102 protein-coding genes (2 of these 102 running past the window's edge) are annotated in these 113,441 nt (G+C 68.5%); 53 read left to right on the forward strand and 49 right to left on the reverse strand.

From position 1 onward, the window contains the following. The 3 genes from rpoN to ptsN form a co-directional block, all read left to right on the forward strand. Positions 1-1,318: the 3' portion of an RNA polymerase factor sigma-54 gene (gene rpoN / locus JL101_RS05080; RefSeq protein WP_203099541.1), read on the forward strand. 266 nt of this gene lie to the left of the window's left edge; 1,318 of the gene's 1,584 nt are visible here — the last part of the coding sequence; its start codon lies beyond the left edge, outside the window; its stop codon occupies positions 1,316-1,318. Between the two features lie 172 nt (positions 1,319-1,490). Next, positions 1,491-2,156, forward strand: coding sequence for a ribosome hibernation-promoting factor, HPF/YfiA family (gene hpf, locus JL101_RS05085; protein WP_203099542.1), 666 nt, complete (start codon positions 1,491-1,493; stop codon positions 2,154-2,156). A gap of 22 nt (positions 2,157-2,178) precedes the next feature. Beyond that, a complete protein-coding gene (ptsN, locus tag JL101_RS05090; protein WP_201073446.1) occupies positions 2,179-2,637 on the forward strand; it encodes a PTS IIA-like nitrogen regulatory protein PtsN in 459 nt (152 codons plus the stop codon). Between the two features lie 92 nt (positions 2,638-2,729). On the opposite strand, the gene JL101_RS05095 is transcribed toward ptsN, so the two are convergent. Then, positions 2,730-3,686 (reverse strand): UDP-glucuronic acid decarboxylase family protein, encoded by a 957-nt coding sequence (locus JL101_RS05095; RefSeq protein WP_203099543.1) that lies wholly within the window; start codon positions 3,684-3,686, stop codon positions 2,730-2,732. Positions 3,687-3,845: 159 nt separating this feature from the next. Here JL101_RS05095 and hisG point away from each other — a divergent pair, with 159 nt between their 5' ends. The 8 genes from hisG (at position 3,846) to JL101_RS05135 (ending at position 9,538) form a co-directional block, all read left to right on the forward strand. Next, positions 3,846-4,523 carry an ATP phosphoribosyltransferase gene (hisG, locus tag JL101_RS05100; protein WP_211111230.1) on the forward strand — a complete coding sequence of 226 codons (678 nt, stop codon included), beginning with the start codon at positions 3,846-3,848 and terminating at the stop codon, positions 4,521-4,523. Continuing rightward, entirely contained in the window at positions 4,513-5,814 is a 1,302-nt protein-coding gene (hisD, locus tag JL101_RS05105; RefSeq protein WP_203099544.1) for a histidinol dehydrogenase, read from the forward strand. The genes hisG and hisD overlap by 11 nt, the downstream gene beginning before the upstream one ends. Further along, positions 5,811-6,290, forward strand: coding sequence for a UPF0262 family protein (locus JL101_RS05110; RefSeq protein WP_203099545.1), 480 nt, complete (start codon positions 5,811-5,813; stop codon positions 6,288-6,290). Before hisD ends, JL101_RS05110 begins: the two co-directional genes overlap by 4 nt. A 20-nt stretch (positions 6,291-6,310) precedes the next feature. Beyond that, on the forward strand, positions 6,311-6,778 hold the full coding sequence (locus JL101_RS05115) for an arsenate-mycothiol transferase ArsC (protein ID WP_201073431.1): 468 nt from the start codon (positions 6,311-6,313) through the stop codon (positions 6,776-6,778). Positions 6,779-6,794: 16 nt separating this feature from the next. Further along, positions 6,795-7,253, forward strand: coding sequence for a CopD family protein (locus tag JL101_RS05120; protein ID WP_203099546.1), 459 nt, complete (start codon positions 6,795-6,797; stop codon positions 7,251-7,253). Positions 7,254-7,332: 79 nt separating this feature from the next. Next, entirely contained in the window at positions 7,333-7,704 is a 372-nt protein-coding gene (locus tag JL101_RS05125; protein WP_203099547.1) for a hypothetical protein, read from the forward strand. Between the two features lie 111 nt (positions 7,705-7,815). Then, a complete protein-coding gene (locus JL101_RS05130) occupies positions 7,816-8,340 on the forward strand; it encodes a Fic/DOC family protein (protein WP_203099548.1) in 525 nt (174 codons plus the stop codon). A 121-nt stretch (positions 8,341-8,461) separates the two neighbouring features. Further along, positions 8,462-9,538 (forward strand): ABC transporter ATP-binding protein, encoded by a 1,077-nt coding sequence (locus JL101_RS05135; protein ID WP_203099549.1) that lies wholly within the window; start codon positions 8,462-8,464, stop codon positions 9,536-9,538. A gap of 7 nt (positions 9,539-9,545) precedes the next feature. On the opposite strand, the gene JL101_RS05140 is transcribed toward JL101_RS05135, so the two are convergent. Next, complete coding sequence (locus JL101_RS05140; RefSeq protein WP_203099550.1) at positions 9,546-10,403, reverse strand: SDR family oxidoreductase; 858 nt, start codon at positions 10,401-10,403, stop codon at positions 9,546-9,548. Positions 10,404-10,677: 274 nt separating this feature from the next. Between JL101_RS05140 and JL101_RS05145 the strand changes: the two genes are divergently transcribed. Next, positions 10,678-10,920, forward strand: coding sequence for a hypothetical protein (locus tag JL101_RS05145; RefSeq protein WP_203099551.1), 243 nt, complete (start codon positions 10,678-10,680; stop codon positions 10,918-10,920). 125 nt (positions 10,921-11,045) lie between these two features. Then, positions 11,046-12,104 (forward strand): ABC transporter ATP-binding protein, encoded by a 1,059-nt coding sequence (locus tag JL101_RS05150; RefSeq protein ID WP_203099552.1) that lies wholly within the window; start codon positions 11,046-11,048, stop codon positions 12,102-12,104. Between the two features lie 10 nt (positions 12,105-12,114). Here the strand turns inward: JL101_RS05150 and JL101_RS05155 are convergent, their stop codons facing one another. The 10 genes from JL101_RS05155 to JL101_RS05200 form a co-directional block, all read right to left on the reverse strand. Further along, positions 12,115-13,797 carry an ABC transporter permease gene (locus JL101_RS05155; protein ID WP_203099553.1) on the reverse strand — a complete coding sequence of 561 codons (1,683 nt, stop codon included), beginning with the start codon at positions 13,795-13,797 and terminating at the stop codon, positions 12,115-12,117. A gap of 38 nt (positions 13,798-13,835) precedes the next feature. After that, positions 13,836-14,828, reverse strand: a complete 993-nt coding sequence (locus JL101_RS05160; RefSeq protein WP_203099554.1) for an ABC transporter substrate-binding protein — start codon at positions 14,826-14,828, stop codon at positions 13,836-13,838. A 129-nt stretch (positions 14,829-14,957) separates the two neighbouring features. Next, positions 14,958-15,281 (reverse strand): hypothetical protein, encoded by a 324-nt coding sequence (locus JL101_RS05165; protein ID WP_203099555.1) that lies wholly within the window; start codon positions 15,279-15,281, stop codon positions 14,958-14,960. Positions 15,282-15,454: 173 nt separating this feature from the next. Further along, the gene (locus tag JL101_RS05170; protein ID WP_201073409.1) at positions 15,455-15,832 is read right to left on the reverse strand and encodes a c-type cytochrome; all 378 of its coding nucleotides are present in this window, start codon (positions 15,830-15,832) and stop codon (positions 15,455-15,457) included. 93 nt (positions 15,833-15,925) lie between these two features. After that, on the reverse strand, positions 15,926-16,720 hold the full coding sequence (locus JL101_RS05175) for an FAD binding domain-containing protein (protein ID WP_203099556.1): 795 nt from the start codon (positions 16,718-16,720) through the stop codon (positions 15,926-15,928). 22 nt (positions 16,721-16,742) lie between these two features. Continuing rightward, entirely contained in the window at positions 16,743-19,151 is a 2,409-nt protein-coding gene (locus tag JL101_RS05180; protein ID WP_203099557.1) for a xanthine dehydrogenase family protein molybdopterin-binding subunit, read from the reverse strand. 16 nt (positions 19,152-19,167) lie between these two features. Then, positions 19,168-19,662 (reverse strand): (2Fe-2S)-binding protein, encoded by a 495-nt coding sequence (locus JL101_RS05185; RefSeq protein ID WP_203099558.1) that lies wholly within the window; start codon positions 19,660-19,662, stop codon positions 19,168-19,170. Positions 19,663-19,742: 80 nt separating this feature from the next. After that, a complete protein-coding gene (locus tag JL101_RS05190; RefSeq protein WP_203099559.1) occupies positions 19,743-20,435 on the reverse strand; it encodes an SRPBCC family protein in 693 nt (230 codons plus the stop codon). Positions 20,436-20,549: 114 nt separating this feature from the next. Beyond that, entirely contained in the window at positions 20,550-21,893 is a 1,344-nt protein-coding gene (locus tag JL101_RS05195; RefSeq protein WP_203099560.1) for a cytochrome P450, read from the reverse strand. A 96-nt stretch (positions 21,894-21,989) separates the two neighbouring features. Next, entirely contained in the window at positions 21,990-22,202 is a 213-nt protein-coding gene (locus tag JL101_RS05200; protein ID WP_203099561.1) for a DUF1127 domain-containing protein, read from the reverse strand. 300 nt (positions 22,203-22,502) lie between these two features. Here JL101_RS05200 and nosP point away from each other — a divergent pair, with 300 nt between their 5' ends. Both nosP and JL101_RS05210 read left to right on the forward strand, forming a co-directional pair. Then, entirely contained in the window at positions 22,503-23,843 is a 1,341-nt protein-coding gene (gene nosP / locus JL101_RS05205) for a nitric oxide-sensing protein NosP (RefSeq protein WP_228435290.1), read from the forward strand. Next, complete coding sequence (locus tag JL101_RS05210) at positions 23,831-26,494, forward strand: NahK/ErcS family hybrid sensor histidine kinase/response regulator (RefSeq protein ID WP_228435291.1); 2,664 nt, start codon at positions 23,831-23,833, stop codon at positions 26,492-26,494. Before nosP ends, JL101_RS05210 begins: the two co-directional genes overlap by 13 nt. 518 nt (positions 26,495-27,012) lie before the next feature. Here JL101_RS05210 and rpmD read toward each other — a convergent pair. The 7 genes from rpmD to JL101_RS05245 form a co-directional block, all read right to left on the reverse strand. Further along, positions 27,013-27,576, reverse strand: a complete 564-nt coding sequence (gene rpmD / locus JL101_RS36760; protein ID WP_323374713.1) for a 50S ribosomal protein L30 — start codon at positions 27,574-27,576, stop codon at positions 27,013-27,015. Positions 27,577-28,007: 431 nt separating this feature from the next. Then, on the reverse strand, positions 28,008-28,481 hold the full coding sequence (locus JL101_RS05220; protein WP_203099562.1) for a hypothetical protein: 474 nt from the start codon (positions 28,479-28,481) through the stop codon (positions 28,008-28,010). Then, positions 28,423-29,070 (reverse strand): PIN domain-containing protein, encoded by a 648-nt coding sequence (locus JL101_RS05225; protein ID WP_203099563.1) that lies wholly within the window; start codon positions 29,068-29,070, stop codon positions 28,423-28,425. The genes JL101_RS05220 and JL101_RS05225 overlap by 59 nt, the downstream gene beginning before the upstream one ends. A 234-nt stretch (positions 29,071-29,304) precedes the next feature. Next, complete coding sequence (locus JL101_RS05230) at positions 29,305-31,398, reverse strand: methyl-accepting chemotaxis protein (RefSeq protein ID WP_228435292.1); 2,094 nt, start codon at positions 31,396-31,398, stop codon at positions 29,305-29,307. 379 nt (positions 31,399-31,777) lie between these two features. Beyond that, positions 31,778-35,275: a methionine synthase gene (metH, locus tag JL101_RS05235; RefSeq protein ID WP_203099564.1), complete on the reverse strand. Its 3,498-nt coding sequence runs from the start codon at positions 35,273-35,275 to the stop codon at positions 31,778-31,780. A gap of 39 nt (positions 35,276-35,314) precedes the next feature. Next, positions 35,315-36,154, reverse strand: a complete 840-nt coding sequence (gene metF, locus JL101_RS05240; RefSeq protein WP_407697430.1) for a methylenetetrahydrofolate reductase [NAD(P)H] — start codon at positions 36,152-36,154, stop codon at positions 35,315-35,317. A 144-nt stretch (positions 36,155-36,298) separates the two neighbouring features. Continuing rightward, a complete protein-coding gene (locus JL101_RS05245) occupies positions 36,299-37,288 on the reverse strand; it encodes an ArsR/SmtB family transcription factor (protein WP_203099566.1) in 990 nt (329 codons plus the stop codon). A 267-nt stretch (positions 37,289-37,555) separates the two neighbouring features. Here JL101_RS05245 and JL101_RS05250 point away from each other — a divergent pair, with 267 nt between their 5' ends. From JL101_RS05250 to JL101_RS05270, 5 genes are all read left to right on the forward strand, one after another. After that, positions 37,556-38,398, forward strand: coding sequence for an MlaA family lipoprotein (locus JL101_RS05250; protein ID WP_203099567.1), 843 nt, complete (start codon positions 37,556-37,558; stop codon positions 38,396-38,398). After that, positions 38,395-39,036: an MlaC/ttg2D family ABC transporter substrate-binding protein gene (locus JL101_RS05255; protein ID WP_203099568.1), complete on the forward strand. Its 642-nt coding sequence runs from the start codon at positions 38,395-38,397 to the stop codon at positions 39,034-39,036. Before JL101_RS05250 ends, JL101_RS05255 begins: the two co-directional genes overlap by 4 nt. 138 nt (positions 39,037-39,174) lie before the next feature. Continuing rightward, positions 39,175-39,747: a ribosome modulation factor gene (locus JL101_RS05260; protein ID WP_203099569.1), complete on the forward strand. Its 573-nt coding sequence runs from the start codon at positions 39,175-39,177 to the stop codon at positions 39,745-39,747. 141 nt (positions 39,748-39,888) lie between these two features. Then, complete coding sequence (locus JL101_RS05265; RefSeq protein WP_203099570.1) at positions 39,889-40,839, forward strand: protein phosphatase CheZ; 951 nt, start codon at positions 39,889-39,891, stop codon at positions 40,837-40,839. 3 nt (positions 40,840-40,842) lie between these two features. After that, positions 40,843-42,087, forward strand: coding sequence for a pentapeptide repeat-containing protein (locus tag JL101_RS05270; protein ID WP_211111231.1), 1,245 nt, complete (start codon positions 40,843-40,845; stop codon positions 42,085-42,087). 4 nt (positions 42,088-42,091) lie between these two features. Here the strand turns inward: JL101_RS05270 and JL101_RS05275 are convergent, their stop codons facing one another. The 3 genes from JL101_RS05275 to parE all read right to left on the reverse strand — a co-directional run bounded on the left by JL101_RS05275 (position 42,092) and on the right by parE (position 44,853). Beyond that, complete coding sequence (locus JL101_RS05275; protein ID WP_203099571.1) at positions 42,092-42,286, reverse strand: hypothetical protein; 195 nt, start codon at positions 42,284-42,286, stop codon at positions 42,092-42,094. A gap of 33 nt (positions 42,287-42,319) precedes the next feature. Next, positions 42,320-42,754 carry a CBS domain-containing protein gene (locus JL101_RS05280; protein ID WP_203099572.1) on the reverse strand — a complete coding sequence of 145 codons (435 nt, stop codon included), beginning with the start codon at positions 42,752-42,754 and terminating at the stop codon, positions 42,320-42,322. A 113-nt stretch (positions 42,755-42,867) separates the two neighbouring features. Continuing rightward, positions 42,868-44,853 (reverse strand): DNA topoisomerase IV subunit B, encoded by a 1,986-nt coding sequence (parE, locus tag JL101_RS05285; RefSeq protein ID WP_203099573.1) that lies wholly within the window; start codon positions 44,851-44,853, stop codon positions 42,868-42,870. 114 nt (positions 44,854-44,967) lie between these two features. Between parE and JL101_RS05290 the strand changes: the two genes are divergently transcribed. Beyond that, positions 44,968-45,369: an acyl-CoA thioesterase gene (locus tag JL101_RS05290; RefSeq protein ID WP_203099574.1), complete on the forward strand. Its 402-nt coding sequence runs from the start codon at positions 44,968-44,970 to the stop codon at positions 45,367-45,369. Positions 45,370-45,388: 19 nt separating this feature from the next. On the opposite strand, the gene JL101_RS05295 is transcribed toward JL101_RS05290, so the two are convergent. Next, positions 45,389-45,562 (reverse strand): hypothetical protein, encoded by a 174-nt coding sequence (locus JL101_RS05295; protein WP_203099575.1) that lies wholly within the window; start codon positions 45,560-45,562, stop codon positions 45,389-45,391. Positions 45,563-45,755: 193 nt separating this feature from the next. Between JL101_RS05295 and JL101_RS05300 the strand changes: the two genes are divergently transcribed. Continuing rightward, positions 45,756-46,280 (forward strand): DUF6306 domain-containing protein, encoded by a 525-nt coding sequence (locus JL101_RS05300; protein WP_203099576.1) that lies wholly within the window; start codon positions 45,756-45,758, stop codon positions 46,278-46,280. A 21-nt stretch (positions 46,281-46,301) separates the two neighbouring features. Here JL101_RS05300 and JL101_RS05305 read toward each other — a convergent pair whose 3' ends face one another. The 4 genes from JL101_RS05305 to JL101_RS05320 all read right to left on the reverse strand — a co-directional run bounded on the left by JL101_RS05305 (position 46,302) and on the right by JL101_RS05320 (position 50,598). After that, on the reverse strand, positions 46,302-46,769 hold the full coding sequence (locus JL101_RS05305; RefSeq protein WP_203099577.1) for a YbaN family protein: 468 nt from the start codon (positions 46,767-46,769) through the stop codon (positions 46,302-46,304). A 101-nt stretch (positions 46,770-46,870) separates the two neighbouring features. Further along, positions 46,871-48,505 (reverse strand): 3-(methylthio)propionyl-CoA ligase, encoded by a 1,635-nt coding sequence (locus JL101_RS05310; RefSeq protein ID WP_203099578.1) that lies wholly within the window; start codon positions 48,503-48,505, stop codon positions 46,871-46,873. Between the two features lie 67 nt (positions 48,506-48,572). Continuing rightward, complete coding sequence (gene hutH / locus JL101_RS05315) at positions 48,573-50,129, reverse strand: histidine ammonia-lyase (protein WP_203099579.1); 1,557 nt, start codon at positions 50,127-50,129, stop codon at positions 48,573-48,575. Between the two features lie 64 nt (positions 50,130-50,193). Then, entirely contained in the window at positions 50,194-50,598 is a 405-nt protein-coding gene (locus tag JL101_RS05320) for a response regulator (protein ID WP_203099580.1), read from the reverse strand. A gap of 498 nt (positions 50,599-51,096) precedes the next feature. Here JL101_RS05320 and JL101_RS05325 point away from each other — a divergent pair, with 498 nt between their 5' ends. Then, on the forward strand, positions 51,097-52,296 hold the full coding sequence (locus JL101_RS05325) for a D-alanyl-D-alanine carboxypeptidase family protein (protein ID WP_203099581.1): 1,200 nt from the start codon (positions 51,097-51,099) through the stop codon (positions 52,294-52,296). A gap of 150 nt (positions 52,297-52,446) precedes the next feature. Here JL101_RS05325 and JL101_RS05330 read toward each other — a convergent pair whose 3' ends face one another. Genes JL101_RS05330 through JL101_RS05340 form a run of 3 tightly spaced genes read right to left on the reverse strand, consistent with a single transcriptional unit; the run spans position 52,447 to position 53,635 of the window. Then, on the reverse strand, positions 52,447-52,896 hold the full coding sequence (locus tag JL101_RS05330; RefSeq protein WP_203099582.1) for a TerB family tellurite resistance protein: 450 nt from the start codon (positions 52,894-52,896) through the stop codon (positions 52,447-52,449). Then, positions 52,884-53,357, reverse strand: coding sequence for a PIN domain-containing protein (locus JL101_RS05335; protein WP_203099583.1), 474 nt, complete (start codon positions 53,355-53,357; stop codon positions 52,884-52,886). The genes JL101_RS05330 and JL101_RS05335 overlap by 13 nt, the downstream gene beginning before the upstream one ends. Then, positions 53,357-53,635, reverse strand: a complete 279-nt coding sequence (locus JL101_RS05340) for a hypothetical protein (RefSeq protein WP_203099584.1) — start codon at positions 53,633-53,635, stop codon at positions 53,357-53,359. Before JL101_RS05340 ends, JL101_RS05335 begins: the two co-directional genes overlap by 1 nt. 272 nt (positions 53,636-53,907) lie before the next feature. On the opposite strand from JL101_RS05340, the gene copM reads away from it, so the two are divergent. Beyond that, positions 53,908-54,324, forward strand: a complete 417-nt coding sequence (copM, locus tag JL101_RS05345) for a CopM family metallochaperone (protein ID WP_203099585.1) — start codon at positions 53,908-53,910, stop codon at positions 54,322-54,324. A gap of 2 nt (positions 54,325-54,326) precedes the next feature. Here the strand turns inward: copM and JL101_RS05350 are convergent, their stop codons facing one another. Continuing rightward, positions 54,327-55,259, reverse strand: coding sequence for a lysozyme family protein (locus JL101_RS05350; protein ID WP_203099586.1), 933 nt, complete (start codon positions 55,257-55,259; stop codon positions 54,327-54,329). Positions 55,260-55,677: 418 nt separating this feature from the next. Between JL101_RS05350 and JL101_RS05355 the strand changes: the two genes are divergently transcribed. The 3 genes from JL101_RS05355 to JL101_RS05365 all read left to right on the forward strand — a co-directional run bounded on the left by JL101_RS05355 (position 55,678) and on the right by JL101_RS05365 (position 59,533). Continuing rightward, positions 55,678-57,642 carry a methyl-accepting chemotaxis protein gene (locus tag JL101_RS05355; protein WP_203099587.1) on the forward strand — a complete coding sequence of 655 codons (1,965 nt, stop codon included), beginning with the start codon at positions 55,678-55,680 and terminating at the stop codon, positions 57,640-57,642. A gap of 64 nt (positions 57,643-57,706) precedes the next feature. Then, complete coding sequence (locus JL101_RS05360) at positions 57,707-58,339, forward strand: glutathione S-transferase family protein (protein ID WP_203099588.1); 633 nt, start codon at positions 57,707-57,709, stop codon at positions 58,337-58,339. Between the two features lie 21 nt (positions 58,340-58,360). Then, entirely contained in the window at positions 58,361-59,533 is a 1,173-nt protein-coding gene (locus JL101_RS05365) for a 3-phenylpropionate MFS transporter (RefSeq protein WP_203099589.1), read from the forward strand. On the opposite strand, the gene JL101_RS05370 is transcribed toward JL101_RS05365, so the two are convergent. Continuing rightward, positions 59,530-60,111 carry a hypothetical protein gene (locus JL101_RS05370; RefSeq protein ID WP_203099590.1) on the reverse strand — a complete coding sequence of 194 codons (582 nt, stop codon included), beginning with the start codon at positions 60,109-60,111 and terminating at the stop codon, positions 59,530-59,532. The genes JL101_RS05365 and JL101_RS05370 overlap by 4 nt on opposite strands. Positions 60,112-60,481: 370 nt before the next feature. Here JL101_RS05370 and JL101_RS05375 point away from each other — a divergent pair, with 370 nt between their 5' ends. Both JL101_RS05375 and JL101_RS05380 read left to right on the forward strand, forming a co-directional pair. Beyond that, complete coding sequence (locus JL101_RS05375; RefSeq protein ID WP_203099591.1) at positions 60,482-60,805, forward strand: hypothetical protein; 324 nt, start codon at positions 60,482-60,484, stop codon at positions 60,803-60,805. A gap of 315 nt (positions 60,806-61,120) precedes the next feature. Beyond that, positions 61,121-62,191: an acyltransferase family protein gene (locus tag JL101_RS05380; RefSeq protein WP_203099592.1), complete on the forward strand. Its 1,071-nt coding sequence runs from the start codon at positions 61,121-61,123 to the stop codon at positions 62,189-62,191. On the opposite strand, the gene JL101_RS05385 is transcribed toward JL101_RS05380, so the two are convergent. From JL101_RS05385 to JL101_RS05395, 3 genes are all read right to left on the reverse strand, one after another. Beyond that, positions 62,175-64,091 (reverse strand): ATP-binding protein, encoded by a 1,917-nt coding sequence (locus JL101_RS05385; RefSeq protein ID WP_203099593.1) that lies wholly within the window; start codon positions 64,089-64,091, stop codon positions 62,175-62,177. The two genes, JL101_RS05380 and JL101_RS05385, sit on opposite strands and share 17 nt — an antisense overlap. Before the next feature lie 37 nt (positions 64,092-64,128). Then, a complete protein-coding gene (locus JL101_RS05390; RefSeq protein ID WP_203099594.1) occupies positions 64,129-65,364 on the reverse strand; it encodes an AMP-binding protein in 1,236 nt (411 codons plus the stop codon). A 99-nt stretch (positions 65,365-65,463) separates the two neighbouring features. Continuing rightward, positions 65,464-65,604, reverse strand: coding sequence for a hypothetical protein (locus tag JL101_RS05395; protein WP_203099595.1), 141 nt, complete (start codon positions 65,602-65,604; stop codon positions 65,464-65,466). Positions 65,605-65,840: 236 nt separating this feature from the next. Here JL101_RS05395 and JL101_RS05400 point away from each other — a divergent pair, with 236 nt between their 5' ends. Further along, complete coding sequence (locus JL101_RS05400; protein WP_203099596.1) at positions 65,841-67,022, forward strand: porin; 1,182 nt, start codon at positions 65,841-65,843, stop codon at positions 67,020-67,022. 102 nt (positions 67,023-67,124) lie between these two features. Here JL101_RS05400 and JL101_RS05405 read toward each other — a convergent pair whose 3' ends face one another. From JL101_RS05405 to JL101_RS05415, 3 genes are all read right to left on the reverse strand, one after another. After that, positions 67,125-67,295 (reverse strand): hypothetical protein, encoded by a 171-nt coding sequence (locus tag JL101_RS05405; RefSeq protein WP_203099597.1) that lies wholly within the window; start codon positions 67,293-67,295, stop codon positions 67,125-67,127. A gap of 82 nt (positions 67,296-67,377) precedes the next feature. Beyond that, positions 67,378-67,548, reverse strand: a complete 171-nt coding sequence (locus JL101_RS05410) for a hypothetical protein (RefSeq protein WP_201073284.1) — start codon at positions 67,546-67,548, stop codon at positions 67,378-67,380. A gap of 55 nt (positions 67,549-67,603) precedes the next feature. Continuing rightward, a complete protein-coding gene (locus JL101_RS05415; protein WP_203099598.1) occupies positions 67,604-68,614 on the reverse strand; it encodes an aldo/keto reductase in 1,011 nt (336 codons plus the stop codon). Positions 68,615-68,714: 100 nt separating this feature from the next. On the opposite strand from JL101_RS05415, the gene JL101_RS05420 reads away from it, so the two are divergent. Beyond that, complete coding sequence (locus tag JL101_RS05420) at positions 68,715-69,143, forward strand: RbsD/FucU family protein (protein WP_203099599.1); 429 nt, start codon at positions 68,715-68,717, stop codon at positions 69,141-69,143. Here JL101_RS05420 and JL101_RS05425 read toward each other — a convergent pair. Next, positions 69,115-70,395 (reverse strand): flavin monoamine oxidase family protein, encoded by a 1,281-nt coding sequence (locus JL101_RS05425; RefSeq protein WP_203099600.1) that lies wholly within the window; start codon positions 70,393-70,395, stop codon positions 69,115-69,117. The genes JL101_RS05420 and JL101_RS05425 overlap by 29 nt on opposite strands. A 179-nt stretch (positions 70,396-70,574) precedes the next feature. Between JL101_RS05425 and ispH the strand changes: the two genes are divergently transcribed. From ispH to JL101_RS05440, 3 genes are all read left to right on the forward strand, one after another. Next, entirely contained in the window at positions 70,575-71,546 is a 972-nt protein-coding gene (ispH, locus tag JL101_RS05430; RefSeq protein ID WP_203099601.1) for a 4-hydroxy-3-methylbut-2-enyl diphosphate reductase, read from the forward strand. Positions 71,547-71,553: 7 nt separating this feature from the next. Next, positions 71,554-72,669, forward strand: a complete 1,116-nt coding sequence (hpnH, locus tag JL101_RS05435) for an adenosyl-hopene transferase HpnH (RefSeq protein WP_203099602.1) — start codon at positions 71,554-71,556, stop codon at positions 72,667-72,669. A 280-nt stretch (positions 72,670-72,949) separates the two neighbouring features. Next, on the forward strand, positions 72,950-74,239 hold the full coding sequence (locus JL101_RS05440; protein WP_228435294.1) for an IS4 family transposase: 1,290 nt from the start codon (positions 72,950-72,952) through the stop codon (positions 74,237-74,239). Between the two features lie 67 nt (positions 74,240-74,306). On the opposite strand, the gene JL101_RS05445 is transcribed toward JL101_RS05440, so the two are convergent. Continuing rightward, the gene (locus JL101_RS05445) at positions 74,307-74,561 is read right to left on the reverse strand and encodes a hypothetical protein (RefSeq protein ID WP_203102893.1); all 255 of its coding nucleotides are present in this window, start codon (positions 74,559-74,561) and stop codon (positions 74,307-74,309) included. Between the two features lie 178 nt (positions 74,562-74,739). Between JL101_RS05445 and JL101_RS05450 the strand changes: the two genes are divergently transcribed. Beyond that, positions 74,740-75,387 carry a terminase small subunit gene (locus tag JL101_RS05450; protein WP_203102894.1) on the forward strand — a complete coding sequence of 216 codons (648 nt, stop codon included), beginning with the start codon at positions 74,740-74,742 and terminating at the stop codon, positions 75,385-75,387. Between the two features lie 76 nt (positions 75,388-75,463). Here the strand turns inward: JL101_RS05450 and shc are convergent, their stop codons facing one another. After that, positions 75,464-77,362 (reverse strand): squalene--hopene cyclase, encoded by a 1,899-nt coding sequence (gene shc, locus JL101_RS05455; RefSeq protein WP_267133548.1) that lies wholly within the window; start codon positions 77,360-77,362, stop codon positions 75,464-75,466. A 409-nt stretch (positions 77,363-77,771) separates the two neighbouring features. On the opposite strand from shc, the gene JL101_RS05460 reads away from it, so the two are divergent. The 6 genes from JL101_RS05460 (at position 77,772) to JL101_RS05485 (ending at position 86,254) form a co-directional block, all read left to right on the forward strand. Continuing rightward, positions 77,772-80,021 (forward strand): AAA family ATPase, encoded by a 2,250-nt coding sequence (locus tag JL101_RS05460; protein ID WP_228435295.1) that lies wholly within the window; start codon positions 77,772-77,774, stop codon positions 80,019-80,021. Between the two features lie 133 nt (positions 80,022-80,154). Beyond that, the gene (locus JL101_RS05465; protein WP_203102896.1) at positions 80,155-82,107 is read left to right on the forward strand and encodes a histidine kinase dimerization/phosphoacceptor domain -containing protein; all 1,953 of its coding nucleotides are present in this window, start codon (positions 80,155-80,157) and stop codon (positions 82,105-82,107) included. 13 nt (positions 82,108-82,120) lie between these two features. Beyond that, the gene (locus JL101_RS05470) at positions 82,121-82,573 is read left to right on the forward strand and encodes a YqaA family protein (RefSeq protein WP_203102897.1); all 453 of its coding nucleotides are present in this window, start codon (positions 82,121-82,123) and stop codon (positions 82,571-82,573) included. 98 nt (positions 82,574-82,671) lie between these two features. Then, complete coding sequence (locus JL101_RS05475) at positions 82,672-84,123, forward strand: sensor histidine kinase (RefSeq protein WP_203102899.1); 1,452 nt, start codon at positions 82,672-82,674, stop codon at positions 84,121-84,123. 110 nt (positions 84,124-84,233) lie between these two features. Next, complete coding sequence (locus tag JL101_RS05480) at positions 84,234-84,668, forward strand: universal stress protein (protein ID WP_203102901.1); 435 nt, start codon at positions 84,234-84,236, stop codon at positions 84,666-84,668. Beyond that, positions 84,665-86,254 (forward strand): alanine/glycine:cation symporter family protein, encoded by a 1,590-nt coding sequence (locus JL101_RS05485; RefSeq protein ID WP_203102903.1) that lies wholly within the window; start codon positions 84,665-84,667, stop codon positions 86,252-86,254. Before JL101_RS05480 ends, JL101_RS05485 begins: the two co-directional genes overlap by 4 nt. Positions 86,255-86,270: 16 nt before the next feature. On the opposite strand, the gene JL101_RS05490 is transcribed toward JL101_RS05485, so the two are convergent. Beyond that, positions 86,271-87,062, reverse strand: coding sequence for a UDP-2,3-diacylglucosamine diphosphatase (locus tag JL101_RS05490; RefSeq protein WP_203102905.1), 792 nt, complete (start codon positions 87,060-87,062; stop codon positions 86,271-86,273). Between the two features lie 207 nt (positions 87,063-87,269). On the opposite strand from JL101_RS05490, the gene JL101_RS05495 reads away from it, so the two are divergent. Beyond that, positions 87,270-88,388, forward strand: coding sequence for an alpha/beta fold hydrolase (locus JL101_RS05495; RefSeq protein ID WP_203102906.1), 1,119 nt, complete (start codon positions 87,270-87,272; stop codon positions 88,386-88,388). Here JL101_RS05495 and JL101_RS05500 read toward each other — a convergent pair. Then, positions 88,385-88,765, reverse strand: coding sequence for a hypothetical protein (locus tag JL101_RS05500; protein ID WP_203102907.1), 381 nt, complete (start codon positions 88,763-88,765; stop codon positions 88,385-88,387). The genes JL101_RS05495 and JL101_RS05500 overlap by 4 nt on opposite strands. Before the next feature lie 229 nt (positions 88,766-88,994). Between JL101_RS05500 and JL101_RS05505 the strand changes: the two genes are divergently transcribed. Continuing rightward, positions 88,995-90,614 carry an alpha-amylase family glycosyl hydrolase gene (locus tag JL101_RS05505; RefSeq protein ID WP_228435296.1) on the forward strand — a complete coding sequence of 540 codons (1,620 nt, stop codon included), beginning with the start codon at positions 88,995-88,997 and terminating at the stop codon, positions 90,612-90,614. Here the strand turns inward: JL101_RS05505 and JL101_RS05510 are convergent, their stop codons facing one another. Next, positions 90,615-94,133 carry an indolepyruvate ferredoxin oxidoreductase family protein gene (locus tag JL101_RS05510; RefSeq protein WP_203102909.1) on the reverse strand — a complete coding sequence of 1,173 codons (3,519 nt, stop codon included), beginning with the start codon at positions 94,131-94,133 and terminating at the stop codon, positions 90,615-90,617. It abuts the gene before it with no gap. A gap of 156 nt (positions 94,134-94,289) precedes the next feature. Beyond that, the gene (locus tag JL101_RS05515) at positions 94,290-95,729 is read right to left on the reverse strand and encodes an aminotransferase-like domain-containing protein (protein WP_203102910.1); all 1,440 of its coding nucleotides are present in this window, start codon (positions 95,727-95,729) and stop codon (positions 94,290-94,292) included. A gap of 101 nt (positions 95,730-95,830) precedes the next feature. Here JL101_RS05515 and JL101_RS05520 point away from each other — a divergent pair, with 101 nt between their 5' ends. Together JL101_RS05520 and JL101_RS05525 are read left to right on the forward strand one after the other, a co-directional pair. After that, entirely contained in the window at positions 95,831-96,694 is an 864-nt protein-coding gene (locus JL101_RS05520; RefSeq protein ID WP_203102911.1) for a DMT family transporter, read from the forward strand. 46 nt (positions 96,695-96,740) lie between these two features. Continuing rightward, a complete protein-coding gene (locus JL101_RS05525) occupies positions 96,741-97,436 on the forward strand; it encodes a YkgJ family cysteine cluster protein (RefSeq protein WP_203102913.1) in 696 nt (231 codons plus the stop codon). A gap of 18 nt (positions 97,437-97,454) precedes the next feature. Here JL101_RS05525 and JL101_RS05530 read toward each other — a convergent pair whose 3' ends face one another. Together JL101_RS05530 and JL101_RS05535 are read right to left on the reverse strand one after the other, a co-directional pair. After that, the gene (locus JL101_RS05530; protein WP_203102915.1) at positions 97,455-98,624 is read right to left on the reverse strand and encodes a sensor histidine kinase; all 1,170 of its coding nucleotides are present in this window, start codon (positions 98,622-98,624) and stop codon (positions 97,455-97,457) included. A 78-nt stretch (positions 98,625-98,702) separates the two neighbouring features. Beyond that, complete coding sequence (locus tag JL101_RS05535) at positions 98,703-100,553, reverse strand: AMP-dependent synthetase/ligase (RefSeq protein WP_203102918.1); 1,851 nt, start codon at positions 100,551-100,553, stop codon at positions 98,703-98,705. 171 nt (positions 100,554-100,724) lie between these two features. On the opposite strand from JL101_RS05535, the gene JL101_RS05540 reads away from it, so the two are divergent. Next, positions 100,725-102,545 carry a M3 family oligoendopeptidase gene (locus JL101_RS05540; protein WP_203102920.1) on the forward strand — a complete coding sequence of 607 codons (1,821 nt, stop codon included), beginning with the start codon at positions 100,725-100,727 and terminating at the stop codon, positions 102,543-102,545. Positions 102,546-102,620: 75 nt separating this feature from the next. On the opposite strand, the gene JL101_RS05545 is transcribed toward JL101_RS05540, so the two are convergent. Beyond that, complete coding sequence (locus JL101_RS05545) at positions 102,621-102,839, reverse strand: hypothetical protein (RefSeq protein WP_203102922.1); 219 nt, start codon at positions 102,837-102,839, stop codon at positions 102,621-102,623. Between the two features lie 622 nt (positions 102,840-103,461). Here JL101_RS05545 and JL101_RS05550 point away from each other — a divergent pair. After that, a complete protein-coding gene (locus tag JL101_RS05550; RefSeq protein WP_203102924.1) occupies positions 103,462-105,426 on the forward strand; it encodes a methyl-accepting chemotaxis protein in 1,965 nt (654 codons plus the stop codon). Positions 105,427-105,436: 10 nt separating this feature from the next. On the opposite strand, the gene JL101_RS05555 is transcribed toward JL101_RS05550, so the two are convergent. Then, positions 105,437-105,736, reverse strand: coding sequence for a hypothetical protein (locus JL101_RS05555; RefSeq protein WP_203102926.1), 300 nt, complete (start codon positions 105,734-105,736; stop codon positions 105,437-105,439). Positions 105,737-106,065: 329 nt separating this feature from the next. Here JL101_RS05555 and JL101_RS05560 point away from each other — a divergent pair, with 329 nt between their 5' ends. The 6 genes from JL101_RS05560 to JL101_RS05585 all read left to right on the forward strand — a co-directional run. Then, positions 106,066-107,415, forward strand: coding sequence for an ABC1 kinase family protein (locus JL101_RS05560; protein ID WP_203102928.1), 1,350 nt, complete (start codon positions 106,066-106,068; stop codon positions 107,413-107,415). 137 nt (positions 107,416-107,552) lie between these two features. Beyond that, complete coding sequence (locus tag JL101_RS05565) at positions 107,553-108,335, forward strand: hypothetical protein (RefSeq protein WP_203102930.1); 783 nt, start codon at positions 107,553-107,555, stop codon at positions 108,333-108,335. A gap of 271 nt (positions 108,336-108,606) precedes the next feature. Then, the gene (locus tag JL101_RS05570) at positions 108,607-109,770 is read left to right on the forward strand and encodes a Re/Si-specific NAD(P)(+) transhydrogenase subunit alpha (protein WP_203102932.1); all 1,164 of its coding nucleotides are present in this window, start codon (positions 108,607-108,609) and stop codon (positions 109,768-109,770) included. Positions 109,771-109,784: 14 nt separating this feature from the next. After that, positions 109,785-110,213: an NAD(P) transhydrogenase subunit alpha gene (locus tag JL101_RS05575; protein ID WP_201073182.1), complete on the forward strand. Its 429-nt coding sequence runs from the start codon at positions 109,785-109,787 to the stop codon at positions 110,211-110,213. Positions 110,214-110,231: 18 nt separating this feature from the next. Then, a complete protein-coding gene (locus JL101_RS05580) occupies positions 110,232-111,632 on the forward strand; it encodes an NAD(P)(+) transhydrogenase (Re/Si-specific) subunit beta (RefSeq protein ID WP_203102934.1) in 1,401 nt (466 codons plus the stop codon). A gap of 147 nt (positions 111,633-111,779) precedes the next feature. Then, a protein-coding gene (locus tag JL101_RS05585; RefSeq protein ID WP_203102936.1) for a putative bifunctional diguanylate cyclase/phosphodiesterase crosses the window boundary here: on the forward strand, positions 111,780-113,441 show its 5' portion. 588 nt of this gene lie beyond the right edge of the window; the window shows 1,662 of its 2,250 coding nt (coding positions 1-1,662); its start codon is at positions 111,780-111,782; its stop codon lies off the right edge, out of view.

The raw sequence follows: 113,441 nt of genomic DNA on the forward strand, positions 1-113,441 counted from the left end.
CGTCAACGGCGCCGACCAGAGGCAGCTCGACACCCACGAATTGACCACGTCGGACCACATGGCCGGCGGGTCGGACGCGCCGCTTGACACCGATTTCGAGAATGTCTGGACCAACGGAAGCGCCGCCGACGGCGGCTTCGACGGGACCGAGGCTTTCGGCGACTGGTCGTCGAAGGGCGGCAGCGGCAGCTTCGAGGACGGCGACTACAATCTCGAGCAGACGCTGAGCGGCGAGACCAGCCTGCGCGACCACCTGATCGGCCAGCTCAACGTCGATATCGCCGATCCGGTGGACCGGCTGATCGGGCTGGCCCTGATCGACATGCTCGATGCCGCCGGCTACGTGACGGGCGACCTGGACGCCCTGGCCGAGCAGCTGAACTGCGAACTCTCCCGGATCGAGGCGGTCCTGCGGCGGGTGCAGCGCTTCGACCCGCCCGGCGTCTTCGCCCGCAGCCTGAAGGAGTGCCTGGAAATCCAGCTGCGCGAGCGCAATCACCTCGATCCGGCGATGCAGGCGATGCTGAACAACCTGGAGCTGCTGGCGGCCCGCAACGTCCCGGCACTGCTCAAGGTCTGCGGCGTCGATGCCGAGGATCTGTCCGACATGGTGGCGGAGATCAGGACGCTGGATCCCAAGCCGGCCCTGCGTTTCGACCACCAGGTGGTGCAGACGGTCACGCCTGACATCCTGATGCGGCTGCAGCCGGGCGGCGGCTGGCTGATCGAGTTGAACACGGAGACTTTGCCGCGGGTGCTGATCAACCAGCGCTACTTCGCCCAGGTCAGCGGCGAAGTCCGCAACAAGGCCGAGAAGGAGTATATTTCCGAGCGGTTCAATTCCGCCAACTGGCTGGTGAAGTCCCTGCACCAGCGGGCCAACACGATCCTGAAGGTCGCGACTGAGATCGTCCGCCAGCAGGACCTGTTCTTCGTCAAGGGCGTGCAGTATCTGCGCCCCTTGATCCTGCGCGACATCGCGGAGGCGATCGGCATGCACGAGTCGACCGTCAGCCGGGTCACGACCAACAAGTTCATGGCGACTCCGCGCGGCGTGTTCGAGTTGAAGTACTTCTTCACGTCCTCGATCAGCGGGGCCGACGGGGAGGCCGCCCACTCGGCCGAGGCGGTGCGATTCCGGATCAAGGCCCTCATCGACGGCGAGCCTCCGGAAGGCATCCTTTCCGACGACCGGATCGTCGAGATTCTCAAATCGGATGGGATCGACATTGCGCGTCGCACGGTGGCAAAGTATCGTGAGGCCATGCGGATCCCGTCATCGGTCCAGCGCCGCCGCGAAAAGTCCATGAGACTGTGAGACTGACCCCGGCGGATCTGCGGTAGAAGGCCGGACTCCGCCAATCCGGGAACGGTTGCAGCCATGAGGCTGTTCGTCAACTTTCGGGAGGCGTCACCTTCGTCACGGCCCAGCAGTGACGTCGCCCTGCATGATCCCATCTACGGGCCCAGAACTCCGGACAACCTACGTCATGCACCTATCCGTCAAAGGCAAACAGCTTGACGTCGGGGACGCACTGCGAACCCACGTCGATGAGAGCCTGACCGCCATCGTCGGCAAGTATTTCGGCCGTCCGATCGAGGCCAACGTGGTCTTCTCGCGCGAGGCCCACCTGTTCAAAGCCGATATTTCGGTGCATGTCGGCCGCAATATCCTGCTGCAGAGCAATGGCGAGGCCAACGAGCCCTATCCCGCCTTCGATACTGCCGCCGACAAGATCGCCAAGCGCCTTCGCCGCTACAAGCGCCGCCTGAAGGACCACCACAAGCATGGCGACACTGTCGAGGGGGCAGACGGCGCCGCAGCATTGGCGCCGCTCCCCGCGAGCCAGTACATCCTGGAAGCGGAGCCCGACGAAGCCCATATCGACGGGTATGACGAAGACACCCATGACGCAGCACCCTCCTCGCCGCAGGACGGCTACGACGGGCATCCCCAACCCGTGGTCATCGCCGAGATGACCACCGCCATCGACACGCTCACGGTCAGCGAGGCCGTCATGCGCATGGACCTGGCCGAACTTCCGGCCCTGATGTTTCGCAACCGCGCCCATGGCGGCCTGAACATGATCTACCGCCGGCACGACGGGAACGTCGGCTGGATCGATCCCAAAGGCACTGAGGGAGCCGACGCCTGACCAGGCGTCGCCATAAAAGCATATGATTGATCTGATCACGCCCCAGAGCATCATCGCCAACCTGCGCGCCGGCAGCAAGAAGCAGGCGTTGCAGGAACTGGCGAAGAAGGCGGCGGAACTGACCGGGCAGCACGAACGCGCGATCTTCGACGTGCTGCTCGAACGGGAAAGGCTCGGCACGACGGGCGTGGGGCATGGCATCGCCATTCCGCACGGCAAGCTTGCCAACCTGGACCGTGTCCATGGCGTCTTCGCCCGGCTCGAAAGGCCGGTCGATTTCGACGCCATCGACGACCAGCCCGTCGACCTGATGTTTCTGCTGCTGGCGCCGGAAGCGGCGGGCGCGGACCACCTCAAGGCCTTGGCCCGGGTGTCCCGCCTGCTGCGCGACGGAACGATGTGCGACAAGCTGCGCGGCTCCGACAGTGCGGAAGCCATCTATGCGCTGCTGACCCAGGGTGAGGCGAGTCACGCCGCCTGAACCGGCGGCGCCATCCCTTGGCAACAAAGACCCGCAGGCCGGCCGCTCCGTTCCCCTGGACCCGGCCGGCCGGCGGGCGACGGCCTAGCCGGTCAGCCCTGCCATTCCGGCAGTTTCCGCTCGAAATAGGCGATCGTCCGCGCCAGGCCTTCCTTCAGCGGGATCGTCGGCTCCCAATCCAGCTTCTCCTTCGCGCGGGAAATGTCCGGCCGACGCTGCGTCGGGTCGTCCTGGGGCAGGGGCTTGAAGACCATCTCGGACTTCGACCCGGTCATCTCGATCACCAGCTCCGCGAGCTGCCGGATGGTGAATTCCCCCGGATTGCCCAGGTTGATCGGTCCGATCACGTCGTCGGGTGCCGCCATCAGGCGGACGAAGCCCTCGATCAGGTCTTCCACGTAGCAGAAGGACCGCGTCTGGCTGCCGTCGCCGTAGAGGGTCACCGGTTCGCCCCGCAGGGCCTGCACGATGAAGTTGGACACCACGCGGCCGTCCTGCGGATGCATGCGCGGCCCGTAGGTGTTGAAGATGCGGGCGACGCGGATGTTCAGCTGGTACTGGCGGTGATAGTCGAAGAACAGCGTCTCGGCGCAGCGCTTCCCCTCGTCATAGCAGGCGCGCGGGCCGATCGGGTTGACGTTGCCCCAGTACGCTTCCGTCTGCGGATGGATCGACGGGTCGCCATAGACTTCGCTGGTCGAGGCCTGGAAGACCTTGGCTTTCACCCTCTTGGCCAGTCCCAGTATGTTGATCGCGCCGTGCACGCTGGTCTTGACGGTCTGGACCGGGTCGAACTGGTAATGGATCGGCGATGCCGGGCACGCCAGGTTATAGATCTCGTCCACTTCCACATAGAGCGGGAAGGTGATGTCGTGGCGGATCACTTCGAAATAGGGATTGTCCAGCAGGTGGACGATGTTCTCGCGCGATCCCGTGAAATAATTGTCGACGCATATGACTTCGCATCCCTCGCCGAGCAGCCGCTCGCACAGGAATGACCCGAGGAACCCGGCGCCACCCGTGACCAGCACCCGTTTTCGTCCATACATTCGGCCTTGCCCCTTTTTTTTGTTCCGGCGCAGTATGCCCGCGCCCCTGCCGACTGGCAATCGGCTGTCCCGGACCGGCCGGGATCGCAGACCCGGGGCGTGACAACCGCGCCGTTTGTGCTATCACTCGCGTCGAGCCGCTCAGTTCTGGAGAAACCGTTGCCAATCCCGTCAATACCGGCGAACGAACCGCTGGTCCTGGCCTTGCCGAAGGGGCGCATCCTGCAGGAGGTCCGGCCCATGCTGGACCGTGTCGGGATCGTGCCGGAGCCGGCTTTCGACGACGAGAACAGCCGCCAGCTCCGGTTCGCCACCAGCCTTCCGCATATCAGCATCATCCGTGTCCGGTCCTTCGACGTCGCCACCTTCGTGGCGTTCGGGGCCGCCCATCTCGGCGTCGCCGGCAACGACGTGCTGATGGAGTTCGACTATCCGGAGATCTATGCCCCGCTCGACCTCGGGATCGGCAAGTGCCGGCTCAGCGTCGCGGAACCCAAGGAGATGGTGGAGGGCGACGATCCGACGCGCTGGAGCCATATCCGCGTGGCGACCAAGTATCCCGAGATCACCCGGCGACATTTCGCCGCGCGCGGCGTCCAGGCCGAATGCATCAAGCTGAACGGCGCGATGGAACTGGCGCCGACGCTGGGCCTGTGCCGCCGGATCGTCGACCTCGTGTCCAGCGGCTCGACCCTGCGCGCCAACGGCCTTGTGGAGATCGAGAGGATCGCCGAGATTACATCGCGCCTGGTCGTCAACCGGGCCGCCTACAAGACCCGGCCGGAGGAGATCGGCGGCTGGATCGACAGTTTCAGGGATGCCGTTGATGCCGCTTGACCTTGACAGCCGCGACCCCGGGTTCGAGGCGGCCTTCGCCGGGCTGCTGGGCGCCAAGCGGGAAACCCAGGAGGATGTCCAGAACGCCGTCGCCGCGATCCTGGCCGACGTCCGGGAGCGCGGCGACGCCGCCGTGCTGGACTACACCGCCCGGTTCGACCGCGTCACGCTGACGGCCGGCACCATGCGAATCGCACCGGAGGAGATCGACGGGGCGGTCGCCTCCATCGATCCCGGCCTGCTCGACAGCCTGAAGACCGCCGCCGCCCGGATCGAGGATTTCCACCGGCGCCAGAAGCCCGAGGCCCTGTCCTACACCGACGAGGCCGGCGTCCGCCTCGGCGCCCGCTGGACGGCGGTGGGTTCGGTCGGCCTCTATGTTCCCGGCGGCACCGCGGCCTATCCCAGCTCGGTCCTGATGAACGCGCTGCCGGCAAAGGTCGCGGGCGTGGAACGGGTCACCATGGTCGTGCCGACGCCTGACGGGAAGCTCAACCCGCTGGTGCTGGCGGCCGCCCGGCTCGCCGGCGTGGACGAGATCTACCGGATCGGCGGCGCCCAGGCGGTCGGCGCGCTGGCCTACGGGACGGAGACCATCCGCCCGGTGGACAAGATCGTCGGACCCGGCAACGCCTTTGTGGCGGCGGCCAAGCGTCAGGTCTTCGGAACCGTCGGAATCGACATGATCGCCGGCCCGTCGGAGATCCTGGTGGTGGCCGACGGCGCCAACGATCCCGCCTGGATCGCCGCCGACCTGCTGTCCCAGGCGGAGCACGATACCAGCGCCCAAGCCATCCTGATCACCGACGACGCCGGTTTCGCCGAAGCCGTCAAGCGGGCGGTGGACGGGCACCTGAAGACGCTGCCGCGCGCCGCCATCGCGGGCGAGAGCTGGCGCGAGCATGGCGCGGTCATCGTGGTTTCGCACCTCGACGAGGCGGTGCCGCTGGTCGACCGCCTGGCGCCCGAGCACCTGGAACTGGCGGTGGCCGACCCGGACGCGCTGGCCGCCCGCGTCCGCAATGCCGGCGCCATTTTCCTCGGCCGGCACACGCCCGAAGCCATCGGCGATTATGTCGCAGGGCCGAACCACGTGCTGCCGACGGCGCGGAGCGCCCGGTTCTCGTCCGGCCTCAACCTGCTCGACTTCATGAAGCGCACGACCCTGGTCGGGTGCGACCCAGGCAGTCTCGGCGCCATCGGACCCGCCGCCGTGGCGCTGGCCGAAGCCGAGGGACTCGGCGCGCACGCGCTTTCCGTGTCGATCCGACTGAATGGAGCCCCCCGGTGACAGACAGCAACCACCGCATCGTTCATGTCGCCCTCGACGAGCGCAGCGTCGTCCGGCGCAGCGCCGAGGTCGAGCACGAACGGGCGGTGGCGATCTTCGACCTGCTCGAGGACAATCTGTTCCGGCCGGAGGAGTGCCCCGACTCCGGCCCCTATCACCTCCATCTCAGCATGGAGGACAACCGCATGCTGTTCGACATCCGGGATACCGCCGACCAGGACCTGAGCAAGGTCCTGCTGCCGCTGACCCCGTTCCGGACCATCGTGCGCGATTACTTCATGATCTGCGACAGCTACTACAAGGCGATCAAGAAAGCCTCGCCGTCCCAGATCGAGGCCATCGACATGGGACGGCGCGGCCTTCACAATGAAGGGTCGGAATTGTTGCGCGAACGGCTCGCCGGCAAGGTCCAGGTGGACCACAACACGGCGCGCCGGCTGTTCACCCTGATCTGCGTCCTGCATATCCGCGGGTGACGGGGGCGGAGCGGACGCACATGGATGACCCGAACAGCGCGTTCGACAGCGCCAACGTCACCAGCGTGCTGTTCGCCTGCACCTACAATGCGATCCGGTCGCCGATGGCCGAAGCGCTGATGAAGCACTTCCATGGCCACCGCATCTATGTGGACTCGGTCGGCGTGCGCGAGGGCGAGCCCGACCCCTTCGTCATCGCCGTGATGGACGAGATCGGCATCGACCTGTCGCGCCACCGCTGCAAGACCTTCGACTTCCTGGAGGACACCTCGTTCGACCTGGTGATCTCCCTGTCGCCGGAGGCGCAGCACCGGGCCGTCGAGATGACCCGGACCATGGCCTGCGACGTCGAGTTCTGGAACACCCTCGACCCCTCGATGATCGACGGCAACCGGGAGACCCGCCTCAGCTTCTACCGCCAGGTCCGCGACACGCTGAGCCGGCAGATCAAGACCCGCTTCCCGATCATCGGCGGCCCGACGGTCTGACAGCAAGGAATCCCCTATGGTACTCGCACTGGTGTTGCACAGCCTGGCCGCCGCGGTCTGGGTCGGCGGCATGTTCTTCGCCTACATGGCCCTGCGGCCGGCGGCAGGCGCGCTTGAGCCGCCCCAGCGGCTGACCCTGTGGCGGGGCACGTTCGACCGCTTCTTCCCCTGGGTCTGGGCGGCGGTGGCGGCCCTGCTGGTCAGCGGCTATGCCATGATCTTCCTGCATTTCGGCGGGTTCTCCGGGGCGGGCCTGCATGTCCATGTCATGCATGGCATCGGGCTGATCATGATGGCCCTGTTCGCCCACCTGTTCTTCGCGCCCTGGCGGCGCCTCAAGGCGGCGGTGGACGCCGCGGACTGGGCCGAAGGCGGGCGCAACCTCGGTCAGATCCGCCGGATCGTCGGCATCAACCTGATCCTGGGGCTGGTGACCGTGGCGGTCGGGTCCAGCGGCCGGTACTGGCCGATGTGATCCTTGCGCCGGCCTTACCCGACAGAAAGGGGTATTTCAATTCTGTTCGGCACACGATCGTGCTAGCATGCAGGACTGAATGCAGCTTGGCGGGCGGCGGATCGACGGCATGGTTGAAGATCATTTCGAAACGGCTCTCGATCGTCCGTCCATCAGGCATGGCGAAGATTATCCCCGCGTATCCAGCTTCGTTGAGGAGAGCTCCTCCGGAAGTGCCGAGCTTGCCCGGAGCGAAGACTCGGTCAAAGCCAAAGTCGACAGTCTTTTGTCGGAGGCTGGCCTGGTCCTGTCCGAACCAACCCAGCTCGAACGAATGGTCATGGCGATCAATCGTCTGGAGGGAACGGAGCAGGATGAGACGAACCGAGGCCTCGCTTTGCTGGTGCAGGAAGGAAAGCTCAGCCACCGTGAGGCTATTCTTCTCGCGGTTGCTCACGCAAAGCAGCGTTGAATCCTCTTCGACATGGCTGGAGTTGAAGACTCTCTCTGTGAAGAGCTTGTCCCTGAAGGCGGTTTGGACCCTTACGTCCAGCAATCGGGTGCCTTACGCAACCGCCTCGGTTTGACCGACCCTGGCGACATCAAGGACGCCGAGGCGGCCGCGGTCCAGTATCGTTCTCGGGAGGCAAAGAACTACCTAAAGGCCCAGACCCGCTTCACGTTCGATGTCTGGAAACAGGTCCACCGCATCCTGTTCCAGGACCTTTACGACTGGGCGGGCGAGCCGCGCTCGATCAACATGGGGCGCGAGGGAAAGATCGTGTTCAACACGGCGGCGGAGATCCCGGGGGAGGCCGCCGCCGTGCTCGATCGGGTCGAGCGGTCGGCCGACTTCGCCGCCGACATGGGCGCCTTCTATGCGGAGATGAATTTCCAGCACCCTTTCCGCGAGGGCAACGGCCGGACATTGAAGCTGCTGTTCTCGGCCATCGCCATTCGCCGCGGCATCCTCCTCGACTGGGGCCGGCTGAACCTGGAAGAGTACACGGGGGCGCTCGCCCATTGGCAGCGAACCCTGGATGCCTCCCGGATCCAGGCGGTGCTCACGGCCTCCGCCCGGCCGGCAGCCCCGGAAGACGCGTTCTGACCGATTTGGCTGACCGGATTGCCCTCATCTCCCGGCGCTTGTTGCCACATCCATAAGCCGTTACGCTTCCTTCCTGAAGCGCCGCCGTCAGAGCGGTCGAAACAGGGAGGAGGGCAGCGCCATGGCATCCGTCGGGATCGCCCAGGTCCGCAAGGCCTATGGGCAGCACGAAGTCATCCACGGAATCGACATCGACATCATGGACGAGGAATTCGTCGTGCTGGTCGGTCCCAGCGGCTGCGGCAAGTCCACGCTGCTGCGCATGGTCGCCGGGCTGGAGCAGATCACCGCGGGCGAGATCGCGATCGGCGGGACCGTGGTCAACCTGGTGCCGCCGAAGGAGCGGGACATCGCCATGGTGTTCCAGAACTACGCGCTCTATCCCCACATGACCGTCTACGACAACATGGCCTTCAGCCTGAAGCTGCGGAAGGCCGACCAGGGCATGGTCGAGAAGCGGGTGCGCGAGGCGGCCGACATCCTGGGGCTGGTCCCCTATCTCGACCGCTATCCGCGCCAACTCAGCGGCGGGCAGCGCCAGCGCGTCGCCATGGGGCGGGCCATCGTGCGCGACCCGCAGGTGTTCCTGTTCGACGAGCCGCTGTCCAACCTGGACGCCAAGCTTCGGGTTCAGATGCGGACCGAGATCAAGGCGCTGCACCAGCGCCTGCGCACCACCTCGATCTACGTCACCCACGACCAGGTGGAGGCCATGACCATGGCCGACCGCATCGTGGTCATGCATGACGGCCACGTCGAGCAGATCGGCACGCCGCTGGAACTGTACGATTTCCCGGCCAACACCTTCGTGGCCGGCTTCATCGGGTCTCCCTCGATGAATTTCTTCGACGGCACTTTCCGCCGGGACGGCCGAAGCGCCTGGGTCGAGACCACCGGAGGAGTCAGGTTCCCGGTGGAGCCGCTTACGCGGGCCGGGGACGGGCAGGCGGTGACCTACGGCATACGCCCCGGCCACCTCACCCTGGTGACCGAACCATCCGGCCCGGGCATCCAGGCCCGGATCCAGGTGATCGAGCCGACCGGCGACGACACCGTGGTATTCTGCCGGATGGCCGAGCAGGAAGCCTGCGCCATGTTCGTCGAGCGCCACGACTTCCGGCCCGGCGACATCATCAGGTTGATGCCGAAGCTGGCCAGCGGCCACGTCTTCGACGCCGCCACCGGGCAGCGTCTCTGACTTCCGGTCAGCCGTTGACGACCGACCCGCCGTTGGGGTGGAGGACCTGGCCGGTCATGTAGGAGGCGTCGTCCGAAGCCAGGAACACGTAGCAGGGTGCCACCTCCTCCGGTTGGCCGGCGCGGCCGAGCGGTACGTTCCCGCCGAACTGCTCGACCTTGTCCTCCGGGAAGGTGGACGGGATCAGCGGTGTCCAGATCGGTCCGGGAGCGACGCCGTTGACCCGGATGTTCTTCTCCGCCAGGGACTGGCTGAGCGAGCGGGTGAAGGCGACGATGGCGCCCTTGGTCGAGGAATAGTCGAGAAGCTGCGGGCTGCCCTTGTACGCCGTGACCGACGTGGTGTTGATGATCGAGGCGCCTTCCTTCAGGTGGGGCAGGGCCGCCTTGGTCAGGAAGAAATAGGCGAAGATGTTGGTCCGGAAGGTCCGCTCGAGCTGTTCGGCGGTGATCTCCTCCAGCGACGACTTGGGGTGTTGCTCGGCCGCGTTGTTGACCAGGATGTCGAGCTTGCCGAGCTGCTCGACCGTGCGGTCGACCGCCTGGCGGCAGAAACCTTCGTCGCCGAGGTCGCCCCGGAGCGTCACGCAGCGCCGTCCCTCGTTCTCGACCAGCTTCTTGGTTTCCTGGGCGTCGTTGTCCTCCGCCAGATAGACGATCGCGACGTCGGCGCCCTCGCGGGCGAACAGGACGGCGGTCGACCGGCCGATACCGCTGTCGCCGCCGGTGATCAGGGCCACCTTGTCCAGGAGCTTGTCGCTGCCCTTGTAGTCGCGCCGGGCGAACTGGGGCCGGGGAGTCATCTCGGTTTCGCGGCCCGGCTGCTGATCCTGATGCTGCGGCGGCTGCTGTTGCTCCGGTGCCATCGGAACTCCTTTTTACGCTGGCTTGCGATAGGGCGGGAACTGCCGTTCCAACAAGCCCGTTTCCGTTTCGTCTCGGACTGGCGGGGTATACTTCCTATGATAATATGCCAGGGTGCCTCCTTTAGGTTTGCTCCGCCTGCCCGGTGCATCCATAAAGTGACTTCAACCTTTTAAAGGATGCACCCGATGCACCTGCTCCGAAGGTCTGAGTTTCAGACAAACTGTTCATGTTCCAAACTGTCCTAGTTGTTGTCTTTTTGCTATGGAGGGCTTCATGAGCCAGCGGCACGAGGTCAAGATCGAGCAAGAGCTCCACGGCCTGCTCGACAAGGCGATGGGAACCGCCGACAACGATACCCTCGCCCGTCTGCACGACCTCCTGCTCTACATGAGCGAAGGTGCCGACCTGCTCGATTACAGCTTCGACATTCCTGACGGGTTGGAGCACAAGCCCATCTTCAAGCGCATGCTGCTGAGCCAGCAGCTCCTGAGCGAGACGCCCCTGGGGCGTGCCTGAAATCGTCCGATTCGGACTATCGACGGGTATTGATCGAGGGATGTAACCAAATCTTCACGGCACCGACCCGCCGGCCGCGCTATGTCCCGCGTCGTCTATCCTCAAGCGGCAAGGGGTGAGCCTGGGTGGCGGGTCTGGTTCTCGACGGAGTTACGAAGCGTTTCGGACAGGCGGCGGCGGTCGACACGGTCGGCCTCGCCGTCGCCAACGGTGAGTTCCTGGCCGTGCTCGGCCCTTCGGGGTGCGGCAAGACCACGCTGCTGCGGCTGATCGCCGGGTTCGAGCAGGTCGACGGCGGATCGATCACGATCGGCGACCGCCTGGTATCGGCACCGCGGCTCCACGTCCCGGCCGAACGGCGCCGGGTCGGCATCGTCTTCCAAAGCTACGCCCTGTGGCCGCACCTGACCGTCGCGGGCAATGTCGGCTATCCGCTGACGGTCGCCGGCATCCGGGGGCAAGCTTACGAGGCCCGCGTCGATGCCGCGCTCGACCTGGTCGGCCTCGGCGGGTACGGGGCACGCCGCCCGGCGGAGCTGAGCGGCGGCCAGCGTCAGCGGGTGGCGCTGGCGCGCTGCCTCGTGATGGAGCCTTCGCTCGTCCTGCTGGACGAGCCGCTGGCCAACCTGGATGTCCATCTCCGCGCCTCCATGGAGGACGAGTTCGCCGCCTTCCACGCCAAGACCGGCGCCACCATGGTCTACATCACCCATGACCAGGCCGAGGCGATGGCGCTGGCCGACCGGATCGCCGTGATGGACGGCGGCCGCATCGTCCAGGTGGCGCCGCCGCGCAGCCTCTATGCCGAACCGGCGACCGCGATGGTCGCCGGCTTCATCGGCAAGGGCGCCGTGGTCGAGGTGACCGTGCTGGAGGTCGAGGACGCCAGCGCCCTGGTCCGCATCGGCGATGGCACGGCCCGGCTCCGCTGCCGACCGGGGACCGCCGCCGGGCAGGCGCTCGCCTGCCTGCGCCCGGAAGGACTGGTCCCTGGCGGGGAGGGGCTCGCCGCGACCGTCCGGAGGGCGACCTACAAGGGCGGGGCGACCTCCCTCGAGGTCGTCCCCGACGCCCTGCCGGACGCAAGCCTGCCCCTGCTGATCGGCGACGGGCCGGTGCCGGAACCGGGAACGCCGCTGCGGGTCGCGGTCCGGGACGGCTGGGTGATCCCCGCGGCGCGGTGATCCGCGCCGCTCACGCCTGCCAGGGCAGCACGCCCGGCGGCAGGCGGCGGGCCAGCAGCGATGCGGCCAGCATGATCGCCAGGATGGCGGCGACCGCGATCACCGAGACGGCGGCCGCGAGCACCGTGCTGCCGCTCTCCTCCAGCGAATAGACCACGACCCCCAGGGTCTCCGCCCCCGAGGACCATAGCAGGATCGAGACCGTCAGCTCGTTGAACGAGGTGAGGAACACCAGGATGCCGCCGGCCGCCGCGACCGGGGCCGCCATCGGCACGATCACGGTGCGCAGGCGGTGGACCAGCCCGGCGCCGCACATCTGTGCCGCTTCCTCCATCGCCGGGTCCAGGGTGTGGAAGCCGGCGATCACCGGCCGGAGCGCCAGGGACAGGAAACGGGCCAGATAGGCCACCAGGATGATCCACACCGTGCCGTACAGGGTCACGTCGAGCAGCGGCAGCGGCCGGATGAACACCAGGATCGTCGCGATGCCGAGCACCACGCCGGGCAGGGCATAGGGCAGTTCCGCCAGCAGGTTCAGCACGCGGAGCACCCGGTTCCGGCGCCAGACCACGAAGTAACCCAGCGGGACGGCGACGCAGACCAGCAGCGCCGAGGCTCCCGCCGCCAGCAGGAAGGAGTTGCGGAAGGCCCTGCTGGTGGCGTCGTGGACCAGCAGCACGTGAAGATAGTTGGCCAGGGTCACGGACGCGGCGTCCAGCGGCGCCCCGTAGACGCGGACCAGCGACGTGGTGACCAGTGCCGCCAGGGGCACCACCACGATCATCACGATCACCAGCCAGCACGCCGCCTCGACCGCCGGGCGCAGGGCGCCGAGCCGGTAGTCGAGCGACCGGGCGGGAGATCCGACGGTGCGGAAGTCCCGCCGGGCGAGGAGCCAGCCTTGGAGCGCCACCCCGGCGAAGGCGATCAGGCCGACCAGCACCGACAGCACCGCCACATCGGACAGCACAGCCGGCCCGAACCCGGCCAGCCTCTGGTAGATCAGCGTCGGCAGCACGGTGATCCCCGCCGGGATGCCCAGCAGGGCGGGGATGCCGAAATTCCCGATGGAGGAGACGAAGGCGAGCGCCGTGCCCGCGATCAGCGACGGTGCCGCCAGCGGCAGCACCACGGTCGCCAGCACGCGCCAGCGGCCGGCGCCCGCCGCCTGGGCGGCCTCGACCAGCTCGCGCGGGATCGCCCTCAAGCCGGCCCGCAGGGCGAGGAAGACCAGCGCCGACTGCTCGATACCCATCAGCAGGACGATGCCGCCCCTGCCGTAGAGCGGGTTCGGCGTGCCGGGCGGCGGCGCCATGCCCAGGGTCTTCAGCAGGACGCTCGACGGGCCGAACAGGTGGATCCAGGACAGTGCCGTGATCTGCGGCGGGATCATCAGCGGCAGCATGAAGCAGAACACCAGCGCCGGCTTGCGGCGCAGGTCGGTCAGCCCGACCAGCAGCGCGAAGGCGCCGCCCAGCGCCACCGCCAGCGCGGTCGCCCCCAAGCTGAGGGTGAGGCTGTTGCCGGTCGCCCGCCAGGTCGCGGGCGAGGACAGCACGCGGGCCAGGATCCCGGCCGCCTCGCCGCCGCGCGGGGCCAGAGCCTCGGCGATCAGGCGGACCATCGGCAGCACCGATACGATCCCGACGAGGACCGCCAGCACCGCCAGCATCGCCGCGTCCGGCCGCGTCATTTGGCGGCCGGGCAACTCAAGGCCGGAGTGAAGAGCCATCAGCCGCCGAACAGGTCGGCGAAGGCCATCTTGTTGGCCTGATCCTCGGCCAGCGCCTTGGCGCTGTCGAGCGGCAGCACCTTGATCTCGCTCAGCCGGGGGAAGCCCTTGGGCGGCGCCACGTCGGGGTGCGCCGGCAGGAAGCCCTGGGCCGACGCCAGTTCCTGGCCCTCGCGCGACAGCAGGAAGGAGACGAATTCCTGCGCGGCCTCCGGATTGCGCGCGGTCGACAGGATCGCGACCGGCTCCGACACGGCGCTGACGCCGTCGGTCGGGAAGACGAACTCGACCGGCGCGCCCTTCAGGTTCTCGCGGATCGGAAGATAGTCGATCAGCACGCCGTACAGCTTCTCGCCGCCGGCCACGGCCGTCATCACGCCGCCGTTGCCCCGGACCGCGACCGCGCCGTTGGCCTGAAGCTTCTCGAAGTAATCCATGCCCAGGCCGGGCGCCTCCTTCAACGTCGCCATGTGGATCGCCGCGGCGCCGGAATAGAGCGGGCTCGGCATGCTGACGAGGTTCTTGGCCTCGGGCTTGAGCAGGTCGGCCCACGAGGTCGGCTTCATCTTGGCGTTCTTGTTGTAGGCGATGCCGGTGGTGATCAGCTTGGTGCCGAAATAGGTCAGGCCGGGATCGTACAGGCCCGCCTGGTAGTCGCCGACCGGCGCCTTCTCGAACCGGGCCAGCCGGCCGTCCTGCTTCAGGCTTTCCATGGTGACCGCGTCGGCGATCAGCAGCACGTCCGGCTGCGGCGACCCGGCCTGGAACTCGGCGCGCAGGCGGTTCATCAGGTCTGTGGTGCCGCTCCGGGTCCATTCGACCTCGACACCGGGATGCAGCTTCTTGAACTCGTCCACGGTCTGCTGGGCGTCCGCCTCGAGCTGCGAGGTGTACAGCACCAGCTTGCCGGACGCGGCGGAGGCCGCCGGTGCCCAGAATGCGGCGGCGACCGCGCCGAGCAGGCCGGCCGCGGCGCCGAGATACGTCTTCATGCCCTGTCTCCAACCTTCGTCTTTATTGCACTAGAAAGGCTTGAGACGGGACCATGGCCCAGATGGATGACGCCGCGGCGTCGTTTTCGTGAAGGATCGGTTACACGTCCGCGGCCCGGACGAGCCCGGTCAGGACGTCGGGATGTGCCTCATGGCCTGGCGCGCCCACAGGTTTTCCGCTTCGTCCAGCAGGTTCGCCGCGTCGTGCAGCAGGCTGTGGGTGCGCAGGATGTCGGCCTCGTGCCGCATGATCAGCTGGTCGATCCGCTCGGCGAGATCCGCTCCGGGAGTCGCCATCGAGACGCGCAGGCCGTGCATCCGGACGAAGCCGCGGGCGATCCGGTCGCTTTCCGCCTTGAGCAGGTCCAGCCGGTCGCGCAGCTCACCCAATCGGTCGCGGTGGATCGACTGTGCTTCGGATTCAGGTTCCAGGGTGAAGGTATCGGGTGCCATGATGCCGGTCTCGCGTAAAAAGCGGGGCGGGGGAGAACGGCGACACCTTGCCAGTTATGGTTAAAATCAATCTTAAGGCGTACCGTGGAGCCCTGTGACATTATTGGGGCACGCCGCGGGGCGATCCGGGCGCAGCTCCCGATCGAGGACTGCGCCCGGATCGCCGGGCCGCCTTACTTGGCGGCTTCGTTCAGGTAGGCGATCAGGTTCTTCAGGTCGTCTTCCTTCTTGATGCCGGCGAAGGCCATCTTGTTGCCGGCGATGAAGCCCTTGGGATCGGCCAGGTACTTGGCGAGGTTCTCGTCGTTCCAGGTGAGATTGGCGTTCTTCATCGCCGGGGAGTAGGCGAAGCCCTCCACGGTGCCCGACTGGCGGCCGATCAGGCCGTGCAGGGACGGGCCGACGCCCTTCTTGCCCGCTTCGAGGCTGTGGCAGGCCTTGCAGGCCCGGAAGACCTTCTCGCCGTCGGCAGCACTCTGGGCCGACGCGGCGGACACACCCGCCATCAGGGCGAGGCCGGCCGCCAGGCCGAACAACACTTGCTTCTTCATTCCGTGATTCCTCGTGGATTATGACCAGCTTTGGCCGGCACTCTGGAGAGTGCCGGCAATCTACACGAATGATCCATAAATCCGAGCGGCCAATCAGCCGCAGGCGGCGACCGCCCGCTTGGCCATGACCTTGACGAGGCTGGCCCGGTACTCGGCGCTTGCATGAATGTCGGCGTTCAGCCCGTCGGGATCGACCGTCAGCCCGTCCAGCGCCGCCGGGTCGAGGCCGCCGGCCAGGGCCTGCTCGGCCTCGGTCCAGCGGTACACGGACGGGGCGGCGCCGGTGACCGCCACCCGGACCCCTCCGCCGGTCTCGGCGACGAACACGCCGACCGTGGCGTAGCGGCTGGCCGGGTTGGGGAACTTGACGTAGGCCGCCTTGCCCGGCTTCGGGAAGGACACCGCCGTCACGATCTCGTTCGGCTCCAGCGCCGTCTCGAACATGCCGGTGAAGAAGTCCTCCGCCGCGAGGGTCCGCGTCGTGGTGCGGACGGTGGCGCCCAGCCCGACCAGGGCGGCGGGATAGTCGGCCGAGGGGTCGTTGTTGCAGATCGACCCGCCGAGGGTGCCGCGGTTGCGCACCTGGGCGTCGCCGATCCCCTCCGCCAGCTTCGCCAGCGCCGGAATCAGGCGCTTGACCACGGCGCTGGCCGCCACCTCGGCGTGCGGCGTGGTGGCGCCGATCACCAGGGCGTCGCCGTCCTCCCGGATGCCGCGCAGCTCGGCAACGGCCCCCAGGTCGACCACGTCGCTCGGCTGGGCCAGACGCTGCTTCAGCGTCGGGATCAGGGTCTGGCCGCCGGCCAGGATCTTGGCGTCCTCGTTGCCGGAAGCGAGCTGGGCGGCTTCGGCCAGCGTCGCCGGGCGGTGATACTCGAATGCGTACATGGCTCTTTTCCTTCCCGATCGCTTATTCGGCCGCCAGCGGAACGGAAGCGCCCTGGATGGCGCGCCAGACCCGCTCCGGCGTCGCCGGCATGTCGATATGCGAAATCCCCAGGTCCGCCAGCGCGTCCACCACGGCGTTCATGACCGTGGCGCTGCCGCCGATCGCTCCCGCCTCGCCGCAGCCCTTGACGCCGAGCGGGTTGTGGGTGCAGGGCGCCTCCTCGTGGTACTGCACGGTGAAGCTCGGCACGTCGTCCGCCCGCGGCATGCAGTAATCCATGTAGGAGCCGGTCAGCAGCTGGCCGGTGTCCGGGTCATAGACGCAGTTCTCCAGCAGGGCCTGCCCGATGCCCTGGACGATGCCGCCATGGACCTGGCCCTCGACCACCATCGGGTTGATCACCCGGCCGAAATCGTCCACCGCCACGAACTTCTCGATCCTGACGACGCCGGTCTCCGGGTCGATCTCGACCTCGGCGATCTGGGTGCCGTTGGGATAGGTGAAGTTCTTGGGGTCGTAGAAGGCCTGCTCGTCCAGCCCGGGCTCCAGCTCGTCGAGCGGGAAATTGTGCGGCACATAGGCCGACAGCGCCACGTCGCCGATGCCCAGGCTCCGGTCGGTGCCGGCCACGGTGAAGCGGCCCTTGTCGAAGACGATATCGGTCTCCGCCGCCTCCAGCATGTGCGCCGCGATCTTCTTCGCCTTGTTGACCACCTTGTCCATCGCCTTGACGATGGCCGAGCCGCCGACCGCCAGCGAGCGCGAGCCGTAGGTGCCCATGCCGAACGGCACCTTGGAGGTGTCGCCGTGGACGATCTCGACGTTCTCGATCGGGATGCCGAAGCGGTCGGACACGAGCTGCGCGAAGGTCGTCTCGTGGCTCTGGCCGTGGCTGTGGGAGCCGGTGAAGACGGTCACCGATCCGGTGGGGTGGAACCGCACCTCGCCGGATTCATACAGCCCCGCGCGGGCTCCCAGGGCGCCCGCCACGTTGCTTGGCGCGATGCCGCAGGCCTCGATGTAGCTGGCGAGGCCGATGCCCCGCAGCTTGCCGCGGGCCTTCGACTCCGCCTTGCGGGCCGGGAAGCCCTTGTAGTCGATCAGCTCCAGCGCCTGGTCCAGGTTCTTCTCGAACAGCCCGCAGTCGTATTGGAGGGCCACCGGCGTGTCGTACGGCATGGCCGTCGGCGGGATGAAGTTGCGCCGCCGCAGCTCGGTCTTGTCGATGCCCATCTCGCGTGCCGCGTTCTCGACGATGCGCTCGACCAGATAGCAGGCTTCCGGCCGGCCGGCGCCGCGATAGGCGTCCACCGGCACGGTGTGGGTGAAGACCGCCTTGACCTCGGCATAGATCGCCGGGGTGGAGTACTGCCCGGCCAGCAGGGTCGCGTACAGGTAGGTCGGGATCGACGGCGCGAAGGTGGAAAGATAAGCCCCCATGTTCGCCAGGGTGTGGACCCGCAGCCCCAGGAACTTGCCGTCCGCGTCCAGCGCCAGCTCGGCGTGGGTGACGTGGTCGCGGCCGTGGGCGTCGGACACGAAGCTCTCCGACCGCTCGGCCACCCACTTGATCGGCCGCCCGATCTTCCGCGACGCCCAGGTGACGATCGCCTCCTCGGCATAGTGGTAGATCTTGGAGCCGAAGCCGCCGCCGACGTCCGGGGCGATGACCCGCAGCTTGTGCTCGGGGATGCCCAGCACGAAGGCGCCCATCAGCAGGCGGATGACATGAGGGTTCTGGCTGGTCGTCCACAGGGTATAGTCGCCGGTGGCGCGGTCGTACTCGCCGATCGCGGCCCGCGGCTCCATCGCGTTGGGCACCAGCCGGTTGTTGATCAGGTCCAGCTTGGTGACATGGGCGGCCTTGGCGAAGGCGGCGTCGGTCGCGGCCTTGTCGCCCAGGTGCCAGTCGTAGCAGATGTTGCCGGCGGCCTGCTCGTGGACCAGCGGGGCGCCGTCCTTGAGCGCCGCGGTCGAGGTGGTGACGGCGGGAAGCTCGTCATAGTCCACCATGATCAGCTCGGCGGCGTCCTTGGCCTGGTCCCGGTTCTCGGCGATGACCACCGCGACCTGGTCGCCGACATGGACGACGCGGTCCAGCACCAGCGGCGGATGCGGCGGCTCGACCATCGGGCTGCCGTCCTTGGAATGGATCAGCCAGCCGCAGGGCAGGCCGTTGACCTTGTCGGCCGCGATGTCCTGCCCGGTGAAGACCGCGACGACGCCGGGTGCCGCCAGCGCCGCCGAAATGTCGATGCCCTTGATCCGCGCGTGGGCGTAGGGCGAGCGCAGGATATAGGCGTGGGTCTGGTTCGGCCGGTTGATGTCGTCGGTATAGGTGCCCTGGCCGGTCAGGAAGCGGAAGTCCTCGCGGCGCCTGACGGAGGCGCCGATGCCGGTGACGTTGCCGGTGGCGGGAGAGTTCGACATGGTTGCTGCCCCTTCCTCATTCCGCTGCCCGGGGAACGTCGGCGCGCATCGCCTCCGCCCCCGCCAGCACGGCCTTGACGATGTTGTGGTATCCGGTGCAGCGGCAGATGTTGCCCTCCAGCCCCTCGCGGACGGTCGTCTCGTCCAGCTGCCCGTGGGTCTGCGCCAGGTCCACGGCGCTCATCACCATGCCGGGCGTACAGAAGCCGCACTGCAGGCCGTGGTGCTCGCGGAAGGCCGCCTGCATCGGGTGCAGCGTGCCGTCGGCCGCCGCCAGACCCTCGATCGTGGTTACTTCCGCGCCCTCGGCCTGGACCGCCAGCATGGTGCAGCTCTTGACCGAGCGGCCGTCCACATGGACGACGCAGGCGCCGCACTGGCTGGTGTCGCAGCCGACATGGGTGCCGGTCAGTCCGAGATGGTCGCGCAGCAGCTGCACCAGCAGCGTGCGTCCCTCTACCTCGCGCGTCACGGGCTTGCCGTTGACGCTCAGTGTTACCTTAGTGGGCATTTCTGAGCCTTTCCTCGCTAGGTTTTTTTATTGCCAAGGCTTTTTATTGATTGGGATTCGGACGGACCGAACCTGGCCGGTCAGCTGCCGGCGATGGTATAGAGGATGACGGTGAAAGCGATCACGGCAAGGGCCACCATTCCGACCAAGCGGAGATCGACCGGTTCCTCCCCGGTTGCCTGGGACTCCGCCGCCGGACCGGCCGCCGTGAAAGCGGCGATGGCGGCCGGCTGGGCAGCCATCTGGCCGCCCGGAACCGCGGCCGGCGCCGGCGCGGGGGCCGACTCGGGCCGTTCCCCGGAAGCGGCATCCGGCGCTCCGGCGTCCTGCGGCCCTCCCACCACCTCGCTGAACTTGGCGAAGAAATCGTCGGCCATCTTGCGCGCCGTCCCGTCGATCAGGCGGGAGCCGATCTGGGCCAGCTTGCCGCCGACCTGGGCATGGGCGGTGTATTCCAGGACCGTGGCGCCGTCGCCGTCCGGCATCAGCTTGACGGCGGCGCCGCCCTTGCCGAAGCCGGCGGCCCCGCCGGTCCCTTCGCCGCTGATCGTGTAGCCGTTGGGCGGGTCGATGTCGCTGAGCGTGACCTTCCCGGCGAACTTGGCCTTCACCGGCCCCACCTTGGCGGTGACCTTGGCCGTCATCTCGGTGTCGGACTGCTTCTCGATCTCTTCGCAGCCGGGGATGCATTGCTTCAGGATGGCCGGATCGTTCAGCGCGGCCCAGACCTCTTCGCGCGGCGCCGTGACCCGGTAGCTGCCGGACATGTCCATGGAATGGTTCCTCCCGGTCCCGATTTTTCTTGGATGCAGACTAATTGTCGCAGGAGAGTGCGGCACATTAGACTTTCGATCAAGAGCTTGGCGCCGGGGGCCGGGAGGAACAGGTCAATCCCGCAGGTCGAAGCGCAGGGTGTAATTGTCCAGCGTCCCGGGCAGCGGCGCGCCGGGGGCAATCCTCCCCGGCTCCTTCAGGGCGACCTGCCGGCCGTCCAGCAGGGCCGCCAGCATCGCGCCGCCGAGCATGGGAACCAAGTCGCGCGCGGGGCAGATGGCCGGACCGCCGCTGAACGGGATCAGCGGCCAGCCTCCCTGCCGCACGCCCTCCGTCCACAGGTCGGGGGAGAAGCGGTGGGCGTAGGGCAGGTTCTCGTCGTCGCGGTGGAAGAAGGGGGCGAAGATGAAGACGCTCGTGTTCTTCGGCATGGTGCCGGTGTTCCACCGCGTCTCGCGGGTGGTTTCCCGCAGCACGGCCGGCGTGGTCGGCCAGAGCCGCAGCGACTCGAGGATGCAGGCCCGCAGGAACGGCAGGTCCCGGCGCCCCTCGGTTCCTGCATCCCCGATCTCCCGCCGCGCCCGGCCGGCCTGCTCGGGATGGGAGGCCAGCAGCGCCAGCGCCCTGAAGGTCGCCATTCCTCCGGGATCGAAGGCGAAGAACCAGTGCGCCACCTGGTGCGCCGGCGCGGTGTCCGCCGTCCGGGGCGTGGCGGCGATGACCGCGGCAAGGCTGCCCGGTTCGGCCCGCGCCAGATGCGCCTCCAGCCGCTCGTAGAAGCGGTCGCGCAGCCCTTTGCGCTGGGGCCGCAGGAACGCCCAGTTGCCCGCCGCGCGCAGCCGGGCCAGCATGTCGGTCAGGTCCTCGTCGTCCCGCGCCGCGTCGCCCAGCACCACCCGCCGGACCATGTTGTGCCACGACGCGGTGAAATCGTCCCAGGCCAGCTCGCCGCGGGAGTGCGCCGTCTTCAGCAGATCCTCCGCCTCCTCTCCCACGACCGCGACGAACCGCTCGCCCATCCGATGGACCGGGCAGCCGCTGTCCAGCACCTGCTCGTTGAACCGTCGGCGGTCAGCCCGCTTCGGCCCGTGGGAGATCAGCGAGGCATGCGGCTCCAGGTGCGCCAGTGCCGCCCGTTTCTCCGCGCTGGCCGGGGAGAAAGGCTCCGGCGCGTTGTCGAGCACGGTATGCACGTCCTCCGGCGACAGGATGATCGCCTGGTGGCGGCCCGGGATCGCCAGCATCAGCGGCCCAGGCCCGTACTTGGCCCGCAGCCGCTGCATGCGCCGGACGGCCCGCCCGTCCAGCCCCAGCCGTTCCGCCAGCCCGACCACCTTCGGCCTCCGGATGATGACGCCCTTGGAGATCGTCGGAAGGACGATTTCCGCGACGGCGGCCATGGTGTCCCGCAGGCTTGCCCTCGGCAGCGGCCCCGGCTCGGCGATATCGGCGGACATGGATTTCCCTCGTGCTGTGCCCTGCTTTTCCAACCCTCCTTTATGCCTCGGGGCGGGGCATCGTTCCGTGGGCGCGGGGAAATCCTCCGGCCGCCCTCACGGGCATCCGCTTCTCACCGCGTCGCGGATGCGCTGCCGTTCGATGCCGAGGTCGCGCAGCATCGCGTCGTCCATCGCCGAGAGGTGCTGCTCCAATCTGCGGTTGGCCCGCTCCCGGATCAGGCGCCGGACGGCGGCCCGCATCCTCCGGAACAGGTGAGCCGGAAACCGCCCGGCGGCCGGCATCGTGATCTGCTGCAAGGCGAACATGATAGGTCCCTCCGGTTTTATTTGACGTTCATTAACCATGAGCTGGCGGATCATGGGCGGAGAGCGGGCCGGCGACTGTGAAGCCGTTTACACGCCGTCGTATTTTCCGTTTTTTCTGCCGGCGTTCCGGTCCGGACCCGATGCTTAGACTTTGGTCTAACGCCGAACCCTGGGCAGCGCCCTTGGCAGAACCGTTCCCCGGGGGGTAATTTTATGCCTGCAGGGGCGGCGCAGGCGGGGAGATCCCTTGGATCGCCTCCGCCGACCGCCCGCAGCCAGGGGAAAGGCGGAGAAGTTCAAATGGCCAAGGGGCCTCGCACCGGCCGCGTCGGCGGTCGGACGTCGCGCGTGCCGGCTCACAAGCACCTGGACAGTCTGGTGAAGGCGGCGCCTCTGCCGCCGCCCGCCGAGGAGGAGGTGCCTGTCCAGCCCACCGGAGCCCTGGGCCGGGCCGCCATCGACGCGCGGTCCCCCCGCCTGCGCCGGGGCATGAGCCACGCCCTCGATCCCCGCCAGGCCGCCCGCGACCTGTACGACGCCGTCGCCCAGCCCGACATGGCCTTCGTCCTGGTATTCTGCTCGCCCCAGTACGATCTGGAAGCGCTCGGCCCCGCGCTGGCCGAGCTGTTCGAAGACACGCTGGTGATCGGCTGCACCACGGCGGGCGAGATCACGCCGGTCGGCTACATGACCGGCTCGATCACCGGGGTCAGCTTCCCGGGCAGCGACTTCTCCGCCGTGGCCGAGCGGATCGACGACCTGGAAGGGTTCGAGATCGCCCACGCCCATGCCCTGGTGCGCAGCCTGTCGGCCCGCCGGGACGCCGCCCTCGACGCCGCCGCCCTCGACGCCACCCTCGACGGCCGCGAGCCCGTCGCCGGCAAGAGCTTCGCCCTCCTGCTGATCGACGGGCTGTCCGTGCGGGAGGAACTGGTGGTCAGCTCGATCTACTCGGCGCTCGGCGACATCCCGCTGTTCGGCGGCTCGGCCGGGGACGACCTCCGGTTCACCCGGACCTGGATCCTCCACGACGGCGAATTCCGCAGCAATGCCGCCGTCCTGGTGCTGGTCGACACGGTGCGCCGCTTCACCGTGTTCCGGACCGAGCATTTCGTCAGCTCCGACCGCAAGATGGTGGTGACCGAGGCCGATCCGGCCCGCCGCATCGTGACGGAGATCAATGCCGAGCCGGCCGGGCGGGAATATGCCCGGATGGTCGGGCTGGAGGGCGAGCCGCTGACCCCGATGATCTTCGCGGCCTACCCCGTGGTCGTGCGGGTCGGCGGCGAATACCATGTGCGGTCGATCCAGAAGGTCAATGACGACGAGAGCCTCACCTTCTTCTGCGCCATCGACGAGGGCATCGTGCTGACCGTCGCGGAGGGCGTGGACCTCGTCCAGAACCTGGAGAGCCTGTTCAGCCGGCTGCACGAGGATGTCGGCGAGCCGGAGCTGATCCTGGGCTGCGACTGCATCCTGCGCAGCCTGGAGATGGAGCAGAAGCAGATCAAGCACCTGGTTTCCAAGGTGCTCGCCCGAAACAACGTGATCGGGTTCTGCACCTACGGAGAGCAGTTCAACGCGATGCATGTCAACCAGACCTTCACCGGCGTCGCCATAGGTGCGCGATGCGAGTCCTGACCCTTGCATCCCCGGCGCCCGAGCCGGGGCAGACGCCGGAACAGCAGCGCATCGCCGAGCTGGAGCGCGAGAACCGGAAGCTGCACCGCATCAACAAGGTCCTGATGGACCGGGTCGAGCGCAGCATGGACTTCCAGGGCAGCGCCTTCTCGCTGTTCCAGACCGCCATCGTGTTGGAGACCAAGGTCCGCGAGCGCACGATCGAGCTGGAGCAGACGCTCCGCGAGCTGGAGCGCTCCAACCGCGACCTCGCCCGCGCCAAGGAGATGGCGGAGACGGTGCAGGCCCGGCTGGCCGAGGCGATCGAGTCCGTCAACGAGGGCTTCGCCCTGTTCGACGGCGACGACCGGCTGGTCATGTGCAACGGCAAGTACCTGGCCTTCTGGCCGGCCTTCGAGGACCGGATCCGGCCCGGCATCGCCTTCGACGAGATCGCCCGCCTGGCGGTGGAGACCAGGTCGGTGCAGGACGTCCGGGACGGCGGCCAGGGCTGGTTCCACCAGCGCATGGTCCAGCACCGCAACCCCCAGGGCCCCTATGTCCACGCGCTGGCCGACGGCCGCTGGATGCAGGTCAACGAGCGGCGGACCCGGGACGGCGGCGTGGTCGGCGTCTATACCGACATCACCGACCTGAAGCGCGACGAGACCCGCCGACGGGAGCAGGAGCTGGCGGAGAAGACGGTGCTGCTCCAGGCCACCCTGGACAACATCGCCCAGGGCGTCGCGGTCTATGACAAGGACCTGAAGCTGGTCGCCTGGAACGACAATTTCGCCCATCTGCTCGACCTGCCGCCCGACGTGGTGCGGCACGGCGCGACATACCAGGACTTCGTCCGGCACAATACCCGCCTCGGCTGGGCGGGGCTCAGCGGCATGGCGATGTCCTACCAGGATCTGGCGGAACGCCCCCTGGCGCTGGAGGAGGAGTGGCAGGGCAGGGTGCTCGACATCCGGCGCACGGTCATGCCGGGCGGCGGCTTCGTCAACACCTACACCGATATCACCGCGCGCAAGCGGAACGAGGAGGCCCTGCGCGACAGCGAGCGGCGCATCCGCACCATCACCGACGCGATGCCGGCCCTGATCGCCTATGTGGACAGCGACCAGCGCTTCCGCTTCGTCAACAAGCCCTACGAGGACTGGTTCAACCGCCCGCGGGAGGAGATCGACGGCCAGCCCATGTGGGTGGCGCTGGGCCGCCAGCATTACGAGCAGCGCCGGCCCAACGTGCTGGCGGCGCTCGCCGGCCAGGAAGTCACCTTCGAGATGGAGCTTCCGGCCGAGAACGGCGCGGTCCGCTACGCGCTGGCGACATATATCCCCCATTTCGGCGAGAACGGCGAAGTCGTGGGCTATTTCGCCCTGATCCAGGACATCACCGAGCGCCGGATGGTCGCCGAGGCGCTGAAGGAATCCAAGGAAAGCCTGGAGCGCCGGGTGGACGAGCGCACCGCCGCCCTGATGGCGCTGAACGGCAAGCTCCACCAGGAGATCGCCGAGCGCAAGCAGATCGAGGAGGCGCTGCGGGTCGCCAAGGCCGACGCGGAGCAGGCCAACCTGTCCAAGACCAAGTTCCTGGCGGCGGCCAGCCACGACCTGCTGCAACCCCTGAACGCCGCCCGCCTGTTCGTCTCGGCGCTCAGCGACCTGGAGCAGACGCCCCAGAACGCCTCGCTGATCGACAATACCGACGTGGCCCTGGCGGCGGTCGAGGACCTGTTGGGAGCCCTGCTCGACATCAGCAAGCTGGACGCCGGCGTCGTCCAGGCGGAACCCGGCGCCTTCCCGATCGAATCCCTGCTGGGCGCCATGGCGACCGAGTACGCGGCCCAGGCGAAGGAGCGGAACCTTGAGTTCCGCGTCGTGTCGAGCAGCGCCGTGGTCCACAGCGACATCCGGCTGCTCCGCCGCATCCTCCAGAACTTCCTCAGCAACGCCATGCGCTACACCCGCACCGGCCGCGTGCTTCTGGGCTGCCGGCAGGCCGCGGGCCGCCTGCGCATAGAGGTCTGGGACACCGGTCCCGGCATCCCCGAGGACAAGCTGGCCGAGATCTTCGAGGAGTTCCGCCGCCTGGGCAACGACCAGAACGCCCGCGACCGCGGCATGGGCCTGGGGCTCGCGATCGTCGAGCGCGTCGCCCGCATGCTCGACCACCGCGTCGGCGTCCGTTCCGTCCCCGGCCGGGGGTCGGTCTTCTCCGTGACCGTGCCGCTCGGCGAGCGCGGCCGCACCGCTCGCCCGCCCCAGCCGGCTCCCGCCGCCGTCGCGAACCGGCTCGCCGGCTCCCTGGTGCTGGTGATCGACAACGAGCGCAGCATCCTGTCTGGCATGACAGCCCTGCTGGAAGGCTGGCGCTGCACGGTCGTGACCGCCACGACGGGGTGCGAGGCCATCGGCGTCCTGGACGGGATGGAACGCGCGCCCGACATCGCCATCGCCGACTACCACCTGGAGGACGGCGCCACCGGCGTCGCCGAACTCCAGCGCGTCGCCCGCCACTGCGGCGCCCCCATCCCCAGCCTGATCATCACCGCCAACCGCCTGCCCGAGGTCCAGGAGGAAGTCAACGCCAGCGGCTTCCAGCTATTGAACAAGCCGGTGAAGCCCGCGCAGCTGCGGTCCCTGATGACGAGCATGCTGAGCTGAGGGGGAGAGCGGAACCGTCCCGGCCCGGCCGCGAAGCCACTCCCGCCGGACCGGGGAAATAAAAGCGGCGCCCGTGTGCCCGACCGGATCAGCCACCGTTCGGTCCGGCTCGCTGTAGGTCGGCCTCGGCCGAAGGCCGACGCCGACGCCGGAGCGTCGATGCCCCCTAAGATATAACAAGTCGTGGGGGCTGGACCGACCGTCCCGGGACCATGACATGTCTTTTTCTCATCTGGACAGGAAGGGCTCTCCTGGAGCGTACGCACGCGGATACGTTGCGTCGATCATCGTCAATCACCTGTCCGGAGTCCAGAAGGGCAGGTCAACGCCAACGGCTTTCAACTCCTCGACAAGCCGGTGAAGCCGGTACAGCTGCGGTCTCTACCGGTCCGCCCTGAGTTCAGAACAATATATTCGAGGTGCGAGGCGATTCACTCGTCGCCGACCGACAGCGACTGTTTGAATGCCATCCGCTGGCAGGCGAAGATTTCAGGAGTATCGATCGTAGAAAAGAGCACCTATTCATCCGCATCACGCGTCATGTCGTTCAATGCCTGTTCCGAATAATTGTGATACTTCGCTTTGACCAGATGCGGTACGGCATTGATCATGCCGCGGATGTCCGGGGTGTTACGGTGGGTGACCTGTTGATGTATCTTGCGCAATCCCAACCCTTCCACCGATGCCCGCTGCTCGCGGGTCGCATTGTTGGTGCTTTTGACTTGGATGACGGTGACCAAAGGGGCTTGCTCGATCGCTCCCTTCTCGATCATTTTCGCGACGGACTCGACCGCCTTGCGGAAATTCAGGTCCTCGCTTTTCTTCGCATTGCGCAGAATATTGTCCAACCGATCCTGGACCGTAAGTGGATCGACCTTGTACGCGACCGGTTCGGGGGCGCGCTTCGTCCGTAATTCGATAACGTTCGATCCAACAGTCAGTCGTGCGCAGTCGATCGTTCCTCCGTCCTCAAGCAGGTCTGGCGGAAGGGTGGAAATCCAGTCATCCAGTGATTCCACCAGCGGCTGGATCTCGGATTCGTCCGGCTTCGCAGGTTTCCGATGGTCGGAAAGTTTGGTCATGATCATCACTCCCGCGCATCATCCGGAAATATGACTTAGAATTGGGGAGGAAGTGTGATAAAATCGGAGATTGTGGCCGGCAAGGCAGTCTCTCAAGTTCATGGCGCGGGATTCCGCACAGGGCGGTACGACGCTGGATGAATGTCATGAGAGGCGCCAGATATATGACATTCGGCATTAATGCAAGGCAAATATGGTGGTTTCGGGTATAAGCAAAGCGATGGCCGGAGGTGTCCTGGCCGGTGTTCCGGCTGAAGCGATTGATCACCCCGTTTCAGGCGCTGCGATGCGTTTTGGCTTTTGGTTTCAACTTGCCGGGATCGCCCGGAGCGACGGCGATACCGACAGTCAAGTACAGGTCGAGATCAAAGGCCCTATGCCAACGACCGGATAGCCAACCGCCATAATGGCGGTGCCGTCTTTCGGGCCGGTCACTCCGTCTCATCATCCGGCATCATCCCCGTCCGCAAATACTCGTAGGCCCGCCACCGCTCGTCATGGGGCATGCGGGCGCGGCGCAGCGGTTCGGCTTCGACGAACAGCATGCGGCGGCGGAAGGCCAGGGGGCTTTCGACCAGCAGGATCGGCTTCTCGGCCTCCACGCCTTCGGGAAACCAGAAGCGGCGGAGAAACCGGCGGGGATCGTCGGACCATTCGGGTGGATCGCCCAGCTTCCAGCGGCGGGCCAGGTGCTCGCCGACGGCGCCGACATAGGCGTCGATGATATCGTCGCCGACGAACTCGGGAGCCTCCTCGATGCGGGCGCGGCGGCCGGACGGCTCGCGGTCCAGGTAGAATTCATCCAGGAATTCGCCGAGAGCCACGCCGAACTTCTGCTGCCCGGCGCTATGTCGTCGGATCGCCTCGGCCAGCGTTCCAGGTCGGAGCTTCAGGTTCGCCGGCACTTCCATATCCTCGGACGATGTCGTCGATCTTGGCGGCGATCCGCGCATTGATTCCAGGCACCGCAGGATAGCAGAGCCTGATCAGGCCGGCCAACTGATCCGGGGTCTTCAGTCCGGTCAGCCGCATCAGCAGATACAGGTCCCTGCGGTCCCGCGCCATCCCGTCCGGGTCGTCGCGCCGGTTCGCCAGCAGTTTCATCGCCAGCATGTATTCCGGTGTCGGCAGGAAGACTCTCAGCCCGATCTGCCCGCCCGCGGGATATTCCCCGAAAGGAAGGAGATTGGGTTGCGGATTGCCTTTCGGGGGAGCGACGCTTTTCACAGCCTGGTTCAGCCAATTGTCCGGCAATCCGAGTCTTTGGCCGACTCTGTCGGCAAGTTCGTAGCCGATTCCACGCTCGCTGAGGAACACCGCGTCCACGTCGCGAGTGACGTCCAGGATGTCGCTGACGAGCAGAAGGCAAGATCCGCGATAGACGGCGATCTCGACGACTTTCCCTTCCGAAGCCGCCAGTTCGCCCATCATGTCGAAAGCCTTGATTAGCAAGTCCCTCGATAGTTCGGCCGCACCTTCCGCTCCTTCTACCATGTGTCTCCCCATTCCCCCGGATGTTCGGCTCGCCCTTGCCCGGATTATGCGCGGGTCGTCTCATTCTGCCGACCCGTGTCTTGAAATCAGGTTCACTCATTTCGAGAGAATGAACTGCCAGCCCCGCGATCCCGCCCTGTGCGACCGCCTGACGGCCAGATGACGGCCGGGGCCGTCGCGGTGGCAATGCTCCGGTCGCAGTGAAAGGTCCCTCGCGGATCCGGGCCGGGAGGCTCAGGCGGCCTTGATGCTGGCCAGGAAGCGCTCCACCTCGCCGCGAAGCATCTCGGACTGCTGGGCCAGCTGGCCCGCCGCGCTGCGCACCTGGTTGGCGGCGGCTCCGGTCTGGTCCGACGCCTGGGTCACTTGCCCGACATTGGCGGAGACCTCCTGGGTACCGGCCGCTGCCTGGGTGACGTTGCGCGATATTTCGCCGGTCGCCGCGGTCTGTTCCTCGACCGCCGCCGCGATCGTGACGGTGATGTCGTTGATCTGGCGGATGGTCCCGCCGATCCCCTCGATGGCGCCCACGGCTCCGGTCGATGCCGCCTGCATGTTGGTGATATGGGACGATATCTCGTCGGTCGCCTTGGCGGTCGCGGTGGCGAGGTTCTTCACCTCCGACGCGACGACCGCGAAACCTTTCCCCGCCTCCCCGGCACGCGCCGCCTCGATCGTGGCGTTCAGGGCCAGCAGGTTGGTCTGGTTGGCGATGTTGGAGATCAGATCGACCACTTCGCCGATCTTGTGGGCCGCCTCGGCAAGGCCCTGGACCGTACCGTTGGTCTGCTCCGCCTGCTGCACGGCCGCATTGGCGATGCCGGTGGAGCGGGTGACCTGACGCGCGATTTCCTGGAGCGAGCCGGACATTTCCTCCGCGGCCGCGGCGACCGTCTGGACATTGGCCGAGGTCTGTTCAGCCGCGGCGGCCGAGGCGGTGACCTGCCGGCTGGTTTCCTCCGCGATGGCGGCCATGCCCTGCGCGGTGCCGTCCAGTTCGGTGGCCGCCGCGCTCACCGTCCGCAGGATGCCGGTGACGCCCTGGTCGAAGTTCCGGATCAGCATGTCGATCTCGGCGGCGCGGCGTTCCTTGGCGCTGCGCTCCTCGGCCTGAGCCGCTTCCAGGCGTTCCCGCTCGACCGCATTGTCCTTGAAGACCAGCAGGGCGTCCGCGAGGGCGCCGATTTCGTCATGGCGGTCCCTGTAGGGCACCTCGCCCGAAACGTCGCCCCGGGCCACGCGCCGCATCGCCTCCACGATAACGCGGATCGGGGTCGTGACACGGCGGCGAACGATCCTCAGCCCGGTGATGCCCAGAACGATCGCGGCCATGAAGATGGCTCCGTTGGCCATCAGCGAGGTCGCCGCCGCTGCCTCCTTCTCCGCGGCATGCCGGTTCATTTCGTCGAGCGCCACGTTGGCCACCGCGTCCAGGTCGGATTGCGACCTGTCGGCAAGGATATTCAGTTCGTCCAGGCGAACGGGCAGATCCTGCCCGGCGCCGATGGCGGTCAGGACGGCTTCGCGCTTCTGCAGGTAATCGTTCATGTAGCTGCGCTCAGCCGCCGCTACCGCGGCTTTGATCGGTTCGAGCGCACCGGGGCGCAGTGCAGCCTCCTTGAGCATCCGCCACGCCGTGTCCAGCCGGCCGCGGACCAGCGCCATCTGGAGCCGATCCTCGGCGGTGATACCCTTCTTGGCCACGGCGCTGTCGAACATCACGCGGATGGGAGTGGATGCTTCGCGTGCGATCACGGCGGCTTCCTTGACGCCGATCAGTTCGCTGAACAGGGGATCCATCGCGCGTGCCGGTTCCAACAGGACGCTGGAGATCTTGGCGAGCAGTTCCAAGGTGCTCCCCGTGCTTCCCATCCATGTGTCGATCAGTTGCCTGGGACGCTGGCCGACATCGACCTGCAAGGCAGCATCCGCATCGCGACGGAGGCTGTCCAACTTCGCCATGGCATCACGGACCTCGACCTCCCCCAGTCCGGCTGCGCAGGGCATCCGGGCGCAAATCCCCGCGACGACGTTCACGACGTCCGCGGATTGGTTGCGCCAGCCCGGCAGCTTTTCCATCGTGGCCGGTTCGGAGTTGACGGGATGCAGAAGGACGCGACGGGTAGCGCCGCGTTCAAGCCGGATCGCCTGCATCGCCGCGAAGACATCATGCGAAGCCTGGGTCACCGCTTGCACGGTGCGCACTTCCGAGAAAGTTCTCAGGGACTTCGTACTATCCAGGACAATCAGCGAAACCAGAAAAACCACGACACTGCAGAAGACGAGCGTCAGCATCGTCCTGATGCTGACGCCTTTTGGCGATTCCATGATTTATCTCCACCAGGCATGAGGAACTGCCGAGCACGGCTGATCGATGACTCGGTGCCCGAGTCCTGTCGTTGGCCGCTCTCCGGAGGGGCCAACTTCAGATCAGAACAGCGGTTCCCAGGGGCTCGCCCCGACCCGACGGCGCGGAACATGACCCTGTTCATGGTGTGGATATTATGGCTGGCTCCCGAATAATTTAATTTGAATTTTATTCATATGGATTGCGATATAGCCCGCTTGGGTAGGAACGAATCTGCGGGTCGACCAGCAAGACGAACAGGAAGGCATCGGGACAGCGGGTGCGGAGTTCCTGAACCGTCTCAGAAGGAGTGGAGGCGCCGCTCGCCTCCACCCAGTCCGTGATCCAGCCCCCGCGCCCTCACACCGAGAAGTATTTCGCCTTCGGGTGATGCACGACGATCGCGCTGGTGCTCTGTTCCGGGTGGAGCTGCGACTCGTCGCTCAGCTCCACGCCGATCTGCCCGGCATTCAGCAGCTTCAGCAGCTGGTCCTGGTCCTCCAGCCTGGGGCAGGCCGGATAGCCGAAGCTGTAGCGGCTGCCGTGGTAGCCCTGCTGGAGCATCTTCTCCATGTCGCGGTCGTCCTCGGCCGAGAAGCCCAGCTCGGCGCGGATGCGCTTGTGGACATACTCGGCCATCGCCTCGGCCATCTCGACGCCGAGCCCGTGCAGGTACAGGTAGTCCTGGTACCGGTTCTCGGCGAACCAGTCGCGGGCCACGTCGCTCGCCTTTTGGCCCATGGTGACCACCTGGAGCCCGATCACGTCCCGGCCGGACGGCCCGTGGGACACGTCGCGGAAGAAGTCGGCGATGCATTCCCCGTCCTCCTTGCGCTGCCGGGGCAGGGTGAAGCGGGCGACCTCCGACTTGCCGTCCTCCTGGTACAGGATCACGTCGTTGCCGTCGGCGGCGCATTTCCAGTAGCCATAGACCGCTTGCGGCACCAGGATCTCCTGCTCGGCCGCGATGGCCAGCATCCGGTTCAGGATCGGCCGGAGCTCCTTCTTCGACCACTCCTTGAACTGGTCCAGGGTCTTGCCGTCCTTCCGGTAGCCCCACTGGAGCTGGTACAGCATCCGCTCGTTCAGATAGGGCACCAGCGTCTTCAGCGGCACGCGCCCGATCACCTGCGGCCCCCAGAAGGGCGGGGTCGGCACCGCCACCCCGTCCGACAGACGCTCGCGCCGCGCCCGCGCCGCCGCCACGTCCACCGTCCCGGCGTCGGCCTCGACCGGCTGGCCCAGCTTCCGCCGCTGGTTGGTGGCGCGCCCCTGGCGCTTGGCCTGGTTGGCCGCCAGGAAGGTGTCGAACTGGCCGTTGACCACCTTGTCCATCAGCGACAGCCCGTCGAACGCGTCGCGGGCATAGGCGACCCGGCCGCCGGCATAGGCCTTGGCGCAGTCGTCCTCCACATAGCCCCGCGTCAGGGCGGCGCCGCCCAGCAGAACCGGCACCTCGATGCCGCCTCGGCTCAGCTCCTCCAGGTTCTCGCGCATCACCACGGTGGACTTGACCAGCAGGCCCGACATGCCGATGGCGTCGGCCTTGTGCTGCTTCGCCGCGTTCAGGATATTCGTGATCGGCTGCTTGATGCCCAGATTGACCACCCGGTAGCCGTTGTTGGTCAGGATGATGTCCACCAGGTTCTTGCCGATGTCGTGGACGTCGCCCTTGACCGTCGCCAGCACGATGGTGCCCTTTTCCTGGCCCTCGACCTTCTCCATGTGCGGCTCCAGATAGGCCACCGCCGCCTTCATGGTCTCGGCCGACTGGAGCACGAAGGGAAGCTGCATCTTGCCGGCGCCGAACAGCTCGCCCACCACCTTCATGCCGTCGAGCAGGAAGCTGTTGATGATCTCCAGCGGCGGATAGCTCTCCATCGCCTTCGCCAGGTCGGCGTCCAGGTCGGTCCGGTCGCCGTCCACGATGCGCTGCTTCAGCCGCTCGTCGATCGCGGCCGGCCGCTCCTTCTTGACCGCCGATGCGGCCTTGCGCCCCTCGAACAGCGCGATGAAGGCGTGCAGCGGGTCGTAACCCTCACGGCGCCGGTCGAAGATCAGGTCCTCGGCCGCCTTGACCTCGGCCTCCGGGATCTTGTGCAGCGGCATGATCTTGGAGACGTGGACGATCGCCCCGGTCATGCCGCGCTTGACCGCGTGGTCCAGGAAGACCGAGTTCAGCACGTGCCGCGCCGCCGGGTTCAGGCCGAAGGAGATGTTCGACAGGCCCAGGATGATCTGGCACTGGGGCATCTCGCGGCTGATCGCCTCGATGCCCTCCAGCGTCCACTGGCCCAGCTTGCGGTCGTCCTCGCTGCCGGTCGCGACGGTGAAGGTCAGCGGGTCGAACAGCAGGTCTTCCGGCCGCAGACCGTGCTGGTTGACCGCGAAGTCGTAGAGCCGCCGGGCGATCTCCAGCTTCTTCTCCGCCGTCTTCGCCATGCCCTCTTCGTCGATGGTCAGCGCGATCACCGCCGCGCCGAACTTCTTCGCCAGCATCAGCCGCTTGGCCGCCGGCTCCTCGCCGTCCTCGAAATTGATCGAGTTGATGATCGGCTTGCCGCCGTGGCGCGCCAGCGCCTGCTCCAGCACGGTGTATTCGGTCGAGTCGATCACCAGCGGCGCCGTCACCGACCCGGTGAAGCGGGTGATCACCTCGTTCATCTCCGCCGCCTCGTCGCGGCCGACGAAGGCGGTGCAGACGTCCAGCGTGTGGCTGCCTTCCTTCACCTGGTCGCGTGCCATCTCGACGCAGCCGTCCCAGTCGTGCCGCTCCTGCAACTCGCGCCACTTCTTGGAGCCGTTGGCGTTGCAGCGCTCGCCGATCGACAGGTAGGCGTTCTCCTGGCGGAGCGACACCTGGCCGTAGAGCGAGGCGACCGACGGGATCCAGTGGTGCGTGCGCGGCTTCACCGTCGGGCGGATCTGGCCGGCCCCGGCGAGCCGGCGCAGCATCGCGTCGGTCGCCTGGATGTGCGGGATGTTGGTGCCGCAGCAGCCGCCGACCAGGTTAAGCCCGTCGTCGCGCACGAAGCGCTCCAGCCAGTTCGCCAGCTCGTCGGCCAGCAGGGGATAACGGGTGGCGCCGTTGACCAGCTCGGGGAGGCCGGCGTTCGGCTGGACCGAGATCAGGCCCGGCCAGTTCTCCGCCAGCCACTTCACGTGCTCGGACATCTCGGCCGGGCCGGTGGCGCAGTTCAGCCCCATCAGCGGCACGTCCAGCGCGTGGATCACCGTGGCGGCCGCCGCGATGTCGCTGCCGACCAGCAGCGTGCCGGTGGTCTCCACCGTGACCTGGACGAAGATCGGGGTGTCGGTGCCGGCCTCCTTCCTGGCGACCTTAACGCCGTTGACCGCCGCCTTGATCTGGAGCGGGTCCTGGCAGGTCTCGATCAGGATGGCGTCGACGCCGCCGGCGATCAGGCCGCGCGCCTGGACCGTCAGGGCGTCCTCCAGCGGCTGGTAGGCCACGTGGCCCAGGCTGGGCAGCCGCGTGCCCGGACCGACCGAGCCCAGCACGAAGCGCTGGCGGCCGTCCTTGAAGCTCTCCGCCGCCTCGCGCGCCAGCTCGCCGGCCTGCCGGTTGATCTCGAACGCCTTGTCCGAGATGTCGAACTCGCCCAGCGTGATCGGCGACGCTCCGAAGGTGTTCGTCTCCACCATGTCGGCGCCGGCCTCGTAATAGCCGCGGTGGATCTCGCGGACCAGGTCGGGCCGGGACAGGACCAGCACGTCGGTGCAGTTCTCCATGCCCCAGTAGTCGCGCTCGACGTCCAGGTCGAGCGCCTGCACCCGGCTGCCCATGCCGCCGTCGCACAGCAGGACACGTTCTTTGAGAAGGTCGAGGAGATGGGCCATGGTTCTTCTGTCTCGGTGGTGATTCTGGGACGGCGTCTGTTACGACGCGGCGGCGGCAAGCTTGGCTTCGGCGGCTTCGCGCTTCGGCCGGACGCCCAGCATGTGGCAGATGCCGACCGTCAGCTCGGCGCGGTTCAGGGTGTAGAAGTGGAAGTTCCCGATCCCTTCGGCATGGAGCAGGCGGCACTGCTCGACCGCCACGGTCGCGGCGACCAGTTGCCTCGTATCGGGGTCGTCGTCCAGCCCGGCGAACAGGTCGGCCATCCAGGGCGGGATCGCGGCGCCGCAGCTCCCGGCGAACTCGATCGCGCGGGTGAAGTTGGTGATCGGCAGGATGCCCGGAACGATCGGCACGGTGATGCCGGCCGCCGCCGCCCGCTCGACGAAGCCCATGTAGGCGCCGACGTCGAAGAAGAACTGGGTGATCGCCCGGGTGGCGCCGGCGTCGATCTTGCGCTTCAGGTTGTCCAGGTCGTGGGCGGCGCTGGCCGCCTGCGGGTGGCTCTCGGGGTAGGCCGCGACGCTGATCTCGAAGTCGGCGACCCGCTTCAGTCCCTCGACCAGGTCGGCGGCATAGGCGTAGCCGCCGGGATGCGGCTCGTAGGCGGTGCCGACGCCGGTCGGCGGATCGCCGCGCAGCGCCACGATGTGGCGGATGCCGCTGTCCCAGTAGGTCCGGGCGATCGCGTCGATCTCCTCCCGGGTGGCGCCGACGCAGGTCAGGTGCGCGGCCGCCGGGATGCCGGTCTCCTTCTGGAGGCGGCAGACCGTGGCGTGGGTGCGCTCCCGCGTGGTCCCGCCGGCGCCGTAGGTGACCGACACGAACTCCGGCCGGAGCGGGGCCAGCTTATGGACCGCCTGCCACAGGGTCTGTTCCATCTTCTCGGTCTTGGGCGGGAAGAACTCGAAGCTGACGGCCAGGTCCGCAGGCAGCGGGACGTCGAGCCGCAGGCCGGTTCGCGCGATCACGCCGGCACGCCGGTCAAGACCGGAAAGGGCCGGGCTGGGGGAGGCCACGCTCATTCAGTTCACTCCGAGGGTCGAAAGGGTGGGGGCGCCGGCATCGGCGGGGGTGGGGCGGGGGCCGTCCTCGCGGGTGGCCGGCCAGAGATTGACGGTCAGCGGATCGCCGGGCAGCCGGACGACCGGGCCGGCGGCCATGCCGGCGGCGCGCAGCCAGCCGGTGACCTCCTCGTCGCCGAAGCCGAGTCGGCGGTGGGCGTGCTCGGTCCGCAGGGATTCCAGGTCGTGGCGGGCGAAATCGACGATCACCAGCCGGCCGCCGGGGCGCATCACCCGCGCGGCCTCGGCCAGGACGTCGGCCGGCTCCTCGACGAAATGGAGCACCTGGTGGATCACCACCGCGTCGAAGGAGCCGGACGGCAGCGGCAGCTGGTACATGTCGGATTGCCGGACCTGGCAGTTGCGCAGGCCGGCGCGTTCCAGGTTGGCCCGCGCGATCGCCAGCATCTCGCGCGACAGGTCGATGCCCAGGGCGCGCTCGGCGCGCGGCGCCAGCAGTTCCAGCATGCGGCCGGTGCCGGTGCCCAGGTCCAGCAGGTCCTGGATGCCGGAGGCGGGGAACAGCCGCAGCAGCGCCGCCTCGACCTCGCGCTCGGGCACGTGGAGCGAGCGCATCTCGTGCCAGCGGGCGGCGTTCTCGCGGAAATAGTCGGCGGCGGCCTCGGCCCGGGCGCGCTTGATCGCGTTCAGCCGCTCCAGGTCCAATGCTAGGGTCGCGTCGTCCCGCGGCACCGCGTCGATCAGGGTGCGCGCCAGGTCGGCGAAGGCGCCGCGCTCGGCCAGGCGGTAGAACGCCCAGGTCCCTTCCCGGAAACGGTCGAGCAGCCCCGCGTCGCACAGCAGCTTCAGGTGCCTGGACACGCGGGGCTGGCTCTGGCCCAGGATCTGGGTCAGCTCGGTCACGGTCAGCTCGCCTTGGGCGCACAACGCCATCAGCCGCAACCGGGTCGGTTCCGCCGCCGCCTTGAGTGCCGTGAGCAGTGAGTCCATTCCCTTGCCTGTCCCAGTATGCCGGAGATGCGCGCTGATGCCGTTCCCGTCGATCGATATATAAAGATATCTTTATGCGACGTAAACGCCTTTTCTGGGAAAAACGGCGGGACGACCCTGTCCGCTCCTCCGGCTGCCGTGCCGTGGCGGTGGCATCTGGTCAAAAACCATTCCGTATGTTACCTCAGGACGATCCGCGCCTTCTGCGACGTCGGACCGTGGCGGCACCGGCCCCCGATCCTCCTCTTCTGGATGAGCGAATTATCCATGAACCTGTCTGGCTTCCCGCGCTTTCGCGGTTCCGTTGCCGCCGTTGCCCTGCTCGTCTGCGGCTCGGTCCTGTCCGGATGCGTCCTGCCCCCGCGCGACGATCCGGCGGCCCTCGCGGCCTATCAGGAGGCGAACGACCCGCTCGAAGGCTTCAACCGGGCGATCTTCGGCTTCAACGAAGGCACCGACATCCTGCTGATCCGCCCCGTTTCGGAAATCTACCGCGGCATCGTGCCCAACCCGGTCCGAAACGGCATCCGCAATTTCCTGCGCAACCTGCGCAGTCCGCTGACGATCGCCAACGAGCTGCTGCAAGGCGACTGGACCGGGGCCGAGGTGGCGACCAAGCGCTTCCTGGTCAACACCACGGTGGGCATCGGCGGCGTGATGGACGTGGCGGCCGACCACGGCCTGGAATACCAGGCGGAGGATTTCGGGCAGACCCTCGCCGTGTGGGGCGTGCCGGAAGGCCCGTACCTGGTGCTGCCGCTGCTGGGGCCGTCCAACTTCCGCGACACGACCGGCATCGCGGCCGAGGCGTTCGGCGACCCGGTCAACCTGTGGGCCGCCAACACCGACCGCGACGGTATCCCCCTGGGGCGCGCCATCTCCGGCGGCATCGACACCCGCTCCCGCCTGATCGAGCCGATCGACGACCTGCGCCGCAACTCCCTCGACTACTACGCCTCGCTGCGCAGCCTGTACCGCCAGAACCGAATCAGCGAGATCAACGACGGGCGGACGACGGCCGAGGAGTACCCCGAATTCCCCGAGTTTCCCGAGGACGAGGCGCCGCCGGTTGACAATTCCGGCGGAACGGCTAAGTCCAGCACGCCATGATCACACGCCGCTTCTTCATCGCCTGCGCCGCGCTGCTCGCCTTTGCGGGTACCGTCGCGCTTCCCACCGCTGGCCGCGCCGACGCCCGTTCGGAAGCGGCAGCCAAGTTCATCCAGGACCTGGGCGCCCGGGCCATCGACGTCCTGGTCAAGCCCAACCTGGGCCGCCAGGAATCCATGCAGCGGTTCCGCGTGCTGCTGAACGAGGGCTTCGACGTGCCCTATATCAGCCGCTTCGTGCTCGGCCGCACCTGGAACACGGCGACTCCGGCACAGCAGCAGGAGTACGGGTCGCTGTTCGAGCGGCTGATCGTCCAGGTCTATGCCGACCGCTTCTCGCAGTATTCCGGGCAGAACCTGGACGTCAACGAGACCCTGAAGATCACCGGCCACCGGCCGGAAGGCGAGAGCGACGCCATCGTGACGTCGCAGATCATCCGCCCCGACGCGCCGCCCGTGGCCGTGGACTGGCGGGTGCGCCAGCGCGGCGACACCATGAAGGTGATCGACGTCGCGGTCGAAGGGGTCAGCATGAGCGTGACCCAGCGCTCCGAGTTCTCCTCCGTCATCCAGCGCGGCGGCGGGCAGATGGAGGCCCTGTTGCAGACCCTGCGCCAGCGTGTCGGTTCCGCCGGCTGACGCCTCCAGACACCCTCGCGATGCCCGTGAAGAAGCCGCCCGGCCGGGCGGCTTTTCTGTTGCCCGGGCCGGGGAGGCCCGTTTTCCGGGAACATCACCCGGGCTCCCGGGTTGGTTCAACAGGTAGGGCAGGGGGAGATGATGGAACTCAAGGAATATCCGCTTCTGCATCAGGTCGATCTCATGCTGGCCTTGCTGAAGGTCGCGACCGAAGGCCGGGCCACCCTGGACGACGCGCTCTCCAGGCTGAAGGGGAACCTGCGGTCGGTCGGCGAGCCCCTGCCGGTACCCGACTCGGAGATCCGCGGTGAACTCGCCCGCGCGCTGGACAGGCTGACGCAGGCCGTCCTTCTGGAGCCCGCCGGGGACGGCGGTTTCATGATCACGCCGCGCGGCATGAGAACGCTGGCGGAGCATCCCGGCGGCATCGACGACAGCGTGCTGATGCGGTTCCCCGAGTTCCGTGCCTTCATCGACCAGGAATCCGCGCGGCCGGCCGGCCGGAAGACGGTTTTCACCGGCCGGACGGACGATCCCCGGATCATCGAGTACGACGAGGGCTATGCCGCCTTCCATGACGGGCAGCCCCTGCAAGCCAATCCCTACGAGGCGGACCGGGTCATGCACCTCGCCTGGGAGAACGGCTGGTGCCAGGCCCGTGACGACGCGCTGCGGGGCGAAAGCTGGAGCGCCGCTGTCCGGAAGGCCTGAACGGCCACGCTGTCCGGAAGGCCTGAACGGCCACGCTGTTCGGACAGGCTTCCTGATCATTAGGGGTAAGTTAAGGGGGCGGTGATATGTTTTCGCACGCCCGCCCGATCCTTGCCTCCCTGACTGGTCAGAAGTCCGAAGATGACCGTACCTGAACTGCTCGACCTCACGGAACTCGACTATCTGAGCATGGAGGAGGCGCTGTCCTCGTCGGCTCGAGGGCGGGCCTTTCTCCGCATGCGCGACCGCCGGACGCGGGTGGTCTCGGTCGACGACTGGCGGCGCCTGGCGGGCAAGCTGGAGGAGCAGGTCGACCGGCTGCGCGGCGTGGAGGCCGTCGCGGTCACCGCCGCCCAGCCGATCGAGACGGTGACGGACGCCGCCGGCGTCACGACGGACCGCTCGACCCATCTGCGCATCCTGCGGCAGGAACTGCAGGAGATGAGCAGCTACATCCAGCAGACCCGCAGCGAGATCGCGGCGCTCCGGCCGGCCGACGCGGGGGCCAACCGGATCATGGCCGCCACCGGCGAGCTGGACGCCATCGTGACGGCGACCGAGCGGGCGACCACCGAGATCCTGAACGCGGCCGAGCGCATCCAGGAATTCGCCAACCAGATGCACCGGGCCGCCCGGGGGGAGATCAGCCTCGACGTCGGGGAGGTCGCGAACGACATCGAAATCCAGATCATGGAGATCATGACCGCCTGCTCGTTCCAGGACATCACGGGCCAGCGCACCACCAAGGTGGTCAATACCCTGCGCTATATCGAGCAGCGCGTGAACACCATGATCGAGATCTGGGGCGTAGACCGCGCCGTCCTGGCCTCGGCCGACGCGACCGCGTCGCACCGCAAGATGAACGACGACCGCCCGGACGCCCACCTGCTCAACGGCCCGGCGCTCGGCGACGGCGTGGACCAGGCGACGATCGACGCGCTGTTCGACAGCATCAGCTTCGATGCCCCGCCGCCCCAGCCGGCCTACGAGCCGCCGCCCGCTCCTCCGCCCCCGCCGCCTCCGGTCCCGGCCCCCGCGATGAACGGCAGCGCGGAGATCAACCAGAGCGACATCGACAAGCTGTTCGGATGACGCATGGCCATCGATGAGGAACGCAAGGCCAGGATCAAGCTGACACAGGAGCAACTTGATCGCGTGTGCGAGCGGCACAAGCGCTTCATGGAAGGGCGGCCCAACGGCTCGCGGGCGAACATGCCGTTCTTCGATCTCTCGGGCCTGGATTTCACCAACCGCAACCTGACGGGCGCCCATCTGTCGGGCGCGATCCTGCGCGACGCGCGGATGACGGGCGCCGTGCTGGACCATGCCGACCTGTTCGGCGCCGACCTGCGCGGGGCCGACCTGACCGGCAGCCACCTCTTCCGCACCGATCTGCGCGGCGCCAACCTGCGCGGCGCGCTGCTCCAGGACGCCGTCATGGTGGAGGTGGACCTGCGCGACGGCTCCATGGCGAACAAGGGCAGCGACGGCGAACTGAAGGTCATCGGGTTCGAGCCGGGGCCGGCGGACATGAGCTCGACCATCCTGGTCCGCGCCGACATGGCCCGCGCCAAGCTGTCGGGGTCCTTCGCGGCCGGCGCCGACTTCTCCCACAGCAAGCTGTCGGACGCGCGCCTCGTGCGCACCGACCTGCGCAATTCGAAGTTCGTCGGCGCCAATCTCAGCGGGACCGACTTCTCCGGCGCCGATCTGCGCGGCGCCGACCTGACGGGCGCCACCACGACGGCGAACACCCGGCTCCAGGCCGCCATCCGGACCGATGCCGAAGCGGCCGCCCAGCAGGTCAATCCGATCCCCCTGCCGGTCGAGCAGAAGGAGCCGGAGCCCGAGCCGGCGCCGGCACTGGATCTGGAAGGCATGCTGGCGGCCCATGCGCGCTGGCTCAAGAGCGGCGGCAAGGACGGGACTCAGCTCAACCTGTCGGGAATGGACCTGGACGGCGCCGACCTGCGGAACCGGGTGCTGAGCCTGGGCATCGCGTCCCGGGTCCGGCTGCGCGGCGCCAACCTGCAGGGAGCCCAACTCCAGTCGATGCAGCTCGACGGTGCCGACCTGCGCTCGGCCAACCTGCGCGCCGCCGACCTGCGCGGCGCCCGGCTCGACCGCGCCATCCTGATCGACGGGTGCCTGGAGGAAGCCAACCTGGCCTCGCTCAGGATCGGTGCCGACCGGCTGCTGCGCACCTCGCTGGTGCGGGCCCGCATGGCCGGGGCGCGGCTGCGCAAGGCGATCCTGCACGGCTGCGACCTGACCAACGCGGACCTTACCGGCTGCGACCTGCACGAGGCGGTAGTGACCGGCACGATCCTGGAGCGTTGAGGCCTTACTTCTGGAACTTCTCGGCCTGCTTCCGGTCTTCCTCGACCTCCTGGGCGACCTCGGCGACCGCTTCGGAGTCCAGCTTCTTCGCCTCCTCGACCAGCTTCTTGCCTTCCTTCCCGTCGCCCTCGATTATCTTGTCCAGGCCTTCCTCGGCCAGGTCGTGCGCCTTGTCATGGTTCCGGTCATTGGCAGCCATGCCGCATGTCTCCTTCAACTCTTCGGATTGTGATCAGCCGCGGTCCGGGGCGGACGGTTCCGAGACCTGGCCGAGCGTGTCGGCGATGGTCTGGGGCCGGTCCGACTCGGTCGCGATGTCGCCCAGGGAGACGATGCCGATCAGGCGGTCGTCGCGGTCGAGCACGGGGACGCGGCGGATCTGCATGTCGCCCATCAGGCGCGACACGTCGCCGACCACGTCGTCCTCGTAGCAGTAGCGCGGATCGTCGGTCATCACCTCGGAGACCTTGCACTCGCCGGGCGCCTTGCCGGCGGAAGTCGCGCGGACGGTGATGTCCCGGTCGGTGACCAGCCCGACCAGCTTGGGGCCTTCGCACACGGGAAGGACGCCCACGTTCAATTCGTCCATCAGTTTCGCCGCGCGCTGGATCGTGTCGCCGGGGGCGACCACCTCCACGTCGCGGGTCATGATCTCTCGGATCTGCATCGGCTTTCCTGCCCCTCGGGGGTGTGTCGGTTCGGCGCTTCGCAGCACCGCCCATGCCAACAGCCCCCGGGGGAAGGAAGTTCCGGGACGCGCAACCGCGCGGGACGTTCCGGCTAGACGTCGATGTCCTGGACGAACCGGGCGTTCTCCTGGATGTACTGGAAACGCAGCTCGGGCTTCCGGCCCATCAGGCTCTCGACCAGCGACTTGGTCTGCTCCACCTGGCCGCGCATCTCCGGGTCGTGGGTGTCCGGCACCACGACGCGCAGCAGGGTGCGCTTGCCCGGGTCCATGGTGGTTTCCTTGAGCTGGGCCGGCTGCATCTCGCCCAGGCCCTTGAACCGGCTCAGCTCGACCTTCTTGCCGGCGAAGACGGTCTTGACCAGCTGGTCCTTGTGGGCGTCGTCGCGCGCGTATACCGACTTCCCGCCGTGGGTCACCCGGTAGAGCGGCGGCAGCGCCAGGTACAGGTGGCCGTTCTGGATCAGGCCGGGCATCTCGCGATAGAAGAAGGTCATCAGCAGCGACGCGATGTGGGCGCCGTCCACGTCGGCGTCGGTCATGATGATGACGCGCTCGTACCGAAGCTTCTCCGACGAGAAATCGCGGCCCACGCCGCAGCCCAGCGCCTGGATCAGGTCGCTCAGCTCCTGGTTGGCCCGCATCTTGTCGGCGCTGGCGCTCGCCACGTTCAGGATCTTGCCGCGCAGCGGCAGGATCGCCTGGGTCTCGCGGATCCGGGCCTGCTTGGCCGAGCCGCCCGCCGAGTCGCCCTCGACCAGGAAGATCTCCGTGCCGTCCGGCGTGTTGCGGCTGCAGTCGGCCAGCTTGCCCGGCAGGCGGAGCTTGCGGGTCGCGGTCTTGCGCGACATCTCCTTGGCCTGACGCTTGCGCTGCCGCTCCTCCGCCTTCTCGATCAGGTGGTCGAGCAGCAGGTTGCTGGCGGCGGGGTCGGCCGACAGCCAGTGGTCGAAATGATCCTTGACCGCCAACTCGACCAGCCGCGCCGCCTCGGCGGTCGCCAGCTTCTCCTTGGTCTGGCCCTGGAACGACGGGTCGCGGATGAACACCGACAGCAGGATGGTGGCTCCGCCGAACACGTCGTCCGCGGTGACCTGGCCCGCCCGCTTGTTGCCGACCAGCTCGCCGAAGGATTTCAGTCCGCGGGTCAGGGCGGCGCGGAGCCCCATCTCGTGGCTGCCGCCCTGGGGCGTCGGCACCGTGTTGCAGTAGGAATGGATGAAGCCTTCCTCGTCCTCCGGCCAGGCGATCGCCCACTCGGCCCGCCCGGCGTCGCCGGGGAACGGCACCTCGCCCGCGAACGGGGCGGGCGTCAGGGCCTTGCGGTCCTTCAGCGCGGCGGTCAGGTAGTCGTTCAGCCCGCCGGGGAAATGCAGCGTCTCCGCCGCCGGGGTCACCGCGTCGGGACCCAGCAGCTCCGGATCGCAGGCCCAGCGGATCTCGACCCCCTTGTAGAGATAGGCCTTCGACCGCGCCATGCGGTACAGCCGCTCCGGCTTGAAGACGGCGCCCTCGCCGAAGATCAGCGCGTCGGGATGGAACTTGATGGTCGTGCCGCGCCGGTTGTGGACCGCGCCCAGGCTCACCAGGTCGCCCACCGCGAGGCCGCGGCTGTAGCTCTGGGTGAAGAGCTGGCGGTCGCGCGCGATCTCCACCGTCAGCCGGTCGGACAGGGCGTTGACGACCGACAGGCCCACGCCGTGCAGGCCGCCCGAGGTCGCGTAGGCCTTGCCGCTGAACTTGCCGCCGGAGTGCAGCGTCGTCATGATCACCTCGAGCGCGGACTTGCCCGGGTATTTGGGGTGCTCGTCGATCGGGATGCCGCGGCCGTTGTCGCGGATCGTGACGGTCGCGTCCGCCGCCAGTTCCAGGTCGATGCGGCTGGCATGGCCGGCCACGGCCTCGTCCATGGCGTTGTCGAGGATCTCGGCCACGAGGTGGTGCAGGGCCCGTTCGTCGGTGCCGCCGATATACATGCCGGGGCGGCGGCGCACCGGTTCCAGCCCCTCCAGGACTTCGATGTCCTGGGCGGAATAGCTGTCTTCCTTGCGCACGGTGTTTTGAAATAGATCGCTCATGGCCATATTATAGGAATTAGATCACTGCTTCCGCAAGTGGATGCAGCGCCGCATTATGGATCGGCTACAAGATTTGGTATTCGGATTCGTCCCCCGACTCAAGAGGAAGCCGCGATGGCCGATCAGGAACCCGATTTCAGCCATGGCCCGGCACTGCGCACCATCGCGATGCCGGCCGACACCAACCCCAACGGCGACATCTTCGGCGGATGGCTGCTGGCCCAGATGGACGTCGCCGGCGGCATGGTGGCGGCCCGGCGCGCGGGCGGCCGAGTGGCGACCGTCGGCATCGAGGCGATGAAGTTCCACCAGCCGGTGCTGATCGGCGACGAGGTGAGCTGCTACTGCACGGTCCAGCGGATCGGACGGACGTCCATGGCGGTCAAGGTCGATACCTGGATCCGCCGGGGGCAGGGGCGCATCGCGACCAAGGTGACGGAAGGCGTCTTCACCTATGTGGCGATCGGCGAGGATCGCCGGCCCCGGCCGGTGCCGCCCGAGGAGGGCGGCACCTGAGGGATTGCTCCCGGACTTCTTACTGGGTGCCCGTGCCGGTTGCCGGCGCCGGGGTGGTCGATCCGCCCGCGGCGCCCGGTGCATCGGCGGCGGGCGGGGTCGCGGGCTCATCGGTCGACGCGGTATCCTCGCCGCAGGCGGCAAGCCCCAACATCATCATCGGTGCCAGCACCAGCCAAAGTTTGTTGCGCATCCGAGCGACTTCCCTTCGATTTTCCCAGTGATTTGCAAGTTACTCATCGATCGGCTGAATAAAGCCCAACCAATCGATGCGATTATGAACACCGCCCCGGCCCCGTTATTCCTGTTAACGTTCGGGACATTTTTGAGTCGGACTTCCAAACCCGTTATCGATGGACTATAGTCTGGCCGAAGGAGTATTGGGCATGTCCGACCTCGAAACGGCAAGCTGTGCTTCGCCGCCCTGCTACGCCTCGGAGATCGATCCGGCCTATTCCGGCCGGGCGCAGGTCGTGGACCCGATCCCGGAGGCCGAGCTGGCGACCCTTCTGAACGCCATGCTGGAGGTCGGCCGGGCGAGCGCCAAGGCGCTGACGGCGCTCCTGGCCGAGTTCGAGCAGCAGGAGGCGACCGACCTGCTGGCGTCGGTCCAGCGCGACCAGGCGCGGTTCTGCGGCGTCCTGACCCGCATCGTCACCCAGCTCGGCGATACGCCGTCCGGCGCCACCAGCAGCTTTCACGACGAGGTCCTCGGGCTGGAGGCGGTGGCCGAGCGCCTGGCCTTGCTCAACGGCGGCATGGCCTGGGTCATCTCCCAGTTCGACGCGACCCTGCCGCGCGTCGCGAGCGACGAGCTGTGCGGCGTCCTGGCGGACCTGCGGGAGGTTCACCGCGCCGACCTGAAGGATTGCGAGGCGCTGCTCGACTGGCTTGCCGCGCAACCGTCGTAGGCTGGATTTCCGGCCTGCCGGTCAGTCCGGAGCCCGACTCGGCCGCGTCAGGATATAGGCCGCCACGGCGGTGATGATCACGAAATGGACCGTCGGCAGGACCCAGTCGGTCGCGACGTAAAGGACTACCAGGACAAGGCTGCCATACATTCCTATGACCGAAAGCACCTTGCCGGTCACCGGGATCACGCCGTGCCTGTTCCAGGCGACCAGCGGCGGGCCGAAATGGGGATGCTCGTAGAGCCAGCGGTGGAACCGCTCGGAACTGCGGGAGAATGCCCAGGCCGCGACGATCAGGAAAGGTGCCGTCGGCAGCACGGGCAGGAAGACCCCCAGCGTCCCCAGGGCGACCATCACGAAGCCGAGCGCCATCAGGCAATGGCGGACCACCGGGTTGGCCGGCGCATGGCGGAACGCTTCGCCCGCGGTCCCGGCTGGCGAGGTCCCGTCGTCGCTTGGGGAGGGCGGCGCGTGGCGGTCGGCCTTCATGATGTCCTGGGGATCGGGTGGGCCTGGGGCGTCCCACCCATGTAGGTGCGGGACGCTCCAATACCATCTCGGCCGCGGCCGCCGCTACCTCCTCCGGTCCCTCACTCCGCGGCGGTGGGCAGGCGATAGTCCTTGAACTGCTCGCGCAGCCTGGTCTTCAGCAGCTTGCCGGTCGCGGTGTGGGGAAGCTCCTCGACGAAGACGATGTCGTCGGGCAGCCACCATTTGGCGATCTTCCCCTCGAAGAACGCCAGCAGGCTCTCCCGCGTCAGGCCGCTGCCCGGCCGGGGGATCACCACCAGCAGCGGGCGCTCGTCCCACTTCGGATGGGCGATGCCGATCGCCGCCGCCTCGACCACGTCCGGATGGGCGACCGCCGTGTTCTCCAGGTCGATCGAGCTGATCCACTCGCCGCCCGACTTGATCACGTCCTTGCTGCGGTCGGTGATCTGCATGTAGCCGTCGGCGTCGATGGTGGCGACGTCCCCGGTCGAGAACCAGCCCTCGTCGTCGTGGGCCGACGGCGTCGCCTCCTTGAAGTAGCGGGCGCAGACCCACGGCCCCGCCACCTTCAGGTGGCCGAAGGCCACGCCGTCGTGGGGCAGGGGCTTGCCCTCATCGTCGGCGATCTTCATGCGGATTCCGAACAGGGGGCGGCCCTGCTTCGCCCGGATCGCCATCCTTTCGTCCTCGGAACGGTTCTCCATGCCGGGCTTCAGCCGCGAGACGGAGCCGATCGGCGAGGTCTCCGTCATGCCCCAGGCATGCAGCAGCTCGACCCCGAACTCGTCCTGGAAGGTCTCGATCATGGCGCGCGGCGCCGCCGAGCCGCCGACGATCGTCCGCTTCAGCGTGCTGAACGTCTTGCCGTTCTCCTGCATGTAGCGGATCAGCCCGGCCCAGATCGTCGGCACGCCGGCGCTGACCGTCACGCCGCCCAACTCCATCAGCTCGTGCAGGCTGGCGCCGTCCATCTTCGCGCCGGGGAACACCAGCTTGGCGCCGGTCATGGGGCAGGCGTAGGGCAGCCCCCAGGCGTTGACGTGGAACATCGGCACGACCGGCATCACCGCGTCGCGCGACGACAGGTCGAGCGCGTCGGGCAACGCCACGGCGTAGCTGTGCAGCACGGTCGAGCGGTGGCTGTAGAGCACGCCCTTGGGATTGCCCGTCGTGCCCGACGTGTAGCAGAGCGACGAGGCGGTCCACTCGTCGAACCGGGGCCACTCGTACTGGTCGGAATGGCTGCGGACCAGGGTCTCGTAGCAGAGCAGGTTCGGCAGCTTCGACTCGGGCATATGGTCCCGGTCGGTCATCACCACGATGCCCTTCACGCCCGTCAGCTGCTCCGCGATCCCTTCCAGGAGCGGCACGAAGGTGAGGTCCACGAACAGGTATGAATCTTCCGCGTGGTTGATGATGTAGGAGATCTGCGGCGGGAACAGGCGCGGATTGATCGTGTGGCAGATCGCCCCCATGCCGGAGGTGGCGTAATAGATCTCGAAATGCCGGTACCCGTTCCAGGCCACCGTGCCGATCCGGTCGCCCGGCTCGACCCCCAGCGCGATCAGGGCGTTGGCCAGCTGGCGCGCGCGCTTGGCGGCCTCGGCGTAGGTATAGGTATGGATCGGCCCTTCGACCGTGCGCGAAACGATCTCCGTCGTGCCGTGATATTCCTCCGCGTAGTCGATCAGCGAAGAAATCAGCAGCGGCTTGTCCATCATGAGTCCGCGCATCTTCTGTTTGCCTCCCCGGTGCATGCGGTCTTGGTTTTGTATGATTATAGGCGACCGGAGCGCCTGTTCACAGGGTTCCCGGCCCCGGGGCTCCCGGCAGCAGCCCCCCGTCCATGAAGGCGTGCCACTGCCCTTCGGTGACCGTCCCCGCCGCGGCGGCGATGTCCGGGGCGAAGTAGCGGTCCCGGTCGTAGAACGGCACGCGGGCCCGGACGATCGCCAGCGCGCCGGCCAGCGCCGGCGAGGTCTCCAGCGGGCGGTGGAAGTCCACGCCCTGGCACGCGGCCAGCAGCTCGATCGCCACGATGCCCGCCGTGTTGGAGGCCATCTCGCCCAGCCGGCGCGCCCCGTGGGTCGCCATGCTGACATGGTCCTCCTGGTTGGCCGAGGTCGGCAGACTGTCGACGCTGGCCGGGTGCGCCAGCTGCTTGTTCTCCGACGCCAGCGCCGCCGCGGTCACCTGGGCGATCATGAAGCCGGAATTGAGCCCTCCTTCCGCCACCAGGAAGGGCGGCAGGCCGCTCAGGGTGGTGTCCATCAGCAGGGCCGTCCGCCGCTCCGACAGGGCTCCGGTCTCGGCGATCGCCAGCGCCAGGACGTCGGCCGCCAGGGCGACCGGCTCGGCGTGGAAATTGCCGCCGGACAGGATGTCGCCGCTGTCCGGGAAGACCAGCGGGTTGTCGGTCACGGCGTTCGCCTCCCGCTCCAGCACCTGGGCCGCGAAGCGGAGATGGTCCAGGCAGGCGCCCATGACCTGGGGCTGGCAACGCAGCGAGTAGGGATCCTGGACCCGCTCGTCCCCCGTCAGGTGGGACTGCCGGATCGCGCTGCCGGAGAGCAGCCGGCGCAGCACGCGGGCGACCTCGATCTGGCCTGGCTGCCCGCGCAGCTCGTGGATCCTTGGGTCGAACGGCACGTCGCTGCCCCGGGCGGCATCGACCGACAGCGCGCCCGCGACCAGTGCGGCGGCGAAACAATCCTCGGCGGCGAACAGGCCGACCAGCGCCAGCGCGGTCGAGACCTGGGTCCCGTTGAGCAGCGCCAGACCCTCCTTGGCCTCCAGCACCAGCGGTTCGATCCCGGCCCCGGCCAGGGCTTGCGCGGCCGGAACGATTCCGTGCCCGGTCATCGCCTCGCCGATGCCGGTCAGGACGGCGGTCATGTGGGCCAGCGGCGCCAGGTCGCCGGAGGCACCGACCGATCCCTTGGCCGGGATCACGGGAAGCACGCCCCGGTTGACCAGGGCCAGCAGGGTCTCGATCACCAGCGGACGGACGCCGGACCGGCCGCGGGCGAGGCTCGCGGCCTTCAGCACCAGGATCAGGCGCGTCACGTCGGCCGGCAGCGCCGCGCCGGTGCCGGCCGCATGGGAGAGCACGAGCCGGGTCTGAAGCTCCCGCAGGCTCTCCGGAGGGATGCGCTTGCGCGCCAGCAGCCCGAATCCGGTATTGATGCCGTAGGCGGCGCCCCCGCGGGCGATCACGTCGGAAACCGTCGCCGCCGCCGCTTCCGCCTCGTCCCGCCAGCCGTCCGCCAGCACCGCCGGCACGCGGGCGTCCCGGGCGATCCGCCGCAGAAGGGGCAGGGTCAGCCGGCCCGGTTCAAGGCTCAGCGGCTCAGTCATGCTCCATCCTCCTCACCGTCCGGCCCTCCTCGTCGCCGGAGGGCATCTCCGGGCCCGTCGCCGGTCAGGTGCCGAGCCGGCGGACCGCCAGGTCCAGCGCCATGCGAAGCTGCACGGCCGAATAGGGTTTCTGGACGAAACCAAGGGGATAGGTCGAGGTGATTCGGCTCATGGTCTGGTGGTCCGTGTAGGCCGACAGATAGACGGACCGGATGCCGAACTCGGCACGCAGTCGTCGCGCGGTGTCAATCCCGTCGGTCGGGCCGCGCAACCGGATGTCCATCAACGCCAATTCCGGTTGCGTCCGGCCCGCCAGCGCCAAGGCTTCCGGCTCTGATGCCGCCACGCCGCAGACCTCGTAGCCGAGCTCGTCCAGGGTGCAGCGTATCCCCAGCGCGACCAGGGCGTCGTCCTCGACGATCATGATCCGGAACCGCTTGCCCGTTGCCGGATCGGAACTTTCAGTCATCGACGTCTCGCACGAGAGGATATGTCATGCCGGATGCGGCCCCGTGATGGTGGTGCGGTGGTTTCGGTCCCTGGATTCTTTCCTGAACGGCACAGCAATTCGCGTTTACCATCGGTTGCGGGGGCGGTTGCGGGAGAAGTCGGGCGAACAGAGTACCCCCGGATTGAGCCGGGCCGCCCGGCCGGACGGCCCACTTGATGGAACTTTAACGTTCCGAGATTATAATGAAACCGAAATGAGGCAAGCCGTATCCCCACGATGCCCGATTCGGCGCACCGGGTTAGGATCCATGGACGATCCGACGCCGCCCCGCCTCGATACGATCCCCCGGATCCAGACAGGTTTCCCGGCACGACGGCTCCGATCGGTCGCGCGGCCCGACCTTAACCTTTGTCATAGGGACGGGCCGCAAGTCACTGAAAAGGAATGAAAGAAAGTTCTCAATTTCTTAACCAATGGCGTCTAACCATGAAGCGGCAGTGTTTTTCAGGAACCATCATGTTTCGCCGCTCCATCGACTTGCCGTCGCGCATTTCCCTCGTCGCAGCGATCGTCTGCGCCCTGCTGTTCCCGCTTCCGGCCGAAGCCGCCCCGCCGCCCTATGCGGAGCTTCTGATCGATCCGGCCACCGGCGTCGTCCTGCACGCCCAGAACCCGGACCTCCCGACGCAGCCCGCATCGCTGACCAAGATGATGACGCTGTTCCTGGCGTTCGACAGCCTGGACAAAGGTGAACTGGCCCTCGACCAGTTCATTCCCGTGTCCCGGCGCGCGCAGAACATGTCCCCGTCCAAGCTGGGGCTGGTCGCCGGCACGTCGATCCGGGTGGAGGACGCGATCCTCGGCCTGGTCACCCGGTCGGCCAACGACGCGGCCGTGGTGCTGGCCGAGGCGATCGGCGGCACGGAGGAAGGCTTCGCCGAGATGATGACGACGAAGGCGCGCATCATCGGCATGCGGAACACGACGTTCCTGAACGCCTCGGGCCTGCCGAACGTCCGCCAGAAGACGACCGCGCGGGACATCGCGACGCTGTCGCAGGCGCTGATCAAGACGCACTCGCGCCATTATCCCTATTTCAGCCGCAGCAGCTTCTCCTACAACGGCGCCGTGGTCCACAGCCATAACCGCCTGATGAACCGCTACGATGGCATGGACGGGATCAAGACCGGCTTCGTCAATGCCTCCGGCTTCAATCTTGCCGCCACCGCGGTGCGCGACGGCCGGCGGCTGATCGCGGTGGTCCTGGGCGGCCGCAGCTCGCGCGAGCGGGACAACCGGGTCGCGGCCCTGCTCGACCACGGTTTCGGCGTCAAGCCGCTCGGCCGGTCCGTCTCGACCGTGGAGGTCGCGGCCGTCGTCCCGACCGTCCGGGCGACGATCAAGGCCGATGCCCCGCGGCTGGAGAAGGCCATCGCCCAAAGCCCCAAGCCGGCCTCCAAGGCGGCGGCCAAGCCGGGCTCCTGGGCGATCCAGGTCGGCAGCTACAAGAGCCACAAGGCCGGCCAAGCCGGGTTGACGACGACCGCGAAGGTCATCCCGGCTCATGTCAAGGGCGCGCAAAGCACCGTCCTGAAGTCGCGTACCGGTGTGTTCCAGGCCCGTTTCACGGGCATGACCAAGGCCGCCGCCGAGCAGGCGTGCTCCAGGCTCGAATCGAAGGGCCAGGACTGCATGGTGGTCGCCCCGCGGCGGTGACGCCGGGCGACAGGCTTCCCGAAGAACCCTGCCATTCGAAGCACTGACCGCAGGCCGGCCTTCGCCCAGGGCGTGAAGGCCGGCCTGCATCGACGCCCGAGCCACGGTGTCGGTGCCGGACTTCGGCGGGGCCGCCCCGCGGAGAACGGATCAAAGCCCCTGGGCGGCGGGGTCGAGCCTCAGTATCCGGGCGATTTCCCGGGCCGCATCCCGCTCCCCCGGGCTCAGCGTGCCGTCGGCGCCCGCTCCCCCCACCTGAAGCGCCGAGCGCAGGACCAGTTGCCGCTGCTCCTCGGGTGCGTCCGGCGCGAAATCGGCCAGCACGCCCAGGGCGCGGTCGTGCCCGAAGGTCCGGTCCCGGTCGAAATTGGAGAGATGCTGGTCGAGTACGCGTTGGATGTCCTCGGCGCGCTCCTGGTCGCCCATCAGGCAGCGCAACGCCTCGGAATCGATCTCCCGCAGTTCGCTGCCCTCGGCCTTGCCGTCGGCGAAGGCGACCAGCGCGCCCGCGGCGATGACCGCCGGCACCAGGAGCGGCAGGTCGTCCGATTCGGCGCCGATTTCTCCCAGGTGGCTGACAAGCGTATCTATGAAGGACATGGTTCCTCTTCCACCCGGTTTTCGGGTCCCGGTTTGCGGGGCGTCGATCCGCCGACCAGTTCCCGCGGCGTCAGCACCGTGACCGGGAGTTCGTCGCGGCAGGACAGCAGGTGTGCATCGCTGGTGACCAGCATCGCCCCCGTCGCCGCGGCCAGCGCCGCGAACTTGCGATCGCCCGGATCTTCCACCCTGGAGAAGGATGAAACGTCGAGCGGGCCGCGATGTTCGTCGGCCGCTGCGAAAAGACAGGCGAAACGCTCCCAGTCCAGCCCGGGAATGCGGCGGATCACCGCCTCCGTCTCGCCCCGGGTCGCCTCGGCCCAGGCGAGCCGGTGCCGCCCCTTCCGGACCGCCCCCACCACGGCCGCGGCATAGCTCGCCGGATTGAATCCGGCGGCCACGAACACGTTGGTGTCGAGGACGAGGCGGTCCTGCGCGGGGACGCCTGGGGAGGCGGGCATCACCGGGTGCAGGGTTCCATCACCGGCTTGCCCCGGTGCGGCCAGTCGGCGTGCCGGCCCGTTCCGGCGGCATGCTTCCCGCGATCCTGCCTGATCTGGTCCTGCCCGTGGCCGTGACCATGCCCGGCGTCGGCATGGGAGCGAAGCTTCCGTTCCGCAGCTTCCCGGAAGGCGTGTTTCACCGATTCCGGTCGGCGCACCCAGGCGACGCCGGTCCGATCGCTTTCCTCGTAGAGCTTTTGAGCCAGGTCTTCCCGAAGTTTCGGATCGATCTTCATCGCGTCCATCTCCTCGCGCATGTGGCCGCCGTTCGGGGCAACACCCGCGGCGCGCGACCGTTCCTCGCGGGCGGTGGGCCCGTGCGCATAATCGAGGCATGTTGTTTCGCTGCTGTGAAGCCGCTCGTCGGCATGGCTTCTTATGTAGATGTAATGCGTCCGCGGCCGCCCGATCAGGTCGGGCCTGCGATTTCAGGACTGGAATCCGGGCCGGGCAAACCGTGGCCGGCGGCATCGCGGCGGGTGGAGTTCCGTTGTAGGAGAAGGACAGGATGAAGATTTCGGGCAACCTGCGGTGGCTGGGTGCCGCCGCGCTCCTCATTGCCGTCGCCGCTCCCGGCTTGGCGCAGCAGGATCACGGGGGGCATGGCGGTCACGGCGCTCCGGCCGCTCCCGCGGCAGGGTCCTCGGCGGTGATCGACGCGTTCCGGCAGTCCGGCGCCCGCATGCACCGGGATATGGAGGTCGGCCTGACCGGCGATGCCGACCGGGATTTCGCCCGCAGCATGATTCCCCATCATCAGGGGGCGATCGACATGGCGCGCATCCAGCTGCGGTACGGCAGGGATCCCGAAATGCGCCGGCTCGCCGAGGAGGTCGTGGCGGCCCAGGAGAAGGAGATCGAGCGTCTCCGGGACTGGCTCGCCCGGAACCCCCGGCCAGGCCCTGATCCGGACCCCAAACCCTAACCCTAGCCCTGGCGCCGGACCGGCACCGGGGGATCGCTCTCCTCCGCCTCGTCCTCCGCCTCGTCGGGCCAGCCGTCCTGCTGCATCTGCGCGAACAGCAGCGCGTTGCTGTGCGCGGGCGCCGACTGCGGATCAGGGCCGTCCTCGAGCCCGGCGAATCGCTTCTCGTCGGCCTGCATCCTGCGGGTCAGCCGGTTCAGCATGTCCGACGCGGTGAGCGCATGGCCGCTACGGTCGTGGAACAGGTTCCTGTTGGCCGCGGCGGCGGAAGGCAGCAGGTCGCGGGCCAGCTTGCCGGGCGTCTTCTCGGCCGCGTTGATCAGCCGGGCGGCCCCGCTCGGGCCCATGATGTAGGCGATCCGGCTCTCGATCGTCGAGGCCGGCCGGCCAAGCAGCTTTCCAAGCCGCTCCTTGCCTTCGCCGAGGTACCGGGCGGCCATGCCCGCGGACAGGTTGGGATCCTCGCGAAGCGCCAGGATCTTCCGGCGCGCCGCGGCGTCGCCGACGGTCGGCGCGCCGTCGACCACCTTGATCTGCTTCGCGATCTCTCCCAGGCCGAATGCCGATCCATGGCGCCGCACCAGGTCGAGCCACGTGCGCTCGATGAACTGGAAGGGACCGGTCGCCGAACTCTTGCGGTTGCGCGCCTTGGGGTCCAGCCCGCTTTCCTGCTGCGCCTGGGACAGCAGCGAGGCGAAGCTGTGGCCGGACAGCCCGGCGACCGACCGGATCGCGTCGACGACGGGCCCGCCGGCCACCGCCGTCGGCGGCACGTCCGCCGGCTTGCGGCCGGGCAGGGGGACTCCCGCCCGCTCCACCGCCGCAGCGAATCCTTCGCCGCCCGGTTTGCGGGCGGGCAGGGGCGGCTGCCAGGCGGCGCCGGGTATCGAGGGCTTCTTGCCGGGAACCGGCGGCAGTCGCTGGTCAACAGCCATGGGCTTGTTCTCTGCACCTTTCGGGTTAACCCATCCTAAGGCGGCGGACCGCTGGTGAGAAGAACAATCGCGTGACCTCGATCGGGACCCGCTCCGCCCGGCGCGCACCGCACCGATCGATACGGAAGATATCGTACTTTACGCGGCTAATTGGCACGGCAACGTAAGACTGATTCAAATCAGGGAAGACAAGCCCGAAAGTTTGCTATCGATGCGGGCGGATCGCGGCGGCTTACCACACGCGCGAGTGGTGCCGACTGCCGCTGCGCTCCGCGCGACCGATGTAAATCAAGCAGGGTCCGTATCCATCCGCCGCGGGACGACGGGATTGCGGCGGCAGGCGGCCAGAGGGCGAGGCAAGACGATGGGGTCTCTTTCATCCAGGTTCAGGATCGGTTCCAGGATCTACGCGGGGTTCATGCTCATCCTCGCCCTGCTGGCAGCCGTCGGCGGCTTCGGCATCGCCGAGTTGGTCGCAGCCCGCGCGAATTTCGAGCGGTACGGCGAGACCTCCGCCAACACGGCCATGGTGATCACGATCAACCAGGACTTCGCGGAACTGCGCCGGCAGGCGCTGCTCTATACCTCGTCGGGGAACGAGACGGCCGCGGGCCACGTCCATGAACTGCTGAGCCGCATCGCTTCCAGCCTGACGAACCTGGTGCCGGCGGCACGCGACGGGGCCAGCCGGGCGAGGCTGGAGCGCATGATCCAGCTCACCACAGACTACGGGGAGAAATTCACCAAGGTCAAGGAAGCCCGGGTCAAGCGGGACACCCTGCTGGACCAGTCGCTTCGGCCGCTCGGCGACCAGATCGTCGGGAACCTGTCCGACCTGATCAGCGAGGCCACCGCCGCCAAGCAGATGGAGACCGCGGGCCTGGCCGGGATCGCCCAGGAACAGTTCATGTATGCCCGGCTCAATTCCATCCAGTTCCTGGCGACGCCGGACGAGGCGCTGGCGGAAAGCGTGACGCGACGGCTTGCCGCCTTCAAGCCGGCCGCGACCAACCTCGCCGCGTGGTTCGACGATCCGGACCGCATGGCGCTGGCCCAGGACGTGCTCCGGCTGGCCGAGACCTATTCGAAGACCTTCGACCGGATGGCCGCGTCGGCGTTCGACATGAACAGCCTCATCTACGAGGCCATGCCGGTCATCGCGGAGGAGTTCGGCGGCCTGACCCAGGCCACCGTGGACGGCTGGAGCGCCATCTTCCGGGAAACCGAGCAGAAAACCCTGTCCGAGATCGACAGCACCATCGGGGTCAGCGGAGCGCTCGTCGCCGCCGCGCTCATGGGCGGCATCCTTCTCGCCTGGCTGATCGCCCGCAGCATCGTCGTCCCGGTCAAGACCATGACCGCCACCATGACGCTGCTCGCGTCGGGCGACCGCTCCGTCGAGGTCACGGGGCTCGACTTCGCGGACGAGATCGGCGAGATGGCGCGGGCGGTCCAGGTCTTCAAGGAGAACGCGATCCGGGTCGAACGGCTCCAGGCCGAGCAGGCCGCCCAGGAGCAGCGTTCGGCGGAGGAACGCCGGCGGTCCATGATGGAGCTGGCCGACGATTTCGAGAACCATGTCAACGGCGTCGTGACCCATGTCACGACCTCGTCCGGGGAGATGAACGCGACTGCGGCCACCATGTCCACCGCCGCCCAGCAGGCGACCCACCAGGCGACCGCGGTCGCCAACGCGGCCGACCACGCGTCCACCAACGTCCAGACCGTCGCCGCCGCGGCGGAGGAACTGGCCTCGTCGATCGCCGAGATCGGCCGGCAGGTCGATCGGTCCTCCCGCACGATCCAGCACGCGGTGGAAAAGGCCCGGCGGACCAACGAGATCGTCGAAAGCCTCTCGACCGCGGCCCAGAAGATCGGGGAGGTGGTCGGCCTGATCAACACCATCGCCGGCCAGACCAACCTGCTCGCGCTCAACGCGACGATCGAGGCGGCCCGCGCCGGCGACGCCGGCAAGGGGTTCGCCGTCGTGGCGTCGGAGGTCAAGAACCTGGCCAACCAGACCGCCAAGGCGACCGAGGACATCTCCGGCCAGATCAGTTCGGTCCAGGCGGCGACGGCCCAGGCGGTCGAGGCGATCCAGGACATCCTGCACACCATCGACGAGGTCAGCGGCACCTCGGCCGCCATCGCCGCATCGGTCGAGCAGCAGCAGGCGGCGACCGGCGAGATCGCGCGCAACGTCGAGCAGGCCGCCGCCGGGACCAGCGAGGTCGCGGCCAACATCGCCGGCGTCACCGCGGCGGCCGACGCCTCGCTCGCGACCGCGGAGCAGGTGCTCCGCGAGTCGTCCGAGCTGACCCGCCAGTCGATAGTGCTCCGGCGCGCGGTGGACGAGTTCATCGAAAAGGTGCGCGCCGCCTGACTGCCCGGTTTGCGGGAGCGTCGAAGTGGGCCACACTCGACCCTCCCGCAGCCGAGGAAACGCCATGATAGATCTCTACACCTGGACCACCCCCAACGGCCGGAAGGCCTCCATCATGCTGGAGGAGACCGGCCTTCCCTACACGGTCCACCCGGTCGACATCACCAAGGACGAGCAGTTCGCGCCGGACTTCCTGAAGATCAGCCCGAACAACAAGATCCCGGCCATCGTCGACCACGACACCGGCGCGTCCCTGATGGAGTCCGGCGCCATCCTGCTGTACCTGGCGGAGAAGACCGGGATGTTCATCCCGCTGGACGGGCCCGGACGGTGGCGGACTTGGCAGTGGCTGATGTTCCAGATGGGCGGCGCCGGCCCGATGCTGGGCCAGGCCCACCATTTCCTTCAGTTCAACCCCGGCAAGGCGCCCTATGCGGAGGAGCGGTTCGGTGCCGAGGCAAGGCGGCTCTATTCCGTCATGGACAAGCGGCTGGGCGAGACCGAGTACCTGGCCGGCGGCGACTACACCATCGCCGACATCGCGACATGGCCGTGGGTCTCGCGGTTCGAATGGCAGCGGATCGATCTCGCGCAATTCCCGAATGTGCGGCGCTGGTATCTCGCCATCGCAGGGCGTCCCGCCGTCCGGCGCGGCTATGATGTGCCGAAGAAGGGCCACGAGATTCCGCTGGCCTGAGCACATCGCCGCCGGAACCCCATGCTGCTGCCGCTTCGCCTGTCCCTGTTCTACGCCGCCTATTTCCTGATCCTGGGTATCCAGCTGCCGTTCTGGCCGGTCTGGCTGGAAAGCCGGGGCCTGTCGGCGGAAGAGATCGGGACGGTCCTGGCGGTGGCGCTGTGGGTCCGCATCGTCACCATTCCGGTGGCCGGCGTGGTGGTCGACCGCACCGGCAACCGGCGGACGGCGCTGATCCTGCTCAGCGCCGCCGCCCTGGCGGCCTCGCTGCTGTACCTGCCGGCCGACGGCTTCGTGCCGATCCTGCTGGTGACCGTGCTGATGAGCGCGGGCTTCAGCCCGATCATGAATATCGGCGACAACCTGACCCTGCTGATCGCCCGGGCCCACCGGCTCGATTACGGCCGGATGCGCCTGTGGGGATCGATCAGCTTCATCGCCGCCGCCAGCCTGGGCGGCATGGTGGTGGCCGACAGCCAGCCCGAGACCGTGCTCCACCTGCTGGTCGGCGCCATGGCCCTGACGGCCCTGTCCTGCTGGCTGGCGCCGAAGCCGCCGCCGCGCGAGCCGGCGGGGGACGGGGTGCCGCTGAGGACCAGCCGGATCGCGGCGCTGCTCCGCGATCCCGGCTTCCTGCTGTTCCTGGGGGCCACCTCGGCCGTCCAGTCCAGCCACGCGGTCTATTACGCGTTCGGCACCCTGCACTGGCGCGGGCTCGGCCATTCGGAGGCGGTGATCGGCTGGCTGTGGGCGGAAGGCGTGATCGCCGAGATCCTGCTGTTCGCCTTCGGCGGTGCCGCGACCGCGCGGCTCGGTCCCGCCCGCCTGCTGGTGCTGGCCGGGCTCGCCGCCCTGGTCCGCTGGGCGGGAACGGCCGTGGCGGAGAGCGTGCCGGTCCTGGCGCTCCTCCAGGTGCTTCACGGCATGACCTTCGGAGCCGCGCACCTCGCGGCCATGCAGTATATCGCCAAGGCCGTCCCGATCGACCGCTCCGCGACCGCCCAGGCGCTGTACGGCGCTCTCGCCACCGGCATGGGCACGGCGCTGGCCATGATGCTGGCGGGCGCCGCCTATGCCGGGATGGGGGCGGGCGCCTATCATGCCATGGCCGCCCTGGGGCTGGCCGGCGCCGTGTTCGCCCTGCTGCTGGCCTCGCGCGGCCGGCAGGACGAGGTCCGGCCCGCGGACGCCTAGCCCGCTTCCTGGTCCTGTTCCCAGGCGGCCGGGTCCTCGATCCGGCGCAGGGTCAGGATCTGCGCCGCGGCGGTGAACAGCAGCCCGGAGGCGGCGAGGCGGCCGGAGTCCTGGTCGGAATGGCCCAGGCAGGCGAGCTGGGCCGCTCCCAGCGCATAGGCCTGGAGCAGGTCGATCGGGTCCCCTTGCGAGTTCCGCGACCACCAGCGCCGACCGTGGCGCCGCATGGTCCGCAGCGCCGGTTCCAGCACGTCCCAGGCCGGCAGCCGGTCCTGGAGGAAGTCGGCGGGATCGCCGCCGCCCTCCTCGCCCAGGGCCGCCCGCCCGAGATGGATCGCGAACTCGATGAAGGGATAGCGTTCGGACACCCGGGCACCCGCCCGGAACGCTATGCTCATCAGCAGTTCCGACACCAGCGCCGAATCCCGGGGTTCCAGGCCGTCCACGACATCCAGCAGGCCCGGAGCCAAGCCCGCTTCCGGCGAGCCGCCGTCGCGGGCGGCGGTCACGGCCGCGACCAGCGTGCGCAACGCTTCGACCTGGGCCTCCGGGGAAACCGGCCGGTAGTCTTGTTCCATGGGGATGTGCTCTTTGCCTTCTGCAAGGACCTTCGGGCCGGCCGTCCGCCGATCCGAAGGTCCCTGTTACAAGGCAACGGAGCTTATTGTCCAGGAGAACGAGTACGCCGGTATTCCCGCCGGGCTCCCTACTTCGCCTTGCGGGACAGAAGGAACCAGAACAGCCCGACGGTCACGCCGACCGTGGCGGCGAGAAAGCCGAGCGCGACATAGGCCTCGTAATCGAGATGCATGGTGTGGAACTCCCCGAGCGGTGCGCCCGACAGGGGCGCAGGATGCGAAACCCGGCCGGGAGCGTGCATCCGCCGCGGCCCGCCCGCATTGAAGATTCGCAATCCCGCGAGGAACGGAACAGTTTATGGATGACCCGATGGCAGACACGGTGCATGGCATGTCCGACCCCGGTGAACGGCGAAGCGGCCCCGGATGGCCGTTGCGGCACGAACGACCCATCCTGCGCAGGCTGGCGGGCGCCTTCGGCGCGGGCTTCGCCGGGGGAGCGGTGACGGCGACCGCCCTGATCGGGGCCGATGTCGGCGGCATCGGAGCGCTGACGCTGGGAGCCGGCGCCTCGCCCGGCGACCTGACCGGGGCCCTGTTGCTGATCTGGGGCATGGCGGTCCTGTTCGGCTTCGTCGGCCTCGCGATCTCCATCATGTCGCTCGGCGACTGGAGCGACCCTCCTCCCGACTGAGGGAGGGACAGCCTCGCCCGATCGATGTGTCGCAGGTCGGCCTCGGCGGAAGGCCGACGCCGACAGCGTGGCCGGAGCGTCATAAAAAACACTATGCAGAACCACTAGAGTAACCCGTAATCGAAAGCGCGCATCAAGCGTAGTAGCTTCCAGTTTGCCGTGCCCGCCGAGAGGCTTCCAAGCCGACGTTCTGTTATCATGGGCAACCGGCATCGATATGTACTGTGGTTGAACATGAGTCAGACGATCACATCGCGTTCTCCCGTTCGGCAACCCTTGGGGAATAATAAATTTAATATTATTTCAATTCAGTATTTGAGGGCGTTCGCGGCTCTCCTGGTGGTGTTCCACCACGCGCGCTACCAGATCACCGATTTCGAGGTGTTCTACACGGGCGGCGTCTGGCTGTTCGGACAGGCGGGCGTGGACATCTTCTTCGTCATCAGCGGCTTCATCATGTGGGTGACGACGTCCTTGCGGCCGACCGCGCCGGGCGATTTCCTCAGGAACCGCATCGTGCGGATCGTTCCCATGTACTGGCTCGTGACGCTGGCCGTCGCGGCGGCGGCCCTCCTGCTGCCCAACCTGTTCCGGGCGGTGGAGCTGACGCCCGAGCACGTGCTCAAGTCGTTGTTCTTCATCCCGCATTTCTATCCGGCCGCGCCGAACCGGATCTGGCCCCTGCTGATCCCGGGCTGGACCCTCAATTACGAGATGTTCTTCTACCTGATCTTCGCGGCGGCCCTGTTCCTGCCGCGCTCCCTGATCATCCCGGCGATCTCCGCGCTGTTCGCGGCGATCTCGGTGATCGGCCTGGTCGTCCCGTTCGAGGATCCGGTCCTGATCTTCTTCGCGGACTCCATCATCATGGAGTTCGTGGCCGGAATGCTGATCGGCCGGCTGTACCTGGAGGGACGGCTGGCGCTGCCGGCCTGGGCCGCCCTGTCGGCGATCGCCGTCGGGCTGGTCTGGATGGTCGCCCTGACCCCGTGGGAGATTCCCGAGACGCGGCTGCTGGTCTGGGGCATTCCGGCCGTCCTGACGGTGGTCGGCTGCCTGTCGCTGGAGTTCAGGGACGCGATCCGGAAGAACGGGCTGCTGACCCTGCTGGGCGATGCGTCCTATTCGGTCTACCTGACCCATATCCTGACGCTCGGGGTGGTCAGGACGGCCTGGAACCGGTTGGGGCTGGTCGAGCAGGATGCGGCGGCCGCCTGGATCTTCATGGCCGCCGCGATCGTGATATCGGCGGCGGCGGGCATCGCGGCGTATTTCCTGCTCGAGGCGCCGATCCAGAGGCTGGGGCGCGGCTGGACGTCGCGGGACGGCCGCCGGCCCGGCGTTTCGGCCGGCAGCCGTGTGACCGCCGTCAAATCCAGCGGATGAACAGCCAGGCGGTGCCGGGCTCGCGGCCGGAACGCATCTCGATCAGCACCTTCATGGGCTGGTCGAAGGTGAAGACGTAGCTGAAAATGATGTTCAGCTTGCCGGACTCCACGCCCTCCTGGAACCGGCCGTGGAACTCCGGCGTGAAGGTGCAAGGGGCGACGTCGCGGAAGAAGTCGCAGCCGATCACCAGGTCGGCCTTGCGCCCGGCGAAATTCTCCTCCGCGGCGTTGTAGCTGAGGACACGTCCCGTCCGGTCCAGTTGCACGATGCCGATCGGCAGGTCCGCCAGGGCGTCGCGGCCGGTCTCCTCGACCAGTTCGTAAACGCCCCGGTCGCCGATCCTGAAGAACTCCTTGAGGCCGCCGATGGTCGGGGCCGGCGGCCTGCCGTCGGGCGTGCGCACCCGCCAGGACGGCAGCGTCATGAAGGCGGTCGTGCCGACGCCGGGGCTGGTGTTGAGATGGAGCATGCCGCCGTGCAGCTCGACCAGCGCCTTGGCGACCGGCAGCCCCAGCCCGGTGCCTTCGGTGTTCGCCTGGAGATGCGAGCCGACCCGGCCGAAGGGGGCGAGCGCGACCGGCAGGTCGCGGACGGAGATCCCGATGCCGGTGTCCGAGGTCGTGAAGCAGATCTGGCCGTCGGCCAGGATGTGGGTCGCCAGGGTGACTTCGCCGCCGGCCTCGGTGAACTTGACCGCGTTGCCCACCAGGTTCAGCAGAACCTGCCGCATCAGGCGCCGGTCCGCGACCACGGCCACGTCGTCCGGCGCGGGCGCCACGGTCAGCTTCAGCCGCGCCTTCGTCGCCCGTTCCCGCAGCAGTCGGTCGACGTCGCCCAGCAGGCGCTTCGCGGACACGGTCTCCTCGTTCAGCGTGACCTGGCCCGCCTCGATCTTGGCCATGTCCAGCAGGTCGTTGATGATGTCCAGCAGGTGCCGGCCGGCGAACAGGACGTCGCTGGCATATTCCACGTAGGTCTGGTTGCCCAGGGGGCCGTGCATCTCCTCGGCCATCATCTCCGAGAAGCCGATGATCGCGTTCAGCGGCGTGCGCAGCTCGTGGCTCATGTTGGCGAGCAGCGACGTCTTGGCCTGGTTGGCCCGCTCGGCCTGTTCCTTCGCCGCCATCAGCTCCAGGGCCGCCCGCTTGCTCGCGGTGACGTCCTGCACGGTCCCGAACAGGGCGACGGGGTGCCCGTCGCCGCTGCTGTGGACGACCCGTTCCTCGTGCAGGTGGCGGATCTCGCCGTCGGGCAGGACGATGCGGTAGTCGAACGATCCGACCCGCGCCGACGGCGCCGCGAGGTCGCGATCCTGGGGATGGACCAGGTCGAGGAACCCGGCGGGATCCGGCGGTCCGGCGGCGGGGTCGCGGTCGTGGATCCCGTACAGGATGTCCGACCAGACCGTGCTTCCCGTCGCAAGGTCGGTCCGCCACCAGCCGAGCCGGGCCATGCGCTGGGCGGCTTCCAGCGCCTGCTCCAGCCGGCGGTGGTCGGTCAGGTCGGTGGAGGTCCCGACCAGGCGGACGATCCGCCCGTCGTGGAACAGCGGGTTCAGCACGGTCCGCGTCCAGAAGACGCGGTCTCCCAGCCGGATCTCCTCCTCGTAGCTGATCGGGCCGCGGGTTGCCACGCAATGCCGGTAATGGTCGGTGAGGCGGTAGGCGAGGCAGGGCGCCAGCACCTCCCCGACCAGCCGGCCGGCGCAGTCGGCATGGCTCAGGCCGAAGGCGCGCTCGTACCAGCCGTTCAGCATCGCGATCCGGAATCCGCCGCCTCCCTCACCGTCCTCGACGTCGATGACGAAGATCGGGCAGGCGATCTGGTTGATGAATTCCCGCAAGGCCGCTCCGGCGGAGGTCTTGAGGATGTCGGGCTGGTCGAGCAGGGTGGTCATGGGAGGGGTCGCGAGTCTTGAAAGGGGCGGGAAAGATTCAGGCAACGGTCCAGTCTGCGTCCTTGCCGATGGCATTCGAAGGCAGCGAAGGCCCGCAAGTCAGGGCCCGGGGCCGTTCCGGAACGGTCAGGTTACGGTCGATCCAGCGGGTCAGCGCCCGATGGAGTTCCGGGCCGGCGGGAGCGCCCGGGGCCGGCACGATGAAGGCCTTCAGCCGGTCGCCTTCCGCCGGGCCCATCAGTCGCACTGCCGCGTCGGCGACCCAGGGATGCTCGCGCAGGCGCCGCCCCACATGGTCGGGGGAAACATTGACGCCGCCGACCTGGACCATCCCGTCCAGGCGCCCCGCGACGCGGAAGCGGCCGTCCGCGGTCCAGTCCAGCCGGTCCGGCGCCGCGACGTCCCGTTCCGTGCCGTCGGCGAAGGTCCGGCGCAGGATGGCCTCCCCGACGCGCCGCCAGTGGGGCATCGGTCGGAAGCCGTCGGCCGGATCGTCGCGCCAGCCGATGCCGGCGGTCTCCGACGACCCGTACAGTTCGACCAGACGGTCGAGACCGGCGCCGATCGCGCCATGGACCGTTCCGGCCGGGCAGGGGGCGGTGGAAACCGACCCCTGGACGCCGGCGGGCAGGTCGGCCCCGCTGCGGACGAAAGCCGCCCAGAAGGCGGGATGGCCGACGATCAGGTCGCCGGGCATCGCCAAGCCGGCGAGGGCCGCCGGCGCCAGTCCCCGGATGTCGACCACGGGCAGCCTGGCTCCCCCCGGGGAAGCGCCGGCCAGGACCGTCATCAGGAAACCGTAGATATGGTGGCAGGGCACCGCGCCGAGGATGCGCCGCCGCTCCGGAAACAGGGTTCGCAGGAACTCCGCCTCCTGCTCCAGGTCGGCGAGCCGGTGGCGGCAGGGCTTCGCGGCTCCGGTACTGCCCGACGTCCTGAAGATGACATGGGAACCGCACCGGGGGAGCGCCGACCGGCAGATATCCAGCAGGCCGCCGAAGGTCCGCCGGGTCGGCAGGTAGTCGGAGGCGCCCGCCGCGGCGAGGTCGAGCGCCTCGGACAGCGCCGCCGAGAGCTGGAGCATCTCCAGGCTGTCGGCCTCGACCGGGCCGTTCCGCCAGGCCTCTCCGCCGGGATGGCCGGCGAGGGCCCGTGAACCGGGCCGCAGGCGCGTGAACTCGCTCGCGACCAGGTCGGCGACGAAACGCGCCAGGGTCGGATCGTCCGACCACCAGCTTCCTCCGGACCCGAACTCTCCTGCTTCCCCGGCCACGCACCCGTACCATCGATAGGGGTAAAAGATGCGCCGATAGTGTCACATCGGACCGGCGTTGCAAATCCGTCCGAACAGGAAAGCAGGCTCAAAAACCGATCAAACGTCGTAGACCGGTCCGGGCGTCTTCTTGTTCTCGCCGCCCGATTGCTCCTCCTCCTTCTCGGTCAGCGTCTTGTCGCGGCCGGCATCGGTTCCCGGCTGGGGCTTTTCGTCTTTCTTGCCGTCGTTCTCGGCCATGGTCGATCTCCTGGTGAAAACTGCTCCAACAGGCGATGGCCGGGTGCGTTGCGCTTCGACCCCCAGGACCGGTTTCGCGTCAATGAGCTGTTAATTTGGCCTAAAAGTTCAAGGTGTTGCTGCCGTGCATCATATTTCCGTCATCACGATCCGTTTCGTAGGTAATCGTTGCATATGCACCTATTCGCCGCTCTGATGATGCGACGCTTAACGTTCGACCCGATCAGGGAATGGTCATGAGAAATCTCCTCCTTGCCACCACGGCCATCGCCGCAGTCACCCTGGCCGCGCAGTCCGCCCAGGCACAGCTCGTCGTGAGCCTCGGCGGTTACACCGAGTTCTTCGGCGCCTACTACGACGACGACGCCTCGAACCGGACCAGCCGCGAATTCGCGCTGGAGACCGAGATCGTCGTCCGCGCCGACGGCAAGGCTGACAACGGCCTTCTCTATGGTGCCAAGGTCGAGCTGCAGAACAGCACCGGCGCCACCTCGACGAGCGTCGGCACCGACGAGGCGTCGGTCTATCTCGGCGGCACCTGGGGCCGCATCGAGCTCGGCGACTTCGACGGCGCCGCCGACACCCTGGCGATCTACGCTCCCCTGATCGGCGTCGAGCAGATCGACGGCGACGGCTACCGCTTCCTGGAGAATACCCCCGACTTCGGCCCGCGCGCCGGCTTCGCGCTGGGCAGCCTGCCGACCGGCAGCGTCGTGCAGGCGCCCGACTCGGGCGACGCCACCAAGGTCATGTACCTGACGCCGCGGTTCGCCGGCATCCAGGCGGGCGTCAGCTACGCCACGCAGGACGACAGCGAGGGCCAGGACGTCGTCGGCTTCAAGACCGCCGGCGGCTACAAGGACTTCTGGGAGTTCGGCGCCAACTACACCGGCGAGTTCTCCGGCTTCTCGGTCGCGGCGAGCGCCACCGGCAGCACGGCGACCGGCCAGGACCTGGGCGTCGTCGGCGGTCCGTCGCTCGAGGACTTCTGGGCGTGGCAGGTCGGCGGCCAGGTCGGCTACGGCGGCTTCAAGGTCGGCGGCGGCTACATCGACGGCGGCGACTACAACGCGGTTTCCGGCGTGCCGGCGACGTCGGGCGACACCAACATCTGGCATGTCGGCGTCAGCTACACGGCGGGCCCGCTCGCGGTCGGCCTGTCCTACGCCGACGCCGAGGGCTTCAAGGGCGGCCCGGAGTTCGACGACTTCGGCGGCGTGACCCCCGCGACCTACGCCTCCTCCTACAAGACCTACGGCGGCGGCGCCGCCTACACCCTGGCTCCCGGCTTCACGGTCCAGGGCGACGTGATGTACGTGGACGAGGACCTGCGCAACGTGGACGCCGCGACCGGCGTGACCAGCACCACGAGCAACGAAGGCATCGTCGCCATCCTGAGCACCCGCCTGGATTTCTGATCCGCGGCACTGTTCCGGCTGGAAGGAAAGGGGTGCGGCGCTTCCGGGCGCGGCACCCCTTTTTCGTTTCCTGGGGCGTCGCCGGAAGATGGGTTCCGTTCCCTAGTTCGCCAGCTCGCCGAACCGGTGGTCGGCCGTGGATTCCTCGCCGACCCGGGCGCTGGGGGTGGAGAAGGCGTCGTAGGCGGGGTTGGTCAGGTAGTTCGACAGGACGATGCCCACGCCCGCGGCGATCACGATCGCCGTCAGGGCGCCCAGGATAAACATCTTCATCGGCATTCCACTTGTTTGTCTTTTCTCTTCCGTCCCGGGGCGCGCACGGCGCCCCGGGAATTCGTCGGTCTGGATGACGGCGTCACCGGCCCTCGGGCGTCCGTCCCGCCTTGTCGCGGATCTCGTCGCGCTCGCCCATCTCCTCGAACTTGCGCTCGGGGCTCTTGTCGGTGTCGCCGGATGCCTTTCCGGTCTTCCGGTCCAGCGCCTTCTCGATCTGCTCGGCCGCTTCGGAACCCTTGCCGGTGCTCATGCCTTCCTCCCTCCAGCTCTCGCGGTTGCAGGCGGATCGCCCGCACCCGTTGCGCTCAGGGGAGCGGGGCGTCCTGACGGATCAACCCGTCAGACCGCAATTCCGCCCACAGGTCGGACGGAATTTTGTGGGCGAGCAGGTCCATGTTCTCCTTGATGCGGGCCGGGCTGCCCATGCCGGGAATGACCGACGCCACCACCGGATGCCCCAGCGGGAACTGGAGGGCCGCCGCCTTCAGCGGCACCCCGTGGCGCCGGCAGACCTCCTCGATCCGCCGGGTCTTCTCCAGGATCTCCGGCGACGCGGGGGCATAGTCGTAATGGGCGCCCTCCACCGGCCCGGTCGCCAGGATGCCGGAATTGTACGGCCCGCCCAGCACGATCCCGATGCCGCGCTTCTCGCAGAGCGGCATGAAGCTGTCCAGGCTCGCCTGGTCCAGCAGGGTGTAGCGGCCGGCCAGCAGGAAGCAGTCGAAGTCGCCGGCCTCGGCGAAGCGCTGGCAGGCCTCCCACTCGTTCAGCCCGGCCCCGATCGCCTTGACGATCCCCTGCTCGCGCAGCTTCAGCAGGGCGGGGTAGGCGCCCTCCATGGCCTCCTTGAAGCGCTGCTCATAGGCGTCGCCCTGGTTGCGCCGGTCGGCGTCGTGGATGAAGACGATGTCGACCCGGTCGGTGCCGAGCCGTTGCAGGCTGTCCTCGAACGACCGCATCACCCCGTCGTAGCTGTAGTCGATCCCCCGGCGGAACGGCGGCACGTCCATGAACAGGCCCGCCTCGGTCGGTTCCCCGCGCGCCGGGAACAGGCGCCAGCCGACCTTGGTGGACAGCACGACGTTCTCGCCGCGGACCCGGCGCAGCCAGCCGCCGACGCGGTGCTCGCTCAGGCCGTGGCCGTACAGCGGCGCCGTGTCCACGTAGCGGACGCCCGCCGCGAAGCTGGCGTCCAGGGCGGCCAGCGCCGCCTCGTCGTCGATCGCCCGGTACATGTTGCCGAGCGAGGTCCCGCCGAAGCCGAACACCGTCAGCGATACGTCCGTGCGGCCGAGCTTGCGCGTTTCCAGTTCCATGCCATCCTCCTTGCGGTTCATTAACCATGGACTCAATCGATAACACGGCCGACCCCCGAAACGGGCCAGGAAGCCGCATCAGGGCAGGAACAGGAAACCCATGCTGAAGACGATCGATCCGCTGCTCAACGGAGCGCTGCTCCAGATCCTCGCCGACATGGGGCACGGCGACGAACTCGCCATCGTCGACGCGAACTATCCCGCGGCGGCCAACGCAAGGCGGCTGGTCCGGCTGGACGGCATCAGCGCCACCGCGGCGCTCAAGGCGGTGCTGTCGCTGCTGCCGCTCGACGATTTCGTCGAGGCGCCGGCCGCCGTCATGACCCCGGGGACGGAATGGCCGCCGATCCTGGACGAATTCCAGGCGCTGGCCGACGGGGCGGAGGGCCGGGCGATCGAGATCCTCGGCATGGACCGCTTCGCCTTCTACGAGCGGGCGCGCGGCGCCTACGCCGTGATCGCCACCGGCGAGCGCCGCCTCTACGGCAACATCATCCTGGTCAAGGGCGTGATCCGTCCGGCCGGATGACGGCTGCGACCGCCGCCGCGGCCTCGATGCCGGTCAGGTAGGCCCCGTGCGCGGTGGAGTAGGACTCCTGGGAGCAGGCCTCCCCGGCGAAGAACAGCCGCCCGTCGATCGGCCGTGCCAAGTCGGCGCGGCGGTCGGCGCCGCCCGGCACCGCGTAGGAATAGGCCCCGCGCGACCACGGGTCGGCCGCCCAGCCCGAGGCCGCCACCGGCTTCAGCCGGCCGCGGACCGAGGAACCGAACAGCCCGCACAGCTCGCCGAGCGCGAAATCCTCCAGGGCCCCCGGCCCGGCGCGCTCCAGGTCCAGCGCCAGGGCGCCGCCGTAATAGGCCTCGACCAGCGGCCGGCCGAGCGGTTCCAGGTGGTACAGCCCGGTCCGCGCGCGGTCCAGGGCGCCGGGGACCTGCGTGTCGGGCTCCAGGTCCCAGGGCCGGCCGCCCCCCTCGGCGACCTCCAGGAACAGCTTCGCCACATGGCCCATGGGCAGGGCGCGGGCCGCCCCGGTCTTCTCCGGCGGCAGCGGCGGCGTGAAGCGGATCGCCTCGCCGTCCAGCAGCGGCGTCGGGACGGTCAGGATCACGGCCCGCCCGCACAGTTCGCCCTTGGGCGTGGTCAGCACGATCCGCGGCCCGGTCATGTCTATCGACGTCACCGGCGTGTCGAGCGAGACATGGACCCCGGCGCCGGCCCGCGCCACCAGCGTTCCATAGCCCGACGCCACCCGCCAATTGACGCCGGTGTCGGCGTAGCGCACCAGGTCCACCGCCGACAGGTCCCCGGGCTCGGCGCCGGAGATATAGCCGATGACCGCCGCGAAGCGCGGCAGCCAGCGGTCCCCGGCCGGCAGCAGGTCGGCGACGCTGCGATCGGGTCCGCCACCCGGGCCGCCATCGCCGACCCGGTCGATCAGCTCCCAGTACCGCTCCATCGCCTCCGCCCAGTCGGTCATGGCCTCCCGGCCCAGGCGGCGCCCGACGGCACCCTGGCCCCAGTCCGGCGGGTTCCGGTCGATCTCCAGCCCCAGCCCCTCGGCGATCCCGCACCAGGGATTGCGGTCGGCGGAGTGCAGCCAGCCGCAGCCCAGGTCGGCGGGATGGCCGCCGCCGGTCAGCACGGTGTGGGCGCGGCCTCCCGTCCGGCCGCGCGCCTCGGTGACGACCGCCGAGATGCCCCGGCGCGCCAGCTCGCGGGCCGCCGCCAGACCGGCCGCCCCGGCGCCGACAACGACCACATCCACTTCGCTGAACGGCATGCTTCCCCTGTCCGCTTGAAATCCATCACGCCCGTTCAACAGTTTGTGCGGGACGTCGGACCGAGGCCACTGATCCAAATGCGTGTTTGCCCGATTTTTCCCTCCCGATATAGCCTGGATCGTCCGGGGGCCGCCGTTCCCGGACATAGCCGGCCCGGAAACGACCAAAGGACGCGCGCATGCAGGTGATCCTGGCCCAACCCCGCGGTTTCTGCGCCGGCGTCGAGCGGGCGATCGAGATCGTGGAACGGGCGCTGGCGCTCTACGGCCCTCCCGTCTATGTCCGGCACGAGATCGTCCACAACGGCCACGTGGTCGAGCGCCTGCGGGCCAAGGGTGTGCGGTTCGTGGACGAGGTGGACGAGGTGCCGCCCGGCGCGGTCACGATCTTCAGCGCCCACGGCGTCTCGACCGCGGTGGACGAGGCGGCGCGGGCGCGTGGCCTGCACGTGATCGACGCGACCTGCCCGCTGGTCGCCCGCGTCCACCTGGAAGGTGCGCGCTATTCCCGCCAGGGCCGCGACGTCGTGCTGATCGGCCATGCCGGGCATGCGGAGGTCGAGGGAACCCTGGGCCGGCTGGACGGGCCGGTCCATCTCGTCGGCTCGATCGAGGATGTCGCCCGGCTCCGGGTCTCCGATCCCGGCCGGGTCGCCTACATCACCCAGACCACGCTCAGCATCGACGACACCCGAAGCATCATCGAGGCGCTCAAGGCCCGGTTCCCCGCCATTGTCGGCCCGGACACCAACGACATCTGCTACGCCACCCAGAACCGCCAGCGCGCCGTGCTGGGCCTCGCCCCGCTGGTCGACCTGGTGCTGGTGGTCGGGGCGGCGAACAGCTCCAACTCCAACCGCCTGCGCGAGATCGCGCGCGACGCCGGCGTCCCCGCCTACCTGATCGGCGACGCCTCGGCGCTCGACCCGGCCTGGCTCGACGGGGTATCCTCGGTCGGCGTCACGGCGGGCGCCTCGGCGCCGGAGGACCTGGTCCAGGAGGTATTGGACGCCCTGGCGCGGCGAGCCAAGCTGCGGGTCCGGACGCTGCCCGGCATCGAGGAAACCCTGCATTTCCGCCTGCCCGTCGAGCTGGAGGCGGCCGGCACCGGCCCGCTCCCCCGGCACCGCCCCGACTTGAACAGGAAGTGAGCTCACGATGGCCGTCCCGTTGCTCCAAACCGCCATGGTCGGCGCCTATGTCGTCGGCCGCCACCTGCGCGGCGTCAAGCGGTACCCGCTGGTGCTGATGCTGGAGCCGCTGTTCCGCTGCAACCTCGCCTGCGCCGGCTGCGGCAAGATCGACTATCCCGACCCGCTGCTGAACCGCCGCCTCAGCGTGGACGACTGCCTGGAGGCGGCGCGCGAATGCGGCGCGCCGGTCGTCTCGATCGCCGGCGGCGAGCCGCTGCTCCACGCCGAGATCGACCGGATCGTGGACGGGCTGATCGCCCAGCGGCGCTTCGTCTATCTCTGCACCAACGCGCTGCTGATGGAAAAGCGGCTGGACCGCTTCAAGCCCGGCCCCTTCTTCACCTGGTCGGTCCATCTCGACGGCAGCCGGGCCGAGCACGACGCCTCGGTCTGCCAGGCCGGCGTCTACGACCGCGCCGTCGCCGCGATCCGGGAGGCCAAGAAGCGCGGCTTCCGCGTCAACATCAACTGCACCCTGTTCGATGGCGCCGACCCCGCCCGCGTCGCCGCCTTCTTCGACGAGGCCATGGAAGCCGGCATCGACGGCATCACGGTCTCGCCCGGATACGCCTACGAGCGAGCACCCGACCAGGCCCATTTCCTGACCCGCCGGCGCACCAAACAGCTCTTCCGCGACATCTTCCGGGCGGGGCGGGGCCGGCGCTGGGCGTTCAACCAGTCGTCCCTGTTCCTGGACTTCCTGGCCGGCAACCAGACCTACCGGTGCAGCCCCTGGGGCAACCCGACCCGCAACGTCTTCGGCTGGCAGCGCCCTTGCTACCTGCTCGGGGAAGGCTATGCCAGGACCTGGCGCGAGCTGATGGATGAGACCGACTGGGACGCCTACGGCACCGGCAACTACGAGAAATGCGCCGACTGCATGGTCCACAGCGGCTACGAGGCGACCGCCGTCGCCGACTCCGTCCGCAACCCCCTGAAGGCCTTCCGCGTCGCCCGGCACGGCGTCCGCACCGACGGCGGCATGGCCCCGGAAATCCCCCTCGACCGCCAGCGCCCGGCCGAATACGTCTTCTCCCGCCACGTCGAGAAGGCGCTGGAGGAGACCGGCCCGAAGCGCTGAGGCGGTTTTCGCGAGGAACTCCGTCGATCCTGACACGAACGCCGTCGCCCGACCCCCTCACCCTGACCCTCTCCCCCAAGGGGGCTAATCTATCAACAGATCTTTTTAGGTGCGGCAGGTTGACTCGGGTTTGTCGCTGTAGTTGCGTAGTTTGGCGGGGATGTGATTCTGTTCGTGACGTTCTCAGGCGGAGGGCGTCACGAATGGACATTCAGGTTGATATCGTCGGCCGTTTCAACGATGAACGGCTGAAAAAAGGGGGCGGCAACTGCTGCAAAGGATGGTCGAGCGCTCGACCGTCCGCATTCGGCGTTTGTCGAACGACCGGATCGAAGAGGCTCGCTTCGGGCGTTGGCTGAACAATGCCAAGGTAAGACTGGTGGAAATGGAATGCACGATCGGCGAGCAGATGCGGGCGCGCGTCGTCGGCCTGCATGTTCTGGCCATCCAGGACACCAGCGAATTGAACTATCAGGCCCATGCCGGACGAACGCGGGGCCTGGGCACCGTGGGCAATGGCCGGGACGCCGGGCTGTTCGTCCATCCGGTGCTGGCGGTCGAGGCCGAAAGCGGAGCTTGTCTGGGACTTGTCGGAGCGCAGGTCTACGCCCGTCATGAAACCGCGGCCAAGCACCGTCGGGCTCTGCCGATCGAGAGCAAGGAATCGATGCGCTGGCTGGAGGGCGCGCAGACAGCCAAGCACTATCTCGATACGGCCCGGCACGTCACGGTCGTCGCCGACCGCGAAAGCGACATCTACGAGGAATGGGAGCGGCTGCCGGAAGCGGGTTTCGATCTTCTGACGCGGGCCTGCCGCGACAGGGCGCTGGCCGGAGGCGGCTACTTATACGCCTGGAGCGACGCGCTGGCGGTGGCGGAGCGCTTCACGCTGGACCTTCCCGAACGCCCCGGCAAGCGCTCGGCCCGCACGGCGACCCTGGAACTGCGCTACGGCGCGGTCGCGGTGAAACGGCCCAGGAACGGGACACACCCCGGCGCCGCACCGGCGCTCGCCCTTCGAATGGTCGATGTTCGCGAAGTGGACGCCCCCGCCGGAGAAGACCCGGTACATTGGCGGCTGCTGACGACACATCAGGTCGAGGACACCGCAAAAGCCTTGGAAATCGTGCTTTGGTACCGGCGGCGCTGGACCATCGAGCAGCTTTTCCGTACTCTCAAGACGCAGGGGCTGGATATCGAGTCGAGCCAGGTCGAAAGCGCCGACGCCCTTCAGCGGCTGGCTTTCGCCGCCCTGGTCGCCGCCACGCACATCCTGCAACTGCTCGGCGTTCGCGACGGCGTCCTGGTTCGCCCGATCGACGACACTTTCTCCGCACAGCAGGTCAGCGTCCTGATCGCCCTACAACCACGTCTGGAAGGCCGCACCGCCGCCCGCAAAAACCCACATCCGCCCGACACGCTGGCTTGGGCCGCATGGTTTATCGCCCGTTTGGGCGGCTGGGACGGCTATCCCAAATCCAAGCCGGCTGGACCCATCACTTTTGCCAGAGGCTACGCCCGTTTCGCAACAATGTGCGAGGGCGTAGCTCTCCGGCAAAAGATCTGTTGATAGACTAGCCCCCTTGGGGGAGAGGATCAGGGTGAGGGGGTGCAGCACACAAGCGGACCCAACAGGATCACCGCCCCGCACCCGACCCGGAAGCGGAAGCCAGCAAGACCAGCAGCAGCCCGCGCGGCAGCGCGCAGAAGGACAGGCCGACGCCGACCAGGATCAGCCCCGCCTGAAGGACGGCGTCCAGCTCCATATGCAGCGGGCCGAAATGCACGTCGAACACGGGCATGAAACGCTGTAACCCGCTGCCGGCCGAGGGCAGGAGGATCAGCGGGAACAGCACTCCCCAGATGACCAGAAGCTTGCCGAGCGTGTGCATGGGTGGCCTCCATGGACGGCGACGCGGGTCAAGATATCGAACGTCGCCGAATGAGTGGAGGGGCGGCGTCCCGCCGCCCATGGTGCGCGGGACGCGCACCCTCCGACCTGTCTTGCATTCACCGCGAAATCGACTTAATGTTCATGAATTGTTCCCATCCGACCAAGGCGCCCCAGCCATGCTCGACCAACAGTCCCCCACACAAGCCGCCTCCGCTCCGCCCGTGATCGTCCTGACCCCGCGCCAGGAAGCCTTCTGCCAAGCCATGGCCTGCAACGTCGGCGGGGCGGAGGCGGCGCGGCGGGCCGGGTACTCGCCCAAGGGGGCCAAGCAGCGTGCCGCGGTGCTGATGGGCCAGCCGGAAATCCGCGTCCGCATCGACCAGCTCCGCACCGACCGGCGGGACGTCCACAAGTCCGCCCTGGACCGCGCCGCCGAACTGGTCGAGACCATCGCGGGGGAGGCGCTGGAGCGCAAGAGCCTCGGGCTGGCGATGCGCGCGGTGGAGCTTGGCCTGAAGCTCCGCGGCGTGATCCAGGACAAGCGCATCCCGCACCATTACCTGGGCGGCGACAGGCCGCACCCCGACGCCGACCTGGAGAACCTGGACTGTCCCCCGGAGGATGCCGATTACCCCGAGGCCGCGCAGCCACCCGCGCCGGAGGCGGCGAAGCCCGCCGGCAAGCCCGCCGTCCCGCCGGCCGCCAAGCGGAATAGTGACCTTTCGGCCCGAAAAACAGTGACCTCCCCCAAGGCGGCGGCCCTGTTCGGCTCCACCTCCCTGTCGGCGCCGGTGCCGCCCCTCCGGGTGCCGGCCGTCGCCTGAATCCCCGCCCCGCAGCGAAGATCACGTTCGTTTCGACCGACCACGCGCCCGACCGCGACGCCGCGACGCGTCCCCTCTACACCCCCCAGGGCACCGTCGTGCGGCGTTCCTCGATCAGGCCGCGATAGCGGGCCAGCGCCCACAGCGGGAAGATCGCGGCATAGCCATGATAGCGCAGGTAGAAGACCCGCGGGAAACCGACCGCCGTGAAGTCCTCCTCGTCCCACAGCCCCTCGGCGTTGCGGGCGTCGAGCAGGTAGCGGACGCCCCGCGCCACGGCGGCGCCGCGCACCTCGCCCGCCGCCATCAGGCCGAGCAGCGCCCAGGCCGTCTGCGACGCCGTGCTCGGGCACCGGTCCTCGGCGATCCGGTCGGGCCAGTAGGAAACCCCGCCTTCGCCCCAGCCGCCGTCCGGGTTCTGGCGGGATGCCAGCCACTCCGCCGCCCGCCGCACCATCGGGTCGTCCGCCCGGATGCCGGCCGCGTTCAACCCGCACAGCGCCGACCAGGTGCCGTAGATATAGTTGGTGCCCCAGCGGCCGAACCAGGAGCCGTTCGGTTCCTGCTCCCGCCGGATGAAGTCGATCCCGGTCGCGACGGCCGGGTGGTCCCGGTCGAGCCCGAGCTGGGCCAGCATCCCGATGCAGCGCGCCGTCACGTCCACCGTCGGCGGGTCGAGCAGGGCGCCGTGGTCGGCGAAGGGGATGTAGTTCAGGTAATGGCTGTTGTTGTCGGCGTCGAACGCGCCCCAGCCGCCGTTGGTGCTCTGAAGCCCCTCGATCCACTCGCGCCCGCGGTCGATCGCCGTGGTGAACAGCTCCGCCTCGCAGCGGTCCAGCGCCATCACGACCACGGCGGTATCGTCGGTGTCGGGATAGTGGGGGTTGGCGTACTGGAACGGCCAGCCGCCCGGCCGCACTCCAGGCCGGCGCCAGCTCCAGTCGCCCTGGCAGTCCAGCACCTGGCGGTCGGCCAGCCAATGGGCCGCCCGCAGGGCCATGGCCCGCGCCGCCGGGCTGCCGGCCTCCGCCAGGGCGTGGCAGGCCAGCGAGGTGTCCCAGACCGGGGACAGGCAGGGCTGGCACAGGATCTCGTCGCCCCGGCGCAGCAGCAGCTTGTCCATGGCCCGGCGGGCGGTCGCCGCGTCGGGATGGTCGATGGGATAGCCCAGGCAGTCATACATCAGGATCGCGTTGACCATCGCCGGGAAGATCGCGCCCAGCCCGTCCTCGCCGTTCAGCCGCTCGGTCACGAAGCTCACGGCGCGCTGGATCGCGGTCCGCCGGCCGGTCTTCGGCAGGCGCGGCTCGATCAGCAGCAGGAAGCTGTCCAGCCCGCGGAACAGCCGGGCCAGCGCCGTGTCGTCGGGCGCGGAGTGCCAGTCGGCGACCCGGTCGGCCGGCACGGTGAACAGCTCCGGGACGCCGACGCCGCGCGGGTTGCGCGCCTTCGGCTTGTTCGCCATCACGACCAGCAGCGGCACGACCACGGTCCGCGACCAGTAGGAGATCCGGGAGATGTGGATCGGCGACCAGGCCGGCAGGTTCAGGATCTCGACCGGCATGGCCGGCACCCCGCGCCACGGGATCTGGCCGAACAGCGCCAGCAGGATGCGGGTGAAGACGTTGCAGCGGGCGGCACCGCCGTGGGCCAGGATCGCATCGCGCGCCCGCCTCATGTGCGGCGCGTCGGGCGGATCGCCGGCCGCCTTCAGCGCGAAATAGGCCTTCACCGAACAGCTCACGTCCATGGCACCGCCGTGGAACAGCGGCCATCCGCCGTCCTCGCCCTGCCGGCGCCGGATGAAGGTCGCGAGGCCGGTCTCCACCTCCGGGTCGATCTCGTCCAGGAAATGCTGGAGCAGGATGTGCTCCGCCGGGATGGTCACGTCCGCCTCGAGCGGGAAGACCCAGTGCCCGTCGGGCTGCTGGAGCCGCCCGAAGGCGGCTTCCGCCGCGGCAACCGCCTCGGTCACGTCGATGGCTGGATCAACTGCCCCGTCGGCCGGATATTCTTGGGAACCGAGGCCTTCGGGACCAACGCCCGTCCGCGGGAGAAGCATGCTCGCCCACCTGCTGTTGGTCGGATTGGAGTGATTGCACCAGAGGATATTTGATGTTGCCCTGCAACCACCCTTATGCCGCAGCATGCCCCGGTGTCATCAACGCAAAAGGCGACGGACCCCTCCGGACGGCGATGCAGCATTCAGGCTTGGCGGGCGGACGGATGTATTCCGCGTCGAGCCCGGCAGTAATGACGGGTTGATGATGTTATGGTTAATAATTGATTCACTATGTCGAAAGTAAGACTCCTGTCCAGGAGCGCGACCGCAAGGCGCCAGCGGGACCGCCGGCACAGCCAACCAGGACAGGAGAGGCCAGCCCATGCTCAGCAACGCCGCCGCACAGTCCGTCAGGAACGCGTATCAGCTCGCCGCCCAGTACGGCCATGCGGCACCGGGACAGGAGCACCTGCTGCTGTCCCTGACCGGCGACGTCGATGCCGTCGCCGCCCTGATGGCGTGCGAGGCCGATCCCCGGGCCATCCACCGCGAGATCGACCGGCTGCTGCCGCGTCTTCCCCAGCGGCCCCAGGGCGACGACGCGGTGGAGCGGACGATCCAGCGGGCCGAGCGTTTCAAGCCCGAGGCCCCGTGCGACGGCGCCTGCCTGCTGCTGGCGCTGCTGGTGGACCGGGCCGCCGGCGCCGCCGCCATCCTCCGGCGCCACGGCGTCACGCGCGATCGGATCGTCGACCACATGGTCCAGCGCGACGTGGAGGCCCGTCGCCGCAAGGCCCCGCAGCGGGCGCTGGACGCGTCCGATCCCCCGGCGGCGCCCGCCGCCGACGGCGCGCTCGCCACGTACTGCGTCGATCTCAACGCCAAGGCGGCCGAGGGCCGGATCGACCCCGTGATCGGCCGCGACGCGGCGATCGAGCGGACCGTCCAGATCCTGTGCCGGCGCACCAAGAACAATCCGATCCTGGTCGGCGAGCCGGGCGTCGGCAAGACCGCCATCGCCGAGGGGCTGGCGCTGCGGATCGTCGAGGGGGAGGCCCCCGACGCGCTCAGGGGCACCCGCATCTTCGCGCTGGACCTGGGCGCCCTGGTGGCCGGCACCCGCTACCGCGGCGACTTCGAGGAACGGGTCAAGGCGGTCGTCACCGAGCTGGGCAGGACGCCCGGCGCCGTGCTGTTCATCGACGAGATCCACACCATCATCGGCGCCGGCGGGTCGGGCGGCGCCATGGACGCCGCCAACCTGCTGAAACCGGCCCTCGCCGAGGGGACGCTGCGCTGCGTCGGCGCCACGACCTACCGGGAATACCGCCAGCATATCGAGCGCGACCCGGCGCTCGCCCGCCGGTTCGGCAAGATCGACGTCGCCGAGCCCTCGGTCGAGGATGCGGTCGCGATCCTCGAAGGCGTCGCGGACCGCTACGCCGACCATCACCGGGTGATCTACAGCGGCGACGCGATCCGCGCCGCGGTCGAGCTGTCGGCCCGCTTCATCACCGACCGGCACCTGCCGGACAAGGCGATCGACGTCCTGGACGAAGCCGGCGCCATGGCCCGGCTCGACGCCGGCCGGGCCTGGCCGCGGCGGATCGAGGCGCCCGACATCGAGGCGGTCGTCGCCCGCATCGCCAACATGCCGGTCCGCCGCGCCGGCCGGGACGAGCGCGCGGCGCTGCGCGGCCTGGAAGCCGACCTGAAGGCGGCGGTGTTCGGGCAGGACGCGGCGATCCAGGCGGTGGCATCGGCGGTCAAGGTCGCCCGGTCCGGCCTGCGCGACCCGGAGAAGCCGATGGGCTCCTACCTGTTCGCCGGCCCGACCGGCGTCGGCAAGACCGAGATCGCGCGCCGGCTCGCCGAGACGCTGGGCGTCCCGCTGCTGCGCTTCGACATGTCGGAATACATGGAGCGGCACACCGTCAGCCGCCTGATCGGGGCGCCGCCGGGCTATGTCGGCTTCGACCAGGAGGGCCTGCTGACCTCGGCCGTGTCGAAGGCGCCCCATGCCGTCCTGCTGCTGGACGAGATCGAGAAGGCCCATCCGGACCTGTTCGCGCTGCTGCTCCAGGTCATGGACGCCGGCCGGCTGACCGACAGCTCCGGCCGGACCGTCGATTTCCGCCATGTCGTCCTGATCATGACCACCAACGCCGGCGCCGCCGAGATGGTCCGCCCCGCCATGGGATTCGGCATGCAGGCCGCCTCCGGCCCCGATGCCGACGCCGCGGTGGCGGCGGTCAACCGGCTGTTCTCGCCGGAGTTCCGCAACCGGCTGGATGCCACGGTGCAGTTCCGGCCGCTGGAGCCCACCACCGTCCGGCTGATCGCGCGGTCGCACCTGGACCGGCTCGCGGAACAGCTCGCCGACCGCAACGTCGCGCTCGACGCCAGCCCCGAGGCCCTGGACTGGCTGGCCGCGCGGGGCTTCGACCCGGCCCTGGGCGCCCGCCCGCTGGCGCGCCTGATCGAGCGCGCGGTCAAGCTGCCGCTGGCCGAGCATCTCCTGTCCGGCGATCTCGATGGCGGCGGCCGGGTCAGGCTGGCGGTGGCCGACGGGAAGCTTGACCTGTCGGTGGACCGGACCCATGTCAGGTCGTCGGAATACGAACCGGCATAGGCCCTCCCGGCGCCTCGCCTCACTCACGCCATCATCGGGCGCTCCACTGGGTCAGGCTGGGACATTCCGGGAAAGAACGAAGCCGGGACGGCTCAACCGTTCCGGCCCAGCAGTCCTGGAGTTCTCTGACGCTATGACCAGCAGGAGCGACGCCGTATCGTCGGTATCGGCGAGCGGGACCCTCGCCCAGGTGCTTTCGGCGCTGGCGCTGGAAGTGCCCGATACCGACGTGCTGCTTCGGATCGTCGACCGGGTGCCGGCCGCCGTCGCCATCGTGCGCGGGCCGGAACTCCGCTACACCCTCGTCAACGAGGCCTACGCGGCGATCCCCCCGGCGCCCGTCCCGATGCTGGGGCGGACGATCGCCGAGGTGTTCCCCGATATCCCCGCGGAGCAGCTCGCCGCCATCTCGAAGGTCTGGCGGACCGGCGAGCCGCTCAGCCTCCGGCAGCACCGCTCGATCTACGCCCGCGGCGGGCGCGAGACCTTCTGGGACGTGGAGTTCATCCCGCTTCAGGCGACCGGGAGGACCGTGGACGGCGTCCTGATCATCGCGCAGGAGGTCACCCGCCGGGTCAGGGCGGAGCGCAGCGGCGAGGAGCTCCGCACCAGCGAGGCCCGGCTTACCATAGCGCTGGAAGCCGCCGAAGTGGGGGCCTGGAGCATGCGCGGCGACAGCCGGCAGTTCGTCGCGTCCCGCCATGCGGCGGCGCTCCAGGGCCTGCCGGCGGAGACGCCGTTCGGCCTGGACGAGGGGCTGGCCGTGGTCCATCCGGACGACCGCGCGAGGGTGGCCGACCGGATCGACCGGGCGATCGCCGAAAAGGGCACGCTGGAGGTCGAGTACCGCCTGAACCCCGCCGTCACGGCGCCGGGTGCGGAACCGGGCGTGGATCGGGATGGGGAACGCTGGTTCGTGGCGCGCGGCCGCTGGATGCCCGATGGAACCCTCGGGGGAAGCCCGGAGGGCGGCCAGATGTTCGGCATCGTCCGCGACATCACCGCCCGCAAGAGGGCCGACGGCGAGCGGGAACGGCTGATCGCCCGCATGTCCGCCGACAATGCCCGTTTCGAGGCCCTGGTCGACAGCATGCCCGCCGGCGTCCTGGTGGCGGAGGCGCCCGGCGGGCGGATCATCTACGGCAACCGACGGGTCGAGGAGATCCTGCGGCACGGGGTGCTGCCCTCCCGCGACGTGGCAAGCTACGGCGAATGGGTCGGCTGGCACGCCGACGGCAGGCCGGTCGACCCTCGGGAATGGCCCCTGGCGCGGGCCCTGGAAGGCGAGGTGATCGCCGGCGACGAGCTGCTATACCGGCGCGGCGACGGGACCACCGGCTGGATCCGGGTCAGCGGCGCGCCGATCGTGGACGGCGCGGGCGCCATCATCGGCAGCGTGGTGGCGCTCTACGACATCGACCGGGAGAAGCGGGCGGAGGCGGCCCTGCGCGGCAGCGAGGAGCGCGTGCGCAAGGTCGTGGACAGCAAGGACATGCTCCTGAAGGAGGTCAACCACCGGGTCAAGAACTCGCTCCAGCTCGTCGCCAGCCTGCTCAACCTCCAGGGCCGGCAGATCGACGATCCCCGCAGCCGCCAAGCCTTCCAGGATGCCGTGTCCCGGGTCAACGCGATCGCGCAGGTCCACGAGCAGCTCTACAAGAACGACGACGTGCGGCGGGTCGAGTTCGGCGCTTATCTCCAGACCCTCTGCACCCTCTACGGCGGCGGCGGAAACGTCTCCGTCCGGACCGAGCCGGTCGAGGTCCCGACCGACTCGGCCATTCCGCTCGGGCTGCTGGCGGTGGAACTGCTGACCAACGCCCTCAAGCACGCGGGTCCGGGCATGGCCGGGCGCCCGGTCGAGATCAGCTTCGGCCGCGCCGGCGGCGACGCGCTCCGCCTGACCGTGCGCGATCACGGGCCGGGCATCGCGCCGCACTTCCTCGATCCGCGCAATCGCCGGCGGAGCGACAGCCTGGGCATGCGCCTGATCGAATCCCTGGCGTCCCAGCTCGACGCCGCGCTGTCGGTCGACAATCTGGACCCCGGCGCGCGCTGGACCCTCGTGCTGCCGGCTGCGGCGTGAGGCGGCCTGGCCGGTGACCGCCGATCTCCCGGCCTATGCCGGCCTGTTCGCGGCGGCCCTGCTGGCCGCCACGGTCCTGCCCGCCCAGTCCGAGATCCTGCTGGCGACCCTGCTGGCGCGCGGCGGGCTCGACCCGGTGCTCCTGGTCGCGACCGCCTCGGCCGGCAACGTGCTGGGCTCGATCCTGAATTGGCTGCTCGGCCGGTTCCTGGTCCATCTGCGGCACCGCCGCTGGTTTCCGCTGAAGCCCGCCGTGTACGACAGGGCCGTCGGCTGGTACGGCCGCTACGGCGTCTGGTCCCTGCTGTTCGCCTGGGTGCCCGTCGTGGGCGATCCGCTGACGGTGGTCGCCGGCGCGCTCCGCGTCGATCTCGCGCGCTTCACCGTCCTGGTCGCGATCGGCAAGGTCGGACGCTACGTCTTCATCGCCCTCTCCACCCTGTGGTGGACCGGCGGCACGGGATGAGCGGTCCCCTGCGGCAACACGGCGCGGATGAATTTCGAAACAAATGCATTGTTCGCTGAACCACCGCATGACGCAGGTGTTCTGTCTGGGAGGTGATCATGGGCGGGGGCGAAATGGGACTGCGCAACGGCCTGTGGCTGATAGCGGCAGCGGCAGCCGTACCGGGACTGCTGTTGTCGGCGGTGTTGCCGGCGCTCGTTTCCGCGCCCGGTCCGGTTCCCGCTTCCCCGACCATCCTGCCGGCGCCGGTCCAGGGCGGCCAGGTGGACAATGCCGCCCTTCCGGGAGCGATCGTCCCCGGCACCGCCATCCCGGCGGCACCTCTGCCCGGCGTCGTGTTCGCCTTTCCGCCCCTGACGGTCGCCGGGCTGGCCGGGGCCCTGATCTCCGGCCTGCTGGCGGCGGGGGCGGCGCGCCTCGTCCTCCAGCGCGGCCAGGCCGCTTTGCCGGGAGGGCGGAGCGGCGCGCGGGAGAGCGGGAGGGGAGGCGACGAGGAGCGGTTGCGCGGCATGGCGGAGGCCCTGCCGCAGATCGTCTGGATCACCGGTCCCGACGGCGAGAACGAGTATTTCAATCGCCGCTGGTTCGAGTATTCCGGCGCGTCCCCTGACGATCCCCAGGCCTGGCGCAGCCATGTCCACCCGGACGACCTCGACGGGCTGCTCGAATCCTGGCGGGCCGCCTACGCTTCCGCCAGTCCCTGGCAGGCGGAATACAGGCTGCGCCGCGCCGACGGCGCCCATTTCTGGCATCTCGGGCGCGCAACTCCGGTGCTGGACCATGCCGGCCGCATCGTCCGCTGGTTCGGCACCGCGACCGACATCGACAGCCAGAAGCGCATCCAGGCGGAACTGGCCAGCACCGCGGCCGAACGCGAGCATCTGCTGCGCCAAAAGGACCTGCTGCTGCGCGAGGTGCATCACCGCGTCCGCAACAATCTCCAGCTGATCTCCAGCCTGCTCAGCCTGCAGAACCGGACGATCACGGATCCGGCGACCCTGCAGCAGTTCACCGAGGCCCGCGGGCGGATCGAGGCCGTGGCGCAGGTCCACGAACAGCTCTACCTGACCGACCGGCCCGACCTGATGGATTTCGCGGCCTTCCTTCAGGGGCTGTGCGCCAATCTCTCCAGGCCGGGGATCCCGGTGGCCTGCACCCGCGGCCGGCCGATGGAACTGCCGATCGACGAGGCGACGCCCCTGGCGCTGATCGCCAACGAACTGATCGCCAACGCCGTGGAATACGCCTATCCCGACGAGGGCGGCCTGGTGATCTCGGGCGGCCCGGTCCGCGTCATCCTGGATGGGTGCGCTCCCGGCCCGGTCGAGCTCCGCGTCGAGGACGATGGCGTCGGGCTGCCCCTGGATTTCGAGCAGGGCCAGGGACGCCTGGGCATCCGGCTGGTCAGGCAGCTGACGCGCCAGCTCCGGGGTCAGCTCACGACCGGCCCCGGCGGCGGACGGCGCTCCGGCACCTCGGTGAGCATCCGCTTTCGCAGCGAGCCGGCGCCTCCGATCGATCTGTGGGGCGACCGCGATATCATCCGGTAAAGCCGTGGCGCGGATTAGGCGTTTTGTCATAATTCTTTGGAACAAAGCTTCCCCGCCGTGGTTGCCCCAGGGAAATCTGGAAAAGAACAGCCCGCAGGGGGGCCGAAACCATGGGACAACTCTTCATGGTCGGCGTGGACGGCAGCGACGGCTGCCGGCGCGCCGTCGATTTCGCAGCCGACCAGGCCGCTCGCGCCGGAGCCGACCTGCTTCTCGTCCATGTGATCGAGTGGTCGCGCTACGAGTTCCTGAGCCCGTCCGAGGTCGCCGAACGGCATCGCCAGCGCGAGCGCGAGCTGGAGGATGCCCAGACCCGCTTGCTCGACCCGCTCCGGGATCGCCTGAAGGCGGCGGGGGCGGAACCGCGGACCGTTATCCGGTTCGGGCACGGCGCCGAGGAGCTGTGCTCCGCCGCCGCCGAGAACAAGGCCTGCCAAGTCTTCATCGGCCGCCGGGGCAGGTCCCGCGTCACGACCCTGCTGTTCGGCGGCGTCGCCGGCGCGCTGGTCCAGATGGCGCCGGTACCGGTGACGGTGGTGCCATGACCAGGCCGCCGCTCCCCCGCGCTCTCTTCCCGCCCGTGTTCGCGGCCCTGGTGGCCGCCGCCGGCCCCGCGGCGGCGCAGACCACCGCCGACTTGGCCGGCGCGCCCGAACTGGGCATCGATGCCCGCGTCAACGCGGCGATCGGGCCGGTCGCCGACGTCTTCGCCGGGATCATCTTCTATTCGGTGCCGGTGATGGGCGCCGACCTGCCGCTGATCGTGGTCTGGCTGATCACCGCCGCGCTGTTCTTCACCGTCTATTTCGGCTTCATCAATTTCCGCGGCTTCGGCCATGCGCTCCGGCTGGTCCGGGGCGATTACGAGGACCCGAACGACCGGGGCGAGGTCTCGCACTTCCAGGCGCTGACGGCGGCGCTGTCCGGCACCGTAGGCCTCGGCAACATCGCGGGAGTGGCCATCGCGGTGTCGCTCGGCGGGCCAGGCGCCACCTTCTGGATGATCCTCGCCGGCCTGCTCGGCATGACGTCGAAATTCACGGAATGCACGCTCGGCGTCAAATATCGCCGCGTCAACGCCGACGGGACCGTCTCCGGCGGTCCGATGTATTACCTGAGCCAGGGGCTCGCCGAGCGCGGCATGGGCGGGCTGGGCCGGTTCCTGGCGGTGTTCTTCGCGATCATGTGCGTCGGCGGGTCGCTCGGCGGCGGCAACATGTTCCAGATCAACCAGGCGTTCCAGCAGTTCGTCAACGTGACGGGCGGCGACGCCAGCCCGCTGGCCGGCCGGGGCTGGATCTTCGGCCTGATCGCCGCCGTCCTGGTCGGCATCGTGATCATCGGCGGCATCCGCAGCATCGTGCGGGTGACGGAGAAGGTCGTGCCCTTCATGTGCGGGCTCTACGTGCTGGCCGGCCTGATCATCATCCTGGTCCATTGGGCGGAGATCCCCGCGGCCTTCGGCGCCATCATCACCGGCGCCTTCAGCCCGGAAGGAGTCGCGGGGGGCTTCGTCGGCGTGCTGATCCAGGGCTTCCGAAGGGCCGCCTTCTCCAACGAGGCGGGCATCGGCTCCGCCGCCATCGCCCATTCGGCGGTGCGGACCAAGGAGCCGGTGACCGAGGGCTACGTGGCGCTGCTGGAGCCGTTCGTGGACACCGTGATCGTCTGCACCGTGACGGCGCTGGTGATCGTGATCACCGGGACCTACGGCACGCCCGATGCCGACGGCGTCAGCCTGACTTCCCAGGCGTTCGGCAGCACCATCGGCTGGTTCCCCTACGTGCTCGCGGTGGCCGTCATCCTGTTCGCCTTCTCGACCATGATCAGCTGGTCCTATTACGGGCTGAAGAGCTGGACCTACCTGTTCGGCGAGACGCGGGCGGCGGATGTCAGCTTCAAGCTGCTGTTCTGCGTCTTCGTGGTGATCGGCTCCTCGCTCCAGCTGGGTGCAGTGGTCGATTTCTCCGACGCCATGATCTTCGCCATGTCGCTGCCCAACCTGGTCGGGCTTTACCTGCTGGCCCCGGTGGTGCGGCGGGAGCTGGCGAACTACCGCGCCAAGCTGCGCAGCGGCGAGATCCGCGCCCACGGGCACGCCCCGCCCGCCGGCGCCGCGGTGCGGCGCTGATCCGCCGCGGGCGGGATCAGGACGCGATCGGGACGACCTTGGCCGGCGGCTTCGCCGCCGCCGGCTCGGGCCACCTCAGCAGTTCCAGCTCGCCCGTGTCGTGCTCGACCAGGGCGGTGCAGTTGTCCACCCAGTCGCCGTCGTTGTAATAGAGGATGCCGTCCAGCGCCTTGATCTGGGGGAAGTGGATATGCCCGCAGACGACCCCGTCCACGCCGCGCCGCCGGGCCTCCTCGACGACCGCCGTCTCATAATTGTGGATGAACTTGCCGCGGTGCTTGACCTTGTGCTTCAGGTAGCCCGACAGCGACCAGTAGGGATACCCGAGCTGCGTGCGGCCCCAGTTGAACCACTGGTTGACAAGCTGCGAGACGGCGTTGGCGTGGGTGCCCAGGTGGCCCAGCCAGGGCGCGCGGGCGACCACTCCGTCGAACTGGTCGCCGTGGATCACCAGCAGGCGCCGTCCGTCCGCCGTCTCGTGGATCGCGTCCTCGACCACCAGGATGCTGCCGAACTCGTGGTCGATATAGCCGCGCAGCATGTCGTCGTGGTTGCCGGGCGTCAGGATCACGCGGGTGCCCTTCCGGGCCTTGCGCAGCAGCTTCTGGATCACGTCGTTGTGGCTCTGCGGCCAGTAGCGGGCGCGGCGCATGCGCCAGAAATCGATCACGTCGCCGACCAGGTAAAGGGTATCGCACTCGACCGCCTTCAGGAAGTCGAGCAGGCGGTCGGCCTGGCACCCGCGCGTGCCGAGGTGGATGTCCGAGATCCAGACGGTCCGGTACCGGTGTGTCGATGCGCCGTCCATGCCCTGGCCCCCATCCCTGGCGTCCGCCGATGCTGCGTCGCATCATTGTCTGGCATGGCCGGCGGCGGGGCGCAAGCCGCGATCCGGAGGCGGGGGAGAAGGTCCGCGACTTGCCCCGCGTCTCACGGATTTGTCACCAGCGCCGCGAAAGTCCCTTAACCGGAAGCGGTCACCATCCGGTCCGTCGCAACGACGGGACCGTACATCTTGGACGCCGAAATTTCCTGCCAGGACAGCATGATCGAATGGTTCCGGCTGGACCGGGAGCCGGACAGCGACGTGCTGGCCATCGTCTTCTCCCATGTGTCCGAGCAGCCGGGGCGCTTCTCCTTCTACGGCAGCTTCCGCGACGTCGCGGTCAACAAGCTCTTCGTGAATACGCCCGACAACGGTTGGTACCGGGACGGCGTGCCCGGGCTCGGCACCGACATCGACTCGACGGCCGAAGGCCTGCGGATCGTGATGCAGCAGGTCGGCCCCAGGACCGTCACCTGCATCGGCAATTCCATGGGAGCCTACGCGGCGCTGCTGTTCGGGGAACTGATCAATGCCGACCGGGTCCTGGCGATCGGGCCGGAGACCCTGCTGGACCAGCCCGGCAGCCGAAGCCGGGGCTTCCTGGCCGGACGGCCGCCGCCTTCCCGCTACGCCGACCTGCTGCCGGTCCTGAGCCGGCCCGCGGCCGACCGGCGGACCAGCATCGTGATCGGCGAATCCGACCTGTTCGACCTGGAATACGCCCGCCGCGTCGCCCACCTGCCCGGGATGCGCCTTCGCTCGCTGCGCGGCGTCGGCCACGAGGTGCCGGCGATGCTTCACCGCTTCGGGGCGTGGCGGCCGCTGATCCGGGATTTCGTGCGCGACGGCAGCCTCCCGGCGTTCCTGCCTCTGGAAGGGCGGATCCTGGAGGCCGGCGATGCGGCGGACGCCCTGGTCGAGGGGCGGCGCCTGCGGCTGGCGGGGGACCGCCGGGCGGCGCGCGACCGCCTCGGCCACTGCCTCTCCCTCTATCCCGATGCCGACGCCGCCCATGACGAGATCGGCGTCATGGAGCGCGAGGAGGGCGCCTTCGCGAAGGCGGAAGCCGCCCACCGGCTGGCCCTGAGGCTGGCGCCCGACCGCGGACTGTACAGCCTGCACCTGGCCCAGGCGCTGGAAGCGCAGGGCCGCTTCGGCGAGGCTCTGGCGGCCTACGACCAGGCCGGCGCCCTGGAGCCCGGCAACCGTTTCCTGGCCAGGACCCGTGAGGAGGCACGGCGCCGGCTTGAGGACGCGGCACTCGCGGCCTGGGGAACGCCCGGCCTGTTTCAGTCCGGCCGGTCCTAGAAGGACGATACGCCCGCCACTTCCGCCCCGCCCCGGGTATAGATCTGCATCGCCCGGCAGGTCAGGGCATCGGCGTCCACGATCAGGTGGCCCGGCTGTCCGGCCAGCCTCATCCATGCCGTGTAGCGGACGACCCGGTCGTTCGTGCCGTCCAGCTCCCGGGTGTAGAAGAGCTCCGTGATCTCCTCGGGCCTGACCCCGGCCCCTTCGACGGCGCCTGCGACGCGGGAGTTGCACGGGTGCTGGGCAAGCTGGGCGAGCCGCGCCTCGTAGGCGGGGTTCGTCGCCTCCTGTTGCGGGGCGTCGAGGCCGGCGCAGGCGGACAGCGTTCCGGCCGCGATCAGGAGCATGGCGGTTGCTGGCGACGATGGTTTCATGGATGGTCCCATGGCGTTCGTTGAGTGAGCTGTCGTGGTGCGGCTACCTGGACGACGCCCCCAACAGGCAATCCGACAACGTGTCTCGGCGTCGCCGAATAACAAGCCGTGGCGGTAGCCTGGGCCGAAAGAACCGCATTTACCCCTTATTGACGGCTTCTCCGCCAGGATGGCGCCTCGACTGGCGGAGCCGCCCCGTGCTCCGGCCGTTCTTCATGGGAAGCGGGCCTTGACCTCTCCTGGATGCTGGCTGCATGGCGCGGCGATCTACCAGATCTATCCGCTGAGCTTTCTCGACACCGACGGCGACGGGTACGGCGACCTGGAAGGGGTGATCCGGCGCCTCGATCATATCGCTTCGCTGGGCGTGGACGCCATCTGGCTGTCCCCCTTCCAGCCGTCGCCGCTCGCCGACTTCGGCTACGACATCACCGACCACAAGGGCGTCGATCCGCGCATGGGCACGATCGACACCTTCGATCGGCTGCTGGCGGAAGTCCACCGGCGCGGCCTGAAGCTGATGATCGACCTGGTTTGCGGCCACACCTCCGACCGGCATCCCTGGTTCGAGGAAAGCCGCCGGTCGACGGGAAGCCAGCGGGCGGACTGGTATGTCTGGGCCGATCCGGCGGCCGACGGCACGGCGCCCAACAACTGGCTGTCGGTATTCGGCGGTCCCGCCTGGACCTGGGAGCCCCGGCGCCGGCAATATTTCCTGCATCATTTCCTGGCGAGGCAGCCGACGCTGAACCTCCGGAACGAGGGTGTGATGGCGGCCCTGCTGGACGCCGCCCGTTTCTGGCTGGAGCGCGGGGTCGACGGCTTCCGCCTGGACGCGGTCGATTTCCTGATGCGCGACCCCGCCCTGCGGGCCAACCCGCCGCTCTCCGCCAGGCCGGCGGAGATCCCAGCCAAGCCGTTCGGCATGCAGGCCCATGTCTTCGACGTCGCCCACTCCGATGTCCGGGGCGTGCTGGAGCGGATCCGGGCCGCCGCCGACGGTTTCGGGGACCGCGCGCTGTTGGGCGAACTGTCGAGCCAGCCCGGCGCCGCGCAGCGGCTCGACCGCTACACGAAGCCGGGCGGGCTCGATGCCGCCTATACCCTCGACCTGCCCAAACGGCCCTTCGCCGCCGGGACCTTCCATGCCGCCCTGACGGCGGCCGGACCGGGTGCCGCCACCTGCTGGAGCTTCAGCAACCACGACGTGGAGCGCGCGGCCTCGCGCTGGCGGCCGGCCGGCGCCGATCCCGAACGCTTCGCCGCCCTGCTGGCGCTGCTGTTCTGCTGCCTGCCCGGTACCCTCTGCCTCTACCAGGGAGAGGAGTTGGGGCTGCCCCAGGCCGACCTCGATTACGAGGATCTGCGCGACCCGTTCGGCACCGCCTTCTGGCCCGAGTTCAAGGGTCGCGACGGTTCCCGCACGCCGATGCCCTGGATCGCGGGCGCCGAACATGCCGGGTTCACCCGCGGCGGGAAGCCCTGGCTGCCGGTGACGGAGGTCCACTGCGCCCTGGCGGCCGACCGCCAGGAGATGCGGCCCGATTCCACCCTGAACGTCTGGCGGCGCTGCCTGGCGCTCCGCCGCCTCCACCCCGAGCTCAAGCAAGGCGGGGCAGGGCAGGTGGACGAGGACGGGCCGGTCCTGTCCTTCACGCGCGGCGACCGGCTGGCCGCCGTCTTCAACCTGTCCTGCGGCCGGGCGGAGTATATCCTGCCGCCCGGCCGCTACAGTGCAATCGAGATCCCGCTTCCCGGCCCGGCGGCGCTGCTCGACGGCTCGCCGCAGGACGGGATCAGGGTCGGTTTGCCGCCGCTGGGCGCCTTCCTGGCGCTTCGGGACGACTGATCACTCCGCTGCCATCGGCGTCGGGGCGGGGTTGCGGAAGGCTTCCAGCAGCGCCGCTTCGTTCGCCTTGGCGTCGGACAGGTGACGGTCCTTGACCGGACCGAAGCCGCGGATGCGGTCGGGAATGCCGGCGATCTCGACCGCGAGGCCGTGGTTCTCGTAGGTGAGGCCCGACAGCAGCTCGGCGATGGTCTTCTCGTAGTCGGCGATCAGCTGCCGCTCCAGCTTCCGCTCGGCGGTCCGGCCGAACGGGTCGAAGCGGGTGCCGCGCAGGCCCTTCATCCGGGCCAGCGCCTGGAACGCCTTCAGCATCCACGGGCCATAGGCCTTCTTCCGGGGCTCGCCGGTGGCGGGGTCGGCCTCCGACAGCATGGGCGGGGCGAGGTGGAACTCCAGCTTGTAGTCGCCCTCGAACTGCTCCCGGAGCTGCTTCAGGAAGGTGCCGTCGGTGTAGAGCCGGGCGACCTCGTACTCGTCCTTGTAGGCCAGCAGCTTGAAGTAGTTGCGGGCGACCGCCTCGGTCAGCCCGGTCCTGCCCCTGGCGCGCTCGGCCTCGACCTGGCGCACCCAGTTCACCTGCCTCTCGTAGCGCGCGGCATAGGCGGCGTCCTGGTAGTCGGTCAGGTAGGCCACCCGGCGCCGGATCACCTCGTCCAGCGTCTCCGACAGCTGGCGGTGCGACGGCTTGTCCGCCTCGGCTTCCCGCTGTGCCGCCGCGGCGGGGGCTGCGGCCGACTTGACCGCCGCCGCGTCCAGGGCGGCCCGGCGTCCCCAGCGGAAGGCCTGCATGTTCATGTCGACCGCGACGCCGTTCAGCTCGATCGCCTGCTCGATCGCTTCCGCCGAGACCGGGACGAAGCCCTTCTGGTAGGCAGCCCCCAGCATGAACAGGTTGGTCGCGATGGAATCGCCCATCAGCGCGGTGGCGAGGCCGGTGGCGTCCAGCGCGGTCAGCTTGTCCGTCCCGCCGCAGGCCTTGGCGATCTCGCCCAGCAGGTCCCGGGTCGGGATCCGGAAATCGGCGTTGCGGGTGAAATCGGCGGTGATCGTCTCGTGCTCGTTGATCACGGCATGGGTGAAGTCCGGGGCCATCTTCGACAGGCAGTCGCCGCTGGCCGCCACGACCAGGTCGCAGCCGATCACCAGCTTCGCCCCGCCGGCCGCGATGCGGACCGCGTGCAGGTCTTCCGGCCGCGCCGCGATGCGGATATGGCTGGTCACGGCGCCGCCCTTCTGCGCCAAGCCCGCCTGGTCCAGAACCGAGCAGCCCTTGCCCTCGATATGGGCAGCCATGCCGAGGATAGCGCCGATGGTCACCACGCCGGTGCCGCCGATGCCGGTCACCAGGATGCCGTAGGGATGGTCCAGGCCGGGCCGCGCGGGTTCGGCAAGCGTCATCTCCGCCACGGCGTCCCCTGCAGCCGCCGGCTTGCCCGCGGTCGCCGGCTTGGGCTTGCGGAGCTGCCCGCCGTGGACGGTCACGAAGCTCGGGCAGAAGCCCTTCACGCAGGAGAAGTCCTTGTTGCAGGTGGACTGGTCGATCTGGCGCTTGCGGCCGAACTCGGTCTCGACCGGCACCACCGACAGGCAGTTGGATTTCTTCGAGCAGTCGCCGCAGGCTTCGCAGACCTGCTCGTTGATCATCACCCGTTTGGGCGGATCGACCATGATCTTGCGCTTCCGGCGCCGGCGCTTCTCCGCGGCGCAGGTCTGGTCGTAGATCAGGATGCTGGTGCCCTTTACCTCGCGCAGTTCGCGCTGCACGCGGTCCAGGTCGTCGCGGTGCTCGACCTTGACGCCGGGGGCCAGCCCGACCGGCCCGGCATATTTCTCCGGCTCGTCGGTCACCACCACGATGCGGCGGGCGCCCTCGGCGGCGAGTTGCTTGCTGATCTGCGGCACAGTCAGCACGCCGTCATGGGCCTGCCCGCCGGTCATGGCGACGGCGTCGTTGAACAGGATCTTGTAGGTGATGTTCACCTTGGCCGCGATGGCGGCCCGAACCGCCAGCAGGCCGGAGTGGAAATAGGTCCCGTCGCCCAGGTTCGCGAAGATGTGCTGCTCGTCGGTGAACGGCGCCTGGCCGATCCAGGGCACGCCTTCGCCGCCCATCTGGGTGAAGGTCTCGGTCCGCCGGTCCATCCAGGTCGCCATATAGTGGCAGCCGATGCCGGCCACCGCGCGGCTGCCCTCGGGTACCACGGTGGAGCTGTTGTGCGGGCAGCCGGAGCAGAAATACGGCTTGCGCTCGACCAGGGCCTTCCGCGCCTTGGCGTTCTCCTGCCGGTCCAGGAACTCGACCCGCCGTCGGATGCCCTCGTGGTCGAAGAACTTCAGCAGGCGGCGGCCGATCACCACGGCGATGCGGGCCGGCGACAGCTCGTTGTAGGAGGGCAGCATCTCGCGCGCCTCCTCGTCGAACTTGCCGACGACGCGCGGGCGCACGTCCGGATGCCAGTTGTAGAGCTGTTCCTTCAGCTGGTTCTCGATCAGCGCCCGCTTTTCCTCGACCACCACGATCTCTTCCAGGCCCTGGGCGAACTGGCGGATGCCCTCGCGCTCCAGCGGCCACGCCATGGCGACCTTGTAGACGGTCAGCCCGATGTCGGCGGCCATCTCCTCGGAGATGTTGAGGTCGTCGAGCGCCTGCCGGACGTCCAGGTAGCTCTTGCCGGTGGTGACCACGCCCAGGCGCGGGCGGGGGGAGGATATCACGGTCCTGTCCAGCCGGTTTGCCCGCGCGAAGGCCAGCGCCGCGTAGAGCTTGTACTTCATCAGCCGCTCTTCCTGTTCGAGCGGCGGATCGGGCCAGCGGATGTTGAGCCCGCCGACCGGCATGTCGAACTCCGGCAGGACGTAGTTGACTCGCAGCGGATCGATCGAGACCGAAGCCGAGCTGTCCACCGTCTCCGCGATGGTCTTGAAGGCGATCCAGCAGCCGGAGAAGCGCGACATCGCCCAGCCCATCAGGCCGAGGTCGAGGAATTCCTGCACGCCCGCGGGGTTCAGCACCGGGATCATCGAGCCGACGAAGGCGTGCTCCGACTGGTGCGGGAACGTCGAGGACTTGCAGGAATGGTCGTCGCCGGCCAGCACCAGCACGCCGCCGTTCCGCGAAGTTCCCGCCGCGTTGCCGTGCTTGAACACGTCGCCCGAGCGGTCCACGCCCGGTCCCTTGCCGTACCACATGGAGAAGACGCCGTCGTAGCGGGCGCCAGGGAACATGCCGACCTGCTGGCTGCCCCAAACGGCGGTGGCGCCCAGTTCCTCGTTCACGCCGGGCTGGAATTGGATATGGTTGGAGGCCAGGAACTTGCGCGCCTTCCACAGCGCCTGGTCGAACCCGCCGAGCGGCGACCCCCGGTAGCCGGAGATGAAGCAGCCTGTGTTCAGCCCCGCCGCGACGTCGCGCTGGCGCTGCATCATGGGCAGCCGGACCAGCGCCTGGGTGCCGGTCAGGAACACCCGCCCGCTTTCGAGCGTGTATTTGTCGTCCAGTTTGACTGCCGGGAGCGTCATGTTCCGTTCCTCCTTGGAGAGCGATCCTAAGAACCGTCTTTTGTTTTTCTTCTTGTGAAAAAGGTAACTCTTGCTGTCCTTTTCTGCAATCGATCCGGGATGAGCCCCGCGAAAACGCAACGAACATCCGCGACATCCTGTCGCGCGGACAAAAAATTATATGGGATCGCCGGAGGCGGAGCGATCCGGTCTTCTTTGAAAAATTAGCTCCTTCAGCGTGCTGAAAGTCCGCGGGTCGGAACACTGGGCGACGTTGAATCTCAGGAAGCCGCCGGCTGCTCCCGACAGGCTGAAGACGTTGCCCGGGGCCAGGACGATGTTCTCGGCGAGGGCCTGGCGGGCCAAGCCGGCGGCGTCCACGCCCTCGGGAAGCCTGCCCCACAGGAACATGCCGGCCCGGGGTTCGATCCAGGGGACGATGTCGATCGACCTCAGGCCGGCGCCCGTCCGGGCCATGGCGTGGGACAGGCGTCCTCGCAGCCCGTCCATGTGCCGTCGATAGGTCCCGTCCTTGAGGACCGCGAGGACCAACTCGGCCGACAGTCGCCCGCCGCCGAACGAGGTCGCGATCTTCAAGTCCACCAGTCCCTCGATCCAGTCGCGCCGCGCCGCGACGAAGCCGCATCGTACCGATGCCGATAACGTCTTGGAGAAGCTGCCGATATGGACGACCCGGTCCAGACCGTCGAACGCCGCCAGGCGGGGTGCCGGCTCGTGCTCGAAATCCGCGAAGATGTCGTCCTCGACGATCGTCAGGCCGTATTGCTCCGCGAGCTTCAGGACCCGGTGCGCCGTTACCGGCGACAGGGAGGCGCCGGTCGGGTTGTGCAGCGCCGAGTTCGTGATGTAGATGCGCGGACGGTGTTCCGCGAGCGCCCGGCCGAACAGCTCGATGTCCGGGCCGGCCGGCGTATAGGGCACGCCCACGACCCTGGCCCGGTGGGCCCGCAGCAGGGCATGGAAGTTGAAGTAGCAGGGGTCGTCGACCAGCACCGCGTCGCCCGGCTCGATCAGGAACCGGCACAGCAGGTCGATCGCCTGGGTCCCTGAGTCGGTCAGCATGATCTGGTCCGGCGAGGCTCCGATGCCGTGGTCCGCCATGCGCCGGGCCAGGAGCCGGCGCAGTTCCGGAAGCCCGAGCGGCGTGCCGTAGTCGGCAAGCACGGCAGGATCGGCGCGCGCCAGCATGCGCAGCGCCCGGCGGAGGCCCTCCTCCGGCATCCAGGACGGCGGGAGCCAGCCGCAGCCGGGCTTCAGGACATCCCCGCCGGCGTCCAGCGCCTGCCGCGAGACCCAGAGCGGATCGACGGCGCGGTCCAGCCTGGGGCCGAGTTCCGCCAGAGATAGGGGTGCCGCGTGTCCGGCGACATAGAACCCGGACCCGCGCCGGGACTGGATGAGACCCTCGGCCGCCAGCCGGTCGTAGGCGTCCACGACGGTGGATTTGGAGACCCGCATCGTCTGGGCGAAGCCCCGGATGGACGGCAGCTTCGCTCCCGGTCCCAGGCCCCGCGCGTCGATCCGCCGGCGGATCGCCTCCATGACGCGCTCGACGAGCGTCCCGCCGCTCCTGTCCAGGCCGACACCGTCATCCATGCGTACCGTCCTCCGGACCAATACGGTTTGTCCCGACTGTAATGGACCGTCCCTGGAAAAACCATGCGCCGGGGCCGATACTCGCCGGAAAGGGGAAAGTGATGGACAAGGCCTCGAGCGGTTGGATCAACGGTTTCATAGGGATGCTGATCTTCAGCGGGTCCCTTCCGGCGACGCGGGTCGCCGTCGCGGACTTCGACCCGGTTTTCCTGACCGTCGCCCGCGCCGCCATCGCGGGATTGCTGGCGGCGGCACTGCTGGCCGCCTTCCGGCAGAAGCGCCCGGACCGGGGCGATCTCGCCTCCCTGGCCGTGGTGGCCTCCGGCGTCGTCGTCGGGTTCCCGCTGCTCACGGCACTGGCGCTGGAGCATATCACGTCCGCCCAATCCATCGTCTTCATCGGGCTCCTGCCGCTGGCGACGGCGACCTTCGGCGTCCTGCGCGGCGGCGAACGGCCGCGCCCGGCCTTCTGGGTCTTTTCCGGCCTCGGCAGCGCGCTTGTCGCCGGATACGCGCTGGTCCAGGGCCGCGGCGGCTCGCTGGTCGGAGACATGCTGATGCTCGCGGCCATCATCGTCTGCGGCCTGGGCTATGCCGAGGGCGGCCGGCTTTCCCGGAAGCTCGGCGGCTGGCAGGTGATCTCCTGGGCCCTGGTGCTGTCCATGCCGGTCATGGTCCCGGCGAGCCTGTACGGTATGCCGGCGTCCTGGGGCGGCGTCGGCCAGGCGGCGTGGCTGGGCCTCGCCTATGTGTCGCTGTTCAGCATGCTGATCGGGTTCGTGTTCTGGTATCGGGGCCTGTCCCAGGGTGGCATCGCCGCCGTCGGGCAGTTGCAGCTGCTCCAACCCTTCTTCGGCCTGACGTTGGCGGCGACCCTGCTGGGCGAAGCGGTCGGCTGGCCGATGGTCGCCGTCACCGTCGCCGTGGTGCTCTGCGTCGCCGGGGCGAAGCGCTTCGCCTCCTGAGGAAGGACAGTTTTCGAAACCGCCGGGCCTGTCCTATAACCGCCCCATGAGACCGCAGAAGCCCCTGCCCACGGACCCGCCAACCGCCGAGGAGGTCGCCCGCCAAACCGCGCGGTTCCGGGCGCTGATCGCCAAGCCGACGCGAGAGCGGCTCCGCAACCTCGTGGCGGCCTGCCATCGCCAGCTGGAGCAGGCGGTGGCGGCGCATCCGCCGCGCCAGGCGGTCGCCTGCCGCATGGGCTGCGATTATTGCTGCCATCTCTATGTCTCCGCGACGGCGCCGGAACTGCTGGCCATCGCCGAGCATATCGCGGCATGGCCTCCGGAACGCCGCGCCGCGCTGCGGTCCCGGCTGGCCGACGCCTTGTCCGCTACCCGCGGCCTGTCTCCCGTCGAGCGGGTCGGGCTCAGCCGCCCCTGTCCCATGCTGGAAGACGGCCTGTGCGGCATCTACCCGGTCCGGCCGCTGGGATGCCGGGCCTATGCGTCGTTCGACGCCGCGGCCTGCGAGCGGTCGACGCGGGAGCGGGACGCCGGGGCGCAGATCCCCGTTCCGAAAATCAACATGCGGTCCCGCCGCCTGCTGTCGCACTGCCTGCGCGCGGCGCTCGCCGATCGGGGGCTGGACGGGAATTCCTACGAGCTGATCGAGGGATTGTCCCGCGTTCTGGAAACCCCCGACGCCGACGCCCGCTGGGCGGCGGGCGAGGGGGTCCTGGCCGGGGTGCGGACGGATAGCTGAGCCTCGGGCAGCCGAAGGTCAGAGCACCGGCAGGTCGAGCATCAGCCGGGCACCTTCGTTCTTCCGCCAGGCATCATTGTCCCAGGCCAGCTTGCCGCCGAGCTGGCTCGCCAGGACGTCCATGATCTGCAGGCCGGTGCCGACCCGCGACGCCTTGACCCGGTCGAAGCCCGGCCCGTCGTCGCTCAGCGTCAGCCGGGCGCCGTCCGGCGCCGTCCGGTCCAGCCGGAGGGCGATCCTGCCGCCCCCCTCCTGTCCGATGCCGGAGAAGGCGTGCTGGAGGCTGTTGACGATGAACTCGTTGATCAGCAGCCCCAGGGGCACCGTGGTATCGACCCCGGCCTCGGCGTCATCGGCCGCGAAGTCGAGCGTGACGTCCTCCGCCCGGGCGCCGTGGAACGCCAGCAGGCTCTCGCACAGGGTCCGCAGATAGCGCGGCAGGCCGATCCGCTCGACGCTACCCGCCTCGAACAGGCTGTCATGGACGACCCGCAGGGTTTCCACCCGGCTGCCGATGATGCGGAGCTGGCCTTCGACCTCGCCGGTGCCGACGCGGCGGATCTGCATGTTGAGCAGGCTGGTGATGATCTGCAGGTTGTTCTTGACCCGGTGCTGGAGTTCCCTCAGCAGCACCGCGCGCTCCTCCGCGAGCCGGGCCAGCGCCTCGTTGGAGGAGCGCCGCTCGATCGCGGCGGCCAGGATGTTGGCGTAGCTCTGCAGGAAGTCCACGTCTTCCTGGTTGAAGTTGCGCCTTTCGTCGCTGTCCACCTCCAGCACGCCGAAGGGGTCGCCCCGGCCCTGGATGATCACGTTGATCAGGCTCCGGATGCCGTGCTCGCGCAGGAACTGCGGCACGTCGAACCGCGTCTCCGTCTCGATGTCGTCGGCGATCACGGGCGTGCCGGTCGCCAGCGTATAGCCGCCGGACGAGCGGCTTCCGGCATCGACCATCAGGACACCCTCGAGCCCGGGCCGCCATCCGACTCCGGCGCGCATCAGCAGCCGGTCGCCGCCGGGAAGCCGCTCCATGACCTTGGCCCGCCCGACACCCAGCCCCTGGGCGGCCAGCACGACCGCCTCGTGCAGCAGGGCATCCAGATCGTCCACCATCAACGCCTGCCGGCCGAACTCGGCCAGGGCGCTCTGACGGCGGATCCATCGTTCGTGATCGAAGCTATCATCGCTCATGGGGTGACAACACATCAGAAAGCCCGTCGGCGTCGAACCCCCAAAAGGAGAACCTGCGGTGGCATCGGTCGCTGTCCGTCAATACAGTTCCTCCAGCAACTCGCCGTAGCGCTTGCGGATCTCATGGCGGCGGATCTTCAGGGTCGGCGTGAGCTGCGCGTTCTCCACGCTGAACGGCTCGGGGACGATCACGAACTTGCGGATGCGCTCGATGCCGGACAGGCCGCGGTTCACCCGATCCACCGCCTCGCCGATATGCTTCCGGAAATCGGCGTCCTCCGCCAGTTCCGCCGGATCGGCCGGCTTGCCGTGGCGCTTGGCCCAGTCGCGCGCCAGTTGAAGATCTGGCACGATCAGGGCCGCCAGGAACGGCTTGCCGTCCCCCGCCACCATCACCTGGCCGATGCAGGGCTCCAGCATCAGCAGGTTCTCGATCCGCTGGGGCGCGATGTTGTCGCCGCCGTTGGTCACGATCAGGTCCTTCTTGCGGTCGGTCAGGACCAGCGACCCGTCGGGCTCCAGATGGCCGATGTCGCCGGTGTGAAGCCAGCCGTCCACGATGGTTCGGTCGGTCGCGTCCCGGTCGCCCCAGTAGCCTTTCATCACCATGGGTCCGCGCGCCAGGATCTCGCCGTCCGCAGCGATCCTGACCTCCACGTCGGGCATCGGCGGGCCGACGGTGTCGTGGCGGATGCGGCTGGGCCGGTTGCAGGCGATCAGCGGCGACGCCTCGGTCTGGCCATAGCCCTGGAGGATGCGGATGCCGAGCGACTGGAAGAACAGCGCCGTTTCCGGCGCCAGCGCTGCCCCGCCCGAGATGAAGGCTTTCAGCCGTCCGCCGAAGCGGTCGCAGATCCGATAGCGAACCAGCCGGTCCAGCACGAAGTCCTGCGCCGCGTCCAGCGGCCCCAGGCGGCCGCCCTGGCGGTACCGCTTGGCGCCCAGCTCCAGCGTCCTGCGGAACAGGGCGAGGCGCACGCCGCCGGCCCGCTCGACCTCCCGCCGGATGCGCGTCTCCAGGACGTCGTAGAGGCGCGGCACGGCGGTCATGATGGTCGGCCTGACCTCCCCCAGGTTGCCGGCCAGCTTCTCGACCGATTCCGCATAGGCGATCCGGGCGCCCAGTGTCAGGGCGAACATCTGGCCGCAGGTATGCTCGTAGGCGTGGGCGAGGGGAAGGAAGGACAGGAAGGTCTCCTCCCCCAGCCCCACGTCCTCGACCAGGGTATAGGCCGACTTGCAGTTGGACAGGATGTTGCCGTGGGTCAGCATGACGCCCTTGGGCGTCCCGCCGGTGCCCGAGGTGTAGATGATGCAGGCCACGTCGTCGCGCCCGGCCGGCACGTCCTCGGGACCCTGGGGCCGCTCCGCCTCCTGCGCCGCGCCGCGCCGAAGCAGCTCCGCCCAGCCCAGGGCTTCGGGCGCGCCGTCGGGCATGCCCGGCATGTCCCCGTTGAAGCCGACCACCGCCCGCATGCCGCGCACCTGGAGGACGGCGGGCAGCACCTTGCGCATCAGCGCCGGGGTGGAGACCAGCACCACCTGCGCGCCGCTGTCGGTCAGCGTATGGAGATGGTCGGACGCGGTGCTGGTGGTGTAGGCCGGGACAGTGACGGCGCCCAGCGACATGATCGCGAAGTCGGCGATCAGCCATTCCGGCCGGTTCTCCGCGACGATGGCGACCCGGTCGCCGCGCCCGACGCCCAGGCCGCGCAGGCCCGCCGCCGCGCGCCGGACGTCGCGCGCGACCTCCTCCCAGCTCTGCCGGCGCCAGTCGCCCGCCTGCTTGGAGATCAGCAGCGGCCGGTCGCCCTGGCGCAGCACCTGGTCGAAGAGCATGCCGGGCAGGCTCGACCAGCGGTCGTAGGTGTCGCGATCGGTGGTGGCGCGGTCGGTCCGCGTCGGGTGATCGGGGCGCGTGCTGTTCATGTCTGCCTTCCGTGTAGGTGAGGTCCATTCTGGAGTGGGCCTTGAGGCCGTGACGCTGGCGGCGTGGAGGAGCATGGGCGCCGGTTACGGCCCGATATATAGAACGGGACAGCCGCTTGGACGGGTTCATTCGCCTGCCTATATCCCTGGCAGCGCAACAGGAGGATACCGATGAGCCAGACAGCGACCGCAGAGCCGCTCGACAATCCCGAATCGGGAATGCCCGACCTCGGCGAGCTGCCGACCTGGGATCTGGGCGACCTCTACCCGGGGCAGGACTCCGACGCGCTGAAAGCCGACCTGGACCGGATGGAAAAGGCGTCGAAGGACTTCCACAGGAGCTACAACGGCAAGTTGGCGGACCTGAGCGGTGCCCAGCTCGGCAGCGCCGTTGCCCAGTACGAGGAGATCGACGAGACCCTGTCGCGCATCATGAGCTATGCGCACCTGGTCTACGCCGGCGACATGAACGACCCGAACGTGGGCAAGTTCTTCCAGGGCATCCAGGAGCGGGTCAACGGCATCTCGACCCACCTGCTGTTCTTCACCCTGGAGCTCAACCGGCTCGACGACGCGGTGCTCGCCGCCAAGATGAAGTCGCCGGAACTGGCGAAGTACGCGCCCTGGCTGCGCGACATCCGCGTGTTCCGCCCGCACCAGCTTTCGGACGAGCTGGAGCGCCTGCTCCACGAGAAATACGTGGTCGGCCGCGCCGCCTGGAACCGCCTGTTCGACGAGACGATCGCCGGGCTCCGCTTCACCATCGGCGGCCGGGAGATGACCTGCACCGAGGCGCTGAACCGCCTGACCGACCGCTCGTCCGAGCGCCGGCGCGAGGCGGCGGTGGAGATCGGCCGGGTGCTCGACGCCAATGTCCGCACCTTCGCGCTGATCACCAACACGCTGGCCAAGGACAAGGAGATCGAGGACAAGTGGCGCAACTATCCGCGCCCGACCTCGTCCCGCAACAAGTCCAACCATGTCGAGGACGAGGTGGTGGACGCGCTGGTCACCGCCGTCAAGGGCGCCTACCCGGACCTGTCGCACCGCTACTACGCGCTCAAGGCCAAGTGGTTCGGCGGCGACACGCTGGACTATTGGGACCGAAACGCGCCGCTGCCGGACGACGTGGACCGGCTGATCCCGTGGACCGAGGCGCGCGGCATCGTTCTGGACGCCTATGGCCGCTTCTCGCCGGAGCTGGCCGCCGTCGGCCGGCGCTTCTTCGACAATGCCTGGATCGACGCGCCGGTCCGGCCGGGCAAGGCGCCCGGCGCCTTCGCGCACCCGACGGTGCCGAGCGTCCACCCGTACCTGCTGGTCAACTACCAGGGCAAGACCCGCGACGTGATGACCCTGGCCCACGAGCTGGGGCACGGCGTCCATCAGGTGCTGGCCGGCCGGCAGGGCCACCTGATGGCCGACACGCCGCTGACCCTGGCGGAGACCGCGTCGGTGTTCGGCGAGATGTTGACCTTCCGCTCGCTGCTCGACGCGGAGACCGACCCGGCCGCCAAGAAGATCATGCTGGCCTCCAAGGTGGAGGACATGCTGAACACGGTGGTCCGCCAGATCGCCTTCTTCGACTTCGAGCAGCGGCTCCACACCGAGCGGCGCGAGGGCGAGCTGACGGCGGAGCGGATCGGCGAGATCTGGATGGACGTGCAGGCGGAGAGCCTCGGCCCGGCGCTTCGCTTCGACCAGGGATACCGGACCTACTGGGCCTATATCCCGCACTTCATCCACTCGCCCTTCTACGTCTACGCCTATGCCTTCGGCGACTGCCTGGTCAACTCGCTCTACGCGGTCTACCAGGACGCGGCGGACGGCTTCGCCGAGCGGTACCTGAAGATGCTGTCGGCCGGCGGCACGCTGCGCCACCAGGAACTGCTGGCCCCGTTCGGCCTCAACGCCTCCGATCCCGCCTTCTGGGACAAGGGCCTGGGCGTGATCCGCGGCTTCATCGACGAGCTGGAGCGGCAGGACCGCTGACGATCCCTCTCCGGTTCCCGGCGGCGGGAGCGGCATGGCCGCCGTCCCCGCCGCCGGGACCGTCCGGGCGGAACCTCAGGCGTCGGTGGCGGCCCGGCCGGGGCCGATCATCAACGCCATCAGGTCCCGCTCGATGCCGCGCTTCTCCTCCAGCAGGCGGGCGCGCCGCCGGTTGAGGTCATCGAGGCCGGTGCGGCCGTACCATTCCTTCTGAAGGTCGCACCGTTTCCGCAAGGCTTCGATGCGCGCCTTGTGCAGCCCGTGGTCAGGCCGGGCTGGGGAAGGCCAATTCACCGGTCCGGCCGCCCCTCGCGGTTGCGAAGGTGGGCCGGCACTGGACCGAATACGCCCGCACGTCAAGGAATATGAATTATCGGGATAGGGCGCCGGGGAGGGTTCCCGCGATGCGCGTGAATGCCGTTGCGCATTCCATCGCATTCGCCCAAATTCGGCCGCGTCCGGGATGAGGCAACATCCCGGACGCGAACCGAAAGGAGGTGATGCGTTTGGTAGTCAAGGTTCGGGTCCAGTGGGGCCGAGTCAGGTTTGAACTCCTGATCAGGCTCTAACTTCGACCGGGGAGACGGGAGACAGCAACTCTCCCGTCTCTCCACCGGACCTTGGTCCCACTTTAAGCGAAATCCCGACCATACGGCAAGCGCCATCGGTTGCCGCCACACCCTGGTCCGCACGGGCATGACAATCGTGGTGTCGCATCCTTCCCGACCTGCGGGCTGTTCAGACGTGCAAACAAGTCGATGCCTTATGGGACGATGAGCGGCCAGCCGCCGGAAGGCCCGTAAGTTCCTTCCCCGCCTGCGGCAAGATAGTTTGCGAATGACTCCATCCCGGCACTGACTCCCGCGCGCATCGATGGTAGGTTCCTCGCGCCCTGAGACTGCCGAGGCGTGGGATCGTGCCGCTGGTCAACCGACTGTCCATATCCACCAAGATCGCCCTCCTGTGCATCCTCGCGATCGGGGTGATCGGCATCGTCAATCTGGTTGCGCTCCGCGCCGTGCTCCTGGCGGAGGGCGAGCGGCTGGGGTTCGCGCGGCAGGAAGCCAACATGCGGGTCGCCTGGGAAATGCTTCGGCACCTGGGCGCGCCGCGGCTCGACGACAAGGGCAAGCTGACCGCGGGCGAGACGCCGCTGGAAGGCAACATGGATCTGGTGGACCGCATCGGCGCGCTGACCGGCGGGGCGGTGACGCTGTTCTCCGACAGCCGCCGGGTGGCGACCTCCGTCCGCGACTCGACCGGACGCCGGGCGGTCGGGTCGGGGCTGGTCGATCCCGTCGTGATCGATACCGTGCTGAAGCGCGGGCAGCCGTTCCGGGGCGAGGTCGCCGTGCTGGGGGAACCCTATCTCGCCGCCTATGATCCGATCGCCGATCCCCAGGGCAAGGTGATCGGCGCGCTGTTCGTCGGCGAGCCGCGGGCCGCCTTCATGACCATGGTGGACGCCCTGGTCCGCGTCGGCGGATTGCTGGGCGGGGTCGCCGCCCTGCTTGTGGCGGCGGCGTCGTTCCTCGCCATGCGCGGGCTGCTGGGGCCGCTGACCCGCCTGCGCGCGGTCATGGGGCGGTTCGCCGCCGACCAGCTGGACGAGGAGGTTCCCTGCCTCGACCGGGCCGACGAGGTCGGCGCCATGGCCGCGTCGGTCCAGGTCTTCCGCGACCACGCGCTCAAGGTCCGCGCCATGCGGGTGGAGGAGGAGCGGCTGGAGGAGTTCCACCGCGACGAGGTGCGGGCCGCCATCCGCGGCATGGCCGACAAGGTTGACGGCCAGACCCGCAAGGCGATCGAGACCGTGACGGGCCAGACCGACGGCATGCGCGACGCCACGGCCGGCCTGCACGCCGCCGCGCGCAGCATGGACCGGAACGCCCGCGAGATGTCCGACACCACGGCCCAGGCGCTGGAGGCGGTGGAGACCGCCGCTTCGGCGGCGGGGCGGCTGTCCGACTCGGTGGACCGGATCAACGCCCAGGTGAAGGAGGCCACCGCCGCTGCCGGGCTCGCGGTCGCCAGCGCCCGCGACGCCGCCGGCGTCATCCGCACGCTGGACGAGGTCGCGGCCGAGATCGGCGGCATCGTCGGCCTGATCCGCAACGTCGCCTCGCAGACCAACCTGCTGGCGCTGAATGCCACCATCGAGGCGTCGCGCGCCGGGGAGGCCGGCAAGGGCTTCGCCGTCGTCGCGGCGGAGGTCAAGGCGCTGTCGCGCGAGACCGAGAGCTCGACCGACCGGATCGGCGACCTGATCACCCGCATCCAGGTGGCGGCCGGAGACGCCGGCGCCGCCGTCGGCCGGGTCGGCGACGCCATCGCGGCGGTGGACGGCATAGCGGGCCGGATCGGCACCGCGATGGAGGAGCAGTCCCTGGCCATCGCCGAGATCGCCGGCAACGTCGAGGCGACCGCCCGCGCGACCCGCGACGTCTCGGTCCATGTGGACGCCCTGTCCGGCGACGTGAGGCGCACCGACGACTTGGCGGAAAGCAGCAAACTGGCGGCCTCGGCCCTGAGCGACGGGATCGGGGCGCTGGCGGAGGCGCTGACCCAGATCGTCCGCACCTCGACCGAGGAGGCCAACCGCCGCGCCCATACCCGGCACCCCTGCCACGTCACGACGGAGGTCGCCGGCCCGTTCGGCGCCGGGGAGGCCGAACTGCTGGACGTGTCGCGCGGCGGCGCCCTGATCAGCAGCGATATCAAGTTCAAGGCGGGCGACCGGCTGAAGCTGCGCATTCCCGACCGGGATCAGCCCCAGCACGCCCACGTGGTCGGGGTCACCCGCCACGGTATCCACCTCCAGTTCGACCCCCCGCCGCTGGGCGAGGGAGAGGTGGCGAGGGTGGCGGGAGCCTCGTGCTGACCGGTCGGCCTCAGGCCGGGATGGTGAAGGTCTGGATCCAGGAGACGCCGGGCTGCGCGTCGTCCTTCTGGTACGAGAACGGCTGCGTGATGTCGCCGATCGTCAGGGCGCCCCGGTAGTTGGCGGCGGCGCTCCAGTTGACGCCGACCAGGATCAGGATGTTGATGCCGGACGTCAGGTAGGGATCCAGGTCGGTGACGTCGTCGAACGCGACGTCCTCCTCCTGTTCCCGGGCATAAACGACCAGACCGTTCAGGAACACGACGATCTCGTTGTCCGCGTTGGTCACCCTCAGGGATACTCTTGCCATCTGGAACTCCTGCCGAACGATGTGGAACGTGCGTGGGATGGGCAGCGATCAGGGATTCGAGGCGACGACGGCCCGGAAGCCGGGAACCCGCCTGAACAGGGAAAGGCGTTTGCGCTATGCTTGGCGCATCATAAATATCCTCTGTGCGGAATGATATATTATTATGTGCCTGTAATGGAGCGGGCGGGCATATTCTTGTATGGGAAAGAAATTCCGGATTTTTCGCTTGCAGGCTCCGCGGCGACCGGTCCCATGCGCCGCCCCGCCGGCCGTCCGATGCGTGCCCAGGCGCACTGGTCTTTCGCCCGTCGGAGCACCACTTTCCGTGCATGGCAAACGGCACTGAACAGAACTCGTTCGGCGGGCGCATCGCCCGCTATGCACGGGTCTCCACGGCGATGGGCGGGCTGGCGGCGCGGCTCGCCGGACAGCGCTATCTCGGCATCAAGCTTGAACGCGGCGAGCACGCGAAGGAACTGAGGGACGCGCTGGGCGGGCTGAAAGGGCCGCTGATGAAGGTCGCGCAGATCCTGTCCAGCATTCCCGACGCCCTGCCGCAGGAATATGTCCAGGAACTCTCGCAGCTCCAGGCCGACGCGCCCAGCATGGGCTGGCCCTTCGTCAAGCGGCGGATGGCGTCGGAGTTGGGTCCCGACTGGCAGAAGCGGTTCGCGAAGTTCGAGCACGAGGCCGCGTCCGCCGCGTCCCTCGGGCAGGTCCACAAGGCTGTCGGGCTGGACGGCAGACAGCTCGCCTGCAAGCTCCAGTATCCCGACATGATGTCCGCGGTCGAGGCCGACCTGCGGCAGCTCGGGCTGATCTTCTCGATCTACGAGCGCTACGACAAGACCATCTCGACCCGGCAGATCCACGCCGAGATCTCGGCCCGCCTGCGCGAGGAGCTGGACTATGCGCTGGAGGCACGGCACACGGCGCTGTACCGCGACATCCTGGCGCCCGTCGGCAGCGTCCACGTGCCCGAGGTGGTTCCGGAGCTGTCGACCAAGCGGCTGCTGACCATGGGCTGGCTCGACGGGCGCAAGATCCTGGACTACGTCAAGGACCATCCGGAACGCCGGAATGACTTGGCGTTGAACATGTTCCGGGCCTGGTACACGCCGTTCTATACCTGCGGCACCATCCACGGCGACCCCCACCTGGGCAACTACACCGTGCGGCCCGACGCCTCGATCAACCTGCTCGATTTCGGCTGCATCCGCATCTTCAAGCCCAGCTTCGTCAAGGGCGTCATCGACCTGTACCACGCGCTCCAGACCGATGACCGCGATCTTGCGGCGGAGGCGTACCGCGTCTGGGGCTTCAACAAGATCGACAATCAGTTGATCGACATCCTCAATGTCTGGGCGCACTTCGTCTACGCTCCGATCATGGACGACCGGACCCGCAGGATCGACGAGACCAACAGCGCCATGTACGGGCGCGAGGCGGCGGAGAAGGTCCACAAGGCGCTTCACGAGGTCGGCGGGCTGGAGATCCCCCGGGAATTCGTCTTCATGGACCGGGCGGCCATCGGGTTGGGGTCGGTGTTCCTGCATCTCCAGGCCGAAGTCAACTGGTACCAGCTCTTCCATGACCTGATCGGCGACTTCGACGTGAACGCGCTGGAGACGCGCCAGACCGGGCTGCTCAATCGCCATGGGGTGCCGCTGCCGACCTGACCTCCCTCGCGTGTTCCCGGCGCGTGTTGTCGATTTTTCGTGAGAAATTGCGGAACCAACCAGTCAAAACCTTTGTTGAGGGGGCCAAAGGTTGCCGAATGGCGGCCGGATCGCCCCCAAGACGAGGATCAATTCCCATGAACAAGCTCTATTACGGTGCAGCCGTGCTGGCCCTGGCCATTGGCGTCTCCGGTCAGGCCCTGGCGCAGGATACCGGCCTGAAGACTGGCCAGACCGACGGCGCCCAGACGGGCCGTGCGGCTGTCGGGGCGCACAGCTCCGGCACCGGTGATCCCACCTTCCCGACCGGCACGACCAACCTCCAGGTTCCCTCCTCCTGCGGTCCCACCGACGTGGCAGCCGTCCGTTCCGACCTGGAGAGCGTCCAGAACGACCTGATCCGCGAGCGCATCGGCGTGCAGCTCCAGACCGCGGAGAACCAGGCCCAGGATGGCAACCGCGCCCGCTGCGCCCAGATCCTGGCGGACGCGCGCAATTCGATCGTCAAGGCCGGCGGCCAGGTCAACGACATGAGTGCCGCGGCCGGCGGCGGCGTGGTCCCGGCCGCAGGCACCCAGGGCGCCGGCAGCGGCGGAGTAGCGGGCGGCGGCCCCGTCGCGGGTTCGACCGAGACCCGCCCGATGGGCACCGGCATGAGCCGCGACGCCAACGGCAGCCTGGCGGCCGGCAGTGCCAGCGGCCAGCCGATTCCGCAGCGCTACACGATCAACGACTGCCAGCCGACCACCTGGGCGTCGCTCGAGGACCGGGCCAGCCAGGTTCCCGCCAGCCGCCAGGGCGAGGTGCAGCAGCTCCTGACCCAGATCCAGCAGGAATACAACGCCGACAACAAGGGCTCGTGCGCGCAGTTCATGAACCAGCTCGCGTCGATCCTGCCGGGCGGTTCCCAGGCCCGGTAACGTCCGCGGGCGTCTGAACGCTTGAAACCGCCGGGGAGGGCGGCCGATCCGAAAGGGTCGGCCGCCCTTTTTCATGCGCTTCCCTCATGCCGCATGCGACCATTGTCCACTGTGCATGGCGCGATGCTGAAGGTTTAGTGGACATGATTGAATAGGAAAGGTTAGTGGCTAGAGCGCTTCACAAACTTTCCAGAATGCGGCATTTTGCCGTCGCATCAAACGTCCGCCACAATTCTCGGCAAAAAAATCAGCGGCAAGGGAACCAGCCAGGATGAAAGTCGCCATACCGAAGGAGCGGCGCGCCCATGAACGTCGCGTCGCGGCCTCGCCGGATACCATCAAGAAATTCAAGCAGCTCGGGCTGGACGTCGTTGTCGAAACCGGCGCCGGTGAGCACGCCTCGATTCCCGACCAGGTCTTCGTCGACGCGGGTGCCACCATCGCTCCAGACGAGGCGGCCGCCGTCGGCGATGCCGACATCGTGCTGAAGGTCCAGCGTCCCCTGACCGAGGCGGAGGGCGGCCCGGACGAGCTGGCGCTGATGAAGCCCGGCGCCATGCTTGTCGCCATCCTCCAGCCTTACCAGGCGCGCGACCAGATCCAGGCCTACGCGGACGCCAAGGTCAACGCCTTCGCGATGGAGCTGATGCCCCGCATCACCCGCGCCCAGTCGATGGACGTGCTGTCCAGCCAAGCCAACCTGGCGGGCTACCGCGCGGTGGTCGATGCCGCGGCGGAGTTCGGCCGCGCCTTTCCGATGATGATGACGGCGGCCGGCACCGTGCCGCCGGCGCGCTGCATGATCATGGGCGTCGGCGTCGCCGGCCTCCAGGCCATCGCGACGGCCCGCCGGCTGGGCGGCGTCGTCTCCGCGACCGACGTGCGGCCGGCGACCAAGGAGCAGGTGCAGAGCCTCGGCGCCACCTTCGTCGCGGTCGAGGACGAGGAGTTCAAGGAGGCCCAGACGGCCGGCGGCTACGCCAAGGAGATGAGCGCCGGCTACCAGGAGAAGCAGCGGGCGCTGATCGCCGAGACGATCAAGAAGCAGGACATCGTCATCACCACGGCGCTGATCCCCGGCCGCAAGGCGCCGATCCTGGTGACCGAGGCGATGGTCCGCTCCATGAAGCCGGGTTCCGTGCTGGTCGATTTGGCGGTGGAGCAGGGCGGCAACGTCGAGGGCTCGAAGCCCGGCGAGGTCGTGGACGTCGGCGGCGTCAAGATCGTCGGCCACATCAACGTGCCCAGCCGCAACGCGGTCGACGCCTCGATGCTCTATTCCAAGAACCTGCTGAACTTCCTGACCCCGCTGATCGACAAGGAAAAGGGCCTGACGATCAACTGGGACGACGAGATCATCAAGGGCACCGCGCTGACCCGCGACGGCGCCGTGGTGCATCCCAATTTCGCCGCCGCCGAGGCGGCCAAGAGCTGAGGGGAACACAGCCGATGACAAGCCAGGAACTGGCCCAGCAGGTCACCAACCTGCAGCAGGCACTGCGATCACTCACCGTGGAGGCCGACCGGCTCGCCGCCGAGACGTCCCGGCTGGCGGCAGGCGCCGTCGAGCAGGCTCCGGCCGACCACAGCTTCTTCATCACCGGCCTGACGGTCTTCGCGCTGGCCTGCTTCGTGGGCTACTACGTGGTGTGGCGGGTGACGCCGGCGCTGCACTCGCCGCTGATGAGCGTCACCAACGCGGTATCCTCCGTGATCATCGTCGGCGCGCTGATCGCGACCGGCAGCACGGCCGGCTTCACCTTCTCCACGATGCTTGGCTTCCTCGCCGTCATCCTGGCCTCGGTCAACATCTTCGGCGGCTTCATTGTCACCCAGCGCATGCTGGCGATGTACAAGAAGAAGCAGAAGAAGGCATAAAGGGAGCCCTGAACCAACATGGCCACATTAGCCCCGCTGGCATACCTGGTCGCCGCCATCTGCTTCATCATGGCGCTGCGCGGCCTTTCCAGCCCCGAGACCTCCCGCCAGGGCAATAATTACGGCATCGTCGGCATGGTGATCGCCATCGTCACCACGCTGATGCTGCCGGGATTGATCTCCGGCCTGTCGATCACCCTGATCATCATCGGGCTGGCGATCGGCGGCACCATCGGCACCGTCATCGCGCGCCGGATCGAGATGACGGCCCTGCCGCAGCTCGTCGCCGCCTTCCACTCCCTGGTCGGCCTCGCCGCCGTGTTCGTCGCGATCGCGGCCTTCTACGCGCCGGAGGCCTACGGCATCGGCACCGCGGGCGCGATCCGCACCGGCAGCCTGATCGAGATGGCGCTGGGCGTCGCGATCGGTGCCATCACCTTCACCGGCTCGCTGGTCGCCTTCGCCAAGCTCCAGGGCCTGGTCAGCGGCAAGCCGCTGGTCTTCAACATGCAGCACATGCTGAACGCCGGTCTCGGCATCGTGCTGGTGCTGTGCATCGTCTGGCTGTGCGTATCCAACTCCACCGTGGCGCTCTGGATCATCGTGCTGCTGGCGCTGGCGCTCGGCTTCCTGCTGATCCTGCCCATCGGCGGCGCCGACATGCCGGTGGTGGTGTCGATGCTGAACAGCTATTCCGGCTGGGCCGCGGCCGGCATCGGCTTCACGCTGGAGAACAACCTGCTGATCATCACCGGCGCGCTGGTCGGATCTTCCGGCGCCATCCTGTCCTACATCATGTGCAAGGGCATGAACCGGTCGATCTTCAACGTCATCCTGGGCGGCTTCGGCGGCGACAGCGCGGCGGCGGCGGCCGGCGGCCCTGCCGGCGACCGGTCGGTCAAGGCGGGCTCGGCGGAGGATGCCGCCTTCATCATGAAGAACGCCTCCTCGGTCATCATCGTGCCCGGCTACGGCATGGCGGTGGCCCAGGCCCAGCACGCGCTCCGCGAGATGGCCGACATGCTCAAGCACGAAGGCGTCGAGGTCCGCTACGCGATCCATCCCGTCGCCGGCCGCATGCCCGGCCACATGAACGTGCTGCTGGCCGAGGCCAACGTGCCCTACGACGAGGTCTTCGAGCTGGAGGAGATCAACCGCGACTTCGGCCAGGCCGACGTGGCCTTCGTGATCGGCGCCAACGACGTGACCAACCCGGCCGCCAAGACCGACCCGGCCTCGCCGATCTACGGCATGCCGATCCTGGACGTGGAGAAGGCCAAGACCGTTCTGTTCATCAAGCGGTCCATGGCGGCCGGCTATGCCGGCGTCGAGAACGAACTCTTCTTCCGGCCCAACACCATGATGCTGTTCGGCGACGCCAAGAAAGTTACCGAAGAGGTCCTGAAGGCCCTGGACTAAGCTGTCCGTCGGTCCCAAGGATAGACCAAAGGGCGGTGGTGCCGAAAGGCGCCGCCGCCTTTTTCATGCCTGTCGTACGACTTGCACGCCTGTTGGATCGACGTGCTATAGTTTTTCCATGACGGCGGCTCGAGACGGGAAAACACCATGCTCGCCTCTCTCCAGGATGCCGTGGATCGGCGCAGCGCGATCCTCCAGGCGATCGCCCACGGCGCCGCGGCGATGGTCGCCTGCCCGGATTGGCGTGCCGGGATCGACGACCTGCTCGGGCGGCTCGGCATCGCCGCCGGCGTCAGCCGGGTCTACCTGTTCGAGATCCACGACGGGGCGGGGCAGGGCTTGGCGCAGACTTGTCGGCACGACTGGGCCGCTCCGGGGCTGGCGCCCCTGGTCGGCGATCCGCGCAACACCGACGAGAAGCTGGTCGGCACCGATCCGACGCTGACCGACTGGACCGAGCGCCGCCGGCGCGGCGAGCTGATCCAGGGCCTGACCCGCGACCTGTCCGGATACCTGCGCGAGGACTTCGAGTATCAGCGCATCCTGTCCTTCGTCTCGGTCCCGATCCTGGTGGCCGGCGCTTGGTGGGGACACCTCGGATTCGACGACTGCGAGAGCGAGCGTGTGTGGTCGGAGCTGGAACTGGACGTGCTGAGGACGGCCGCCGCCCTGATCGCCGGCGCGGTCGAGCGCAGCCGGGCCGCCGGCGTCCTGCGCACCAGCGAGGCTCTGAAGAGCGCCATGCTCGACACCGCGCTGGACTGCGTCATCACGATCGACGACGGCGGGCGGGTGGTGGAGTTCAACCGGGCGGCGGAACGCACCTTCGGCTGGCGGCGCGAAGCGGTGATCGGCCTGTCCCTGGCCGACGTGATCGTCCCGCCGGAGATGCGCGGCCCCCATCAGGCCGGGATCGGCCGCTATCTGGCCTCGGGCGAGACCCGGGTCCTCGGCTCCCGGATGGAGGTCGAGGGCATGCGGTCGGACGGCAGCCGGATGCCCCTGGAACTGGCGATCACCGAGGTGCCGACGGCGGAGGGCCGTTTCTTCACGGCCTATCTGCGGGACATCACCGAACGCCGTCAGGCCCGCGCCCGGCTGGAGCGCATGGCCTATTTCGATGCCGTGACGGGCCTGCCCAACCGTGCCCTGCTGCTGAAGCGCGCGGCGGAGCGCCGGGCGGCGTCCGGGTCCGCCTGGATCGTCGCCATCGAGCTGATGCGGTTCGGAAGCCTGAAGACCAGCCTCGGCACGGCGTTCGCCGACACGCTCCTGTGCGCGCTGACCGCGAGGCTTGGGGATTGCCTGGAGGGGGACGCCGTGCTGGCTCGCACCGGCGATCGGCAGCTCGCGGTCCTGGGGACCGGCGGAGGTGCCGAGGAGACCGCCCGCTGGCTCGAGCAGGCCCTGTACGAGCCGTTCCACCTGGACGGCAGGACGGTCTTCATGACGGCGAGCCGCGGCATCGCCGCCGGAAAAGACGAACCCGACACGCTGCTGCGCAACGCCGAGCTGGCCTGCGAGCGGGCGGTCGAGGCGGGCGGCGGGACCTGCCAGTACGACGAGACCATGCACGCGGCGCAATTGGACCGGCTGAGCCTGGAAACCGACCTGCGCCGCGCGATCGCCGCCAGCGACCAGATCTGGGTCGCTTACCAGCCGATCGTGGCATTGCCGGAAGGCCGCCTCGCCGGGTTCGAGGCGCTGGTGCGCTGGGACCACCCGACCCGCGGTAGGGTGCCTCCCGGGGTCTTCATCCCGATCGCCGAGGTCACGGGGCTGATCGTGCCGCTCGGCCGTCTGGTCCTG

This window comes from Skermanella rosea (genome assembly GCF_016806835.2).
Taxonomy (GTDB): Bacteria; Pseudomonadota; Alphaproteobacteria; order Azospirillales; family Azospirillaceae; genus Skermanella; species Skermanella rosea.

Coding starts and splice junctions, on each gene's coding strand:
- JL101_RS05375 (WP_203099591.1), top strand. CDS start 60,482: ATGGCAGACACGGTGCATGGCATGTCCGACCCCGGTGAACGGCGAAGC.
- JL101_RS05230 (WP_228435292.1), bottom strand. CDS start 31,398: ATGGAATCGCCAAAAGGCGTCAGCATCAGGACGATGCTGACGCTCGTC.
- JL101_RS05245 (WP_203099566.1), bottom strand. CDS start 37,288: ATGGACTCACTGCTCACGGCACTCAAGGCGGCGGCGGAACCGACCCGG.
- JL101_RS05400 (WP_203099596.1), top strand. CDS start 65,841: ATGAGAAATCTCCTCCTTGCCACCACGGCCATCGCCGCAGTCACCCTG.
- JL101_RS05515 (WP_203102910.1), bottom strand. CDS start 95,729: ATGGATGACGGTGTCGGCCTGGACAGGAGCGGCGGGACGCTCGTCGAG.
- hisD (WP_203099544.1), top strand. CDS start 4,513: ATGCCGCTTGACCTTGACAGCCGCGACCCCGGGTTCGAGGCGGCCTTC.
- JL101_RS05575 (WP_201073182.1), top strand. CDS start 109,785: ATGACAAGCCAGGAACTGGCCCAGCAGGTCACCAACCTGCAGCAGGCA.
- JL101_RS05410 (WP_201073284.1), bottom strand. CDS start 67,548: ATGAGCACCGGCAAGGGTTCCGAAGCGGCCGAGCAGATCGAGAAGGCG.
- JL101_RS05365 (WP_203099589.1), top strand. CDS start 58,361: ATGCTGCTGCCGCTTCGCCTGTCCCTGTTCTACGCCGCCTATTTCCTG.
- JL101_RS05450 (WP_203102894.1), top strand. CDS start 74,740: ATGCTCGACCAACAGTCCCCCACACAAGCCGCCTCCGCTCCGCCCGTG.
- JL101_RS05555 (WP_203102926.1), bottom strand. CDS start 105,736: ATGGCAAGAGTATCCCTGAGGGTGACCAACGCGGACAACGAGATCGTC.
- metH (WP_203099564.1), bottom strand. CDS start 35,275: ATGGCCCATCTCCTCGACCTTCTCAAAGAACGTGTCCTGCTGTGCGAC.
- JL101_RS05370 (WP_203099590.1), bottom strand. CDS start 60,111: ATGGAACAAGACTACCGGCCGGTTTCCCCGGAGGCCCAGGTCGAAGCG.
- JL101_RS05340 (WP_203099584.1), bottom strand. CDS start 53,635: ATGAAGATCGATCCGAAACTTCGGGAAGACCTGGCTCAAAAGCTCTAC.
- JL101_RS05170 (WP_201073409.1), bottom strand. CDS start 15,832: ATGAAGAAGCAAGTGTTGTTCGGCCTGGCGGCCGGCCTCGCCCTGATG.
- JL101_RS05140 (WP_203099550.1), bottom strand. CDS start 10,403: ATGGCACCGGAGCAACAGCAGCCGCCGCAGCATCAGGATCAGCAGCCG.
- JL101_RS05275 (WP_203099571.1), bottom strand. CDS start 42,286: ATGGCTGCCAATGACCGGAACCATGACAAGGCGCACGACCTGGCCGAG.
- JL101_RS05255 (WP_203099568.1), top strand. CDS start 38,395: ATGATCACACGCCGCTTCTTCATCGCCTGCGCCGCGCTGCTCGCCTTT.
- JL101_RS05320 (WP_203099580.1), bottom strand. CDS start 50,598: ATGACTGAAAGTTCCGATCCGGCAACGGGCAAGCGGTTCCGGATCATG.
- JL101_RS05385 (WP_203099593.1), bottom strand. CDS start 64,091: ATGACCACCCTGCTCGACCAGCCCGACATCCTCAAGACCTCCGCCGGA.
- JL101_RS05260 (WP_203099569.1), top strand. CDS start 39,175: ATGATGGAACTCAAGGAATATCCGCTTCTGCATCAGGTCGATCTCATG.
- JL101_RS05445 (WP_203102893.1), bottom strand. CDS start 74,561: ATGCACACGCTCGGCAAGCTTCTGGTCATCTGGGGAGTGCTGTTCCCG.
- JL101_RS05195 (WP_203099560.1), bottom strand. CDS start 21,893: ATGTCCGCCGATATCGCCGAGCCGGGGCCGCTGCCGAGGGCAAGCCTG.
- JL101_RS05560 (WP_203102928.1), top strand. CDS start 106,066: ATGGCAAACGGCACTGAACAGAACTCGTTCGGCGGGCGCATCGCCCGC.
- JL101_RS05250 (WP_203099567.1), top strand. CDS start 37,556: ATGAACCTGTCTGGCTTCCCGCGCTTTCGCGGTTCCGTTGCCGCCGTT.
- JL101_RS05395 (WP_203099595.1), bottom strand. CDS start 65,604: ATGGCCGAGAACGACGGCAAGAAAGACGAAAAGCCCCAGCCGGGAACC.
- JL101_RS05325 (WP_203099581.1), top strand. CDS start 51,097: ATGTTTCGCCGCTCCATCGACTTGCCGTCGCGCATTTCCCTCGTCGCA.
- JL101_RS05415 (WP_203099598.1), bottom strand. CDS start 68,614: ATGGAACTGGAAACGCGCAAGCTCGGCCGCACGGACGTATCGCTGACG.
- JL101_RS05185 (WP_203099558.1), bottom strand. CDS start 19,662: ATGCCCACTAAGGTAACACTGAGCGTCAACGGCAAGCCCGTGACGCGC.
- JL101_RS05165 (WP_203099555.1), bottom strand. CDS start 15,281: ATGGCACCCGATACCTTCACCCTGGAACCTGAATCCGAAGCACAGTCG.
- JL101_RS05155 (WP_203099553.1), bottom strand. CDS start 13,797: ATGACGCGGCCGGACGCGGCGATGCTGGCGGTGCTGGCGGTCCTCGTC.
- JL101_RS05330 (WP_203099582.1), bottom strand. CDS start 52,896: ATGTCCTTCATAGATACGCTTGTCAGCCACCTGGGAGAAATCGGCGCC.
- JL101_RS05500 (WP_203102907.1), bottom strand. CDS start 88,765: ATGAAACCATCGTCGCCAGCAACCGCCATGCTCCTGATCGCGGCCGGA.
- ptsN (WP_201073446.1), top strand. CDS start 2,179: ATGATTGATCTGATCACGCCCCAGAGCATCATCGCCAACCTGCGCGCC.
- JL101_RS05530 (WP_203102915.1), bottom strand. CDS start 98,624: ATGAGCGATGATAGCTTCGATCACGAACGATGGATCCGCCGTCAGAGC.
- JL101_RS05580 (WP_203102934.1), top strand. CDS start 110,232: ATGGCCACATTAGCCCCGCTGGCATACCTGGTCGCCGCCATCTGCTTC.
- JL101_RS05405 (WP_203099597.1), bottom strand. CDS start 67,295: ATGAAGATGTTTATCCTGGGCGCCCTGACGGCGATCGTGATCGCCGCG.
- nosP (WP_228435290.1), top strand. CDS start 22,503: ATGGCCAAGGGGCCTCGCACCGGCCGCGTCGGCGGTCGGACGTCGCGC.
- JL101_RS05265 (WP_203099570.1), top strand. CDS start 39,889: ATGACCGTACCTGAACTGCTCGACCTCACGGAACTCGACTATCTGAGC.
- JL101_RS05360 (WP_203099588.1), top strand. CDS start 57,707: ATGATAGATCTCTACACCTGGACCACCCCCAACGGCCGGAAGGCCTCC.
- JL101_RS05175 (WP_203099556.1), bottom strand. CDS start 16,720: ATGTACGCATTCGAGTATCACCGCCCGGCGACGCTGGCCGAAGCCGCC.
- JL101_RS05180 (WP_203099557.1), bottom strand. CDS start 19,151: ATGTCGAACTCTCCCGCCACCGGCAACGTCACCGGCATCGGCGCCTCC.
- JL101_RS05525 (WP_203102913.1), top strand. CDS start 96,741: ATGAGACCGCAGAAGCCCCTGCCCACGGACCCGCCAACCGCCGAGGAG.
- JL101_RS05145 (WP_203099551.1), top strand. CDS start 10,678: ATGAGCCAGCGGCACGAGGTCAAGATCGAGCAAGAGCTCCACGGCCTG.
- JL101_RS05095 (WP_203099543.1), bottom strand. CDS start 3,686: ATGTATGGACGAAAACGGGTGCTGGTCACGGGTGGCGCCGGGTTCCTC.
- JL101_RS05305 (WP_203099577.1), bottom strand. CDS start 46,769: ATGAAGGCCGACCGCCACGCGCCGCCCTCCCCAAGCGACGACGGGACC.
- JL101_RS05570 (WP_203102932.1), top strand. CDS start 108,607: ATGAAAGTCGCCATACCGAAGGAGCGGCGCGCCCATGAACGTCGCGTC.
- JL101_RS05295 (WP_203099575.1), bottom strand. CDS start 45,562: ATGCGCAACAAACTTTGGCTGGTGCTGGCACCGATGATGATGTTGGGG.
- JL101_RS05290 (WP_203099574.1), top strand. CDS start 44,968: ATGGCCGATCAGGAACCCGATTTCAGCCATGGCCCGGCACTGCGCACC.
- JL101_RS05465 (WP_203102896.1), top strand. CDS start 80,155: ATGACCAGCAGGAGCGACGCCGTATCGTCGGTATCGGCGAGCGGGACC.
- parE (WP_203099573.1), bottom strand. CDS start 44,853: ATGAGCGATCTATTTCAAAACACCGTGCGCAAGGAAGACAGCTATTCC.
- JL101_RS05280 (WP_203099572.1), bottom strand. CDS start 42,754: ATGCAGATCCGAGAGATCATGACCCGCGACGTGGAGGTGGTCGCCCCC.
- JL101_RS05335 (WP_203099583.1), bottom strand. CDS start 53,357: ATGCCCGCCTCCCCAGGCGTCCCCGCGCAGGACCGCCTCGTCCTCGAC.
- JL101_RS05510 (WP_203102909.1), bottom strand. CDS start 94,133: ATGACGCTCCCGGCAGTCAAACTGGACGACAAATACACGCTCGAAAGC.
- JL101_RS05460 (WP_228435295.1), top strand. CDS start 77,772: ATGCTCAGCAACGCCGCCGCACAGTCCGTCAGGAACGCGTATCAGCTC.
- rpmD (WP_323374713.1), bottom strand. CDS start 27,576: ATGACCAAACTTTCCGACCATCGGAAACCTGCGAAGCCGGACGAATCC.
- JL101_RS05120 (WP_203099546.1), top strand. CDS start 6,795: ATGGTACTCGCACTGGTGTTGCACAGCCTGGCCGCCGCGGTCTGGGTC.
- JL101_RS05440 (WP_228435294.1), top strand. CDS start 72,950: ATGGTCGAGCGCTCGACCGTCCGCATTCGGCGTTTGTCGAACGACCGG.
- JL101_RS05490 (WP_203102905.1), bottom strand. CDS start 87,062: ATGGACGGCGCATCGACACACCGGTACCGGACCGTCTGGATCTCGGAC.
- JL101_RS05540 (WP_203102920.1), top strand. CDS start 100,725: ATGAGCCAGACAGCGACCGCAGAGCCGCTCGACAATCCCGAATCGGGA.
- JL101_RS05270 (WP_211111231.1), top strand. CDS start 40,843: ATGGCCATCGATGAGGAACGCAAGGCCAGGATCAAGCTGACACAGGAG.
- JL101_RS05520 (WP_203102911.1), top strand. CDS start 95,831: ATGGACAAGGCCTCGAGCGGTTGGATCAACGGTTTCATAGGGATGCTG.
- JL101_RS05535 (WP_203102918.1), bottom strand. CDS start 100,553: ATGAACAGCACGCGCCCCGATCACCCGACGCGGACCGACCGCGCCACC.
- JL101_RS05425 (WP_203099600.1), bottom strand. CDS start 70,395: ATGCCGTTCAGCGAAGTGGATGTGGTCGTTGTCGGCGCCGGGGCGGCC.
- JL101_RS05350 (WP_203099586.1), bottom strand. CDS start 55,259: ATGGCTGTTGACCAGCGACTGCCGCCGGTTCCCGGCAAGAAGCCCTCG.
- JL101_RS05480 (WP_203102901.1), top strand. CDS start 84,234: ATGGGACAACTCTTCATGGTCGGCGTGGACGGCAGCGACGGCTGCCGG.
- JL101_RS05300 (WP_203099576.1), top strand. CDS start 45,756: ATGTCCGACCTCGAAACGGCAAGCTGTGCTTCGCCGCCCTGCTACGCC.
- JL101_RS05225 (WP_203099563.1), bottom strand. CDS start 29,070: ATGGTAGAAGGAGCGGAAGGTGCGGCCGAACTATCGAGGGACTTGCTA.
- JL101_RS05115 (WP_201073431.1), top strand. CDS start 6,311: ATGGATGACCCGAACAGCGCGTTCGACAGCGCCAACGTCACCAGCGTG.
- JL101_RS05125 (WP_203099547.1), top strand. CDS start 7,333: ATGCAGCTTGGCGGGCGGCGGATCGACGGCATGGTTGAAGATCATTTC.
- JL101_RS05310 (WP_203099578.1), bottom strand. CDS start 48,505: ATGCGCGGACTCATGATGGACAAGCCGCTGCTGATTTCTTCGCTGATC.
- JL101_RS05420 (WP_203099599.1), top strand. CDS start 68,715: ATGCTGAAGACGATCGATCCGCTGCTCAACGGAGCGCTGCTCCAGATC.
- JL101_RS05485 (WP_203102903.1), top strand. CDS start 84,665: ATGACCAGGCCGCCGCTCCCCCGCGCTCTCTTCCCGCCCGTGTTCGCG.
- JL101_RS05160 (WP_203099554.1), bottom strand. CDS start 14,828: ATGAAGACGTATCTCGGCGCCGCGGCCGGCCTGCTCGGCGCGGTCGCC.
- JL101_RS05475 (WP_203102899.1), top strand. CDS start 82,672: ATGGGCGGGGGCGAAATGGGACTGCGCAACGGCCTGTGGCTGATAGCG.
- copM (WP_203099585.1), top strand. CDS start 53,908: ATGAAGATTTCGGGCAACCTGCGGTGGCTGGGTGCCGCCGCGCTCCTC.
- JL101_RS05200 (WP_203099561.1), bottom strand. CDS start 22,202: ATGTTCGCCTTGCAGCAGATCACGATGCCGGCCGCCGGGCGGTTTCCG.
- hpnH (WP_203099602.1), top strand. CDS start 71,554: ATGGCCGTCCCGTTGCTCCAAACCGCCATGGTCGGCGCCTATGTCGTC.
- hutH (WP_203099579.1), bottom strand. CDS start 50,129: ATGACTGAGCCGCTGAGCCTTGAACCGGGCCGGCTGACCCTGCCCCTT.
- ispH (WP_203099601.1), top strand. CDS start 70,575: ATGCAGGTGATCCTGGCCCAACCCCGCGGTTTCTGCGCCGGCGTCGAG.
- JL101_RS05135 (WP_203099549.1), top strand. CDS start 8,462: ATGGCATCCGTCGGGATCGCCCAGGTCCGCAAGGCCTATGGGCAGCAC.
- JL101_RS05355 (WP_203099587.1), top strand. CDS start 55,678: ATGCTCATCCTCGCCCTGCTGGCAGCCGTCGGCGGCTTCGGCATCGCC.
- JL101_RS05190 (WP_203099559.1), bottom strand. CDS start 20,435: ATGGACATGTCCGGCAGCTACCGGGTCACGGCGCCGCGCGAAGAGGTC.
- JL101_RS05565 (WP_203102930.1), top strand. CDS start 107,553: ATGAACAAGCTCTATTACGGTGCAGCCGTGCTGGCCCTGGCCATTGGC.
- hpf (WP_203099542.1), top strand. CDS start 1,491: ATGCACCTATCCGTCAAAGGCAAACAGCTTGACGTCGGGGACGCACTG.
- JL101_RS05210 (WP_228435291.1), top strand. CDS start 23,831: ATGCGAGTCCTGACCCTTGCATCCCCGGCGCCCGAGCCGGGGCAGACG.
- metF (WP_407697430.1), bottom strand. CDS start 36,154: ATGGAACAGACCCTGTGGCAGGCGGTCCATAAGCTGGCCCCGCTCCGG.